This is a genomic window from Kitasatospora sp. RG8, assembly GCF_017813315.1.
In the GTDB taxonomy this organism is placed as follows: domain Bacteria; phylum Actinomycetota; class Actinomycetes; order Streptomycetales; family Streptomycetaceae; genus Kitasatospora.
This window is the reverse complement of record NZ_JAGIYX010000017.1, coordinates 57,182-170,372: the sequence shown is the minus strand read 5'-3', so window position 1 is coordinate 170,372 and position 113,191 is coordinate 57,182. Positions and strand designations below refer to the sequence as shown.

Below are 113,191 nucleotides of genomic sequence, written 5' to 3'. Positions count from 1 at the left end.
CACCGTCCTGGACGACGACACCGAGACGCCCCCGGAGCGGCGGTCCAGCCTCCAGGCCGCCCTTCAGCGCGTCAAGGACCAGCGGGCCGGCGCGATCCTCGTCGCCAGCAAGGCCGCCATCTCGCCCATCGACGGCGAGTACGACGAGTTCGCCCGGCAGGTCGAGAAGGCAGGCGGCTTCCTCCAGGTGACCCGTCGGTGACCGACCGGTACGGGATCGTCCCCGCCGGCGCCCCCGACGGCGCCTCGTACCCGGTGTGGGTCGTCCGCGACCGCGCGACCGGCGCACTGGTGAAGGCTCTCCCGACGCACCCCGAGCCCCTGCGCTTCCACTCCTACGACAACGCGCAGGCGTGGGTGCGCGACAACGGAACGCCCGCTCCCGGCACCGAAGTTGAGCGGTGAGCAGCGCGACGGGCGATCCGCCCGCGGCCCCGCCCGGCCGGTACGAGATCCGCCTGATCGACTCCCGTAGCCCGCACTTCCTCCTGCTGGAGTGCTGGGGAATCCGGGACCGTTCGCGACACGAGTACCTGCGTGTGCCGGGCTCCTCCCACCGGATCAGGCGCTTCTACTCCCTCGCGTCCGCCCAGACGTACCTGCTCGGACTTCTCATCCACTCCTGACCTCTCACCAAGCCGCCGCTCGTCTCCGACACAAGGCGACGAGCGGCTGTCACACCATCACCGACACCAACGAGATCGCCCCGGCGGAGGACGGTCAGGACAGCTGCCACGGCTGGAGCTTGTCCGGGTTGCGCACCGCCCAGATGCGCGTGATCCGGTCGTCCTCGGCGACCTCGAACGCGAACACCGTCTCGATCCGGCCCTGTGACTCGATCACCAGGCCCGGCAGCCCGTTGACGGTGCGCTCCAGGATCGTTCGGGGCGGCGCGAGCCGGGCGATCGTGAGATAGAGGCGGGCGATCTGCTCCGCGCCCTCGACCGGCAGCAGGTGGGCGACAACGCGGCCGCCACCGTCGGAGACCGCGGTGGCGCCCGGGTCGAGGAGACCGAGCAGGGCCTCGATGTCCTGCGCCTCCCAGGCCGCCTTGAACCGCCGGACGACGCCCGCCTGCCGGGCCGTGTCCGGGCTCACCTCGGTCCGCGCGGCGATGCGGCGGCGGGCCGAGGACGCCAGTTGACGGCAGGCCGCCGGGCTGCGGCCGACGATCTCCGCCACCTCGGCGAACGGGTAGCGGAAGACGTCGTGCAGCACGAACGCGACACGCTCGGCCGGGGTCAACGACTCGAACACCACCAGGAAGGCCATGGTCACCGACTCGTCGAGGGTGATCCTGTCGGCCGGGTCCACACCGGCACCACCCCCCGCCCCGGCGATCCACTCGGCCGGGTCGGGCAGCGGCTCCGGAATCCACTCCCCGACGTAGGTCTCCCGCCGACTGCGCGCCGAACCGAGCAGGTTCAGACAGACCCGGCTGGCCACCGTCGTCAGCCAGGCGCCCGGTGACTCGACGGCCTCCCGCCGCTCCGGGGACATCGCGTACCAACGGGTGTAGGTCTCCTGGACGACGTCCTCCGCGTCGGCCAGGGACCCGAGCAGCCGGTAGCCGAGATTGAGCAGCTGCCGCCGCTCGCTCATGATCGTCTCCAGGCCCGGGTCGTGCTGCTCCTCGGCCTGCCGCTGTGACTGTTCCCGCGGGGTGGTCATGTGTTCTCCGGCTCCTCGTTCTCGGTCCCTCTCCACTACGACGAAGCAGAGCGCCGGAATGTGAGGTCGACGGCCCGCCTCACGTTTCGCGGGGCTGCGTTGTCGGACCGGATGAAGGGGAACACACCGGCCACAGAACAGGACGCCGAACATGAACGACTTCCAGGAGATCGCCGACCGCGTCGAGATCGAGGCGCTGCGCGGCGAGTTCACCGACGCGGCGATGATGCGCGACCGCGCCCGCCTCGCCGCGCTGTTCACCCCCGACGGCGTGCTGCGCATGCCCAACGTCCCGGTGGAGTTCATCGGCCGGGAGGAGATCCGTACCGGTGGCGAACGCCTCCAGGCCCAGTGGGACTTCTTCGTGCAGAACAGCCACCCGGGCGTGATCCGTCTCGACGGCGACACGGCCACGGGCCGCACCTACATGCAGGAGGTCGCGCGGATGCTCGACGGCCGGTCGGGCCTGAACTTCGCCGTCTACCACGACAGCTACCGCCGTACTCCGAAGGGCTGGCGGTTCACCGAGCGGGTCTACGAGGTCAAGTACGTCGACACGACCCCGCTGCGGGGTTTCGCGCCGGGCCCCGACGCACAGGCGCACGGCACCGGTGAGACGGGGGACGCCGGCCCGGCCTCGGAGGCCTCCGGGGCGGACGCGCCGGCCACGGGCTCGGCCGACGACTTCGGCGCTCCGGCGTCCGCCGAGCGGCTGGACCGGGCGGTCGCGGCACTGCGGGCGAACGGCTTCGCCGCCGAACTGCTCGACGATGCCGCGGCGGCCCGCGCCCGCGTCAGGGAACTGATACCGGAGGGCGCGAGCGTGTTCACCGGGGCCAGCGAGACGCTCGGGCTCTCCGGCATCGCGCAGGACATCGAGGAGGGCGACCGCTACCGGGCCGTCCGGCCGCTCGTGCTGACGATGGACCGCGCCACCGAGTCCGACCGGATCCGCCGGCTGGTGGCCACCCCGGACGTCTTCGTGGCCAGCGTCGCGGCCGTGACCGAGACCGGCTCGCTCGTCATCGCCTCGGGCAGCGGCAGCCAGCTGCCCGCCTGCGCGGGCGGCGCCGCGAAGGCGATCTGGATCGTCGGGGCGCAGAAGGTGGTGCCCGACCTGAACACCGCACTGCGCCGGGTCGAGGAGCACGCCCTCCCGCTGGAGAACGTGCGCGCCCAGGCGGCCTACGGGCAGCAGAGCGCGGTCAACCGTCTGCTCGTCCTCAACGCCGAGCCGCAGCCCGGGCGCGGCACCGTCCTGCTGCTGCGCGAGGCCGTCGGATTCTGACATCCGGCGCCGCGGTGGGACGCCGTGGACCGGACGGCGCCCCGCACTGGGACGGGGCGGGGCGCCGTCCTTCTGCGTCGACGCCTCGATCACCACGCGACCGTCCCGGCCGGTTCCCCGGCGACCGGCGGCGCACCCTGTGACCGCGGCCGCCTCAACCGACCGCCACAATGTCCCCCATGAGGTTGATCCACACCCTGGCCGGCGTACTTCTCCTGCTGCTGACCATCGGCAGCATCCTGCGCACGCTCGTCGTCCCGCGCGGCCTGTACTCCGCCCTGGTGCACCGGCTCTGGCGGATGCTGCGGACGTTGCTGCGGCTCTCCGCCACGCCGTTCGGCACGTACCGCTCGCAGGACCGGGCGCAGACCTGGCTCGCGCCGCTCATCCTGGTCGGCATGCTCGGGGTCTGGCTGGGCGCCATGCTGGTCGCCTACACACTGCTGCTGCACGGCACCTCGGAGCTGGACTGGGCGGTTGCCTTCCGGGAGGCCGGCTCCAGCCTCTTCACCCTCGGGTTCGCCAGCGGGGAGCGGCTCCACCTGTCCGCGATCGACTTCATGGCCGCCGCCAGCGGCCCGCTGGTGATCGCCCTTCAGATCGCCTATCTGCCCACCCTGTACGGCGCCTACAACCGCCGCGAGGTGGAGGTGACGCTCCTCCAGTCCCGGGCCGGCGAGCCCGCCTGGGGGCCCGAGCTGCTGGCCCGCCAGTCCCTGGTGGACACCGAGAACGCGCTCCCCCAGCTCTACCGCGACTGGGAGCGGCTCGCCGCCGACATCGGCGAGAGCCACTCCAACTACCCCGTGCTGCTCTCCTTCCGCTCCCCGCAGCCGAACCGCAGCTGGGTGGTCGGCCTGGTCGCCGTGATGGACGCGGCCGCCATCCACCTCGCCATCAATCCGCGCTCGGCCCCGCCGGAGGCCCGACTCGTCCTGCGCGCCGGATTCACCGCGCTGCGCGACATCGCCCGCTCGCTGCGCGTCGACTTCGACCCGGACCCGTCCCCCGAGACCCCGATCCGCCTCACCTACACCGAGTTCGACGCCGCCGTCGCCATGATCACCGCGGCCGGCTTCCCCCGCGAACGCGCCACCGCCGACGCCTGGCCGCACTTCCACGGCTGGCGCGTCAACTACGAGGCGCTCGCCTACGAGCTGGCCCGCCGCAGCGACGCCGTCCCGGCGCTGTGGACCGGCCCGCGCGACTTCCACGCCCCCGCCATCCCCCCGGCCCGCCCGGCCGACCGCCGCCCGGGAGTCATCGGCAAGGGGTGAGCGTCGACGACGCCCGCGCGCCGGGGGCGGCGCCGGGCCGGGGCGGGGCGGGGGCAGCGCCGGGCCAGGCCGGGCCGGGCCGGGCCGAGGACGGCGCGGACCACGGGCCCGGGTGGACCCGGGGCCCGGGTGGGCCAGGGGTCGGGTGGACCAGGGGGTCACCCGCTTCCGGGGCTCAGACCTCCACCGGGCCGCCGGAGGCGAGGGAGCGTTCGGCGGCGGCGAGGATCTCCACGGTGCGCAGGCCGAAGGCGGCGTCGCAGGGGTGGAGCTCGCCGGTGCGGGCGGACTCGGCCAGGGCGTCCAGGGCGCGGTGGAGCGCCGCGACCGGGCCCTCGCCGCGCTCGGGGAGGTGGACGACGCCGGACTCGCCGCGCAGCTCCATGCCCGTGCCGCCGGCCGCGACCGGCGCGGTCAGGCTCAGCGCGAGCGTGCTCGACGCGCCGCCGGCGTGCCGCAGCACCAGGTGGACGGTGTCCAGCGGGCCGGCCACGGCGGTCACCAGGGTGACGTCCCCGAGAACCGGGAGCAGCACGGAGAGGGCGTGCGGGCCGACGTCCCAGAGCGCGCCCTTCTCCCGGCGCCACGGCGAGGCCGCGTACGGGCTGGTGCTGTCGGGGGCGAACACCGAGCCGAGCCAGTCGGAGCGCCCGGTGAACCAGCCCCCGGTCGCGGCCTGCTTCTCGATCCACGGGATCTGCTCGCCGCCGAAGCGGACGGTGAAGAAGACCACGGAGGCGACGCCGTGCGCCCCGGTGGCCCGCACGACGCGCCGGGCGTCCGGGACGGTCAGCGCGACCGGCTTGTCCAGCAGCAGGTGGCAGCCGGCCTCGGCGGCGCGCACCGCCAGGTCGGCCTGGACGGTCGGCGGCAGGGCGATGGAGACGGCGTCCACCTCGGAGAGCAGCCGGTCGAGGTCCGCGTACCCGGGGACGCCGTGCGCCTCGCCGAGGGCGTCGGCCGCCTCGGGGCGGCGGGCCCAGACACCCGCGAACTCGTAGGAGGGGTGCGCCGCCAGGACGGGCGCGTGCACCCGCGCCGCCCAGGGGCCGGTGCCCAGCAGTCCGATCCGCATACAGTCCCTCTTCTTCCTTGCCTTGCCTACGCTGCCGTCAGCCCTGGACGCGGGCCAGCATGAAGCCGTCGTAGCCCTTGCTGCCAACGGTCTGCACCGAGGTCGCGCTGACTCCCGGCTCGGCGGCGACGAGCTCGTGCAGCGCGCGCGTCCCGATCACGCCCGGGTCGGTACTGTCGGCGTCCGCGACGGCGCCGCCGCGCACCACGTTGTCCACGATGATCAGTGAACCCGGCCTGGTCAGCTGCAGCGCCCGGCGGAAGTATTCGGGGTTGCTCGGCTTGTCCGCGTCGATGAAGACCAGGTCGAAGGGCTCCACACGCTCCTCGACCATGGCGGCCAGCGTGTCGGCGGCCGGGCCGAGCCGGACCTCGGCGAGCCTCTCCAGTCCGGCGCGCGCGAGGTTCCCCCGAGCGACCTCCGCGTGCTTCGGATCGATCTCCAGGGTGATCAGGATGCCGTCGGCAGGCAGCGCCCGGGCCAGCCAGATCGCGCTGTAGCCGCCGAGCGTTCCGACCTCCAGGATCCGCCGGGCACCGGACGTGAGCGCCAGCAGGTGCAGCAGCTTGCCCTGGTTCGGGGCGACGGCGATGCGCGGCAGCCCGGCGGCGTCGGCTGCGGCGGACGCCGCCTCCAGCGCCGGATCGTGCCCGACCAGCTGCTCGGAGAAGTACGCGTCCACGGCGTCCCACGTCGGCTGCTGTGCCATCGGGCCCTCCAGAGTGCAAGATCGGCAGGTACCTGCTGATGCTACTCCGGGGGCCCGACAACACCGGACTGCCGCTGGGAGCGCTCCGTCACTCCGCGACGGTGGCGTTGACGGACGAGGCCGCCGCAGCCGCCTCCTCCGCCTCGATCCGGGCGTGGGTCTTGGCAGCCCGCCGCTTCATCACCCAGGCCGAGATCAGGCCGATGGCCAGCGCCGCGCCCAGGCCCGCCCAGGAGAACCGGGCCAGCCACGGCTCGATGCTCTTGCCGACCTTGTAGACCAGCAGCGTCGTTCCACCGGCCCAGACGATGCCGCCCAGCACGTTGGCGATCAGGAACTTCCAGTACGGCATCTTCAGCGCGCCCGCCAGCGGACCGGCGAAGATGCGCAACAGGGCGATGAAGCGGCCGAAGAAGACCGCCCACATGCCCCACTTCTGGAACGACCGCTCGGCGGTGGCCAGGTGCGCGGGCCCGAAGTGCTTGGGGAACCTCCGTCCCAGCTTCTCGAAGAGCGGCTTGCCTCCCTTGCGCCCGATCGAGTAACCGATCGAGTCGCCGATGATCGCGCCCGCGATCGCGCAGGCCGCGACGCCCCACGGGCTCACCACACCCTTGACCGACATCAGGGACGCTGTGACCAGGGCGATCTCACCGGGTAGCGGGATGCCCAGCGATTCCAGCCCGATGATCAGGGCGACCAAGGCGTACACCGCGGTCGGCGGGACGCTCTCGATCCAGGCGTCGATGTGCAAGGCCGGTTACCTCCGTGGCAGGACGAGCCGCGGTGGCGGCGGCACACGGCGGTGCCTGGCCGGCGGACTCGGCGTCGATCCGATGGCGGCACCCAGGCCGCACCCCGAAAGTGAAGCCTAACGTGCCGAGGCGGCCTGTCCCCCTGGCCGATCACCCCCCACTACGACGTACGACGCATCGCGGTGGTTCCTGCATCCGCCCAGGCCGCCGTACGTCGTGCACGCCGGGCGGGCCGGCCGCCTGCCGGTGACGGCCGGCCCGCCCGGCCCGGAGCCGGTCCCGCCCTCCGCGTCCACGGCCCGCGGCATCGCGGGCGGCTGCGCGAGGCGGTCCGGACCGCATTGGCCGACGGCCGGGCCCGGCACGGTGGTGCACCGTGCCGGGCCCGGCCGTGGCCGGATCAGGAGCGTCAGGACAGGACGGTCCAGCTCTGCCCGGCTGCGGCGGGGTTGGCCGGGTTGGTCATCCCGGTCGAGCCGGCGGTGGCGGCGACGTCCAGGACCAGGCCGTTGCCGACGTTGGTGATGGTCAGCGCGCCGGCGCTGTTCTGGGTGATCTTCCACTTCTGCCAGGGGTTGTTGGCCGTGGGGTTGAGCAGGTAGGCGCTGCCGACTCCGCCGCCGGCGGCGAGCACGGTGTGCGTCTGGGTGGCGGTGTAGCAGTTGTCGGTGATCGTCACGGTGCCGTCCGCGTTGGGCGTGAACAGCCACTGCTGGGCGGCGTTGCCGCTCTGGTAGGCGTTGATGCCGGAGTTGCCGCCGATCGGGGCGTAGCAGCCGCCCTTGACTTCGAGTGCCTGGCCGCCGGTGCCGCCCGCGCTGATCGCGTGGTACTTGCCGTCGCCGACGACGCTCGGCCGGTTGCCGTCGTTGCCGCTGCCCATGCCGATGCTCGCGCCGGCGATGCGGTAGAGGGCGACGCCGTGCGCGGGGATCCAGTTGCCGCCGATGGTGCCGGTGGTGGTGCCGGTCGCGCCGGTCCACAGCTCGCGGTAGGAGTAGCTGGAGCCGGTCACGCCGAGGTCGGTGAAGCTGGCGCTGGGCATGGCCCAGTTGTTCGGGTCCTGGTTGATCAGGGCGACGGCCAGGTCACCGTTGGCGAGCTGGCGCTTGAGGATCACCGGAGCCGTCGGGGAGGTGGGCGGGGTGCCGACCAGGGTGGCCGGCTTGGCGAGGCCGTCCTGGTCGATGGCGATCATGTCGGGGTTCTTCAGCAGCGCCAGGGCGGAGGAGTTGATCCCGGTGGACCAGGTGTAGCCGTTCGCGGAGCGCTGCGCGTCGGCCGTGGTGCGCAGGTCGGCGCCGGAGATGAGCGGGGCGGCCATCATCGACAGGATGGACAGCTCGGTGCGCGACTCGTCGTCGGTGAACGGCTTGCTGCCCTTGTTGAAGTCGGTGACGCCCCAGATGCCGTTCACGTCCTGCCAGCCGGCGAACATCATGTCCATGTCGTTCCAGCTGCCGGGGTGGGCGTTGCCCGGGTACCTCAGGGCGGTCTGGAGCTGACCGTTGTAGAGCACGCCGTCCAGTTCGCTGTCCCGGTCCCCGCCGATCCGGCACAGGTTGGCGACCTGGCCGCACCACACGCCCGTGGGGTAGTAGCCGGCGGCCTGGTGCGGCTGGACGCCGGCGGCCACGATCAGCGGGTCGGTACGGGCCGGGTCGTTGGCGTCCAGCAGGTACGGGATGCCGGTGTGCGCGGGCTGTGCGGAGAGGCTGAGGGTCACCTTCGGCCTGCCCGCGGCGGCGGTGGCGGCGTCCAGGGCCCGCTGGAAGGTCTGTGTCCGGGCGTAGATGGACTTGGTGAGCTCCTTGCCCTGGCCCTGCGGGTAGTAGCTGTAGCCGTCGGGGCCGACGATGGTCGGGCCGTACGGGCAGTCGTCGTACTTGACGTAGTCGACGCCCCAGGCGACGAAGTCGTTCGCGTCGGTGGTCTCGTGGCCCAGGCTGCCGGGGTGACCCTGGCAGGTGGTGTAGGTGGCGGTGGCGTACAGGCCGAACTTCATGCCCTTGCTGTGCGCGTACCAGGCCAGGTACTCGATCCCGTTCACCGTGCGGCCGTTGACGGTCTGCGAGGGGAAGCGGCCGGCGTCGGGGACCAGGTGCCCGCTGGTGGGGTCGTTGCCGGAGCCGTCGGTGCCGGAGACCGGGTTGCCGTAGTTGTCGTACAGCTGCATGCCGTTGTCACGGTTCTTCGCGAAGTCCGCGGTCTGGCCGTCGCGGTGGCGCACCGACCAGCCGTCGTCGATCGTGACGGTGTTGTAGCCGGCCTGGACCAGGCCGTTGGCCGCCATGAAGTCGATGGTCTGCTTGACCTGGGTCTGGTTGACCTGGGTGCCCAGGCTGTTCCAGGAGTTCCACCCCATGGGCGGGGTCAGGGCGTTGCCGTTGCCGAGAGCGGCAGCCGGAGCGGCGGTGACGAGGGAGGTCGCGCCGAGGCCGGAGACGGCGAGGGCCATGGCGGCCAGCATGCCGGCGACGCGATGTGGCGATGTGCGCATGTGGGGGCTTCCCGAGGGAGTGAGTGGGCCGGGGCACGGGCAGCCCGAAGAACGGGCCCGGCCACGGCTGGTTGGGGGTGGGTCGGCTCTGCGCCGTGGCACACCGAGGCATCGATCGGGAGATGCGGGTGCGCACGGGAACTGCAGGAGCACCTCGGCGACAGCACTCGGAGAGTCGCCGCCGGCGAGGCACTGACGTGGGGGAATCACGAACCGTCGGTCTCGACGGCAGTGCAATACGATATTGCACACATCAGCAACTCACAAGACTCAACACAAAACCCCAACTTGACGCCGGTACAGCCGCATCGCGGGTCGGGGCGAGAGGCCCGACGGCCGGGCGACCGGAAGGCCCCGGAGGCCCCCGAGGCCCGGCCTGGAAGCGGCCCGTACGGCCGCTCGACCCCGCTGGCAACGTTGAGGAACGATCGTTCTTGACTGATCGTTCCTCAACTGTGTAGGGTCGCCCCATGGGTCGCCCCAGCGGATCCGACGCGGCCGAAGTGGTTCGGTCGGCCGCGGAACTCTTCGCAGGCCGGGCCCACGACGGCACTTCCATCGCTGGATCCGGTCGCTCACCTCTCCGATCCGCGTACGGCGGTGGCACTCATCGAGCGTGCCGCGGCGGTGAACCGAGACCTGCGCGGCAGACGGCCGAGCAGCCGGACACCGGAATTCCCACCGTCCACCGGTCGTCGCCGCAGGACCGTCAACTCCGGCATTTTCAGGGCCGGTTGACACTCCTCCTGATCACCGATTCCCGGCTGCGGTGCCACCGGCATCGCGCCGGCCCATCAGCTCACCCCACCCATCCACGACCAGCGACGACCCCGGCCGCATCGACATGGACGCCCTCACCAGGCAGGCCGCCGCCGCGAACGGCGCGCTGCGAAGCCAGCCGGAGGCCGACCCGCACGCCCTGTTGATCGTGGGACACAGCGAGGGCGCTCTGCGCGCCCTCCTGGTCGCCCCGGTCGTGCGCCCGGAACCGGCCGGCCTTGCCCTGCTCGCACCCCAGGACCAACGCATCCTCGACATCCTCGACTACCAACTCGCAGACCAGATCGACCAGTACGTCGCAATCGGCCGGCTCACCGCCGAGCAGGGCGAGGCCAACAAGAAGGACACCTCCCGCGCGATCGCGGACTTCCGCGCGGCCCGTCCCGTGGACACCAGCGGGATCATCCCGCCGATCGCCACCACACTGAACGGGGGCTTCAGCCCGCTGATGGCCCGATACGTACGCACCGACGACGCCATCTATCCGCCCGACGCCGCCCGCCGCATCGCCCCCGGCACGCGAGTCATCGTCACCTGCGGCACGGCGGACGCCAACATCCCCTGCCGGACCACACCCCCGCTGGTCAACGCCCTTGCCGCCGCTCACACCGGCGGCCCCGGGCTGAAGACCCTGCACGGCCTGGACCACCTCCTCCACCAGGCCGGCACACCGGTCAACACCAAGACCCTCGCCCCCGCAGCCCTCCGGGCCCTCCACGACTTCATCCGCCCGTGGAGCCGCCAGTGACCCCCCTGGGGACACGGGCGCGCCTCACCTCCCCCCGGGCGCACGCGACTGCTACGGCCTGTACGACGTGTCCGACCCGCCTGGCCTCTCCGACCTGTCCGACCTATGAACCGGCCGGACGCCGACAGGGGCAGGGGCGTGACCGGAGGAGCGCAGGCGGCAGCATACGATCGGCGGGTGTCGGAGCACACTGAATCCTCGTCATCGGCCCTGTCCTCCTCGGCCTCGGCCTCGACGTCGACCTCTGCGTCGGCGTCGCGCCCGGTAGTGGCCGGCATGCGTCCGACGCTTCCTCCGCTGCGGCGCCTGGTCCGCAACCCGGCGTTCTGGTACGTGGCCGTGCTCACCGCGATGTGGCCGGTCCTGCGGCTGCTGCCTCCCGAGCGGGTGGTGGCGCTGCGGGAGTGGGCGTCGACCAACCTCGACAACCTGCGCCCGTGGCCGTCGGGCCACCCGGTCGAGTCGCTGGTGGTGTCCGCGTTCGTGCCGCAGAACACCGTGTGGGTGTGGCCGGCGTTCGCGCTCTCCGCGTTCGCGGTGGTCTCGGTGCTCGGCGCCCGTCGCGCGGTGGCGGCGCTGGCCCTCGCCCACGTGGCCGCGACCGGACTGACGGAGGCACTGGTGTGGTGGCGCATCGAGCACGGCTCGCTGCCGGCCACCGAGTCGCACGTCCTGGACACCGGCCCGTCCTACGTCGTGGTGGCCGCGCTGGCGGTGGCGACCGGGCTGGCCCGTCCGGTGTGGTCGCGGGTGGTGTGGCTGGTGATGCTGGCGGTCGCCGCCCCCGACCTGCTGTCCGGGATCGGGGACGGCGAGGTGTCCGCCGTCGGCCACGTGCTCGCCTTCACCGCCGGCCTTGCCGTCGCGGGCGCCCACCGGCTCGGTCTCCCGCCGGTGGCCCGCCGGCCCGCCCGCCAGGCGCCGCCCGGACCATGAACGCGCACCGGCCGGGCCTGACGCCGTGCGCAACGCAGCGACGATGCGCAGCGCGACGGTGATCCGGAACGCACCGCCTGGGGCCGTGGAAGTCGACGCCCGGGGACTGCACGCGGAGGCCGCCGCGGTGCGCCGGTTCAGTGCCCCGGTTCAGTACGCCCGTTCAGTGCCCCGGCCGGAAGCCGAAGTCCGGTCGAGTTCGGTCATGTGCGGCCGTGTGCGGCGGGACCGGCCGGTGCGCGAGCCCGGGCGGTGGGCCCGGGGCTACGAGCGTGTGGCCTCGCGGCCGGGACGTGCAACCGGGAGGTCCGGATCCTCCCGAAGCCGCACTGATGCCCGCCCCGAGGCGGCTGAGGACTAGGGCCTCTCTTTCGGATCACGCCGGGCGGTCGCCGCCGGGGCGACAACGACATGCACAACCGACAGGCCCACAGCGCGCCGTCCGGCTCAGTACCCCTCGCGGACCCCGAAGGCGCCGCTGCCCCAGTACTCGGACGGCTTCTCGGCACCGCTCGGCCAGTCGCTCTGCAGATAGCGGCGGCCGTCTCCCAGGGCCCCTGCCTGGTGCGGGCTCAACCGCCCCGCCGCCAGGTCGTCCGCCTCGGCGTCCGTGATCGGCAGCACGGTGCGGTACTGCGCGTCCTGCGAGGAGACCCAGTCGACGTACTCGGTGAACACGCTCACGAAGGCCTGCGAGCACAGGCCGCACCGCTGAACTGAGACGATGAAATGCGAGTCGTCCCGAATCATCGTCTCGAGCCGGACCCCCTCGCGGCTGCGGTGGTGCTCCCCCGCCACCGCAGCGTCCTCGGCGCAGCACGCCACGCACCCAAAACCCGTACGGTCACTACCGTCCTGCGAACCCATGGATCCCCCACCCCTCAGCTGTCCCTGACCGGCCCCACCCTAACAACCCGCAATGACGCCCGGCCGCTGAACCGACGATCATGCGCCGCCTGACCTGCGAGCGAGCAAGCCGTCCGGCGAGGCCGGACGAGTTCGCCGGCGGAAGCCGGACTTCTTCGAGAGCCCACGGCCCGGCAGCGCTTCCACGTTGGACGTCTCGCGACGTCCAACCGGCCAAGGGCCCTGCGGCGCCGACCCGGTGAACCTTCCTGGTGAACCTTCCCGGTCGGAGCGCTAGGGCGTTTCTTTCCGATCATCGGATCGTTGGTCTGGTCGTGTCGTTGACTGACGCGCAGTGGGCGCGGATAGAGCCGTTGTTGCCGGACCGGACGCCGAAGCGGGGCGGGCGGTGGCGTGATCACCGGGAAGTGATCGACGCGATCGCGTGGAAGTTCCAGACCGGCTCGCAGTGGGTGCACCTGCCCGAGAAGTACGGCTCGTGGAAGGGCGCCTACACCCGGCTCCGGAACTGGGCGATCGACGGAACCTGGGAGCGGGTCTTCACCGCCCTGCTCGCGCAGGCCGACGCCGAGGGCGACCTGGACTGGGTCGTGGCGGTCGACTCCACGATCGTTCGCGCGCACCAGAACGCGGCCGGGGCCCGTCAAAAGGGGCCCCGGCCGACGAACCCGGCCACCATGCGATCGGGCGTTCCCGCGGCGGGCTGACGACGAAGATCCATCTGGCAGCGGACAGCCGCTGCCGCCCGATGTGCTTCGTGCTCACGCCCGGCCAGGCCGGCGACGCGCCCGCGTTCGAGTACGTCACGGCCGCCCTGCGCGTGCCCAGGCCGGTCGGACGACCACGCACCCGGCCCCTCGTGGTCCTGGCGGACCGGGCCTACTCGTCGAGGGCCATCCGCGAACACCTGCGAAGGCGCAACATCCGGGCGGTGATCCCGCAGCCCGCCGACCAGATTGCCAACCGCAAACGCAAGGGCCGCCGAGGCGGTCGCCCGCCGGCCTTCGACCGCGAGGCCTACAAGCAGCGCAACACCGTCGAACGGTGCATCAACCGCCTGAAGAACTGGCGCGGCCTGGCCACCCGCTACGAGAAGACCGCCACCGTCCACCGGGCCGGACTCCACATCGCAGGCATCTTCATCTGGTCCGCCCGCTGATCCGAAAGAAACGACCTAGGTGGCGGTGTCCGGCGCGGGCCGCGGCACCAAGGTGACAACGGCTTCGCTCTTCACCAGCCAGGCCACCCCGAACGCGAGGACGGAGACCGCCTCGCCGGCGTACATCAAGGTCAGGGGCGAGTCCCAGGCGAGGTGGAGGACGGCTCCGGCTGCGACCACGACGACGCACGCCACGATCACCCAGCCGCAGACCAGGTACACCCAGTCGCGCGCGGGCCGCCGCCCGCCCGTGGACGGCGAATCCGCGAAGAGCTGGAGGCAGAAGTACGCGAGTACGCCGAACAGGCCTGCGGCGAAGCAGAGATGGAACGTGCCGATGATCGTCTGCGCGGTGGTCGGGTGTGGTGTGACCGACGCCGGTGGCTCGGCGGGGAAGAGTGCCACCAGGATCGCCAGGACGCCGGCCACCGAACTCAGGCGGTCCTCCCGTCGGTCGTGGCGGTAGCAGATCAGGAAGACGCCGATCGCGCAGAGGCCACCGACGAAGACGTTGCGCATGTGGCTGTAGTACGACGCGCTCATCGAGCTGAGCAGGGCGATGCGGGAGGAGGTGAGGCTGTTGCCGACGGGCAGGACGATCGGCAGCAGCAGGCCGAGGACGCCGATGCCCAGGCGGAGGCGTCGCACGGTCTGCTCGTCCTGGGCCTGGTGGCCGGCTGAGGGGTGATCGACTGAGGGGTGATCGGACATGGAACGGCCCCCTTGACGCGCTGAGGCTGTCGGGCCGCGGGCGGCGAGGCCGGTGGGGCCGGCGCACCACCGGGCGGCGGTCGCTGCGGGTGTACCCGCCCAGCAGGGGCGGGAACCGGGTTCGCGCCGATCCTGTGGTCACGCTTGTGCAGTGGTGGTCCACTTCCCGGCCCCCGGAGCCTGCGTCACACTGTGGCGGCACGGGCAGTCAGACGCACGGGCAGTCAGAGGCATGGGCAGTCAGGCGCACGGGCAGTCAGACGTGCGACTGGTCAGCGACCGAACGGGGGGCGGCATGGCACGGAGCCGGACGAAGAAGCAGAAGAGACCACTCGCCGAGGGCGTGGTGCGGCCACCTAGGCCCGCCGGCCGGAAGGGAGCCGGCCGGAGGCGCGCCGGGAACGACCGGCGACCGTCGCCCCGTACCGTCCGCCGGACGGCGCTCCTGACCGGGATATTCGCCCCGGTGCTGATGGTCGGGCTACTGGCGATCGCCACCAACCCCGACTACAACGCCGCCGGCATGATCCTCGCCGTCCTGGTACTCATCGGGGCGCTCGGAGGGCTGGTGGTGGTGCGAGCCAGCGGCTGGGTGCTCTGGCCCGGCGTCCTGCTCGGCATCCTCCTGATCGTCACACCTGTGAACAGCCTCCGTGCGGAGCTGATCGACCACCGCGGGACGGCGGCCGACGTGGTGATCACCTCGGCCCACCGCCAGAAGGACAGGAGCGGCCGGGTGAGCTGGACGTGCGGCATCCGCCGAGCCGACGGCCTGCCGCTGCCGCACGGCTCGTACGACGGCTCGGGCTGCTCGTCGGCGGCGTCCGTCGGCACCACCATCACGGTCCTCGTCGACCCGGAGGGCTGGGCCCCGCCGGCCGCGACGGACGCGGAGACCCCCTTCGGCGGCGGGGTCTACGTCGTGGGCGGGGTCGGCATCCTCTGGGCCCTGCTCGTCCTGGGCGCCGCCCGCCGCACCCTCCGGGAGCACGGGAGGACGTGACCCCGGCCCCCTCCCCGACACGGGCAGTCGAGCAGGCCCCCGAACCCCGGTCCACGGAACCGCCACCCCGGAGCCCCACCACCCGATTCCCGGGCACGCCGGTCCGTCGTGGGGGCGGCGCGGACCCGGCTGGTGCACGAGCACCGCGGCCGCAGGCACCGCCACCCCGAGTGCCGCCCCGTCCGCGTCGCCGTCCGCGTCACCGAGCGTGCCGCCCGCCTCCGCCGGTGAGGACGGCGGCCCGTCACCGACCGTCCCCATCGGCGTCGGCATCGGCGTCGGCATCGGCGTCGGCGTGCTCGCCGCTGCCGTCGGTGTCCGGTGGTGGCGGCGCGGACGGGGCCGGGACTCCGCGGGCTGACCGGTCGCCGGGTCGCCACGTGCCCGCCTTCGTGGTGCACGCGAAGGCGGGCGTCAGCACCGGCCGGCCTCCCCGAGCGTCGTACGACAGCCCGGCCTACCGTGGAAGGGGAGCCCACGGGGCGCTCACCAGGCGAAGGGCCTCCCACAACGGCCGGATCGTCGCCCACTCCACCGGGGTCGGGGCGCGACCGTGGAACGGGGGTTCCCGTGCATGAACCCGTGATCGCCACCGCCCTGCTGATCGCCCTGACCGGCTGCTGCACGGTCCACTGCGTCCTGGTCGTCGTGGGACGTGGCTGCCCGGACCGTCGGCTGGAGCCGACCGAGATCGTCATGGCACTCGCCATGGTCGGGATGATGGCGCCGGCGTTCGACCCCTTGTCACCCGTCCTGTGGGCGGCACTGCTCACCGCTTCGGTGGCCTGGCCGACACTCCTCCTGGCGGGGCGATTGGGCCGCCACCCCCGCTCGGCGTTCGCGGGCGCCTGGAGCCACTACCCCCACCACGTCCTCAGTGCGGGTGCGATGGCCGCGCTGGTGCTGTGCATGGCACCGGCGCACCAGCACGCCGGTGGCGGTGCCACCCACGAGAGCATCGGTTCCGCCGTACCGGAGTGGGCTCTGCTCGCCCTGGCCGCGTACTTCCTGGGCTACGTCCTCTGGGGCGCCGGCTCGTTCCTGCCACGCCCGGCAGCCGGCGCCCGGCTCACCCGCGCCGGCGGCCCGGCCGTCCTGACCTCGTCCGGGCTGGTCGCCGCGCGGCGGACGGTGATGGCGATGGGCATGTTCTACATGCTGCTCGCCATGAGCTGACGGCGGATTGGCCGATGGGTGCGCCGGGGACGCCGGCACCCGGCCGCAGCGCCGCGCTGGTGCCGGTCCGACCGGGACGCAGCGGCGCCGACTGTTCGTCAGTTGTAGTACCCCGCCGTTCTGGTCACTCCCTGTTGCCGCGGCCGTGGGAACGGAGGGTGACCGCCGACGCGCCCGGCCCGGCTCCCCGCGCGCCCCACGGCGCCCCGGCCTACCTTGGAGAACGGGAGTACGGCCACCGGAACGGGGGTTCCCGTGCATGAGCCCGCGATCGACACCGCCCGGCCTGTCGCACCGACCGGCCGGCGCGCCCGGCCCACAGGGCCGGGTGCCCCGTGGGCCGCCGTGACCGTCGCGGCCCGGCCGACGCTCCTGCCGACGCGGCGGCCGGACCGTGGGTCGAGAGGGTTACGCGTCGTCGCGCCGCACCGCGAGGAAGCTCGCGGTCTGCCCGGCGGGCGCACCCCCGTGGGGCTCAGCCCGCAGCACCGTCCCGGCGAGGACCATCCGCTGGTCGACTCCGGTCTCCCAGTGGCGAAGGATGCTGCCGTCGTACTCGTAGTGGAAGTCCGCGATGGGCGGCCGGCCCCGGCCGCTCAGGGTGAACGAGACGCGGGACGAGGCCGATGCCCGACCGGTCATATCCATGACGATCAACGGTTGCTCGCCCGGATCCGACAGGATCAGCTCACCGCTGACGGCGCCGTCCGGTGCGGCCACCAGCCTCAGCTCCGCCTGTGCGAACCGGAGCTTGTTGAAGTCGTCGACGGGATCCGGCAGCTCGAGAAAGCTCCGGTAGGTGTACGTCCCGGTCAACTCGTTGACGTTCATTTCGTCCCTCCTGGACTAGGTGAGGCAGATCGAGCACCTCGCTCCAGGGTCCTGCGGCCGGACCGCGCCGCCAGTGCTGCGCGTCCGGATAGCGCGCACGGTTCACCCTCCCGAACGTTTGCAGACGAAACACCTTTGGGGCGGTCGTCGCCGCCGGTACGAATCCGGGGCGCCCGACCAGGGCGTCCCGCCCAAACCTAGGAGTGACATGTCGAACGGTACGTTCGTGCGACGAGACGCGAGCAAGATGGCCGACTGGGATCCGGTGCTGTACTGGTACGCCCGGGCCGTGGGACGGCTGCAGCAGCGGCCCCTCACGGACCCGACCAGCTGGGTGTTCCAGGGATGCATCCACGGCGTCCCGCCCACCGTCACGGAGGAGAACGAGGCATTCACCCAGTGCCCGCACGGCGGCTGGTTCTTCCTGCCGTGGCACCGGGGCTACCTCTGGTACTTCGAGCGGATCATCCGGGCGGCCATCAAGGAGATCGCCGCCGAGGAGAACATCACCCCCGACCCCTCCGCGACCTGGGCCCTTCCCTATTGGAACTACGCCCTGGACGCACCCACCAAGACCCCGCCCACGACCTTCACCTCGCGCGCGCTTCCGGCGGCCTTCCGCAGCCCGAAGATGCCGGACCGCCCGGGCGGCACCAACCTCACGGTCGACAACCCGCTCTTCCTCCGGGACGACCTGGACCCGTCCGACGACGACTTCTGGAAGACCCCGCATCGCCGCCTGCGCGCGAACCGCGACAAGCAGATCCTCCCCTACTCGGACATCAATCCCTTCAGGGCGATGAGCGAGACGATCTTCGCCGCCACGAAGAGCCAGGGGCAGTCGATCCAGCCGACCTTCGGCAGCGAGATCACCTACACCGACCTGATCCACTTCCAGCTCGCCTTCGGCGACCTGGAGGACGTCCCGCACAACCAGGTGCACGGCGGTGTGGGCGGCTGGATGGGCCGGGTGGAGGGCTCCCCCCGTGATCCGATCTTCTGGCTGCACCACTCCAACCTCGACCGGCTCTGGTCGGGCTGGCTGGACAAGGGCAACCACAACCCGGACCACGCGTCCTGGCTGGACAAGGAGTTCATCTTCTTCGACGAGACCGGGCAGCAGACGCGGCCCTCCACCGCGACGGTCCTGAAGGATGCGGAGAACTACACGTACGAGTCGCTGACCGACGGGGCGGGCACCCGCCGGGTGATCGCACCGCCGGCCCCGGCCCCGAAGGCGGGCGAACGGGTCCTGGCGGCCTCCGCCGTCGGCAACCCCAGGCAACTGCTCGACGTCCAGGCGGCGACCACGGTGTCCCTGGAACCGAGCGGCGTCGCGGGGGCCATGAGCTCGGTCGCCGCCAGCGACAAGCCGCAGACCAACCTCATCCTCACCGTGCACAACGTGCACACCAACCTGCCGCCCGGGACGCCGTTCCACGTCTTCCTCAACGGCCCCAGCGGCGACCTCGACCCGGAAGGGCCCTACTTCGTCGGCTGGATCTCCTTCTTCGGGATGGACGGCGCCGGCGGGCACGACGCGAGCTACGACGTCACCGAGCAGGTCCAACGGCTGACGGAACAGGGGCTGCTGCCGGACGGTCCGCTCACCGTCTCGATCGTGCCGTCCGTCCCACAGCCGGAGATGCGTAACCCGAAGCCCAGCTTCGAGAGCGTCAGCCTCACCAGCATCTGAGGCGCATCCGCACAGCGGGTGGCCGACCGCCGAGGGCGGCTCGTCGCCTGCAGTTCGCCACCTGCCGCGGCGCCCGGGGATCGTTGCGGCGACACCCCGGACGCATCGGCAGGTGGCGAACGGCCCGGCCGGAGCAGGCCCTGCCGCCCGGCGCACCAGGGCCGGCCGTCGGACGGACGCGTGACCGGGGGTGACCTCCGGGCGTGGGTCCGAGGGTGCGCGGCCGGGCCGTCGCATAGTCGGAGGGTTGGTCCTACCTTCCGACCATGAGACGAGATGACCATGCGTCCGATCCGCCCACCAGCCGTCGCGGCGGCCGTCACCCTGCTCCTCGCGTCCGCGGGCTGCGGTGCCCCGGGCGCACTGCCGCCGGTGGAGAGCGGGAGCCCCACGTCCACCGCGTCCCCGGCCCGGGGCACCGCGTCGCCGACCGGGCCGCGGGCGTTCACCCTCGTCGCCACCGGCGACGTCCTGCCGCACACCGAGATCATCCAGCAGGCCAAGGAGGACGCGGGCGGGGACGGGTACGACTTCGGCCGGATGCTCGCCGGCGTCAAACCGCTGATCAGCGGCGCGGACCTGGCCATCTGTCACATGGAGACGGTCTACGGCGCCGACGGCGGGCCGTTCACCGGTTACCCGGCGTTCAAGTCGCCGCCCCAGGTCGCCCGGGCCCTCAAGGAGGTCGGCTACACCTCCTGCGACACCGCTTCCAACCACACCCTCGACGACGGCCCGGCCGGCATCCGGCGCACGCTCGACGCCATGGACGCCGTCGGCCTGGCGCACACCGGCTCGGCCCGCGACGCGGACGAGGCCGGGCGGCCCGCGCTGCTCCGGGCCGGCGGCGCCACCGTGGCCCAGCTCGCCTACACGTACGGCACCAACGGCATCCCGCTGCCGGCGGGCCGGCCCTGGGCGGTGAACCTGATCGACCGGGACCGGATCCTCGCCGACGCGCGCGCCGCCCGGCAGGCCGGCGCGGACCTCGTGGTGGTCAGCATCCACTGGGGCACCGAATGGCAGGACACGCCGAACGAGCAGCAACTCACCCTGGCCCGCGAGCTGGCCGCGGGACAGGACGGGGCCCGGGCCGACATCGACCTGATCCTCGGCACCCACGCGCACGTCCCCCAGGCGTACGAGAAGGTCAACGAGACCTGGACGGTGTACGGCCTCGGCGACCAGCTCGCCGGGCACATGTTCACGTACGACGGCGCCGAGGACCCGCGGGGCAACTGGAGCTCGATCGCCCGGTTCACCTTCGCCCCGCCGCCCGCACCGGGGCAGCGGTGGACGGTCTCCCGGGCCGAGTTCGTGCCCCAGGTGACGGACCTCGGCCCGCCCTACCGTGTCCTCGACCTGCGCGAGGCCGCCCGCCGCGAGCCCGCCCGGGCCGACTACGCCCGGGCCCTGGAGCACATCAGCTCGGTGGTGCTCAGCCGGGGCGCCGCCGCGGCGGGACTGACCATGGCCCCCTGAGCCGGCCCCCGGCGCGGCGGCCACGCGGACGGCCACACGGTCGGCCACGCGGACGGCCGGCCGCGTGCCGGTCCTCCACGTCCGGCGGGGTGAACGGGCCTGCACGGCCGGCCCGTGCGCGGAGCGGGTCCGCCGGGGCCGCTTCGGCGTCCGAGGGCGTACTCCGCCTTCCCGACCGCGACTTGGCACGTCCGCCTTACGGATTGCTGACACCGTCGCAGCGCAGCGGTCCAGGGGGCGGCTCGACCGGTAGCGTCCCCGGTCATGAGGATTCTGGTCACCGGCGGCGCCGGGTTCATCGGTTCGGCCGTGGTGCGTGCCCTGGTCGTGGCGGGCCACGAGGTCCGGGTGCTGGACGCGCTGCTGCCCGCGGCCCACCCCTCGGGGTCGGCTCCCGACCTGCCGGCCGACGCCGAGTTCCGGCACGGCGACGTCCGGGACGCGCAGACGGTGGAGCGGGCCCTCGCCGGAGTGGACGCGGTCTGCCACCAGGCGGCGATGGTCGGCCTCGGTCTCGACCTCGACGACGCGCCCGAGTACGTCGGCTGCAACGACCTCGGCACGGCGGTGTTGCTCTCCGCGATGGCACGGGCAGGGGTGCGGAACCTGGTGCTGGCCGGATCGATGGTGATCTACGGCGAGGGCCGGTACGCGTGCCCGGAGCACGGGAGCGTGACGCCCGGTCCGCGGCGCCCGGAGGATCTCGACGCGGGCCGGTTCGAACCGCCCTGCCCGGCGTGCGGCGAGCCGCTCCGGCCGGGCCTGGTGGCGGAGGACGCACCGGGCGACCCCCGCAACGTGTACGCCGCGACCAAGCTCGCCCAGGAGCACCTGGCCGCCGCCTGGGCCCGCGCGTGCGACGGGTCCGTCCTGGCACTGCGTTACCACAACGTCTACGGCCCGGGCATGCCGCGGGACACCCCGTACGCCGGGGTGGCCTCGCTGTTCCGTTCGGCGCTCGCCCGCGGCGAGGCCCCACGGGTGTTCGAGGACGGCGGCCAGCGCCGGGACTTCGTCCACGTCGACGACGTCGCGGCGGCGAACCTGGCCGCGTTGGAGGACGTCCGCGGCCGGCTGCCGGGCCACGCCCGGGCGTACAACGTCGGCAGCGGGGAGGTGCGCACGGTCGGCGAGATGGCCCGGGCGCTGGCCGACGCCTACGGCGGGCCGGCCCCGGTGGTGACCGGGCAGTACCGGCTCGGGGACGTCCGGCACGTCACCGCCGACTCCTCCCGGCTGCGGGCCGAGCTGGGCTGGCGGGCCCGGGTGCCGTTCCGTGCGGGGATGGCCGAGTTCGCCGCCGCGCCCCTGCGGGCCTGACTACCCGCGCGCCGCCGGGAGCGCGATCTCGAAGCAGCAGCCTCCGGTGACGTTGTGCACCCGGGCACGCCCGGCGTGCGCCTCGACGATGCCGCGGACGATGGCCAGGCCGAGCCCGGCGCCGCTGTCCCCGCCTTCGCCGGGATCCCGCCGCGGCGTGCGGGCGGTGCTGCCGCGCCAGCCGGTCTCGAACACGCGGGAGAGGTCCTGTTCCGGGATGCCGCCGCAGCCGTCGGTGACCGAGAGGACCACCTCGTCCACCTCCCGGCGGGCGGAGACGGCGACGACGCCGTCCTCGGGCGTCGAGCGGATCGCGTTGACCAGGAGGTTGCCGAGCACCCGGGTGATCTCGCGGCTGTCGACCTCGACCGGCTCTGCGGCGACCTGACGGCCCTCCAGGCGGACACCCCGCTGGCGGGCCAGGGGGTGGGCACCGGCCAGCGCGTCGTCGACCAGGTCGTAGACGGAGACCCGGGACACCGAGAGGGACAGCGCGCCGGCCTGGATGCGGGAGAGTTCGAAGAGGTCGTCGACCATCCCGGTGAGCCGCTCGACCTCGGTGCGGATCCGCTTGAGGTAGTGCCCGGGCTCGTCGACGACGCCGTCCTCCAGCGCCTCCGCCATGGCGCGCAGCCCGGCGAGGGGGGTGCGCAGGTCGTGGGAGATCCAGGCGATCAGCTCGCGCCGCGAGGCGTCCAGTGCCTGCGCCCGGGCGCGGGACTCGGCGAGCCGGGCGCTGGTGGCGGCGAGCTCCTCGCTGAGCTGGGCCAGTTCGAGGCCGAGGGGGTGCTCCGGTGCGGTGAAGCCGGTGTCGCTCCCGACGGTACGGGCGGCCGCGGTCAGGGCGCGGCTTCCGGCCACGACCTGGCGTCCGAGGAGGGCGGCCGTGAGCAGCGAGACGACCGAGGCCATGCCGAGGACGGTGATCACCACGCCGAGGTCGTGTCGGGACAGGAACATCGCCTGGGCGACGGCGAACGTCCCGGAGGTGACGGCGAGGACGGTGACGACGGCGACGCAGAAGAGCGAGAGCGCCATCGAGCGGCGGCGCAGCAGTCGCACGGCCACCCATCCGAGCAGGCCGGCGCCGGTGGCGCCGAGCCCCGCGAACAGGGCGATCAGCAGCAGGTCCTTCACGCCGGGCCGTCCTTCTCGTCCGTCACCGGGTCGTAGCGGTAGCCGACGCCCCAGACCGTGGTGATCAGCGTCGGTGCGGCGGGGTCGTCCTCGATCTTCTCGCGCAGCCGGCGGACGTGGACGGTGACGGTGGAGAGGTCCCCGAAGTCCCAGCCCCAGACCCGCTGCATCAGCTCCTGGCGGGGGAAGACCGTCCGGGGGTACCGGAGGAGGAACGCGAGAAGGTCGAACTCCCTGAGTGTGAGCGTGAGTTCACGTCCTCCGCGGTGGGCCCGGCGGGCCTGCGGGTCGAGCACGATGTCCCCGGATGCCAGCGGTCCGGGGGGGCGGCGTCGTGGGAGCGGCGGCGCGGGATCGGCGCAGGACGGACTGGACGCGCAGGACGAGCTCCCTCGGGCTGAAGGGCTTGGTGACGTAGTCGTCCGCGCCCAGTTCCAGGCCGAGGATGCGGTCGGCCTCGTCCCCCTTGGCGGTGAGCATGACCACGGGGAGGTCGGCGCCGTCCTCGGTGGCGCGCAGCCTGCGCAGGATTTCCAGGCCGTCGATCCCGGGGAGCATGAGGTCCAGGACCAGGAGGTCGGGGCGGTGGGCGCGGGCCAGGTCGAGGCCCTGGTTGCCGTCGCAGGCCCGGTCGACGTGGTGGCCGGCCCGGGTGAGGTAGCCGGCGACGACCTCGCCCACGGTGAGGTCGTCGTCGATCACCAGGATGCGGGCGGGGTCCGGTGGTGCGGCGGAAGCGGGGCTGTCGTTCACCTCGCCGAGGATACGAGCCGCGGCCGTGGCCGGGTGCCGCGCCGGGTTCGACGTTCGCGTTCCGTAAGATCGCGCCGCCGGCGGACCGCGGGCCCGCCGCCGGTGGGCCGACGTAGGACTTTCGTAAGGGCGCGGTTCGGCCGCCACGTGCCCGCCCGCGCTTAGCGTGGCCGACGTGATCGATTCGATTCCCCCTCTTCCGCCGTGCGCCGATGTGATCCTGCCGTGCCTCGACGAGGCCGAGGCCCTGAGCTGGGTGCTGGGGCGTGTGCCCGTGGGCTGGCGCGCGATCGTCGTCGACAACGGTTCCCGTGACGGCTCGGCCGGGCTGGCGAGCTCGCTGGGCGCGACGGTCGTCGAGGAGCCGCGGCGCGGCTTCGGCGCCGCGTGCCACGCCGGGCTGCTCGCCGCGACCGCCGAGCTGGTCTGCTTCATGGACTGCGACGGCTCGCTGGATCCCGCCCAGCTGCCGAGGGTCGCCGGGCCCGTCCTCGCCGGCTCGGCGGACCTGGTGCTCGGCCGGCGCCGCCCCGCGACCGCCGGGGCGTGGCCGTTGCACGCCCGCCTGGCCAATGCGGCCCTGGCCCGCCGGCTGCGGGCGAGGACGGGGGCGGCGCTGCACGACCTCGGGCCGATGCGGGCCGCCCGCCGTGACCGGCTGCTGGCGCTGGGCCTGGGCGACCGTCGCTCCGGCTACCCCCTGGAGATGGTGCTCTCCGCGTCGGCGGCCGGGATGCGGATCGCCGAGACGCCCGTCGACTACCTGCCGCGTACGGGTCGTTCCAAGGTCACCGGTACCGTGCGCGGCACCCGGCAGGCCGTCCGTGACATGCGGGCCGTGCTGGCCGCGCCGGCCCCGACCCTGATGGTGATCGCCAAGTCGCCGGTCCCGGGGCGCGTGAAGACCCGTCTCACCCCGCCCTGCACGCCCGAACAGGCGGCGGCGCTGGCCGAGGCGGCTCTCACCGACACCCTCACCGCCCTCTCCCGGATGCCGGCCGGACGGCGGCTGCTCGTCCTGGACGGCGCCGTCGGCGCCTGGCTGCCCCCCGGCTGGCAGGTCGTGCCGCAGTCGGGCGGCGGGCTGGACGAGCGGCTCGCGGCGGCCTTCGCGGCGGCCGCCGTTCTCGCGCCGGACGCACCCGCCCTGCTGGTCGGCATGGACACCCCGCAGGTGGACGCCGCACTCCTCGCCGAGTCCCTGTCGCCCGCCCGGCGCACCGGCGTCGACGCCTGGTACGGCCCGGCCGGCGACGGCGGGTTCTGGGCGCTCGGGCTGGCCAGGCCCACCGAGCGGCTGGCCAGGCGGCTTCTCCTGGGCCTGCCGATGTCCACACCGGACACCGGGCAGGCCCTGCTCGACCGGCTGGTGGCGGAGAACCTGATGATCGGCCGGCTCCCGGTGGTCACCGACGTGGACACCATCCGGGATGCGCGTCACGTCGCCGCCGAGGCTCCGGCGGGCAGGTTCGCGGCGTGCCTCCGATCGATCGAGACCGACCGGGAGGTGACGGGGTGACCGTCGCTGCCGAGCCGTGGGTGGACGACCCGTTCGCCGAGGCCGTCCGCGCCGGCCGGGGCCCGTTGTGGCTGCTGGGCGAGGGCGGCCACCGGATCCCGCTCGATGTCGAACGCTGGTGCGCACCCGCCGCCGGGGCGGATCACGGGCTGCTGCTGCGCTGCACCGTGCTGGCCGCGCCGGTGGTGGACCTCGGGTGCGGCCCCGGCCGTCTCGTCGCGGCCCTGCTGGGTCTGGGCGTGCCGGCGATGGGTGTCGACGTCACCGGAGCGGCGGTGGACCGGACCAGGAGCCTCGGCGGGCCCGCCCTGCGCCGGTCGGTGTTCGACCGGCTCCCCGCGGAGGGCCGTTGGGGTGGCGCGCTGCTCGCCGACGGCAACCTCGGCATCGGCGGCGACCCGGGGCTGTTGCTCGGCCGGAGCGCCGAAATCCTCGCTCCGGGTGGCGTGTTGCTGGTCGAGGTGGAGCCGGGGGAGATCGACGAACGGATCACCGTGCGGGTCGAGGGCCCCGACGGGCGGGTCGGGCCGCCGTTCGCCTGGGCCCGCAGTGGTGCGGCGGCCACCGCCCGTCGTGCGGGTCGGGCCGGGCTCGTCGAGACCGAGCGCTGGTCCTCACACGGCCGGCGCTTCCTCGCCTTCCGGAAGGTCGTCCGTCCCCGCTGACGAGGCGTGCCGCCGGGGCCGCTCCTCCGCCCCCGCAGGATGGCCGTCGGGCCACTGCGGGTGCTCCCGCGCGGCCCAGCCGCGGTCGACCAGCCCGGTCCGCATCCCGCGCCGGGCCTCGGGGTCCCGCAGGGCCAGGCGAACGTGCCCGGCGGTCACCACGGCGATCGCCGCGGCGAGCCAGTCGTGGACGAAGGTCGCGCCGGTCCGCCAGGCCGGCGGCGCCAGGTGGGTGAGCCACATCAGCAGGCCCGTGCCGAGGATCACCAGCATCGCCCCGAGCGTCCACTGGGCGTAGAGCTTCTGCCCGGCGTTGAACTTCCCCGCCGGCCGGTGCGCCGCGCGTGCCCACGTCGCCCGCAGCCACTGCCGGTCCACGGGGTGGAACCGGCTCAGCCTCGACACGTCCGCGCGGACCGCGCGGAAGGCCAGTCCGACCAGCAGCGGTGCCGGCAGCGCCAGGCCGCACCACACGTGCACGGTGACGACGAGCCTTCGGCGCCCGACCAGTTCGGCCAGCGGCGGCAGGTAGAGGCAGGCGGCAGTGGCCAGGCAGGTCAGCACCAGGGCGGCGGTGGCGCGGTGCACCCAGCGCTCGGCCCGGGTGAAGCGGAGGACGACGTCAGACGGTCGGTGCATCGTCACGTCCGTTCGAGCGGCCGACCCAGGCGTCGACGTCGTAGCCGTTCTGCTCCCAGTAACCCGGCTCCACCGTGCCGGTGACGGTGATCCCGGACAGCCACTTGGCCGACTTGTAGAAGTACATCGGCGCCACGTACAGGCGTACCGGCCCGCCGTGGGAGTGGGAGATCGGGGCGTCCTGGAGCTTGAGCGCGACCACCACGTCGTCACGCCGGGCCTGCTCCAGGGTGAGGCTCTCGGTGTACTCACCGTCGAAGCAGCTGAACCGCACCGCTCCGGCGCCCGCCCTGACGCCGGCGGCGTCGAGCAGGTGGGCCAGCGGCACGCCCTCGAACGGGGTGTTCGGCACCCGCCAGCCGGTCACGCACTGCACGTCCCGCACGATCCGGCGCTGGGGCATCGCCTGGAGGTCGGCCAGGCGGTAGCTGCCGGGGCGTTCCACCAGTCCGTCCACCGTCAGGGTGTACGTGTCCGGGCCCCGGGTCGGGACCGAGGAGACCACGGAGTAGTACCGGAAGCCGCCTCCTCCCGGCAGCAGGCCGGTGAGACCCGTCGGGTCCTTGCCGGCCACCGCGTCCTGGGCCCTCTGAAGGTACGGGCCGGCCGCGACCCCCGCCGCGCCGAGCCCGAGCAGCCCCAGCACCACGCGTCGGCCGACCGGCGTTCCCCGGCCCTCGTCGATCTGTTCGCTCACGCCGCCGATTCGACCAGCCGAGCGGCGAAAGGGCCAGGGCCGGCGCCGGTACGTCAGACTTCCGTCACTTCTCGCCGCCTGCCACCACGGCCGGCCGGCCCACGGAGCGCTGCCGCAGCAGCGGGACCACGAGGACGACGCACAGCGCCGTCCCGTAGGCGAGTTGCTGCGCCGCCTGGCCTCCCGTCAGGTAGAGCGCCTGCCCGGCGGCCGGGACGGCCAGCCACTCCCAGCGGCCGTCGAGGGCGACCAGCGCGACCACCAGGAGCCCGTACCAGGGGTAGGAGGGCGCGACGAGCAGCAGCGCCGTGCCCGTCACCAGGAGCGCGCCGGCCCACGGCCGGTGCCGGTCGCCCCGGCGCAGCACCCGGACCGCCACCACCGCGAGGACCAGAGCCGCCGCCCACGGCACGAGGCGGTCCGGAAGCACCAGTCGCAGCAGTCCGAACCGGTCGATGTGCCCCTGCTCGTAGCCCTCCTCCCGCAGGTAGCCCGGCAGGTAGCCCAGCACGGAGGTGCCGGAGGCCACCACGTACGGCAGGTAGGACAGTGCGAAGGCGCCGAGCGCGGCTCCGACGAGCAGGACGTCGTCGCGGGTCGGGCGCCGGGCGAGTAGGCCCGACAGCGCGCCGGGAAGGGCGAGGGCCGGCAGCAGCTTGGCCGCGACCGCGCCGCCCAGGAGGAGTCCCCCGCGGACGGCTCGCCCCCGCGCCGCGCAGCCGAGCCCGGCGACCGTCAGCAGCGCGCCGAGCGTGTCCACGTGCGCGTCGTTGACGGCCCACACCGTCATGCCGGGGAACCAGCCCCACAGCGCGGCCCGCCACGCCTCCCGCCCGAGCCCCAGCAGGAGCCCTGTGGTCGCGACCGCCAGCACCGCTCCGCCGGCCTGCACCCCACGGACCCCGCCGCCGTACGGGTGCACCAGGACGAACCACGCCTGCGCCACCGGCGGGTAGATGGTGTGCACGGCCGGCCGGTTGATCCGGGTGCAGTCCCCGGCCGTGGTGCGCCGCTCGTCCCAGCCCGTGCATCCGTCGCCCACCGGGAAGAGCCCCGGGTCGCGCAACCGTGCCAGCGCCGGATCGTCCGGGGTGTGCGCGTAGGGCGAGATCCCGGCCGCCTGGACCCGGCCGTCCCAGACGTAGCGGTAGGCGTCGTCGCTGGTGCGCGGTGGTGCCAGGAGCCCGACGGCGGCCACGGCGATGCTGCCGGCCAGGACCAGCGGCACGGCCTGTCGGCGGGGCACCCTGCGCAGCAGCGTTACCGCGACGGCGAAGAGGGCGACGTCGAGGAGGTACCAGCCGTGGAGCGGGAGGGCTCCGCTCCGGGAGACGGTCAGCGCCAGGGCGGTGACCAGGGTGGCCAGAGCGAGGAGGCAGGGCGGGACGGTACGGGAGGTCACGTCGCCCACCCTTCCACCGGCGGGGGCGGGCGGACCGCTCGGCGAGCCCGGCGTTCGCGTTCCGTAAGCACGTCGGAGCACCGGCGGGACGTGCCGGGGCGCTTCGATGGACGCGTGGACACCGAACCCGCCGACTCCGGCACTCCTTCCGCCCGCCGCCGCTACGACCCGCCGCTGCCCGCTCCCCCGGCGTTCCTGCGCCGCGGGCCGTTGCGCGAGGGGGCGTTCACCTCACCGCTGCACGAGCCGCGGACCGTGGTCGTCGTCGGCCGCTGGCTGGGTGCGGCCCTCCTGGTCTGCTTCCTGACCGGTCTGGCCAGCCATCTGCTCCAGGACGCGCCCGGATGGCTCGCACCGCACCTGCCCGCACGGCCGGTGAACGGCTACCGGATCACCCAGGGCCTGCACGTGATCAGCGGCCTGGCCGCGATCCCGCTGGCCGGCGCGAAACTGTGGGCGGTCTACCCACGGCTGTTCGAGTGGCCGCCGGCGCGCAGCGTGCTGCACGCCCTGGAGCGGCTCGGCATCGCACTCCTCGTGGCGGCCGTCCTGCTGGAGCTGTTCACCGGTCTGCTGAACACCCTGCAGTGGTACCCGTGGCCGTTCCCGTTCCGGCAGACCCACTTCTGGCTGGGCTGGCTGGCGACCGGAGGACTGCTGGTCCACCTCTGCGTCAAGACGCCCCTCATCGCCTCCGTCTGGTGGCGCCGGACCGCTCCGGCCCTGGCGCAGCGCCGGGCGTTCCTCACGGCGACCGCCGCCGCCACCGGCGCCGTCACCCTCGTCACCGCCGGACAGACCGTGCCGTGGCTGCGTTCCCTGGACCTGCTGGCCCCGCGCCGCCCCGATCTCGGCCCCCAGGGGCTGCCGGTGAACCGCACCGCCGCCCAGGCCGGGACGGTCACCGTGCCCGCCGACTGGCGGCTCCGGGTGGACGGCCCTCGGCCGTACGAACTCACCCTCGCCGACCTGGGCGAACTGCCCCAGCACGAGGTGGAGTTGCCCATCTCCTGCGTGGAGGGCTGGAGCGCCTCGGCCCGCTGGACCGGGGTCCGGGTGGCCGACCTGGTGCGGCGGGCGGGAGCCCCGCCCGGCTCGGCGGTGCGGGTCACCTCGCTGGAGGCCGAGGGACCGTACCGGGTGACGGAGATGCCGGCGCCGTACGTCGACGATCCGCTCAGCCTGCTCGCCCTGCGGGTCAACGGCGAGGTCCTGGCCGCGGACCACGGATTCCCCGCGCGCGTCATCGCGCCGAACCGCCCCGGTGTCCTGCAGACCAAGTGGGTCGCGCGCATCGAGGTGATCGCATGACCACCGTCGTCCGCGGCCTGCTGCTCGCGGCCGGGCTCGCCCTGATCGGCTACGGCCTCTACGGGCTGCTCGGCGACCCGTACATCACCGACCCGCTGGGCATCCTGGTCTGGGCGTTCGGCGGGCTGGTGATCCACGACGGGCTGTGGGTGCCGCTGGTGTGCCTGCTGGGCGCGTTCCTGGTGCGCGGGCCCGTGCTGCGCGGTTGGCTGGTCGTCGCGGCGGCCGTCACCGCCGTCGGCCTGCCCGCCGTGCTGCGCGCCGACGACGACCACGGCAACCCGTCGGTGCTGCCGCTGCCCTACCTGCGCAACTGGCTGCTGGTACTGGCCGCCACCGCCGGCGTCGCGCTTCTGGTCGCGTTCGTCGGGCGGTGGCGGCACCGGGACCGTCAGCGGGATCGGGACCGTCAGCGGGACCGGGACCGGGCCGTCAGGCGCCGGCGACCCCGGGAAGACCGGTCGTGAGACCGTCCAGGGCGTGCGGGCAGGCGCACTCGCGCACGATCGGCAGCCGCTCCAGTGCCTTGAACAGCACGGTGCGCAGCCGGTCGACGTTGCGGGCGAACTCCTTGAGGACCTCGCCGTGGGTGACGCCCCCGCCGCTCTCCACCCCCGCGTCGAGGTCGGTCACCAGGGCCACCGAGGTGTAGCAGAGCCCGAGTTCACGGGCGAGGACGGCCTCCGGGTGGCCGGTCATGCCGACCGCCGACCAGCCGTTGGCGGTGAACCAGCGGGACTCGGCGCGGGTGGAGAACCGCGGGCCCTCGATCACCACGAGCGTGCCGCCGTCGACCGGCTCCCAGGCCGCCTCCCGGGCGGCCTCCCTCGCCGCGCGCCGCCCCGCCGGGCAGTACGGGTCGGCCATCGACACGTGCACGACCTCCGGCACCGTACCGCCCGGCAGCGGCAGCCCGTCGTAGAAGGTCTGCACCCGCCCCGAGGTCCGGTCCACGAACTGGTCGGGGACGAGCAGGGTGCCCGGCCCGTACTCCGGGCGCAGCCCGCCGACCGCGCACGGCGCCACCACCTGCCGCACGCCCAGGATGTGCAGCGCCCACAGGTTGGCGCGGTAGTTGATCCGGTGCGGGGGCACCCGGTGGCCGCGGCCGTGCCGGGGCAGGAAGGCGACGGTGCGGCCGGCCACGTCGCCGAGGAACAGCGAGTCGCTCGGTTCGCCGTACGGGGTGTCCACCCGTACCTCCGTCACATCGTCCAGCAGCTCGTAGAGTCCGGAGCCGCCGATCACGGCCACCTCGGCGCTCGGCAGGACGTCCTGGTCGGCCGTCATCGCGGTCCACCCTTCTTCTCGGGAACAACCTCCCGACAACTGTAGGAACGGCCCGTGCCGGAACCGGGGCGCCGGGCCTTACGAATCACGAACGTCCCTCGCACCGCACGCGCGGCGCCGGTGCCGAGGACGGCCAGCACCCGGCCGACGGCCCGGGAGAGGTTTTCCTGGAACCGGCGCCGGAATATCCACCGTTTCGGTCCCGGGCCTGCTAGAGTCGTTTTAGTTGCAGTAGTGGTTCCCATGAACTTTGTGTGCGCCTGCTGGTGTATTCGCAGGCGCATTTTTGTTTCCCGGCTCTTCCGCGGGCGGGCGCTCATCGCGGCGACTGGAAGCCCGCACTGTGCGTGCTTCGGACAGCCTTTGAAGGAGATTGTTTTTTATGGCTAACGGCACCGTGAAGTGGTTCAACGCGGAAAAGGGCTTCGGCTTCATCGAGCAGGAGGGTGGCGGCCCGGACGTGTTCGCCCACTACTCGAACATCAACGCCCAGGGCTTCCGTGAGCTGCTCGAGGGCCAGAAGGTCGAGTTCGACGTCACGCAGGGCCAGAAGGGCCCGCAGGCCGAGAACATCCGCCCCCTGTAGTTCTCCTGCCACGGCATACGCCCAGCAGTGAGGGGCCCGCACCGCGTACATGATGCCCGGTGCGGGCCCCTCGGCGTTGCACCACGACGCGTCCCCGGCCGTTGAGGCCCCTGGCTCCGCCACCGGCGGCCATCCCCCACGCGAGACGCACAGCGCCGCGTCCGGATCTGCGCCCTGCCGTGACAGTTCACGGTTCGAGTTCTTCGCTCCCGCTCCTTTCGGTGAGCGCCGACCGTAGGTGACGACGTGCCGCACGGTTCTTCCGTCCACGCTCCGCCCGTCACACTCCGGCCCGTTCCCTTGCGGTCTCCGCCGGCGCACCGCGCCACGGAGCCTTCCTCGTGACGTGCCGCCCCGAGGAAGGTTCTTCCATGGAACGCTCCAGTCGCTCGTCCTACCAGAACGCCGACTCCCGCTCCGGCGGCAGCGCCCGCTCCGGCGGTTCCCGGTCCGGCGGCTCCTCCTTCTACGGATCCCGGCCGGCCGGGGGCCGACGCTCCTCCCCCGGGGGTGGCCGCCAGGGTTCCTCCTCGCAGGGGGAGTTCGCGATGCCGGTGAGCAGCACCCCGGCGCTGCCGGCCGTCGAGTCCTTCGACGAGCTGGACATGCCGAAGGCGCTGCTGTCGGTGCTGACCCGGCACGGCGTCACCTCGCCGTTCCCGATCCAGGCCGCGACGCTCCCGAACTCGCTGGCCGGCCGCGACGTCCTCGGACGAGGCCGCACCGGTTCCGGCAAGACCATCGCGTTCGGCCTCGCCGTGCTGGCCCGCACCGCCGGGCGGAGGGCCGAACCCCGCCGACCGCTGGCCCTGGTCCTGGTCCCCACCCGCGAGCTCGCACAGCAGGTCACCGAAGCCCTCACCCCCTACGCCCACGCGGTGCGCCTGCGGATGGCGACCGTGGTCGGCGGGGTGTCGATCGGCCGTCAGGCTCAGGCCCTCAACCGCGGGGCGGAGGTCGTGGTGGCCACCCCCGGCAGGCTCAAGGACCTGATCCAGCGCGGCGACTGCCGGCTGGACGAGGTCGGCGTCACCGTCCTCGACGAGGCCGACCAGATGGCCGACATGGGCTTCCTGCCGCAGGTCACCGAGCTCCTCGAACAGGTCGCCGAAGGCGGCCAGACGATGCTGTTCTCCGCCACCCTGGACCGCAACGTCGACCGCCTCGTGCGGCGCTTCCTGGAGGACCCGGTCACGCACTCGGTGGACCCGTCCGCGGCGACGGTCACCACCATGGAGCACCACGTGCTGCAGGTGCAGAACTTCGACAAGAACGCCACGATCGCCCACATCGCCTCCCGTGACGGCGGAGTGATCATGTTCATCGACACCAAGGACGGCGCGGACCGCCTGGTCGACGACCTGCTCGCGAGCGGGGTGAAGGCCGCGGCCCTGCACGGGGGCAAGTCCCAGCCGCAGCGCACCCGCACCCTGGAACAGTTCCGCACCGGACACGTGACCGCACTGGTCGCGACCAACGTCGCCGCCCGGGGCATCCACGTCGACGGGCTCGACCTGGTCGTCAACCTGGACCCGCCGGGCGACCACAAGGACTACCTGCACCGGGGCGGGCGCACGGCGCGGGCCGGCGGGTCCGGCACCGTCGTCACGCTCGTCCTGCCCAACCAGCGCCGCGCGATGGCCCGCATGATGACCACGGCCGGCATCACCCCCGTCACCACCAGGGTCCTCGCCGGCGACGAGGAGCTCGCCCGCATCACCGGCGCCCGCGTGCCCACCGGCGTGCCCGTCGTCATCGCCGACCCCGTCGTCGAACGACCGCGCCGCGGCGCTTCCACGAACCGCGGCCGCCGCGGCCGCCCCGCCCGGATCAGCGGCGAGTCCCGGGCGGCCCACGGCCGCGACGACCAGGGCTCCGCCGGCCGCCGCCGGGCGCCCGGGCGCGCCGCCCTCGCCGCGTAGCACCCCGGCGGGCCCGGGCCACCGCGCGGGCCGGGCCCGCGCAGTTCGCCCGGGGCCCTGACCGGTCCCGGGGTGCCGCGGTCGACGTCGGGTCACCACTGGGCGACGAGTGGCGTGTCCCGTTCGTGTTGCTGCCAGGTTTCGGTGAGGCGGACGAGGCGGGTGGGGACGCCGATGCCGCGCATGGTTGCGATCCTGCCGCCGGTGATGTCGAACGTCACCGCGCCGATGACCTGGTCGCCGATCACGAAGAGGATCGCGGGGGCGCCGTTGACGGACGCGTAGTGGATCGCGGGCGTCCCGCCGACGAGTCGCCGCTTCGCGGGTGTGGGTCTGAAGCCGGCACGTGCCATGGCGGCGACGCGCTGTGGTGTGTCGTACCTCAGCAGCGTCTTGGCCGGGCCGGCGCCGTTGGAGTCGGAGATCGCGGTCGCGTCGTCGGTGAGCAGCGCCACCAGGCGTTCGGTCCGGCCCGAGGATGCGGCGGCGAGGAATTCCTCGACGATCCTGCGGGCGGATGCCGGGTCGGCCTCGCCGCCGCCGCGGCGCGCGGCGGTGATGCGGCGGCGGGCCCGGTGGAGGTGCTGCTGGCTCGCGGACTCGGTGATGTCGAGGATCCCGGCGATCTCGGCGTGGCTGTGGGAGAACGCTTCGCGCAGGACGTAGACGGCCCGCTCGACGGGTGACAGGCGCTCCATGAGGGTCAGCACGGCCAGGGAGACCGATTCGCGCTGCTCGAAGGTGTCCGCCGGGCCGAGCATCGGGTCGCCGTCGAGCAGTGGCTCGGGCAGCCAGGCGCCGACGGTGCGTTCGCGGCGGGCCCGGGCCGAGCGGAGCCGGTCGAGGCACAGGTTGGTGACGACCTTGGTCAGCCATGCTTCCGGCACGGCGATCCGCTGCCGGTCGGCGGCCTGCCAGTGCAGGAAGGCGTCCTGTACGGCGTCCTCGGCGTCGGCGGCGGAGCCCAGCAGCCGGTACGCCAGTGAGGCCAGCCGATTCCGGCCGGCCTCGAACCGACTGGTGTCGAAGCGATCGATAGCGGCGCTGTCCACGCGGACCACCCTAGACGGCGACCGTCTTGTGCCCGGTCGCGACCGGCGCGGCGGCCAGGCGGTGCCTGCGCTTCGGCAGTCCGAAGGTCGGGTGCGAGGTGGCCCAGAGCGAAGTCCAGAGGATCCCCGCCTTGATCCGCGCGGCCTTCCGGCCGCCCACGTACTTCGGCTTGGCCCGCCCTTCGTCGTCGACCGTCTGCAGGATCCCGTCCTGCCGCCCGAGGCTGATGTGGTTGCCCAGGTACTCCAGCCTGGTGTTCGGGACCGTGCGGCCGGTCAGGCGTCCCACGATCGCGGCCGTGGCCTGCATGCCGGTGTAGCCGGCCGAGGCGCAGGACATCGGCAGCGGCCGGCCGTTGTCGCCGATGGCGTAGGCGCTGTCACCGACGGCATAGACGTCCGGGTGCGAGACCGATCGCATGGTGCGATCGACGACGATCCGACCCTTCTCGGTGACCTCCAGCCCGCCGGCGGCGGCGATGGGGTCGACCGCGAACCCGGCCGTCCACGCGGTCGCGTCGGCCGCCAGGGCGGTACCGTCCGCGCACAGCACCCGGGTCGCTTCGACGGCTTCGACGCCGGTGTGTTCCAGGACGGTGATGCCCAGCCGGTCACAGGCCCGGCGCAGGTGACCGCGGGCTCCGGCGGAGAGCCGGGCGCCCAGCTCGCCGCGGGCGATGAGCGCCACCGACAGGCCGGGCCGGGACTCGGCGATCTCGGTGGCGGCCTCGATGCCGGTCAGCCCGTCGCCGACGACCACCACACGCCCGCCATCGCCCAGGCTGTCCAGGCGCTCGCGCAGTCGCAGCGCCGAGGGCCGGCCGGCGACGTCGAAGGCGTGCTCGGCCGCGCCGGGGACACCGTCGACGTCGCCGTGGCTGCCGAGCGCATGGACGAGCGTGTCGTAGCCGAGCTCGGCGCGGCCGTCGGCGTCGGCCACGGCGACGATCCGGCGGTCAGGGTCGACGGCGGTGACACGGGCCAGGCGCAGCCGGATCCCCGTGCCCGCGAAGACGTCGGCGAGCGGTGGAGCCTCGATCTCCTGGCCGGCCGCGAGCTGGTGCAGCCGCAGCCGCTGGACGAAGTCGGGCTCGGCGTTGACCACGGTGATCTCGGCGTCCGCCGGGGACAGTCGGCGGGCCAGGGTCCCGGCCACGTAGGCCCCGGCGTAGCCGGCACCGAGGACGACGATGCGGTGCTTCATGTGATGCTCCTGTCGGTTGGCTGGCTCTCGGTGACTTGAGCGGAGCAGCTCCCCGATTTCTGACAGGAACCGCCTGTGACCTGGGTCACAGGATGGAGGGAGTGCCGCCCGACAGGGCTCGCAACGCCGAGGCGGCGCGGATGCAGGGCGAGCCGGACGAGGTGATCCGGTGCCGAGCCCCGTCGGCATCCACGCCATGCCCACCGAACGGGAGGATTTCCGCGGACGAACCCGCCGAACCCGTCGGCATGACCACCGGCCACCGGGACCTGCGACGTACCCGCACCACCGGCACCCGACGGGCGAACCGCCGGGTGCCGCAAGCGCCGCGGACGGGTCAGTCGAGAACGACGGCCATCTTTCCCAGCGCCTGCCCGGCCTCCATCACCCGGTGGGCCTCGACGATCTCGTCGAAGCGGAAGATGCGGGTGGGGCGGGCCCGCAGGCTGCCGGCCTCGACCTGGGCGTAGATCTCGTCCAGCGGAACGTCCGAGAGGGGGAAGGCGGCGGTTCCCAGGACGAAGGCGCTGCCGAAGAAGCTGAGTTGGACGCCGCTGGGCAGATCGGCGATCGGGTCGAAGTCCGCCACCGGTGAGAATCCACCGAGGAAGCCGATCTGGCACACCCGCCCGCGCGGCCCGACCGTGCCCAGGGAGTCGCGAAGCACCGTGTTGCCGACGATGTCGAGCAGCGCGTCGACGGAGAGGCCCCTGCGTTCGACCTCCGAAGCCAGCCCCCCGTCGTCGATGAGCACGTCGGAGGCTCCGAGTTCCTTGAGCAGCGGCGTGTGTGCCGGGTTGCGGGTGGTGGCGAGCACCGTTGCGCCGTGGTGGACGGCGAGGTTGACCGCGGCCTGCCCGAGGGAGGAGGTCGCGCCCCGGACCAGCAGTGTCTCCCCGGCCTTGAGGGCGAGGTTGCCGTGCAGGGCGCTGTACGCCGTGGCGTACACCTCGGGCACTGCGGCCAGGTCGGCCCACGGCAGGGGCGAGTCCACGGCCACCACGTTGGTCGCGGGGACGGTCACGAGTTCCGCGTAGCTGCCGTTGCGGGTCCGTCCCATGCCGCCGAGGATCGCCACCACCTTCGTCCCGACGGGGAGTTCACCCGAGGGGTCGGCCTCGACGAGACCGGCGCACTCGATCCCGGGGACGGCGGCCACCTGACCCCAGGCGCCGCTTCGCATGTACGCCTCGGCGTGGTTGAGGCCGAACGCCTTGACCCTGATGAGGACCTCGCCGGTGGCGGCCACCGGGTCGGGCAGTTCCGTGACCGTGAGGACCTCGGGGCCGCCGTGGGCGGATATGACAATGGCCTTCATGTCCGAACCTCGTTCTTGAGTAGTCATTCAACTATTGGGCCGACGAAAGGGCCACCGCACGGTGGCCCGAAGTGTTGCGCCGTCAGGACAGCGCGGCGAAGGCGTTGTCGACGACGGCCCTCAGAACCGCCTCGTCGGGATTCGCCTTGCCGACGACCATGAGCCCCTGACAGGTCGCGACCAGCAGCTTGGCAGTGCCGCCCGGGTCCAGCGAGTCCCGCACCTCACCCCGGCGGGCGGCGTTCTCCAGGGCGTGGGTCATGCACCGCTCCAGGCGCGCCAGGTGGCCGCGCACGACGGCCGCCGCCGCGTCGTCCTCGGCGGCGTTCTCGATCGCCGTGTTGACCAGGAGACATCCCTGGCGCCCTTCGGGGCTGAGCAGGTCTTGCACCAGTCCGTCGAAGTAGCCGCGGACCTCCGCCACCGACGCGCCCGGCGCCTCCAACCGACCGAGCTTCTGGGGCACGACCAGCTTCGAGTAGCGCTCCAGCGACTTCACGAAGAGCGCGTGCTTGCCACCGGGAAACGCGCTGTAGATACTGCCGGGCTTGACGCCCGTGGCCTTCACCAGGTCCTCGATCGACGTGGCCCGGTACCCGCGCTCCCAGAACCGGAGCATCGCCTGGTTCAGCACGGCGTCGGGGTCGAACTCGCGCGGTCTGGGCATGGGGGAAACATACATGAGCGACCGTTCAAGAACAACGGGTCGCCGGCCGCCGCCTGCCGGCCGCCCGTCCCGGAAGACCGGCCGGGCCGGGCTGCGAGCTTGCGCCGCCCCTGCCGGAACAGGCCCGTCCGCCTGTCCGCCTGTCCGCCTGTCCGCCTGCTTGCCCGCCTGTCCGCCTGTCCGCCTGTCCGCCTGTCCGCCTGTCCGCCATCATGCGCCGGACGTCCCTGGTGACCCGCGGGAGCAGCCCGCTCGCGCCCGTCCGGGCGGACGGCGATGATGGGTGGATGCGACGGGATCTTGTCTTGGTGGGCGCCCCGACCAGTGCGGGCAGCTACGCGCCCGGCCAGGAGGCCGCACCGAGCGTGTTGCGCGAGCTGGGCCTGATCGACCGCCTGAGGGCCGCGGGCCGCCGGGTACGGGATGCGGGGGACGGGCCGCTGCACGTGTGGGCCCCTGACCCGCAGCACCCGCGGGCCCAGAACCTCGCGGCAGTGGTCCAAGCCGTCAGGGCGGTCGCCGACCACGTCGCCGGCGCGCTGGAGGAGGACGCGGACGTCCTCGTCATCGGCGGCAACTGCACCGTCGCACTGGGCGTGATGGCAGCCCTCAGGGCACGCGATCCGGACGCCGGCCTGCTCTACATCGACCGGCACTTCGACCTCAACACACCCGCGAGCACCCACGAGGGCGCCCTCGACTGGATGGGGCTCGCCCACGGACTGGACCTGCCCGGAGCCGCGGAGCCGCTGGCAGCCGCCTTCGCCCACCGCCCGCTGCTCACCCCGGACCGGATCCACCTCCTCGGCGTCGACCCCGAGGCCGCCACCTCCTGGGAGCGTGAGCAGGCAAGAGGCCTGGGCCTGCGATGGGGCTCGCACCTCGATCTCGCCACCACGCCGGGCACCGAGGTGACCCGGGCCCTCGGTACGCTCCCGTCCGGCCCCCTCGCCGTGCACCTCGACGTCGACGTCCTGGACTTCACCGACGCGCCGCTCGCCGAAAGCACGGACGGCCGCAACAGCGGTCCCACGCTCGACGCCCTGTCCGAGGCGCTGGACACCGCCTGTCGGGACCCGCGCTTCCGAGCACTCTCGATCTGCGAGCTCAACCCTTCCCGCGCCGCCGGACACCCCGCCGTCCTCCACCGGTTCATCGCGAGCCTTCAACACGCCCTGCGCGCAACCCCGTGACCTGCGGCCGGGACATCGGGCACCTCCTCCGTCCCCTCGCCGCCCCGTCGGAAACCGGCTGACCTCTGAGGACGATGCCCTCGGCATCGGAGCCTTCGACATCGGCGCCCGGGGCAACCCGCAGCCCACCGGTGGCGCCGGCGGGCGTCGAGCCGGGCAACGTGGCACGTCAGATGCTCTCGCTCGGCGAGGCTGGGTGCCCTTGGGGCCGCCTCGGCGGTGACGTCGGCGCGACTCGGCTCAGCGCCCCACCCCCCGACCCGAGCACCGGTTCACTGCGGCCGGCCCTCGCGCCGGCCCGCCGTCTCCCAGCGTTGCAACGGCAGATTCCTCGCCACCAGGGTGCTACCCCCAGCGGGAGTCGCGCTGCCGGCCATACCCAGTGCTGGTCCTGACCGACGGCTCACGCACCTGCCTGACATCCCATCCGATCGGGCGGCGACGGATCGGTTCCCGTGCGACCCAGGACCACAGCCGGGCGCATCCCGGCGGGGCCGGGATCGCCGCCTTCAGCGGATTCCGACAAAACGTCACATACCGTGTCAAGAGGGAATGCGGCGAGCCCTCTCACGCCGTTCACTGTCAACGGGCTTCCCGTCACAGCCCTCGCCCATGTCGCTCCGACTCCCGGCCATGGTGCCCAAGACCTGGGTGGGATCGGTTCCGGACCTCCAGGAGGCAGAACCCTCATGCAGAAGATCACCCGGCTCGCCGTGGCCGTCGCGACCGCGCTCGCGGCGGCAGCAGCGGTCGCCCCGTCCACCGCGGCTGCGTACGGCGGCGAAGGCCACCCGCGCGGCGGGCACCACGCGGTGTTCGTCCAGACCGACAACCCGGCGGGCAATCAGGTCATCGCCTACCGGCGGGCGGACGACGGACAACTCAGCCCGGCCGGCACCTACGACACGAACGGCCTCGGCGACGTGCTGGCCGGTTCGGTCGCCGACCACCTCGCCTCCCAGGGCTCGCTGACCTACGACCCGCGCCACGCCCTGCTGTACGCGGTGAACGCCGGCAGCGACACCGTCTCCGTCTTCTCCGTGGACGGCGACCGGCTCGCGCTGCGGCAGGTGGTCGGCTCCGGCGGCCGCTTCCCGGTGAGCGTCGCCGTGCACGACGACACCGTCTACGTCCTCAACGCCCTGGACGGGGGCTCGATCCAGGGCTACACCGTCCGCGGCGGCCGCCTCCACGAGGAGGCCGACTGGAACCGCTGCCTCGGGCTCGACCCGAACGCCACGCCCCAGTTCACCAACACCCCGGGGCAGGTGGGCTTCACCGGCGAGGGCTCCCAGCTCGTGGTCACGACCAAGGCGAACGGCAGCAGCCTCCAGGTCTTCAACCTCGACCGCTCCGGCGCGCCCGGCGCCACCGCCGTCACAACGAGCCTTCCCGGGGCCGTGCCCTTCGCGTTCGTACCCAACGGCCGGCACGGCCTGTTCCTGGCCGAGGCCGGCACCAACGCCGTGGCCACGTTCACGATCCACCACGACGGCACCGCCACACAGGAGGCCTTCGCGGCCACCGGCCAGGCGGCCACCTGCTGGATCGTCGGTGTGCGCGACCTGCTCTACGCCTCGAACGCCGGCAGCTCCACCCTCACCGGCTTGCGCACCGCCGACCGCGGCCGCCAGCTGACCGTCCTGGGCAACACACCCACCGATCCCGGCACCGTGGACGCCGCGGTCTCCTCGAACGGGCGCTACCTCTACGCCCAGACCGGCGTCAACGGCATCCTCGACGAGTTCGCGATCAACGACGACGGCTCCCTCACCCCGATCGGCTCGCAGACCGTCCCCGGCGGCGCCGGCGGCGAAGGCATCGTCGCCTTCTGACGCACCGCCCACGGCAGTCGGCGCGGGTCCCTCGCACCTCGGCGTGCGTGCCCCGGGCCGACTGCGCCGAGTCCGGTCGCGGGCTGACACCCGGGCCGCCGCCAGTGTCGCGGCGGCCCGAGGCGTCGGGGCTCAGCGGGCTCGCTCGACGCTCCACCTCGGCAGGTACTCGAAGAACGCGACGGCCTCCTCCCGCCACCTGGGACGCCATCCGGCGGCTTCCGCGGCGGCCTCCTGTGCACGGCGCTGCATGTCCGCCCGCATGCTCTCCGGGACGCCGCGGCGTTCGGCGATGTCCCGGATGGCGGCGACGGTCTCCTCGGTGCAGGCGCCGTCGCCGAGGGCGGACTCCACCAGCTTCCGCTCGGAGTCGGTGGCCGCTGCCAGGACGGCACGGACCGTGTAGTTGCGACGGCCCTCCCGGATGTCCGTTCCGGTGGGCTTGCCCATGGTCCCCGCGTCACCGAAGAGGTCCAGGTAGTCGTCACGCATCTGCCCGCAGATCCCCACCAGCCTTGCATAGCGCCGCAGTTCCTCGTCGTGGAGGGAGGGGTCGACGCCTGCGGCGAGCAGTCCCAGCTGGAGCGGGGCGAGGACCGAGTAGCGGGCGGTCTTGTAGTCGGCCACGTCGTGCAGCACGTCCTCGTCCGGGTCCGCGGCGAAGTCCCGCTCCAGGTCGATGATCTGGCCCACGAAGGTGTCCGATGCCGCTCGCGTCTGCACCTCGACCATGGCCTGTCGGACCGGCAGCGGGGCGTGGGAGTCGAGGAGGACCCGCAGGGACAGGGCGAGTGCGAGGTCACCGGCGAGGACGGCGAGCCCGAGCGCGGCCTGCGGCCGGCCGGGGAACTGCCCCCGGTAGGCGTAGTACGTGGAGGGGCCTCCTCGGCGCGTGGGGGTGTCGTCGATGATGTCGTCGTGGATCAGCCCGTGGGTCTGGAGCAGTTCGATGCTCAGCGCGGCGTCGTCCAGTCCCTCCACGGGCTCGGCGGTCACGAGACGGGCGGCTTCGAAGAGGAGGGCCACCCGCATCCGCTTGCCGCCGCGCAGCGTCAGGTCCCGTAGCAGCGCGAGGCACTCCGGGGTGAACCGACTGGACGACGGGGCGTCGAAGGTGGCGGCCAGGTCCCGGAAGTACTGCTCGGACAGCGTGCCGAACCGACGCTCGTACCCGGCGAGACGGGCCCGGATCTGCTCGGCGAGGACGGCGGTGTCGGTCATGAGGATGTCTTCCGTTCGGGTGGTGAATGCGCGCTCCCGCGCAGGCCGGAGCGCCTCAGGTCCTGGCGGTGGTCAGGCACCATGCTGCCGCACCTCTGCCAGGACCTCTGCCGCATCGATGTCCCACCCGCGCCCCTCCCGTGCCCCACCCGTGTCCCTCCCGTGCCCCTTCGATCCGCCCCCCCGGAGGCCCTCGGAGGCACCTGGTCCGAACCGTCGATGAGAGGAGGTGAACGGCCGGCCGGCCGACCGCCCTCGGGGTTCCTCTCGCTTGAGACGTCGGAAGGCGGGATCCGCCCCTGCCAGGCGGGGCGGTAGCGGGGTGATCACCTCGGAGACGGCGACGAGGTCGCTGCCCCCGGCCTGTGGAGGTCGCTGCCCCGGTCTACGCCTGTGCGGGCCTGTCCGCACGGTCGGCGAAGTCGAGGACGGTGACCGAGGGGCGGCGGGTGGCCAGGGGCGGGATGGTCAGGGCGAGCGGGAGGAGGCCGGCGACGAGGCCGCGGCCGCCGGTGGGGCGGACGTCGCGGACGCTGCTGACGGCCGGACTGGCGGTGCGGAGCTTGTGGCGCTCGGCTGCGTCCATCGCCCAGGGCATGGGTGGGGCCTGGTAGGCGTGGGTGCGCATCCTGCCGGTGAGGGTGAGACGGCTGAACCACCGGGGGACGGCATCCAAGATCAGGGACGCCCCGGGGAATCGTTCGGCGCAGCCGGCGATGAGGTCGCGTACCTGCGTCGGGGGGAGGTACATGAGCAAGCCTTGTGCAGTGACCAGGACGCCGTGGTCGCGGTCGACCTCGTCGGCCCAGCCGAGGTCGGTGGCGTCGGCGGCGAGATAGCGTTGGCGGGGGCCGGGGGGCAGGAGCTGTCGGCGGAGGGCCAGCGCCTCGGGGAGGTCGACGGAGAGCCAGCGGGCGCGGCCGTTGTCGACGCGCCAGTACTGGGTCTCCAGACCGTCGCCCAGGCAGACGACGGTGCCGCGCGGCTCCCGGGCCAGGAAGTCCGCCACCTCGCGGTCGAAGCACGCGGCCCGCAGCGCCTGCAGCTGGGCCTGGACGCCGCTGGTGCCGAACCGATCGGCGAACGGGTAGTCGATCCGCTCGACCAACTCCACCGCCTTGGGATCGTGCAGCACGGCGTCCGGCCGACGGGCCTCCACCGCCCGTTGCCACAGCGTCCACAGTGCCGTCTCCGGCACCGTCCCCAGCTCGGGCCGCTCCCCGCTGCTCATCACGCGCTCCCTCGGACCGATTCTCCCGGGCCTGACTTTCCCGGGCCTGACTTTCCCGGGCCGGCCGCCACGGGTCTGGCTGTCCCGGGCCTGACCCTTCCGAGCCCGGCTCTCCCGGGCCCGCTGCCACGGGCCCGGCTGCCACAGACCTGCTCAGCCGATCTCCCGGCATGGACCCGCCGATTCTGACACCCGGGGGCGCGCCGGCCCGGCGCGCGACGCACCGGCGCGCCGGGCGAAACCTCAACCGACGCTGAACGCCCCGTCCGGGGGTGGCGGGCTGTCCGTGGCCTCGGCGTCCGTCACCGCGGGCGTGTGCCCGCAGAACTCCGCCAGGCCGGCGCCGTCCGTCAGCCGGGCCGGGAAGATGTCGGCCGCCAGGCGGCGCGCGAGGTCGGCGGCCGGAAGCGGGCCCGCCGAACCGGCCAGCAGGATGTTGCCGTACCGGCGCCCCCGCAGCACCGGGGCCTCGGCGATCAGGCAGACCTCCGGGAAGACGGCGCGCAGGGTCGCCGCCTGGGCACGGGCGAAGGCCAGTGGCGGGCCGTCGGCGAGGTTGGCGGCGTAGCAGCCGCCGGGGCGCAGCGCGGCGGCGGCCGCCCGCACGAACTCCACCGAGGTGAGGTGCGCCGGGGTGCGCGAACCGTGGAAGACGTCGGCGACGACGAGGTCCAACGACCCGGCCGGGACGGTCTCCAGCACGGCCCGCGCGTCGCCGACCACCGCGGTGATGTCGACGCCGGGCCCCTGCCACGGCAGGTGCTCCTCCACCAGGGCGAGCAGCAGCCCGTCGACCTCGACGACCTGCTGCCGGGAGCCGGGGCGGGTGGCGGCCACGTAGCGGGGCACGGTGAGTGCGCCGCCACCGAGGTGGAGCGCGTCGAGCGGCCGGCCGGCGGGGGCCAGGGTGTCCACGAGGTGGCCGATCCGCCGGGTGTACTCGAACTCCAGGTGGGTGGGATCGCCCAGGTCCACGTACGACTGGGGTGTGTCGTCCAGGGTGAGCAGCCAGCCGCCGTCGTGGTCGATGTCGGGCATCAGGCGGGCCAGGCCGAGGTCGGTCTTCCGCGCAACCGGCACGGGATCCGTTGCCGGGTCCGGTACGGGTTCCGGGGCGGCGTCCGGTGTCGGGTCCGGTTCGGCCTCGGTCACGGGTACGACGTCCGCTACGGGATCCGGGGTGGCGTCCGGTACGGGATCCGGGGTGGCGTCCGGTACGGGCTCCGGGGCGACGGTCACGGCGCCACCGGCGCCGGCAGGTAGGCGGCGAGCCAACGGTCGAGCTCGGCGAAGAACTCGGTGCGCGCGCCCGGCCCGGAGAGGGCGAGGTCGTGCATGCCGTCCTTGATCCGGACGATGGTGACCTGCCGGCCGAGGCGCGGTCCGACGGCGGCGATGTCGTCGGCACGCAGCACGGCGTCGGCGTGGTGCAGAGCGGCCTGCCACTTGGTGGTGGAGATCGACGCGGTCGAGGCCATCAGCAGGACGGGGACGTCGATGCCCAGGCCCCGCCGGGCCTGGCGCTGGCCGCGCTGAATGGCCGCGAGCCAGCCCGCGTACAGCGGGAACCCCTCGGCGGGCTTGAGCTTGAGGTCGAAGTCCCACTCGCCGCGGTGGTCCCGGTGCAGGCTGTGCACGTAGTGCGGGTTGAGCGTGGAAGGGAGCTTGCGGGTGGTGGCGAAGCGGCCGAGGGCGTCCAGTGCGGGCGCCCCGATCGCGCGGACGGCCGGGGCCGCGGGCATGGAGAGGAACGGGCTGTTGAGGAAGAGCCCGTCCACGACGCCCCGTCCGGCCCGCCGGCCGGCCCACAGCGCGGTGACCAGGCCGCCGGTGGAGTGGCCGTTGACCAGCAGCTGCCGGTGGCCGTCCTCCTCACGGATGATCCGGACCGCGGCGTCCAGCTCCTCGTCGTAGGCGGCGAGGTCGCGGATGAAGTTCGGCGACTGGTGCGGGCGCAGCGAGCGGCCGTACTTGCGCAGGTCGAGGGCGTAGAAGGAGTAGCCGCGCTCGACGTAGTGGTCGGCGAGGTGGGTCTGGAAGAAGTAGTCGACGTAGCCGTGGACGTACAGGACGGCGCGGTCGCTGCCCGGGACCAGCCGCCGGACGAGGGTGGCGCTGACGGCGCCCTCCTCGTCGGGGGCGAGCGGCAGCTCGGCCGCCTCGTACGGAGCCCCCAGGATGTCTTCTCGGAATTCCATGCCCGCCCGCACCCAACCTCTGCTCTGACCTGCCTGCCCCGGCAGGAACCATCGATCCGGACGACCGACAATACCGGCCGGTAGCGGGGAGCGCGGCAGCACGGTCGTGGCGCGGCGACCACCGCGCCGCAGGCCGCCCCGCTCCCCGTGCGCCTGCTGTGCGCCCGTGGTCCTGTGGAACGCTACCCGGGCCAGAGTCACTCCCCTGGCCCATGAAGCCGTCGATGAAGCCGTCAGTGAAGCTGTCAATAGAGCTTCCGATGAAGCCAGTTGAGGAGTCAGCATGCCGCACGGGCACGATCCGCGGACCGGTCACGGCGACCCGTCCCTCTACCGCACACCCGCCGAGGCGATCGCCGCGCCGCCGGAGCGGCTGGCGTACGTGGCCGGGTTCGACCGGTCGGCGCAGCGGCCGGACGCGCTGATCACCGTGGACACCGATCCGGCGTCGCCGACCTACGGGCGGGTGCTCAACTTCGCCGAACTCCCGGGGCTGGGCGACGAGCTGCACCACTTCGGCTGGAACGCCTGCTCCAGTGCGCTGGCACACGCGTGCCACGAGAACCCGGAGCGACGGTACCTGCTGCTGCCGGGGCTGCGGTCCTCCCGGCTGCACGTGATGGACACCCGGCCGGACCCGGTGCGGCCGCGGCTGGTGAAGACGGTGTCCGCCGAGGAGCTGGCGGCCAGGGCGGGGTACTCGCGTCCGCACACGCTGCACTGCGGGCCGGACGGCGTGTTCCTGTCCTGCCTCGGCAGCGGGGACGGCGGCGACGGGCCGGGCGGGGTCGCGCTGCTCGACCACACCACCTTCGACGTGCTGCGCGCGTGGGAGACGGAGCGTGGGCCGCAGCACCTCGCCTACGACGTCTGGTGGCACCTGGGCACCAACGTCGGTGTGACCAGCGAATGGGGCACGCCGTCGATGGTCGAGGACGGGGTGGTGCCGGAGCTGCTGCTGGGCCGCAAGTACGGTCATGCGCTGCACTTCTGGGAGCTGGACTCGGGGCGGCACCTCCAGCGGATCGACCTCGGCGACCACTACCAGATGGTGCTGGAGCTGCGACCTGCGCACGACCCGCAGGCCGAGTGGGGGTTCGTGGGCGTGGTCACCAACGTGGAGGACCTCTCCGCCTCGGTCTGGCTCTGGTACCGGGACGGCCCGGCGTTCACCGCGCGCAAGGTCATCGAGATACCCGCCGAGCCGGCGAAGCCGGAGGACCTGCCGCCGGCCCTCCAGCCGTTCGGCGCGGTGCCGCCGCTGGTCACCGACATCAACCTGTCGGTGGACGACCGCTGGCTGTACGTCTCGGCCTGGGGCACCGGGGAGCTGTTCCAGTACGACGTGTCGGACCCGTTCCACCCTCGGCTCGCCGGCTCGGTGCGGCTCGGCGGGGTGGTGGCGAGGACGCCGCACCCGGCCGAACCGGGCCGACCGCTGAGCGGCGCACCCCAGATGGTCGAGATCAGCCGGGACGGGCAGCGGCTCTACCTGACCAACTCGCTGTACGGGTCCTGGGACGACCAGTTCTACCCCGACGGCATCGAGCCGTGGATCGTCAAGCTGGACGCCGACACGGAGTCGGGCGGGCTCACCGTCGACCCGCGCTTCTACCCGCACGGGGACGAGTTCCGGGGCCTGCGGGTGCACCAGACGCACCTGGCGGGCGGGGACGCCTCGTCGGACTCGTACTGCTACCGCTGACCTGCTGGAACCGCCAGACCGGCGACGGACCCGTCGGACCGGCCGGACCGGCCTGCGGCGGGCGGTCGGGGCCCAGTTCTGTCGCGGGCTCGGGTCTGTCGCCGGCTCGGGTCTGTCGCCGTGGGCGGGTGAGCCGTCGGGCGGGGAAGCGGGCGGGAGGCGGGCGGACAGGCGCGCGGGAGGGTTGGCAGACAGGCCGTCGGGTGGCTTTCCGGTCATGTTGGCAGGCCTTTCGGCCGTCCCGCGACCGCCGCAGGCCACGCCCACTAGGGTGCGACGAGTCCCCGCTGACCCACCTCCCCTCTCGCCGGAACGCGCCGGGGAGGCTACCGATCGGACCGGTGTGTCATGACTTTGACTTTCCGTCAGCAAAGGAACCGCTCCCGGGCGACCGCCCCCGGGTGGATCGCCCGTACGGCCGCCACCATTGCACTGCTCGCGGCCGCACTCACGGGCACCACGGCCGGAGCAGCCGTCGCCGCAGCTCCCGCCACCCCCGCACCCGCCGCAGTACCCGCCTCCGCGCCCGCCTCCGCGCCCGCCTCCGCGCCCGCGGGTATACCCGCCGAAGCGCCCGCAGCGGCGGCCTCGGTGGGCGGGTGGACGTGTCCCGGGGTCGCCGTCCCTCCGGGCTACGTCATCACGATGTTCGACATCCGCGGCTGCAACGGCTACGGCGCCTGGTTCCAGCAGCCGGTGCGGGACGGGATCTGGACCTGCGGGGGCTCGCCGATCGTCTCCGGGTACGTCCTGACCAACTTCGACTCCAAGGGGTGCAGCGGCGTCGGGGCCTGGTTCCACCAGCTCGTCCGGAACGGGATCTGGACCTGCCCGTACTCCCCGATCCCGGCCGGCTACCGCAGCACCACGTACGACGCGCGCGGGTGCAGCGGCCTCGGCGCCTGGCTCACCGTACGCGCCTGACCCGCCTCTGCCCCGATTGACCCGCCTGACCCGCCTGACCTGGCCGTAGGGCCCTCCCGGTGGGAGCCCAGCCCGGAGCGCTCCCAGCGCCCGGCCCACGGGGCGTGGTGAAGGCGGTCGGGCGGCAGTCCGGGCGCGACCTGCCGGACTGCCGCCCGACCCCCTCAGCGCCAGGGCGCCGGGGCGTGGGCCGCCAGCTGAAGCTCGCGGCCACCGCCCTCGGGCGCCGGCGTGCCGCGCGGCGGGCCCAGGCGGAGCCGGTCGCCGACGGCGGTGTGCTCGACCAGGGCCTCGTCGACTCCGCCCGCGCCCGTGCCCGTGCCGCGGACGTGGAACTCCAGCTCGTTGTCCGCGCGCGGCACGCGGCTCATCGGGTACTGCCGCCAGGAGTGCGGCAGCAGCGGGTGCTCGACCGTGCCGTACTGGCCGGCCCGGTACGGGTACGGCTCGCCGGTGCGCACCCTCAGCACCGCGAGGTCGGGGCGGCGGCGCTCATGACCGACCACCACGGCGTGCCAGTACGGGGGTTCGGTGAGCGCGGACTCGGCGCCCGCCACCATCGCCCCGACGGCGAAGCGCAGCATCCGCACCCAGGCCGCCTCCAGCTCCTCCGTCCACCGGGAGCCGGCGCGGTACCGGAGCGCCTCGCAGAGCGCCTCCTCGAAGGCCTCGTAGTGGACCGGCCGGACGCCCAGCTTGCGGTGGTCGCGGCCGAGCCGGGCGAGCATGTCGGCGAGCTCGTCGGTCCGGTGGAGGTGTTCGATCACATCGGTGAACATCCGCTCCAGGTGGGCCTGTTGGAACTCCATCGAGGAGGGGAAGAGGCCGCGCAGAAAGGGCCGGCGCCTGAACATGGAGTCGTAGAGGTGGTCGATGAGGTCCGCGAACGGGGCGACCGGGCCGAGGTTGTCCAGGATCAGCCGCTGGTCGGCGACGCCGTCGTAGGGCATGCCGTCGTGGGGCGCGCCGCCATGGGGAAGACCGGCTCGGGGCGTTCCGGCTTGCGCCGCCCCGGCCGACGGCGGCGACGACTGCGACGACGGGGCGAGGATCTGGCGACGCAGGAGCATGGCGTGGTGGCGTGCGATCAACTGGTCGTACTCGGTGGCGGTGCTGACGATCTCCATGATCGAAAGCCTAACCAGCCGTCAGATTGCCTCTGTTCAGCGTGAGTTCACCCAGCCGAAGGGACTTCTGCCGATTCCGGGCAGGGGTGGGCCCGGACCGCCGCAGGTCCATTACACGGCCGGGCGGAAGGGCCGGGGTAGGGCCGATGGTCCCGGCGGGAGCGGGACCACCGGACTAACGGGACGCCTCCGGAGAGGACTTCCGGCCTGTCGACGCGGCGCCAGGCCCACCCGTGGACGGGTCGCCCGACAGATCGCCCGCCGTCTCGACCACCCTTGCGACCTCCCGCCCGACCTCCCTGTCCCCCGACGGGCCGGTCGCCGCCCAACTGGCCAGCAGCCGCAGCGACTCGGCCGAGGTGGAGCCGGGATCGGCGTGGTACGTCACCAGCACCAGGTCGGGCTCACCGGCCGGGCGCAGCGTCTCGTAGCGCAGGGTGAGCCGGCCGACCACCGGGTGGTGCAGTTCCTTGGTGCCGTGGCCCTTGTCGCGGATGTCGTGGGCGGCCCAGAGACGGCGGAAGTCGGCGCTCTTGAGGGAGAGTTCACCGATCAGCGAGGCCAGTCGGGGGTCGTCGGGGTCGCGCCCGGCGTCCAGCCTCAGGATCCCGACGACGTCCGTGGCCTTGCCCTCCCAGTCGTCGTACAGCTCGCGCGCGGCGGGGTCGAGGAAGACGTGCCAGGCCATGTTGCGCTGCTCCGGCGGCATCGCCGAGTAGTCGCCGAGCAGGGCATTGCCGAGCCGGTTCCAGCCGATGATGTCCAGCCGCCGCCCGAGTACGTAGGCGGGCACGCCCTCCATCGCGTCGAGCAGCTGCTGCAGCGCCGGCCGGACCTGCTGCGGGCGGCTGGACGCGGCGCGCCCCGTCCGGCGCCGGGCGGGCTTGGTGATCCGCTGGAGGTGCTCGCGCTCGGCCTGGGTGAGCCGCAGGGCGCGAGCGATCGAGTCCAGCACGGCGACGGAGACGGACTCCCCGTGGCCCTGTTCGAGGCGGATGTAGTAGGCCGTGCTCACGCCCGCCAGCTGCGCCAACTCCTCCCGGCGCAGTCCGGGGACGCGGCGGCGGGTGCCGTGGTCGGGCAGGCCGACGTCCTCGGGGCGCAGCCGGGCCCGCCGCGACCGGAGGAATTCGCTGAGTTCGGTGCGCTGGTCCATGCGGCCCAGTATGAGGGTGAGCCTGCCAGTCGTACGTTGGCCGTGCGTACGACAAGCTCTGATCTGGTTGCCCGGACCGGGTCGGCGCAGGCTGAAGCACATGACGAACACGACGGACACGACGGACACGACGCACGCCGGAACGAGCACCACGGACACCACGGACACCGCACAGCCGCGGATGGTCTCCGCGTACGCCGCCCCGGCCCCGAAGGCGCCGCTGGAGAAGACCACCGTCCCGCGCCGGGCCGTGGGCGAGCACGACATCCTGATCGACGTCCGCTTCGCGGGCATCTGCCACTCCGACATCCACCAGGTCAGCGAGGACTGGGGCGACGGTATCTTCCCGATGGTGCCGGGCCACGAGATCGCCGGCGTGGTCGCCGAGGTCGGCCCGGGTGTGACCCGCTGGGCGGTCGGGGACCGGGTCGGTGTCGGCTGCTTCGTCGACTCCTGCCGGGAGTGCGACAACTGCCTGGCCGGGCTCCAGCAGTACTGCTCCGGCGCCCCGGGCGCCGTCTTCACCTACAACGGCGTGGGCCGCGACGGCGAGCCGACGTACGGTGGCTACTCCTCGCAGCTGGTGGTGGACGAAGGGTACGCACTGCGCATCCCGGACGCACTGCCGCTGGACGTCGCCGCGCCGCTGCTCTGCGCCGGCATCACGCTGTACTCGCCGCTCACCCACTGGGGCGCGGGCCCGGGCAAGAAGGTCGCGATCGTGGGCCTCGGCGGGCTCGGGCACATGGGCGTGAAGATCGCGCACGCCAAGGGCGCCGAGGTCACCGTGCTCAGCCAGTCGCTGCGCAAGCGGGAGGACGGTCTGCGGCTCGGCGCTGACCACTACCGCGCCACCTCCGACCCGGCCACCTTCACCGAGCTGGCCGGCACCTTCGACCTGATCGTCAACACCGTCTCGGCCGACCTCGACCTGAGCGCCTACCTCGGCCTCCTGCGCACCGGCGGCACACTGGTCCAGGTCGGGGCGCCGGAGAAGCCCGTCAGCGTGAACGCCCACGCACTGCTGGTCGGCCGCAAGTCGCTGTCCGGCTCGATGATCGGCGGCCTCCCGGAGACCCAGGAGATGCTGGACTTCTGCGCCGCCCACGGCATCGGCGCCGAGATCGAGCTGATCAACGCCGACCAGATCAACGAGGCCTACGAGCGGGTGCTGTCCAGCGACGTCCGCTACCGCTTCGTCATCGACACCTCGACGATCTGAGCAACGGGCGGCCCCTTCCCGCACGCGGGAAGGGGCCGCCCGTCTTCGCTCCTGAGCTGTTCTCCTGTCGGCCCCACGCCGTATGCCATCAGTCGGTGCATCCTGGAACCGCCGACGGCACAACCGCTGACACCATACGGAATTCTCCGCACATCTACAGCCACCTCGACATTTCCGACAGTGGCGAAACAGCGTTGTGCATGAAAAGGTTCCGGTCCATCTTCGGACTGAAACTCGCGGGCGGCGAGTGGCAGTGAATCCAGGATGACCACCCGGTCGCCGAAGGGCAAGGGATGGCGGACAGGAGAACGGATCATGACTGCGCCACGTAAAGTCTTCGGCGTCAGCGCACTCAGCACATTGCAGAGACCCTCGGAGCGTTGTCCCGCAGCCTCGTCAACTTGGTCACTGCAACGCACCAGCGCTCACCATCAGATAGACGGAGGCAGATAGACCCAGGAGGCCGAAGACCCAGGTGCTTGCGATCCATACGCGGTGAGGTCTGGCCTTGGCCAAGAATGGCGTGCAGACATGGACGTCCTCAGCTCTTTCGTTAGAGCCCTTGTGGACGGCAAGCCACCCAGCCCGCTGTTCGAATCGGCAGAGCCATGCCTTGTCGGCTTCCTGGTTGCGTCGCTGCCGCAGCAGCAGATTTGTAGTAGCCAGCGCGGCACCAACCGCCAGAAATCCCGCGATGACGCGCCCGAGGTGGCCAGAGCTGGTATTCGCAACAATTCCAAGAAGTACCGCTTGTGCCGCCAAGGAGATCGCAGGAACCTGCCACATCTTGTCATCAAAAGACTGCCGCCTCGCCGCTACGATCTGATACTGCAACACTGCGTTCTTACCCGGCCGCGCCAGTCGGATCCTCTGCGGCAGCTTGCCGCCTGTTCCCGCCACACCAGCAACTCCACTGTCTTTGCAGCCCGAGACCATTCGGCAGATCAATGCGCCCAACATGGATGCCGCAATCCAAGCGGCCATGCTGCCAAGCATTCTTCCGACAGGTTTCGACCGGCTTTTCATGAATTCCTCACCGCACCCAATGGAAGCCATTTATCACCCACAGGCACTAAAAGACCGCCCAGTTCTCCTGGACGGTCTTTTAGTCCGCTTCGAGCTTTGTTGTGCCGACCATCCTGCGACGGCCGCACCCCAGACAACCGGTGTTTTCCTGGTGCTGCAACCTAGAACGGATCGTTCGAGTGACTACGATCCGAGTGGACGAGGCCCCAAGGGTCTGCACGGACATGTTCCGCCCCATCTCACCAACCGACCTCCCCGCCCTCCTTGGGCATCCTGCTCCAAGCGAGTGATGCAGGGATTGCGCCAAGTCAGTTCAACATCACGGAGCAATTTCACGGCGCCCCGCCTCCGGTGCTCTCCCATGGCCGGACAAGCGGAGTTAGCGTCCACTCGGTCCATCGAGTCTGGTAACCGTCCAGGTCACAGGGGTGCGCTCCGGCCGGCCCGCGAGAGTCTGTGACACATGTGTGACACGATCCCCTACGCCGGAGGCCCCTATATATAGGGGACAGGGGACAGGCACGACCGCTGGACCACCTGGCCACGCCACGCTTTGGACTGCACGGTAGGTCTGTGAGGTCACCAGATCGCCCCTGCCGTGTGTAGCGGGGGACAGGAGACTTGATCATTAAGGCGCGGAGCGCCCGCCTCAACGATCTTGGTGCCCCACAGGGGAATTTGAGTGAGGCGCGGGGCCAGGCAAGGGTCGAGTCTTGGGCAGCGCCCGCGCCCCAAGTAGTGAGCCTATCGCCAGTCGTTCTGGTGACCCTGAGTTTCCCTATGGCCCGCTTCGTCACCCGACGCGACGGGAAGCGGGCTCAGCGTGCCTTGATGTCCAGACGGTGCCACCGTTGAAAGTGCTGGAGGTGCGGCTATGGTCAGACGAGGCGCCGTGACGATGCTTGGCATCGCGGCAGTTGTAGGTGGTCTTGGGTTTGCGGGCTGTGGTTCCAGCGGCCAACAAGTCGGCTCGGCCAACACCGGACAGTCCGCCCAGGCCTCAGCGTTTCCCACCGCCACAGTGACCGTGACGGCGGTGCCCTCGCTGCCCAGCCAGTCTGCGACCACTTCGCCCAGTCCTACCGGGTTCCACCCGCCGGCTGATGATGTGCAGCTTGTTGGCTGCACACTCACTGACGATCCGTACCACTCTGGCTCACATAGTGGGAAGTTCGTTGGGGTGGCGGATCTGAAGATCACCAACCACTCAAGCACGGTCTCTGACTACCTCGTGTCGGTGGAGTTCGTGAATACCCAAGGCGATCGCCTTGATGAGGGCCTAGGGAGCGCCCACCGGCTTGCACCTGGCGAGAGCGTGAACAACGGGGATGAGGACGCCCATGGCACGAAGAGCATCCCAGCTAACACGAAGGTCACGTGCCGAATCCTCGATGTGAACAGGATTGCGAGCACACAGTGAGGAGCAGGACCAGACGATGGGTTGAGTAGCGTGAGCAGTCCTCAGCGGTTGGGGTGGGTGATCTTACTTGTGTCCAGGAAGAGAGCACTAAAGGCTGCAAGACATGCGGCAAGTGCCGCTCCGGCCGAGGGGCGCATAGGAACAGTGAAGACCTCAACCGCTGCCCAGATTCCAACCCCGGCAGACGCCAGTAGGACGAGACCGGGCAACACGACCCGCCAGAAGAATCCCTCCCGTAGCGGGTTAATGACTGCACCCAGAAGGCCGGCAGCAACCACGGACACTCCACTGGTCAGATCGGATACTCCAAGAGTGCGCGTGGCGGTGATGCTCAACCCTAGAAAGGCCATAAGAGCGAGAAATGCGAGAACGAGCACCACCAGGAGAAACCGGTCAGCAGGCCCAACCGGTGTCGGGGCAGCCGGTTCAGGAGGGTCAACCCTAACCAGCAGCCTGGGTGCCCTCCTCAGCTCTACGATCGTTTCTGGCGGGGTGGGCCCTACGGCCACTCCTGGTTGATCGCTCCGTAGGTAAGCCCATGCAGCCTTGACTCTTGTGCCAAGCGATGTCATACCACAAGACATACCTTCTGACGGTTAGCTTTGCACGGGTAGTTGCCCCGACCGGGTGAGTGGGGACAGGCGCAGATTTCGTGCTTGGAGCACTCTCGCCACCTCAGGACGCCAAGCAAGGCATTCAATGAGAAGATCGAGGAGATACGGGGACGCCCCAATTGGCACTCCGTCCAGCCCCCTTAAGCTCCAATGGTGAGCCGAGACAGCCCCAACAGAACCGTCACAAGAGGGGCTATCAAAGCCCCCATATTTCCAATCCAGGCTCCCGGGCGGTGCGGGAGATTGTGGATCTGATCTTTTTCCACAGCTTTGTCTGCCCGCTTCCTCGATCGACGCAATTTCCAAATCGTATAGTGTTCAGGCAAAGAAGGGAATGGGGATGCGTTCTTGATTACCTTTTTGAGCTCACGACCCGCATGTTTTGCAGCCCGACAGTGCCCCATCTCCATTCTGTCCTTTTCGCTATATGCCACGCTTTGGATGAGGGTTATATTTCTCCATATGGCACTTCTTATAGCATTTCCGCCGTTGGAGGTCAATAGCATGACAGTTCCCTTAGCGGCATAAAAAGGAGATTTACTACATGTTCCGGATCACTCGCAAGCAGGAGGATCTTGAGACTCTTGGTTTTAAGTTGCTTGACGATCTGCCTGCATGGAGAGTTCGCTCGGTTGAGCAAGTAGAGCTTACAACCGCACAGCTATCAAAGCGCGAGAGGGTCATTCACGTTAAGCCTCTTCGCGAGGTTGATTCGCTCCAGTACCTCTTGAGGAAGACGGTCGGAAGGGGCGACTCGGCGACGCTAATCATTCCCATCGTAAACCTCCCTCGGTTCATCCTCCTTGACTTCAATATCACTATCGATGGAAACAGTGCGTATCGTTTCCCCAGAAAGGAGACCGGGGAGTTTGAAGCCAGATATATTCGCCATCTTGCGACTGAGGCCAAACTTTCAGGAGAGATTGATGGGCAGTTGGAAGAATTTATGGCTGCCGCTTTTACGTTTCCCGGCAGCGCCCTTGAAGCTAAACTTATGAGTGCCCGAAAGAAGAGTTTTGACTGGAGGGCCGATGAGGGTGACCTTGAAGAGCTAATTCGGAAGTATGTGAAAGATGATTTCGGCCCCCTTGTGTCCGATCGCACATTTGAGCGATGGCAACATCGCACCACCCAAATTAGTAACTTGGTAAGAAGATATACACCAAAGAACTTGCTCAGCGCATCAGAGAACCCACTTCTCGCTTTACCCCAGTTTATGCGCAATCACAATCTGACCAGCAGAACCGTAAGCCGGATGCTAGCTCGCCTTTGTCGGTTGCTAACTCAGGCTCACGAGTTCGTTCAGCTAGATGAAATCGCCCACCCAGATAACACTAGCTGGGCTCGCAAGTTCATGCGTGCGTATTCGAGTTACGGCCAGCGGTGGGAGGTACTGACGAAGTGCAGTGTGCCATTGAATGAGCCCTTCATTATTCAGGTTAGCGATAAGCGTCCCATCTTCTTTGACCCTCCAGGGCGTCGGTACAGCTCCCGGTGGCCTTGGCTAAAAGATCGATTGATGCCGACGGCGCGACAGTACGTATCGTTCGCCGATGCGAGGACAAACCATTTCCACATCCGCGTACCCGATGAAGGGGTTGAGTTCGTACCTTCAAAGTGCCTTGCCATGCGTGAGGACTATATGGGTCCAGCAGACAAACCCAGTGACGAGAATAAGGAGAAGGAGCATTACTCTCGATATGACGCAAAAGTAAACCGAGAGAAGCGGATATGGATCGATTGTCGCTTGCGATTGACCCGCCTCCGTTTGAGCATGTTCTTGGGACTCATTCTCGCCACCCTTCTGGCGGTGGCCATGATGGTGTCCTATGGGTTTATTTGTTACAATGATCAACATAAGCTGAATGGCTCGGATGTTGTAGCTATTCTAATCCCCGTCACTTTTGCTGCATCGTTGCTAATCGTCAAGGAGACGACCACGCTAACCATGCACGTCAAGAGAGCCTATCAGGCATTCCTTATGTCTTCACTCCTCGCTCTTTGGGTTTTGACATTCATCCTTTATGTGATGGGGAGGATTTCAATTGATGGGGCTGTTGGGAAATAGCCGTCCAGCGGGACCTGGCCTGTAAGCCGGCTTACATCTTTCGCCGCCCGTGCGCCTTATAATCCGCTCTCATATGCCAGAACACGAGCGACAAGCAAACTTTGATGGGGCAGCCATCGCTAAAGCCCTCCATGCCGATGCCACCGCGGTGAGTGATCCCACCTTCGGCAAGGGCCAGCACTTCCAGGTGCAAAGTGAGAATACCTTTCTGAGCCTGGACACCTTTCCTGAGACCGGCGTCTCCCGCATCACGACCAAGGGCGCTCGTACCGAGCTATTTGGCGGCACAGTTCCAACCGTCGAGGAGGAAGGCGTCGTCTTCCTACACAAGGACGCCGATCACGAGCACGCAACGGTCGCGCTCTATCCGGACGGTGCTATCACCATCGGGTACCAGGTCGACACGGGCCCAGCGCCTGTTGCAGGCCTGCCTGACGAGCAGACCCACCAGGAGCCGGACACCGAGGTAGTGACACCCGCAGCCAAACCGCCCGAGAAGCCACAGGCCTCAGCGAACCGCATGCCAGGTGCGTTCCTTGTCCAGACACTCATTTGCTTCCAACTTTCAGCTGAAGCTGCGCGCGCCGCAGCGGGCAACTCTGACTGCACACCGCTTCGTACCAAACAAGTCGCTCGCCAGCGAATGGAGCCCCAATATCGAGAGTGGAAAGAAGACGTGTGGGAGAGTGACAGATTTCGGATCCTCTACGAGAAGCTCGCAGCTGAAGCCGCGGCAGCCGAGAAGGCATGTGGCGATATCAAGAAAACTCACTGCGCTGCGTTCCATATCCTCAAGGCGCTGTTCGATCCAGATGAAACACACTCACAAGAGGAATGGACCAGGTGCGCCTTGATTCTGCTGACGGCAGCGTCGATGGCGTCTACATGATCGCTACTGCTCGATGAGAACATGCCGCCTCGCAGTGCGTTCCCACGCCTCAACGGACACTTCGACCTAAAGCACATTGACCATGACCTTAGCCGAGGAGGCCTCAAGGATGCACCCGTTTACGCGCTTGCGCTCTCATCGAGGCGGATAATCGTCACTCTCAATGTCAAACACTTCAAGCCGATGGCCGGAGAGAAGGTCGGCGCCGGCGTGATCGGCGTTCCCCCTCATTGGCAACCAAGACAGGTGGACACACAGCTAACGGCTCTACTAATCAAGCATGGACCAGCGTACTTTCAAGGTCGCTACGTAGCGCTCGGCGAGGAGGGTGCAGCATGAGGTACCTGCATTCCGATCCAGATATCCTCGGCGGTGAGGTGGTCATTCGAGGAACGCGGGTCCCTATAGACACCCTCCTCTGGCGCCTTAAGGATGGCTACTCCCTTGACCGCATCCAGGAGATGTATAACTGGGTTGACAGGGAGACTCTCCAGGGCGCGATCAACGAGGTTCTTGACGCCGCGATAGGGGCACTTCCCAAGCCCTCGCGATGAGACCACAAGCCCCTCCCCTCACCAACTTTCCCTTTTCCTTTCTTAGTTGGCGGCCCTTCTGGGCTGGCCGGCGGGTCAAGGAGCCGAAGGCCCCCGTAGGGGCTTGTCCTTGACGCGGTGGGCAGTCCAGAACATCATGAGCAACAAGGAAGAAAAGGCCCTCCTCCTTAGCCGCAGGACGGCAGGTCGAAGTATTCAACTTCTAGCTTATGAACCTCTGTGGCTTCTTCCGCCCAACGCACTTTGAACCAATTGTACAACCTGCTTGCCACCTCCGGCATTGGCGCCTTGCTGGTCCCCTTGCCTTCAGGAGCCTCCCATGATCCTTGCACCGTGTTGAACTGCAATTTATATCCCGCCTGATCATTGGCATTCATGAGTTCGTCCTTACTTTTCCCGTCAAACTTGATGAAAGCGCGCGTACAAGGCATGACGGTTTGAAACCAAGAAGCGCATTGCATCTTTGTGCCACAGGAGGACTTCATACGCCGGATACGGGCTATGGTTGTCGACTCGCAGCTCCATCTGGGGATTTCCTTCGCCAGCCTTCTTGGGGGGCGTGTACGTGTACCACGCAACCTTATAGCCGCCGGCCAATCGATTTGATTGATCCGCCGTTTCGTTCGCCGAGCGCGCTGCCTTACTCGCAGAATCCGCCGCATCACTCGCTTGTCCAAGAGCAAGACCAGCAATGAGTGCGGCAGCTACTGCTGCTGACGCGGCAAAAATCTCTACGGCCCATCTGCAACGCCCCCGCCACTTGGAGGTAGTGCCTGCGCCTGCATTACCTTCACTCAACATCCTTCCCTTTCTGTCATCGCTGCCGCTATCATCAGCGACATACAGGTCGTATGCGACCTGAAGTCGGCCGATCGGGGGAAAGGACCCAGAGTGCTTCAATGATGCATATTGCCATGTCGCACAAGAAATGTTCCACGACGGCGTTTTGAGGCCCGGGGGCCTGTCAGTCGGTGCTGTTGAGCTTATAGCGCTTCGTCTTGTGCCTGGCACCGTCTCGACCGTGCACAAGACTGTTTTTCACCAGCACATCTCATAGTGGCCCCGAGGTTTTACCCACCTCTCGCGGCCAGGTCCCCGAAGCGGGAAGGCCCCATCGAGGCCTCAAGGGCTGCCGGCGGCTGCCCCGATGTGCTCAGTCAGCGTAGGGCCTCCCCGCTCCCCAACCGGCGCCAGGACACCGGCCAAAGCCTCAGCCCCATGAACCTGCCGGGTGGAACGTCACCCGCGGCTGGCCTGCCAGTCGTTGAACCCGCCAGGAGCATCCTCCGGCGGTACCAGGTCCCGTACGCGTGTGATCTGCTCCCTCCCGCCCCGAAGCGGCCGGACGAAGACCCCAAAGGTGTGCACGAACATGATCCGCACCATCTCGCCAGTCTTCACCAGCGCGACCTCTTCCCCTACCTCGGGAGTCCACGTCTCCGAGGTGAGTGCCGCAGTTGAGGACTCGTTCACGTGACTCACGCGCTTACCTCCTTGGGGATTCCAGGCGGCAGTACCGCCGACCTGGTAGTGGGCAGCAGGTCGTGGAGCATCTGGCGGTCGGCCTTGCTCGTGATGACCTGTCCCGTCCAGCGGGCATGTTGCATCAAGAGGTCTGCCAAGGCCTGGGCCGTGTGAGCGTTGCAGCCGCCAAGGCAGACGTAGCCACCTTCGCGAAACCCCTCGACCGCGGGTGCGGCATCCAGGGACGGCAGACACGGTAGTCCGTTCACCAGAAGAGCCGTCCGCGGCGCCTCAGCAGCGTGCTCCGCTTCCTGGTGGTTTCGCCGACGGGTGCTTACCTCGTCTTCCAGCTCTGACACAGCGCTCCTCTGTGGTCACCTTCCCAGTGCAGACGACGCTACGGAGGGTCAGGAGCGCATCTCAATGGGCTTGCGCGTACTTGCATGGATTCACCCAAGTGCGTCAACAGCGGCGGTGATGAGAGACCGCGCGGCACTGCTGTAGGCAGCCAGACGGTCACGTCCGCTGGAGTGGTGTATCGACGGCCACTCGGTGATCCTGTTTCAGGTTAAGCAGTCAGTGCGGTTGTGGCGGTCTCGTCGGGGGTTTCTCCCTCGATCGGGTGGAGGCGGCAGCGGCCGAGGATCTCGGAGCCGATGTAGCGCCGCTGCTCGGCCAGGACCGCCCCGACGAGGCGGATGATCGAGCTGCGGTCCGGGAAGATCCCGACCACGTCGGTGCGACGCCGGATCTCCTTGTTCAACCGCTCCTGCGGGTTGTTCGACCAGATCGACTTCCAGACTGTGCGCGGGAACGCGGCGAAGGCCAGCAGGTCCTCGCGGGCGCGCTCCAAGTGCTCTGCGGCCTTGGGGAATCGCTCATCCAGCGCGGCGATCACCGACGCCATCTGCTGCCGCACGGCCTTCGCGTCGGGCTGTTCGAAGATGGTCCGCAGCAGGGTGGCGACCCAGGGCTGGGCGGACTTCGGAACCTGCGAGAGCAGGTTCCGCGCGTAGTGCGTCCGGCATCTCTGCCAGGACGCGCCGGGCAGCGTGGCGCCGATCGCGTCCACCAGGCCGGCGTGGGCATCGCTCACGACGAGCTTGACGCCGGCCAGGCCGCGGGCGACCAGGGACCGCAGGAAGGCCAGCCAGCCGGCTCCGTCCTCGCTGGTGGCGACGTCCAGGCCCAGGACCTCGCGCTGGCCCTCGTTGTTGACGCCGACCGCGACCAGGCAGTGGACGTTGACCACCCGGCCGCCCTCGCGGACCTTCTGGGTGAGCGCGTCGACCCAGACGAAGGTGTAGGGGCCCTGGTCGAGGGGGCGGTTTCGGAACTCGGCGACCCGATCGTCAAGATGCTTGGCCATCTCGCTGACCTGGGACTTCGACAATTGGGTGACACCCATGCTCTCGGCGAGCTTCTCCACCCGCCGGGTCGAGACACCGAGCAGGTAGCAGGTGGCGACCACGCTGATCAGGGCCTGCTCGGCCCGGCGCCGACGCTCCAGCAGCCAGCTCGGAAAGTACGATCCCGAGCGGACCCTCGGGATCGCCAGGTCGATCGTGCCGGCGCGGGTGTCCCAGTCCCGATTGCGATATCCGTTGCGGGAGTTGACCCGATCCTCGCTCGGCCGTCCGTACTCGCCGCCGCAGGCCCGGTCCACGTCCGCGGACATCATCGCCTCCGCGAACGTCTTCACCATCGCCCGCAACAGATCGGGACTCGCCGAGGCGAGGTTCTCCTCCAGCAGGGCAGCAAAGGGCACACTGTCAGGTGCGGTCATCGTGCAGATCTCCTTCAAGAGCTTGGTCGTTCTCGAAGGATCAGCCGGTGGCCGTCTTACGTTCTCAGGCGACACCCGCTACCGGGACGAAACCCCCGGAACGGGTGGAGCCCGTACACCACTTCCCTGGACGCAACCAGCCAGACCGGCCAGCGCCGTGAAAGTGCGGGCGTAGAGCTCGATCTCACGTGGCTGAGTAATCGTCACCTCCGCGGTGACCAACTCGACGAGCACACGCTCGCAGTCAAAGATCCAGAATCCCTCAACTGGCCACATTGTACGACCAGTTACCTGCGGGATGACTCCGAGACTGACGTTGGGCAGAGAGGCCACCTGGAGTAGGTGCCCGAGTTGGCCAGCCATCGCCTCCGCGTTTGCGACCTGAGCGCGAAGCGCTGCTTCCTCAAGGAGGATCGCAAAGTGTGGCTACCCTGGCGAAGTACCCGTTGTCGGTCGATCCGGGAAGCACCTGCGGCTTCAGTGTCATCGGGGATCTGCTGGAAGGCGATGATCGCGCCCATGAGGGATGTGGCGTAAGCCGGCGTCTGGAGGAGCCCAGGGATCACACCTGGTTCATAGACGCGAAAGTGCTGCGTTCGCTCGTAGAGTGGCACGGCAGACTGCTGGACATGACGCAGGCCAGCACGGATCTGCCTTCGCCACTCGACGTACATACCTTCAACGCCGCGGGCCGTGGCGATGAGATCCTCGGCCTGTTCGGGCACGCCACAGTGCAGCGCCCACACCCTGATGTCGGCCTCAGATGGGGGCGGCGTCTTGCCACTTTGGATGCGCGAGCACTTGGACTCATGCCAACCAGCGCGGGCCGCCAGGCCCCGCGCTGAGAGGCCGGCATCTTTGCGGATGTGATCGAGGCGTCGTCCAAGAGCCTGGCGTGCCTCTTGGACAGTGGACGACGGCGACTGGGGCGGCATGAGGGGCTTGAGATCAGGTAGGTCGGTAGTCCGGGCTTTGCCCTATTTCGTAGACACTCGCCTGTTATGCGACCAAGTCCACGTTAGTAATACTCCTGACGTGCTGCCGCTCGTAGTCGACCGGGCTGCGATAGCCGAGGGCGGAGTGCCGTCGTTTGCGGTTGTACCAGGCCAGCCAGGCGAACACCGCCATACGGGCCTGCGCCCGGGTCAGCCAGCGTGAACCGTAGAGCAGTTCGCGCTTCAACGTGGCGAAGAACGACTCCGCGAGGGCGTTGTCGTAGCTGGAGCCGACCCGGCCCATCGAACGCCGTATCCCGTGCGCTCGGCAGACCTCGGCGAACGCCGCCGACGTGTATTGCGGCCCGCGATCGGAGTGGAACAGCACGCCACGCACATCGCCGCCCCGGGCGTCGACCGCGGAGCGGACCGCGTCGACGACCAGGCCGGCACGCATGTGCTCGGCGAGTGACCAGCCCACGACCCGCCGCGAGTGCATGTCGATGACCGTCGCCAGGTACATCCACGACCCACCGACCGGCAGGTAGGTGATGTCCCCGCACCACCGTACGTCCGGCGCCGACGCGGTGAAGTCGCGCCCGACCAGGTCCGGGGCGGGCGGCACGCTGCGGTCCGCGACCGTCGTGCGGACCGTGCGCCGCAGGTGCCGGCCGGCCAGCCCGCGCTCGCGCATCAACCGGGCGACACGCTTGTGGTTCACCGGACCGTGCCGTTCCCGCAACTCCCGGGTGATCCGCGGGACGCCGTAGGCGCCGTGAGACTCACCGTGGATCTCCTCGATCCGAGCGCCGAGGTCCTCGTCTGCCGCCCGCCTCGCCGCCCGGGACGCCGCGGCGGCGATCCACCGGTAGAACCCGGACGCCGACACGCCCAGCACCCGGCACCCGGCACCCGGCACCCGGCACGGCCGCTGTACTCCGTACAGGTCACGATGGTCGGAGATGAACCGCCAGCGGCCGGTCATCGACCCATCTCCTTGGCAAAATACTGAGCTGCCTTCCGCAGGATCTCCTTCTCCAGTTCCAGCTCACGGACCTGCTTGCGCAGCCTACGCAGTTCCTCGCGCTCGGCCAGGTTCAACGGGCCCTCACCGCCCGCATCGGACGCTCCGGCAGCCGCCCAAAAGCGCTAGACCCACTGACGCAGCGACTCCGGGTTGACGCCCAGCTCGCGCGCCACCGACGGGATGCGCCGCCCGCTGGACTCCACCAGCGCGACCGCGTCCCGCTTGAACTCCCCCGAGTACCTCGCAGTACCCATGAGGACATCCTCTCCACGAACCCCAAGATCCGCTTCTCAGAAGTGTCCACTATTCGGGGTAAAGCCCAGGTCTACGTCCACCCCGACCCGCAAAGCCTCAAGGCTGGCTCCGAGAAGCTTGGTCAGCTGCTGGGCTGAAGATCGCTCTGGACTGCGACCAAATGTGACACAACACCTCAGAGATCGGGCAGGAGCCCTGCCTCGCATGAGTGAAGTTGGGCTCCTGTCACGTGAGTTCAACCTCAGAGAACTGGCACGGCACCCCGCCCCCGGTGCTCTCCCATCACCGGGGGTGGGGCGCCGCGTCTTTGGGTGGAGTCGGGTCAGGCTTCGGCTGGGCCGGGTGCCTTGGTGGCTGGTGGGCGGCGGAGCCGGCGGCGGCGTGGGGGCTGGTCGGGGAGCCAGCCGAAGGTGAGGCAGGCACCCAGGACTCCGATGATCATGCCGACCAGGAAGCCGCCCAGGTTGGAGGTGATCCAGCTGGCCAGCGAGCTGAGGACGGCGAGGACGGAGTAGAACAGCCGTTGGGCGGGGTTGAGCAGGATCAGCACGCCGCAGACCGTCATCACGACCGGTACCAGGTAGCCGGCCAGACCCTGCATCCCGATGTGCAGGACGACGGGCAGCGGGGCCCGCAGGGTGAAGAGGATCTCCGCGCCGCCCAGCAGCACCAGCACACCGCCCCAGAACGGCCGCCGGCCCCGCCAGCCTCGCCAGCCCCCGGATGCGGGCGTTGCGGCAGGCACCGCGGGCCGGCCCGGTGCGCCGGCCTGTTCGGGTGCCCCGTCGGCGTCGGGTACGGGATCGGCGGCCACCGTCAGCAGCCCTCCGAGCTGAAGCTCAGCCGCAGGTTGGGCAGCTTGAACGCCCCTGCGGTGGTGGCGTAGTTGTGCTGCCGCAGGTTCTTGATGGTGACGGTGTCGGCCTGTTGCCCGAACACGCCCGGCAGGCCCTTGACGCCCGCCTTGGTGTAGGTGCTGGCGTCGCCGCCGATCTCGATGTTCTTGAACGACGCGTCGCCGGAGAGCAGGTCCGAGTCGGTGGTGAGGTCGGTGGCGGTGACGGGGGTGCCGCCGTCGCCGGCCCTGATCAGCAGGTTGATGCCGCCGAGGTCGACGCTCTGGCAGAGTTTGGTCAGCTCGGCCTGCTTGATCGCCGAGACGGCGACCAGTACCTGGCCGCCGGTGTCGCCGGCGTTCGGGCTGCCGTCGATCATGTGGTCCAGGCTGCCGAACTGCTCGAAGCCGACGCCGTCCAGACTGTCGGCGGTGACGGTGAACGGCATCCCGGAGATGGCGAACTGGGCGGCGAGCACGCCCTGCGCCGTGAGGGTCATCAGGACGGCACCGACGGCGACGGCGGGAACGGCCATCAGCGCGGTGCGCCGAAGCCGGACCCTCCCTCTCGTTCCGGCGGGTGTCCCGGTGGTTTCGGGCGTGGGGGCGGCGTCCTCGGACGTGGCCATGTGTGCTCCCTCGGGTGGTGGGATGTGCAGGCACTGGCACGTTGCCCTGGCGCGGACAGCGTTCTGCGGCCCGGCCGGTGGGCCGCCCCTTGGCAGCGGGGCGGGCCGGTCGGACCGCAGTCGGTAACTGGAAAGCTACTGCCCGGTATCCGGCGGGTCAATACGGGTGCACGAAGGATCACCCACCGGCATCTCTGACGCCCCGTCACCCGACTGCGGTGAAGCCGAGAGCCGGCGGACCGCCTCTGCCGGACCGAGGAACGGCGCCAGACAGAAGAGGCTCAACGCCGGTAGCAGATCGGGAAGTTGCTCGGTCCGCCCGGCGTCCACCGCACGGTGCAGAGTGCGATAGACGCCGCCGACCACCGCGTCCACCAGCACCTCCCCCTCCACACCGCCGGGGGATTCGGGCACCTCGGCGAAGAACGCCCGGAAGCGGCTCAGGAGTTGGGTGATCTCATGGCGCCCGGCCGGGCCCACCGCCTCGATCTCGATGACCGCCATGGTGGCGAACGCCGGCACGCCCGCCAGCAGGCCGAGCAGCGCACGCAGGGCCTCGCGGATTCCGGTGCACCAGTCGGGCGCCGCTGCGAACGCCGCCGCCATCCGCCGCATCACCACCCCGGTGCCGTACCGGTGAGCAGCGAGGAAGGCGTCCTCCTTGCCGCTGAACAGCTCGTAGAAGACCGGCCTGGTCACGCCCGCCGCGCGGCAGATGTCGCTCACCGTGGCGTGCTGGTACCCGTGTTGCGCCACGGTGTGGACCAGGCCGTCGAGCAGCCGCTCGCGCTGGGTGGCCGCGACCACCCCGGGCGGCAGCCGGCTCGGGCCGCGCTTGATGGAGCGGGCCGGGTCACGGCCGGTGCGCGCGCCCGGCAACAGCAGCGCCTCGGCGCCTTGGAGGGCATCCCGGTTCATCGCCAACTCCTGTGCTCTGTATTGACATTGACGCAAGGGCTGGTTTACAACACTCGCAGGTTTCCCACTCGCGGCATCAGCCGCCGGGGGCCTTCACGCGTTCCGACTGTTCAGTATGGCGAACGCATGCGCCGGTGGCAGCCGTCGGCATGCACCCCACGCACTCCCTGCACCTCCTCGCCGTACGGGCGGGCCCGTGGCGCCGGGCCCGCCGCACCACCGGACGCACCTTCCCCCACAGTGCACGGCCGGCGTGCCGGCACGCGCCACCACGCATCACCACGCGCCGCCCGGCACCCACTCCGCCGCGCCCGCCGCGGCACCCCTGCGTCACCCGCCGCGCGTAGCACCACGCGTACCACCGCGCGACTTCCGCAGGCTCCCCCACCCAGAACTCCGCACGGAGAGAGGCACCCCATGCGCATCCGCCGCACCCTCGGCGCCGCGGCACTCGCCGCCATCGCCCTGGCCACCGCCGCCGTCACCCCCGCCCAGGCCGCCGGTCCCGCCGTACTGACCTACGGCGGCCTCGGCGCCGCCGGCACCGACGTCGCCGTCGGCGACGTCCTGACCGCCAACCTGGCCTCCGGCAGCTACGCGACCTTCTACTCCAGCGCGACCGGGACGAGCGGCATCAAGTGTGCCGTCTCCTCCTTCTCCGCCACCGTCACCGGCAACCCGGCCGCGCCGGGCGTGGCCACGGAGCAGCTCAACAGCCACACCTTCGGCTCCTGCACCGCCAACGTCATCGGCGTCATCTCCGTGCAGAGCATCACGGTCAACAACCTGCCCTACACCAACTCGGTGAGCGACGCCGCGGGCAACCCCGTCACTCTCAGCCCGACCGCCGGCCCGCTTCAGACCACGGTAGTGCTGAGCACCATCCTCGGCCCCACGACCTGCGTCTACCGTGCGCCCGGGAACATCTCCGGCACGACCAACAACACCGGGCAGACCATCGGGTTCGCCTCCCAGGCGTTCGCCAAGGTCTCCGGCCCCAGCACCTGCTTCGCCACCGGCTACTTCTCCGCCACCTACGGGCCGGTCGTCGACAGTTCGGTCGCGGGCAGCCCGCACATCTACGTCAACTGACGCCCGGCTCCGCCCGCTGACGTCCGACCGGCAGAAGTGAACCGGCCGACGTGAGCCGGCGGAGCAGCGGTCGGCCGGAGCGATGGACGGCCGGAGCAGCGGTCGGCCGGAGCAGCGGTCGGCCGGAACGACGGACGGTCTGGAGAACGGACGGCCGGAACAGCGAGCGGCGTGCGGCACCCTTGGTGGCGCACGCCGCCTTCCCCGTTCCCGGGTGACGGCAACGGTGAGCCCGAGCCTCCGCACCCCTGCAACCCCGCGACCCCGCAACCCCGCGACCCTGCAACCCCGCAACCCTGCGGCCCCGCGACCCGGGCCCCCGCGACCGCCCGACCCGGGACAGCGAAGTGACCGGCCGGTAGGGTGCGGAGCACAGACGCACCGGGCAGGGCTATCGACGGGGAGTGGAGCACATGGGTGGCGACGGCACCGGGTTCTTCGAGTCGGCGGCGGATGCCAAGGCCAGGCTCGCCGAGGTCGGATACCTGGCCTCCACCGCGGTGGCCACCATCGTCTTCCTCGCCGACCGGCTGGGCAAGCCGCTGCTGGTCGAGGGCCCGGCCGGGGTCGGCAAGACCGAACTGGCCAAGGCCGTGGCCGAGATCGGCCGGGCGCGGCTGGTCCGGCTCCAGTGCTACGAGGGCATCGACGAGGCCCGCGCGCTCTATGAGTGGAACCACGCCAAGCAGCTCCTGCGGATCACCGCCGGCCGGGACGAGGGCTGGGACCAGGCCCGCACCGACATCTTCGGCGAGGAGTTCCTGCTCACCCGCCCGCTCCTTACCGCCATCCGCGGCGACGAGCCGACCGTGCTGCTGATCGACGAGATGGACAAGGCCGACGTCGAGGTGGAGGCGCTGCTCCTGGAGGTGCTGAGCGACTTCCAGGTCACCGTCCCGGAACTGGGCACCATCGCGGCCACCCGGCGGCCTTTCGTCCTGCTCACCTCCAACGCCACCCGCGAGCTGTCCGAGGCGCTGCGCCGCCGCTGCCTCTTCCTCCACCTCGACTACCCGGACGCCGAGTTGGAGCGCCGGATCGTCCGCATGAAGGTCCCCGGCCTGGACGCCACGCTGGCCGAGTCCCTGGTACGGGTGGTCGGCGCGCTGCGGGCGATGGAGCTGCGCAAGGCACCGTCGGTGGCCGAGACCATCGACTGGGCCCGCACCCTGCTGGCACTCGGCGCGGACACCCTGGACGAGGCCGTCGTCCGCGACACCCTCGGGGTGATCCTCAAGCACCAGGACGACATCCTGAAGGCCACCCGGAAGCTCACCCTGGCATGAGTCTTCCGGCAGAACCGGACAGGTCCGGAACGGCTGCGACCGGAACGGCTGCGACCCGAACGGCTGCAACCGGAGCAGGCGCAGCCGAGGCAAGCACGGCCGTAGCAGGTACAGCCGACGCCGGTACAACCAGAGCAGATACCGCCGGAGCAGGTACCGCCCGCGCCGCTGAGGCCCCCGGTACGGCCGACCTCGCCGCCCGGCTCACCGGCATGGTCCGGGCACTGCGCGGCCACGGGCTGCGGATCGGGCCAGCCGAGACGGTGGACGCGGCCGCCGTGGCCGACGTCCTCGGCCTCGCCGACCGGGAGCAGCTGCGGGCCGGCCTGGCCGCCGCGCTGCTCCGCTCCGAAGGCCAGCGCGGCGTCTACGACGCGACGTTCGACCTGTACTTCCCGGCCGGCGTCGGCGCCCCCGAGGCCGCCCGGGACGGCTCCGCGGAGGGCGACGAGGCCACCCCGGAGGCCGTTCGGGAGGACCTGCGGGAGCGGCTCGCCGCCGCACTGGCCGCCGACGACCGGGCCGCCCAGGCCCGCCTGGCCGGCGAGGCGGTGGCCGCGTTCGGCCGGTACGGCGTCGGCTCGGCCCCCGGCTCGGACGGGTGGTCCGCCCACCAGACGCTCGGCCGGCTCGCGCCCGAGACCCTGCTGGCCCGCGTCCTGGCGGCGCTGCGCGACGGTCCCGCCCCCGACACCCCGGCGGACGTCTCCGACCGCCTCCTGGCCGACGAGATCCGCCGGCGCATCCAGGGCTTCCGCGCCATGGTCGGCACCGAGGCCCGCCGCCGGGTCGCCGAACTGCGCGGCACCGAGCGGATCGCCGAACGCGCCGTCGCCCCCAGTGCCGACCGGATCGACTTCCTCGCGGCCGGCCGTGACCAGCTCGCCGAACTGCGCCGCACCGTGCACCCGTTGGCACGGAAGCTGGCCACCCGGCTGGCCGCGCGGCGGCGCCGGGCCGCCCGCGGCGAGATCGACCTGCGCCGCACCCTGCGCCGCTCTCTCTCCACCGGCGGCGTGCCGCTGCGCCCGGCGTACCGGCTGCGCCGACCGGCCCGGCCGGAGATCGTGCTGCTCTGTGACATCTCCGGTTCGGTGGCCGGCTTCGCCGACTTCACGATGCTGCTGGTGCAGGCGATGAGCGACCAGTTCAGCAAGGTGAGGGTGTTCGCCTTCGTCAACCGCACCGCCGAGGTGACCGGGCTGCTGGCCAAGGACGGCGGCGGCGCCGATCCGGCCGTACTCGCCCGCCGCATCCTCACCGAGGCCAAGGTGATGGGCCACCACGGCAACAGCGACTACGGCTCGGCCCTCGGCGAGTTCGCCGAGCACCACCTGGACGCGGTCGGCCCGCGCACCAGCGTGCTGGTGCTCGGCGACGCCCGCAACAACCACCGGGACCCGAACGTGCCCGCGCTGCGCCTGATCGCCTCGCGGGCCCGACGGGTGTACTGGCTCAACCCGGAACAGCTCTCGCTCTGGGGCTCCGGCGACTCCGCGGCACTCGCGTACGCGGAGGCGGTGGAGATGCACTCCTGCCGCAACGCCCGCCGGCTCGGCGAGCTGATCACCCGGCTGCTGCCGGTCTGACGTGCCGCCGGGCTGCTGAGCCACCGTGCCGCCCGGCCGCCATGGGCGTCGCGGCGTCGCGGTCCCACGGCGGCGCGGTCCCACGCAGCGCGGCGTCGCGGCCCCCCGGCAGCGCGGCGGCGCGATCCCACGGCAGCGCGGTGTCGCGGCAGAACGACACAACAACGCAGCGATAGCAGCCGTGCCGGCTGCGCCGCATCAGGCCGCCGGCTCCCGGACGGCGCGCTGTTGCTGCGGCAGCTGGGCATCGAGGGCCGCGGTCAGTGCCCGGACCGTCGGCCGGGCGTCCGGGTCGGGCCGGAGGCAGGCATCGATCGCTGCGGCGAGGCCGTGGGGCAGCCGCCGACGGGTCGCGACCGGGGGCGCCGCCGCCTCGAGTTGCGGGTACCAGAAGTCCGCGTCGGCGTCATCCTCGCCGTCCTCGCCGTACGCGTGGCACGAGCCGTACGCGTCGTAGGGGCCGTCGGAGTCAGAGTCACCGTCGACGGTCTCCCCCGGGTCGAAGGGGACGTCGCCGGTGGCGGCCTCGTACAACGTGGTGCCGATGCCCCAGACGTCCGCGGCCGGGGTGAGCGCACCGCCGCGGGCCTGCTCCGGGGCGAGGTAGCAGAAGGTGCCGACGCCGGCACGGCCCGGCCCCGGCGGGCGGGCGATGCTCAGGTCGAGGACCTTGGCGCGGCGACAGTCGATCACGACGTTGGAGGGCTTCAGATCGAGGTGCAGCAGGCCCTGGCCGTGCAGGTAGTGGACGGCCGAGCACAGGTGCAGGCCGAGCTGGGCCAGGTCGTCGGCGGCCAGGCGGTGGCGGCGGCGCTCGATGACGTGGGCGAGCGTCTCACCGGTGAGGGTCTCCAGCACCACGAACGGCTCCGGTGACTCGACCGTCTCGTAGGCGCGGACCAGGTGCGGGTGGGTGAACGCCTGGAGCCAGCGGCCTTCCTGCAGCAGGCGCTCGCGCAGCCGCCGGTCATGGCGCCGGTCCGGTCGCAGGACCTTCACCACGCACCGGCAGTCCCGCTCCTCGCTCCACGCGTCGTAGAGGTCCAGCCAGCCGGTGCGGCACAGGTGCGCGAGTACCTGGTATCCCGGTGCGACGATCGTTCCGGCCTCCAGCGGCGGCAGATCCGGCGCCTTGGTCCGGCTCATGTCCTCGCCTCCCATCGTGCGGTGGCGGCCTCACCCTCCGTGCCGTGCCCGTCGACGCCCGCTCGGTGCAGCACCTCCACCGCGTGGTCCGGCAGACCGTGGATCCGGTTCAGTCGCGCGTAGGCGGCACTGCGCGCGAGCAGCGTGTCGTGGGTGCCGCAGTCGGCGACCCGGCCGCCCTGGAGCAGCACGATCCGGTCGGCGTTGCGGACGGTGAGCAGGTTGTGGGAGATGATGATCGTCGTCCGGCCGGTCATCAGCAGCTGAAGCGGTTCGAGGATCCGCAGGCCCGACTCGGCGTCCAGGCCGGCGGTCGGTTCGTCGAGGATGAGGACGGGTGCGTCCCTCACCATCGCGCGGGCGATCGCCAGTCGCTGGCGCTGCCCGCCCGAGAGCAGTCTGCCCTGCTGGCCGACCACGGTGTCGTAGCCGTCCGGCAACCGGATGATGAACTCGTGCGCGTCGGCCGCCCGGGCGGCCGCGACGATGTCCGCGTCGCTCACGCCCGGGCGGCCGTAGGCGATGTTCTCCCGTACGGTGCCGTGGATGACCAGGGCATCCTGGAGCAGCACCGCGACGTTGTCCCGGAGGTCGGCCAGGCGCAGCTCGCGCAGGTCGCACCCGTCGATCCGGACCGCCCCGTGCTCGGGGTCGTAGAAGCGCAGCAGCAACTTGGCGATCGTCGACTTTCCCGCGCCGCTCTCACCCACCAGAGCGACGATCTCGCCCGCATCGACGTGGAACGAGACGTCCGAGAGCGCCCACCGGGGCGTCGGCGGGTAGCGGAAGAAGACCCCGTCGAGGGCGACATCACCGCGCGCGCGGCCGAGCCGTGCGGGGAACGCCGGCTCGGTGACCTGGGGGCGCTGGTCGAGGAGCTCGATGATCCGCTCAGCGGCGGCGGATGCCGAGAAGAAGGTGTTGCTGAGCCGGGACACGCCGCGGATCGGGCTGTACAGCCTGCTCAGCAGCGTCAGGAAGACCATCAGCCCGCCCAGCGTGAGCCGCCCGTGCGCCAGCTCCCACGCGCCCAGCCCCATCACGACCAGGACGCCGAACAGTTCCAGGACGTCCACGAGGGGCGAGAACAGCGCACGGATCCGGGTTGCCGCCATGGCGGCCCGGTACCTTCCGAGGTTCTCCCGCTCGAACCGCTGCTGCTCCCAGCCCCGCCGGTTGTAGGCCTGCACCAGGGCGATGTTGCCGAGCGTCTCCTCCGTGACCGCGCTGATCGTGCCGCTGCGCCGCCGCCTCTCCCGGGAGGCCGCCTTGACGAGACGGGAGAACCGGCTGGTCATGAACCAGAAGACCGGCGCCACGACCAGGGCGACCAGGGTCAGCTCCCAGCGCAGGTAGAAGAGGACCGCGAGGAAGATGCCCAGCTGGGTGACGTGCGCGATGGCGTTGACGATGCCGGAGAGCAGGAACGTCTCGACGGCGTCGACGTCGCCGGTCAACCGGGACAGGACGTCGCCGAGCCTGCGGCGCTCGAAGAACCCGAGGGACAGGCTCTGCAGGTGTCGGAACAGGTCCGAGCGGAGGACCACCAGGAATCGCTCGCTGACCCAGGCCGACGTGACCTCGTCGGCGAACCGCAGGATGCCGGCGACGATCGTCAGCCCCACGTACGCCAGCGCGATCGGCACGAAGAGGGCGAGCCTGCGGGGAACCAGCACGTCGTCGATGACGATCTTGAAGAGCCAGATGCCGGCCGCGTCGACCACCGGGGCGAGCACGATGAAGACGAGCAGCAGGGCCAGCCAGCGCCGGCCACCCCGGGTGTACGGCCAGAACCGCCGGAACACCTCACGCAACGCAACCGGCGGAGCGGCGGCGACGATCGTCTCGTCCCGCTCCGAAGCCTCACCGACGGCCACCAACCGCCGCAGTGACCACACGCTGCGTGTCCTTGCCTCATGAAGACGGCCGGGCACCGAGAGTGCCCGGCCCTTGACGGAGTGATGGGCACCGTCAGTGCCGCGAGCGCGTCGAATGACGGCGGCGACGACGACGGTGGGTGGTCTTCGAGGTCCTGGTCGGCTTCGAGGAGGTCCGCTTCCGCGGACTGCCCACCGCCGGAACCAGGCTGCTCAGCATGCCCATAGTTCCAACCTTTCTGGCACCCCCTATGAGCTGATACGCACGGGGCGGCCGAGCGGTTCAGGCGCATACGAAGATTCTTCGGAATTCTCGTGCCCGCCGACAGGACCCCCCGCCGGGAGGACCTCGGCAGCCGGCAGGACCTCGGCAGCCGGCGGGACTCCGGCAGCCGGCCCGAGGCGGGCGGACTGCCGCGAACGCCGGGCCATCGGCCATCGGGGCTAAGACCCGTCCTCCCTTCCGCCGACGTGCACGCGTGCCGGGTGGACCTGGCGGGTGCGCACGGGTCGAAGTGGTGGCATCCCCAACCGTCCTGACCGGAGAGAGCCGATGAGAACCTCCCACATGGCAACCGCGGCGGTCGCCATCGCCACACTGATCACCGCGGCGTGCGGCGGCTGCTCCAGCAGCACGAAGACGACGACCGCAGCGAGCACGCCGCCTCCGACCGCTTCCGCGACCGCCAGCGCCAGTGCCAGTGCCAGTGCCAGTGCGAGCCCGAGTGCCAGTGCGAGTGCCACGGGAACGGGCAGCGCCAGTCCCGGCGCCGGCGCGACGGGCGGCGGCACCGTCGTCGCGGGGGCCACCATCGGCAAGTTCACGGACATCCTGGTCGACTCCCAGGGCAAGACGCTGTACCTCTTCGAGAAGGACACCTCCACCACGTCGACCTGCTACGACGAGTGCGCCGCCGCGTGGCCGCCCGCCCTCACCACGGGCGCGCCCACTGCCGCGCACGGCGCCGACCAGGCCAAGCTCTCCACCACCACCCGTACCGACGGCAAGACGCAGGTCGTCTACAACGGCCACCCGCTCTACTACTTCGAGGGCGACAAGGCCCAGGGCGACACCAACGGCGAGGAGTCGAGCGCCTTCGGAGCGAAGTGGTACGTGGTCAACGTGGACGGCAACAAGGTCGAGGGCGACTGAGTCCGTGTACGGCGTCGAGCGTCCTCCCCACAGCCCCCGGTGGGTCCGCGGCACCCTCTGGGCGCTCCTTCCGGTGGCGGTGACCGCGGGTCTCTACTGGTACGGCCGGGCGCACACCCCGGACTACACGAGCGCCCTGTTCGGACTCCGCTTCGACGACGCGAACCGGCTCAAGGCCCAGCTGGGCAGCGCCCTGCTGGGCCTTGCGCTGGTCCAACTCCTGCTGGCGCTGTGGATGTACGGCCGACTGCCCGGCCTGCCTGCCGCGCGCCCGTGGACCAGGACCGCGCACCGGATCGGCGGCCTGGCCACCTTCCTGCTCTCCCTCCCCATCGCCTACCACTGCATCACCGCCTACGGGGTCCAGCTGACGGACAGCCGGGTGGCGCTGCACTCACTCGCCGGCTGCTTCCTCTACGGGGCGTTCGCCGCCAAGGTCATCGTGGTCCGCCACCGCCGCCTGCCCGGCTGGGCGCTGCCCCTGGCCGGGGGCGTCCTGGTCGTCACGATCGCCCTGCTCTGGTACACCGCCGCCTTCTGGTACCTGAACGACTACGGGGCACCGGGACTCTGAGCCGGCTCAGAGCCGGCTCTGCCTCCCGCTCCCCCACCTCGACCGCCGGTACTCGGGCCCCGCAGGACTGAGCTTCTCGGGCCGATGTCCGTCCGTTCCGTCGTCGGGGTCCGGTGGGCCGGGAGCGCCGGACCTCCGGAACCGGAAGCCGTGCAGCAGCAGGACGAGCGGCCCCCGCCCTGGTCGGCGCGAGGTGCAGCCAGACTCCCCCGGAACCCGCCGATCGCCACCGATCCGCGCCGATCAGGCCAGCACGCCAACACCCCTGCACCGGTTCCCGGTCAGCCCCCGTCACCCCCGTCGCCCCCGTCACCCCCGGCCTGAGCCTCCACCTGAGCCTGGGCCAGCATCTCCTGCGCGTCGGCGAGGTCCTCGGCGGTGGGCGCGTCGTCCTGGGTGAGGCGGTGACGCCAGTATCCGGCGAACTCGACCGAGGCCTTGGCCCACCCGCGCTCCCCGACCAGGTGACGGCGCAGCGCCCGCACCGCGGAGGCCTCGCCCGCCAGCCAGGCGAACGCCGTGCCACCCGGCAGCCCGGCACTCCGGACTGCCTCGGTCAGCCGCCCACCCGGGGCGACGCCGTCGCGGTGCAGCCAGTGGACGGTGAGGTCGGCACGGGTGTCGAACGACTGACGCTCGGCCGCGTCCGCCACCTCCAGGAAGGCCACCGCCGGAGTGCCGGCGGGCAGCGCCTCCAGCAGTGTGCCGGCCGCCGGGAGGGCCGTCTCGTCGCCGGCCAGCAGCACCCAGTCGGCCCCGGCGACGGCGGCTCCGAGCGGCACCGGCCGGGCGTACAGGTCGGACGGACCGACCATGCCGAGCCGGTCCCCGGGCAGCGCGCGGGCCGCCCAGGCGCTCGCCGGGCCGGTGTCGCCGTGCAGCACGAAGTCGACCTCCAGCGCACGGGTACCGGGCCGGCGCCGGCGGAGGGTGAAGCTGCGCATCCAGGGCCGTTCGGCCTCCGGGATCGCCAGGTAGGCCTGGTACCAGCTCATCGGATCGTCGTCCTGCGCGGGCAGGACGGGCTCCTCCTGCCCCGCCCTCGGGAAGCAGAGCTTGACCTGCTGGTCGGGGGCGCAGCCCACACTCTCGGCGAGCGACTCGGCCTCGAAGGTGATCCTGGCCATGCGCGGGGTGATCCGCTCGACCCCGACGACCTGGACGAATGTGACGGGCAACGGCATGGTCGACCCTTCCGGTTCGGGCTCCACTGATAACCTTACGGCATAAAGAGTTACCTCGGGCAGGATACTTTACGCCATAAGGAGTTGTCCTCGTGACCGTCTTCGCCGGACAGGGCGACGCCCACCGCTCGATGTCCCTGCTCTGGGGCTCGCCGGACCGCCCCCGCCCCGGGCGCAGCGGCCCCAAGCCCGGACTGAGCGTGGAGGCGATCGTGGCCGCCGGGATCGCGGTGGCGGACGCCGAGGGCATGGCCGCGCTCTCCATGCGCGCGGTCGGCGAGCGGCTCGGCCGCACGGCCATGGCGCTGTACACCTACGTCCCGGGCAAGGGCGAGCTGCTCGACCTGATGCACGACCGGGTGCTCGCCGAACTGCCCACCTCCTACGACCTCGGCGCCGGCTGGCGGGCCGCCGCCACGGCCTGGGCCGAGGACGCGTTCGCCTGCTACCTGCGCCACCCGTGGGTGCTTCAGATCTCCCAGGCCCGGCCGGTGCTCGGTCCGGCCGAGCTCGGCGCGATGGAGGCGCTGCTGCGGATCCTCGCCGGGGCCCGGCTGACGCCCCGGCAGCTGCGGGGCGTGGTCGCCGCGCTGTGGCAGCTCGTCCGCGGCATGGCCCGGACGGCCGCCGAGGCCCGTGCGGCCGCGGCCGCCACCGGCGTCCCCGACGAGGAGTGGTGGTACGCCCGCTCGGCCCAGCTCACCGAGCTGGCACCGGACTTCGCGGAACGCTTCCCCCTCCTGACCTCGCTGGAGAGCGGTGCCGCCGCCCCCGAGGCGGGGGACGGCAACGGCACCCACCTGGAGGCCCAGACCCGGGAGGCCTTCCGCACCGGCCTCGCCGTCCTGCTGGACGGCGTGGAGGCGGCCACCGTCGGCTAACCCTCCGTGCCGGCACTCCGGCGCGAGCGCCCTATTCGGTCCGAACCGACGGCCAGTGCGGCGCCCATGACGACCAGGACGACGTAGCCGACCGTCCGGTGGTCGTCCGGCACCAGGTGGCGGACGAAGCCGAAGACGTGCAGGCCCCACAGGCGGTCGGAGAGCAGACCACTGATGCCTCCGCCGACCAGGACGAAGCTGATGAAACCGAGCAGGCTCTTCATGCGGTCGAGGTTAGAGAGGCCGCCCGGCGTTGGGATCCGACTTTCGGCGCGGCTCCACCCCACCAAAGTCGCGGTCTCGGCCTGCACCAAGGTCATGGTTTCGGCCGGCCCCACGAACGCGGACGAGACCCGGGAGCCCCGGGCGCAACACCGCCGGCAGCACCGGGCGCGACATCGCGCGCACACCGCGGGCAGCACCGGGAACAGCGCCGCAAGCAGCACCGGGGCGGCCCCCAGCACGAAGCAGAGCGCGAGCGGCACCCTTCCGACCAGCAGGCCGACGGTGGCGGTGCCGCCCGCCGAGCCCGCGTTGAAGGCGGTGTTCACCCAGGCCCCCGCCCGGGTCCGGGCCTCCGGTGCGGCGGCCTCGTCGGCCAGCAGGTAGGCGGTGGTGACGGCCGGTGAGACGAAGAGCCCCGCGCAGGAGACGGCAACGGCCAGCACCGGAAGGTTCGGCGCGAGCCCGGCGCAGGCCAGTGCGACGCCCAGCCCGGCGGCCAGTACCGGAAGCCTGGCCGCGTGCGGGGCGGACCAGCGGAGCGCGCCGAAGGCGAGGCCGCCGACCGCGCTGCCCACCGAGAGGGCCGCCAGCACCCAGGCCACCGCGTCCGCCCGTCCGTGCTGTTCCGCGAAGGCGGCCACCATGAGGTCCAGCGCGCCGAGTGCCAGCCCGGTCGCCGCCGAGGCGAGCACCGCCCGGCGCAGTGCTCCCCCGGGCGCCCCGGTCGGACGACCGTCCGACCGCTCCCCCCGGACCGCCGCGGTCCCGGTGAGTTCCCGGGCGGCCGGCGAGTAGGCCAGCGCGAACGCGCCCGCGAGTACCAGCCCGGCGCCCACCGCGACCCCGGCGGCCGGGCCGACCCGCCCGGCCGCCGCGAGCAGCAGCCCCAGCAGCAGCGGACCACCGACGAAGAGCAGTTCCTCGGCGACGGTGTCCAGGCTGTAGGCGCGCCGGAGGAGGGCCTGATCGGGCACCAGGCTCCGCCAGAGGGTCCGCATCACCGGCCCGAGCGGCGGGGTGCAGGCGCCGGCGGCCACCACCAGCACGCCGATCAGCAACGGCGGAGCGCCGGGCCGCCAGGCGGCGCCGGCCGTCAGGGCGAGCAGCCCGGCGTACACCGCGGCCAGCGGCGGCAGCGCGCGCCGGGGGCCGAACCGGTCGACGAGGGCGGCCCGGGCGGGCGAGAGCAGGACGCTGGTCAGTCCGAAGAGGGCCAGCGCCGTTCCGGCCGCCGGGTAGGAGCCGGTGGCGTCCCGGACGGCCAGCATCAGGGCGAGCGGGACCATCCCGTACGAGAGCCGGCCGAGCAGTGCGGCGGCGAAGGTGCGGCCGGCGTGCGGCGTGCGCAGGACAGCGCGGTAGGAGGGGGTCAAGGGAACGTTCCTCGGTGGAGGCGGGCCCGGCGCGCAGCCGTGCCCGCGGGCGTGCGGGGACACCGATGCGCCGCGCCCGACGGTGGGACGCGGTCGCGGCGGGTCGCCTAGACACGGGGGAGGAACATGTCCGGCACGCTACCAGCTCCCCGGCGCGGGACGGCGGCCTCCGGAGGGCCCGGACGGAGCAGCGGGCGCGGCGGCCCGGCGGTGGCGCAGGTACGTTCGCCGTGTGCAGCCAAGGTCAGTGCAGCAGAGGTCCGTGCGGCAGGCAGCGACGCAGCCGAGGTCCGTGCGGCAGGCAGCAGCGCAGCAGGGCTCGGTGCGACAGACAGCAGCGCAGCCGGTCCCGGTGCCGCAGAGGTCACACCACGTCAGGAGGGCGGCCGCGACCTGCGCCGTCGCCCCGCGGCTCCTGGCCGCCACCACGCTGGTCCTCGCCGTCACCGCGCCGGCCCTCACCGCGCCGACGGCCGTCGCCCAGGACGCGGCCGCCGTGGTCGGCGGCGAGCGGCTGGGGCGGCCGGCCGTGCAGGTGGCTCCGTCGGCCGGGGCGCCCGCGCTGCCCGCGGAGCTGACCGGACGGTCCTGGCTGGTGGCGGACGCGGCCACCGGCGAGGTGCTGGCGGCGCGCAACGCGCACGTGCCGCTGCCGCCGGCCAGCACGCTGAAGATGCTGTTCGCGGACACCGTGCTGCCCAAGTTCGACCGCTCGCTGGAGCACAAGGTGGCACCGTCCGAACTGGCCGACCTCGGGGCGGGCAGCAGTCTGGTGGGCATCAAGGAGAACCTGCCGTACCGGGTGGACGACCTCTGGCGGGGCGTCTTCCTCAGCTCCGGCAACGACGCGGTGCACGTCCTCTCCCACATGAACGGCGGACTTGCGCAGACCGTCGCCCAGATGCAGGCCCGTGCGCTGTCCCTCCAGGCCCGGGACACCCACGTGGTCTCCCCCGAGGGATACGACCAGGACGGACAGGTGTCCTCGGCCTACGACCTGACGCTGTTCGCCCGCGCCGGGCTGCGCAACAAGGACTTTCGTGCCTACTGCTCCACCCGCACGGCGCGCTTCCCCGGGGGTGTCGACAAGACGACCGGGCAGCGGACGGCCTTCGACATCGCCAACACCGACCGGCTGCTCGGCAAGTACCCCGGGCTGATCGGGGTGAAGAACGGTTACACCTCGAACGCCGGGGCCACCTTCACGGGTGCCGCCGAACGCGGCGGCCGCACGCTGCTGGTGACGGTGATGCACCCGGAGTCGCAGGCGAAGGTGTACGACGAGGCGGCGAGCCTGCTGGACTGGGGTTTCGCGGCGGCGGGCAAGGTCGAGCCGGTCGGGCACCTGGTGGAGGAGACGGCCGCCTCGGCACCCGCCGGCGAGGCCCCGGCGTCCGGCGGGCTGCCCCGGGCGATCGAGCAGGCCCACCACGCGATCGGCCCGGCCGGCTGGACCGCCATGGCCCTCTGCGGGGCGCTGGCGCTCTGGGCGGCCGGCCGGGCCCGTGGCCGGAATCGGTTCCGCCCGGTGGCCGCGGAGGCCGTGCCGGTGCCGGTCGCGTTCCCCCGGGCCGGGGCCACCGCGCTGGGCGGAGCGACGGCGGTGGGCGGCCGTCGCCGCCGGCGGCGGCTCGCCCGCTCCGTCCGCGCCCACGTCGTGGCGGCCCGGCAGCGGGCCCGGCGCTCCCGCTGACCGGCCGGGTCCGAGGGAGCACGCATCGAGCCCTGGCTGCTCGACCGCTTCTCGACCGTGGGGCGCGGCGACTTCGCCCGGACGGCCGAACGGGTGGAGGCGGTGTACCCGGCGCTGCACGCGTTCGAGCCGTGACCTCGGACCGAACAGGCTTCCGCAGCGAGGCCCTCACCAGCCCGGACGACACCGCCGCGCAGCGCCGGGCCCGGATCGCCGGCAGCCGGCTGTCGCGCCGATCTCGGCCGTCGACCCGAGCGACCCCAGCGACCCCAGCAACCCGAGCGACCCGGAGATGACGACGGCCCTCACCGTCGCGATGCCACTCGACTCGGTGGCCGTCCCGGCCCCGCCCTCCCGCCGCCCACCGGCGGCCGGGCCTGGCGGGCAGCGAGCCGACGGGCGGACAAGCCGACGAGCGGGCGGGCGGCGCCCCGAAGACCCCCTAGACTTCCCGCCATGAACGACGCGACGCCCGATCCCGCCACTCCCGATCCCGCCTCGCGGGAGCGGCTGGAGCGCCTGGTCCGCCTCTCCTCCGGCAGCTACCTGCTGGTGACCACCTACAAGAAGGACGGCACCGGCGTGCCCACCCCGGTCTGGGTGGTCCGCGACGGCGACGCGCTGGGCGTGTGGACCGTCACGGACTCCTGGAAGGTCAAGCGCATCCGCAACCGCGCGGACGTCCTGGTCGGCCCCTGCGACGTCAAGGGCCGACCGACCGGTGAGGCGTACCCGGCCACCGCCGAGATCCTCGGACCCGAGCGGACCGCCGCCTACCGGACCCTGCTGCGGCAGAAGTACGGCCTGCTGGGCGTGGTCACCCTGCTCGGGAGCCGGCTGCGGCGCGGCGACCGCGGCACCGTCGGGATCCGGATCACGCTGACGGACTGACCCGCCCGGCCTCCTCCTCCACCTGCGCGCAGGTGTCCAGGATCACCCGGGCGACCAGCTCCGGGTCGTCGCTCATCGGCACGTGGCCGCAGCCCGGCAGCCGGACCAGCCGGGCGTCCGACAGCTCGTGCAGCGCACGGACGCCCTGACGGCGCAGCAGGATGCGGTCCCGGGTACCCCAGGCGACGGTGACCGGGAGGGCGGAGAGGTCCCCGGTGAAGCGCAGGCCGCGGCCGGCCGCCAGGGTGGGTTCGAAGCCGGTCGCCGCGCGCAGCGCCCCGGTCTCGGCAGCCGCCGCGGCGGCGTCCCGGCGGGCCGGGCGGGCGTAGATGGTGGAGACCAGCAGCGCCCGGCCGGCGGTGGAGCGGGCGAGCCGTTCGACGACCGCCTGCGGCAGCACCCGCGCGCCGACGCGCATGCCGCCCAGCACGGTGTAGGCGTAGCGGCGCTCGGCCTCCGTCCAGAAGCCGGCGGGTGCCAGTGCCGTCACCGAGCGGGCCAGCCCTGCCCGGCCGAGCCCGAGGGCCAGCAGCCCGCCGAGCGAGTTCCCGGCGACGTGCGGCCGTTCGATGCCGAGCTCGGCGCAGAGCCGTCCGAGCACCGGGACCACCGCGTCCACCCCGTACGGCACGCCCGGTGGCAGGGCGGGCGAGGCTCCGAAGCCCGGCAGGTCGACGGCGATCACCTCGTGCCGCTCGGCGAGTGCGGGCAGGACCGGCTCCCAGGCCTGCCAGTGGTGGCCGATGCCGTGCAGCAGCAGGAGCGGGCTCCCGGCGCCGAGCCGCCGGTGGCGCACGGTCACCTCCCCCGGACCGTGCGGGGCGGGCAGCGGGAAGGTGACGTCGGCGGGCATGGGGCTCCTCTGTTGGACGCGATGTCAGCAGGGATTCGCGATGCCAGCAAGGATTACCGACCGGTAGCCCGCCCGACAAGAGGAGTGCCGCCGCGGACGCGCCGACCCTCCGGCGCCGCGTCGACGGGCACCCGAACCTTCTTGGTACGTACATGACGCCCTGACTGTTCTCCCGCTGTACGTCTGGCCGTCGGCCACAGCGCGCGGTATGGCACGGGTGGCGCTGTTAGACACGCACCGCCCGGGCATCACCGCCCGAGCATTACCACCCACGCATCACCGCCCAGGCACTACCACCCGTCAGACCGTCGGCGCGTCAGACCGTCCGCGCGTCGGAACATCCGCCCGTCAGACCGTCCGCGCGTCGGAAACATCCGCCCGTCAGACCGTCCGCCCGTCAGGACCATCAGGAGGAAAGCCCATGCGGCGTACCGATCGAGTCCGGCTCCGCACCCTCGCGGTGGCTTCCGCCGCCGCCGTGGTGGGAGCACTGCTGGCCCTCCCGGCCGCCACCGCGCAGGCGGTGTCGCCGGACATCGTGATCAGCCAGGTGTACGGCGGCGGGGGCAACTCCGGCGCCCCGTACGCCAACGACTTCATCGAGTTGTACAACCGCGGCACCGCGCCGGTCAGCGTCACCGGCTGGACGGTGCAGTACGCCTCGGCCGGGGGCTCGTCCTGGTCCCGGACCACCCTCTCCGGCACCATCGCCCCCGGAAAGTACTACCTCGTCCAGGAGGCGGCCGGCGCCGGCGCGGGCGCGGCCCTGCCGACCCCCGACGCGACCGGGACGTTGGCCCTGAGCGCGACCTCCGGCAAGGTCGCCCTGGTCACCAACGGCACGGCGCTGACGTGCACTTCGGGCTGCGCCACCCAGCCCGGCGTGCGGGACTTCGTCGGCTACGGCTCCTCCGCCAGTTCCGCCGAGGGCTCGCCGACCGGCAACCTCTCCAACTCCACCGCCGCGCTGCGGGCCGGCGGCGGCGCCACCGACACCGACGGCAACGCGGCCGACTTCGCCGTCACCGCACCCGCCCCGCGCAACTCCTCGTCCGCCGGCGGCGGCACGGGCGGCGGCACCCGAATACACGACGTCCAGGGCGCGGCGCGGACCTCCCCGCTGGCCGGACGCCCGGTCTCCGCGGTGCCCGGCGTCGTGACGGCCGTCGGCACCGCCGGCTTCTGGTACCAGGACCCGACGCCGGACGCCGACCCGGCCACCAGCGAGGCCGTCTACGTCTACACCTCGTCCGCCCCCACCGTCGCGGTCGGCGACTCGGTGACCGTCGGCGGAACGGTGAGCGAGTTCCGTCCGGGCGGCACCGGCGGCACCACCAACCTCACCATCACCGAGCTGACCGGCCCCAGCGTCACCGTCCTCGCCCACAACGCGGCACTGCCCGCGCCCACCGTGGTCGGCCCCGGCGGCCGGGTGCCGCCTGCCACCGTCGTCTCCGGCGTCACCGGCGGAGACGTCGAGACCGCCGGCGGCTTCCAGCCCGCCACCGACGGCCTCGATTTCTGGGAGTCCCTGGAGGGCATGCGGGTCGAGCTCGACAACGCGGCGGTGGTAGGCCCGACCAGCAAGTTCGGTGAGATCCCGGTCGTCCCGCAGGGCAGCACCACCCGCACTGCCCGGGGCGGCATCCTGCTCCAGGCGAACGACGCCAACCCCGAGCGGGTCATCCTCGACGACGTGCTCGCCCCCACCCCGGCCGCCACCGTCGGCGACACCCTGAGCGGCGCCACCGTCGGCGTGCTCGACTACTCCTTCGGCACCTTCAAGCTGCTGGTCACCGCCACCCCCGCGGTCACCCCGGGCGGCACCGCACCCGAGACCACCACCGCACCGGCCGCCGGCGAGCTGGCCGCCGCCACGTTCAACGTGGAGAACCTCGCCCCGGGCGACCCGCAGAGCAAGTACGACGGCCTCGCCGCCGGCATCGTCGGCAACCTCAGGTCGCCCGACCTGGTCGCCCTGGAGGAGATCCAGGACAACAGCGGCGCCACCGACAACGGCGTCGTCGCCGCCGACCAGACCCTCGCCAAGCTCACCGCCGCCATCACCGCGGCCGGCGGCCCCGCGTACTCCTACCGCCAGATCAACCCGCAGGACGACCAGGACGGCGGCCAGCCCGGCGGCAACATCCGCCAGGTCTTCCTCTACCGCACCGACCGCGGCCTGACCTTCACCGACCGCGCCGGCGCCGGCTCCACCACCGCCAACTCCGTCGTCAACAACGCCGGCACCCCCGCGCTCGCCTACTCCCCCGGCCGGATCGACCCCGCCAACTCCGCCTTCGACGCCAGCCGCAAGCCGCTGGCCGGCGAGTTCCGCTGGAACGGCAAGCCGGTCTTCGTGATCGCCAACCACTTCAACTCCAAGGGCGGCGACCAGCCCCTGTTCGGCCGCTACCAGCAGCCCGCCCGCCCCTCCGAGACCCAGCGGCACGCCCAGGCCACCGTCGTGAAGTCCTTCACCGACCAGATCCTGGCCGTCGACCCGAACGCCGCGGTCATCGTGCTCGGCGACCTCAACGACTTCGAGTTCTCCCAGACGGCCGACCTGCTCACGGCCGGCGGCTCCCTGGTCGACCTCCCCCGTACCCTCCCGCTCAACGAGCGCTACACCTACGTGTACGAGGGCAACTCCCAGGTGCTCGACCACATCCTGATCTCCGGTGCCCTGGCGGCGAAGCCGTACGGCTACGACATCGTCCACCTCAACAGCGAGTTCCCGACCCAGCTCAGCGACCACGACCCGCAGGTCGTCCGCATCCCGCTGCCGTAGCGCCCGCCGAACCGCCCTGCGGTACCGACCCCACGCCGGGGGGCGGGGTCAGTACCGCAGGGCCTTCACGACCACGGGCAGCAGCGTCTGATCGGCGGGGGCCCGGCTGAAGGCGATCGGCTGGGCCTTGTCCCCGGCCGGGAGGTCCTGGACGCCGACGAACGAGCTGTCCACCGCCTTCCCGCTGGTGTCGGTGAAGTCGACCTGCACCGCGTACGAGGCGGTGCTGACCCCGCTGTTCACGATGGTCACCACGACCGCGTGCAGCCCGCCCGTCTGCGTCCGCGGGATCCCGGTGACCGTGATGTCCCCGAGCGCGTTCCCGCCGTTCTCCAGCGTTCCGAGCGCCGTCGCGGCCTTCTGCCGCGCCTCCACGGCCTGGGCCGAGACCGACGCCTCGAACGAGGCCGCCGCGGCCGACGCGGAGGCCGCGGCCGCCGACACCGAGGCCAGCGCCGACTCCGCCGTCGAGGCCAGCGCGGACGGCGGCTCGCCCGAGAACGTCGACGGGTTCGGCGCCGTGCTCAGCGTCGAGGCCGGTGCCGACGAGGCGAGCGACGGGTTGGTCGACGAGCTGCTGCACGCCGCCAGCACCCCCACCCCGCCCACCGCCGCCACGAACGCCACCGCCCGCACCGCTCTGCCGCCCCGCTTCGGCACATCCTGAACTTCGCGCACCGCGGATCCCTCTCCCGAGTCACTGGCCCGGGCCCGGGCGGCCCGTACGCCCCCCATGCTTCGCAACAACCACCCCGCACGGCGACCTCTGCTCCCCCGTTCGAGTGGGACGGCCGCGACGGCGGGTCGGCGGGTGGCCGGAAGCGTCCCGGGCCTGTTCCGACCGGTCGGCAGCCCTTCCGGGCGGCCTCACCCGCTGGAAATCTAGTGGCCGTCAGCCGGGGAACCGACACACCACAACCCCGGGAACGCGGGGCGGAGCGAGCCCACCACGCCCAGTCCAGCGCCCTCCCACGGCCCCTCCCACGGCCTGTCTTGTACGCGCAAGGCCTGCTCCCCCTGCGTCGTCGTATGCCGACGGCCGTCGCACCGGCGCCTTCCGTCCTGACATCCCCTCATCCGGTCTGGAGACCTCCATGTCTGTTTCGCGCCCCGCCGTCCGCCTCGCCGCCACGCTCCTCGCGGCCGGGCTGTCCGCGCTGACCCTCGGTGCCGCCCCCGCCCACGCCGGGCCGGAGCCGACGAGCGCGGGCACGGCGGTCCCCGGAACGAACGACAAGGGCGGCGCGGGTCAGGGCCCGTCCACCTGGTCCAAGAGCCAGACCGCACCCGGGTCGGGTGCGGCGGCCACGCTCGCCTCGGCCCGGATCACCCGGGACGAGGCGCTCGCCCGGGCCGATGCATGGGTCAACCTCGGCCTCGGCTACAGCTGGACCACCTACCACGACGGCTACCGCCAGGACTGCTCCGGCTACGTCTCGATGGCCTGGAAGCTGGCGACCCCGGGCCTGGACACGACCAGCTTCGTCCCCAGCGGCGTCGCCTCCTGGATCAGCAAGGGCGACCTCAAGCCCGGCGACGCGCTGCTGAACGACGCGGCCGGCAGCGGCGGCCACATCGTCATGTTCGACCACTGGACGGACCCGGGCCACACCTCCTACGTGGGTTACGAGTTCACCGGCAGCGGCGTCCACCACCGCACCATCCCCTACCCGTACTTCCCCGGGTACGGCACCTACCGGCCCGCCCGGAACAACAGCATCGTCGACACCCCCACCACCCCGCCCGTGACCGCCCACCCACGTCTGGACTTCAACGGCGACGGCAAGTCCGACGTCGCCGGCAAGCTCGCCGACGGCACCCTCCTGCTCTGGACCGGCAACGGCGACGGCACCCTCAACACCGCCAGCGGCTACAGCATGTGGCCGGGCACCGGCTTCAGCGCCGTCAACAGCCTTGTCGCCGACGACTTCAACGGCGACGGCAAGGCCGACATCGCCGGCAAGCTCGCCGACGGCACCCTCCTCCTGTGGACCGGCAACGGCGACGGCACCCTCAACACCGCCAGCGGCTACAGCATGTGGCCGGGCACCGGCTTCAGCGCCGTCAGTCCGCTCATCGGCTGACGGCTCTCCACGGCCGGCGCGGGGGCGACGAGGTCGAGTCGGAGAGCCGGCTCGACGGCGCCCCGGATCGTACGCCCCGGCCACGGCCCACCCACCCGGTGCCGGCCCCTCTCCAGGGGCCGGCACCTCCTGGTTCGGGGCCGTCACCACAGCAACGCCAGCGGGTGGACCCCCGACGCGAGGACCGGCATCGCCGGGATTGGCGAGTGGGCGGTGAGCGCGGAGCCGCCGCGCGGCCCGACCGCACGGGACACCCTTGGCCGGTGGTGTGACCAGGGCCATGTCGACCGTACGGGAACCAACGGAGGTGGCGGGCCGACTGGTGGGGCGTGAGTGCGATGTCGCCGGGTGGCCGGCCGTTGAGTGTGTTGGCGGGGTTCGCCCTGCTGTTGGTGGTGGTGTTCGGGGTCGCCTTCGCCGTGGGGCGGGCGGCCGGGCCGGTGTCGCCGGGGCTGACGCCCGGGAGCGGGGGCGGCGGGAAACCCGGGATGAGCGGGCACGACATGGGGGCGGGCCGGTGAGCGCGGTCGCGGACACCGAGGCCGGTGCGCTGGTCAGCACCGATCTCGCGGTCGGCGGGATGACCTGTGCGGCCTGCGTGGGCCGGGTGGAGAAACGGCTGGCGCGGATCGAGGGTGTCACGGCCGGCGTCAACCTGGCGACCGGGCGGGCGCGCGTGCTGCACCCGGCCGGGGTGGGCGTCGAGGAGCTGGTCGCGGCCGTCGAACGGGCCGGGTACACCGCCGAGTTGGCCGTGGCCGGGCAGGCCCCGGCGGACCGGGAGGAGGAGCCCGGGCAGCGGTGGCGGCTGCTGGTGACGGCGCTGCTGGCCGTCCCGGTGGTGGTGCTGTCGATGGTGCCGTCCCTGCAGTTCCCGGCCTGGCAGTGGGTCTGCTTCGGGCTGGCGGTGCCGGTGGTGACGTGGGGCTCGGCCGGGTTCCACCGGCGGGCGTGGCAGGGACTGCGGCATGCCGCGGCGACCATGGACACGCTGGTCAGCCTGGGAGTGGTGGCGTCGTTCGGCTGGTCCGCGTACGCGCTGCTGTTCGGCGGGGCCGGGACGATCGGCATGCGGATGCCGTTCTCGCTGACCGCGGACGGAGGCGGCGCGGCGCACGTCTACCTGGAGGCGGCCGTCGGGGTGCCGCTCTTCGTGCTGGCCGGGCGGCTGCTGGAGGGCCGGGTCCGACGGCGCAGCGGTTCGGCCCTGCGGGCGCTGGCCGAGCTGGGGGCGAAGGAGGTGTGCGTCCGCGACCCGGAGTCCGGCGAGGAGCGACTGCTGCCGATCGAACAGCTGCTGCCCGGACGGGAGTTCGTGGTGCGGCCGGGCGATCGGGTGGCCACCGACGGCGTGGTGGTCGAGGGCGGCTCCGCGCTCGACCTGAGCATGCTGACCGGCGAGAGCGTGCCCGTGGAGGTCGGCCCCGGGGACAGGGTGGCGGGCGCGACGGTCAACGTCGGCGGCGCACTGGTGGTCCGGGCGACCGCGGTCGGCGCCGACACCCAGCTGGCCCGGATCACCGCGCTGGTCGCGGACGCCCAGGCGGGCAAGGCCCGGGCGCAGCGGCTGGCGGACGCGGTGGCCGGGGGGTTCGTGCCCTGCGTGCTGGCGGTGGCGGTCTGCGTGCTGGGCTTCTGGCTCGGCGCGGGGACCGACCCCCAGGCGGCGGTGACGGCGGCGGTCGCCGTCCTGGTGGTGGCCTGCCCGTGCGCGCTGGGCCTGGCCACGCCGACCGCGCTGCTGGCGGCGACCGGGCGGGGCGCCGAACTGGGCGTCCTGGTCCGTGGCCCGGAGGTGTTGGAGAGCCTGCGCAAAATCGACACCGTGGTGCTGGACAAGACCGGCACGCTGACCACCGGACGGATGGAGCTCGCCGAACTGACCACCGTGCCCGGGGTGGACGAGGACCAGGTGCTGCGGCTGGTGGGAGCCGTCGAGCACCGTTCGGAGCACCCCATCGGGAGGGCCGTCGTGGGGGCGGCCCGGGACCGGTGCGGCTCCGAGCCCCTCCCGGCAGTGGCCGGTTTCACGGCCACCGCCGGAGTCGGGGTTTCCGGCACGGTCGAGGGCCGGCTGGTGCGGGTGGTCCGGCCGGACGACGCCACGGCGCCGCTGCCGGCCGCGCTGGCCCAGGCACTGGCGCGCGCCGGGGAGGCCGGGCGGACGCCCGTGGTGGCGGAGCTGGACGGACGGCCGGTCGCCGTCCTCGCGGTCGGCGACACGCTGCGCTCCGGCAGCTGGCGGGCGGTCCACCGGCTGCGCGGGATGGGCCTGGAGCCGGTCCTGCTGACCGGGGACGGGCCCGGCGCCGCCCGGGCGGTCGCCGGCGAGCTGGGCATCGAGCAGGTGCACGCCTCGGCCTCGCCCGAGCGCAAGGCCGAGGTGGTCGCCGGGCTGAGGGCCGCGGGGCGGACGACGGCGGTGGTCGGTGACGGCGTCAACGACGCGGTCGCACTCGCCTCCGCCGACCTCGGGGTGGCGCTGGCCTCCGGCAGTGACGCCGCGATCGGCGCCGCCGGGCTGACCCTGGTCCGCGGCGACATCGAGGCGGTGGTGGACGCCGTGCGGCTGGCCCGGCGGACGCTGGCCACGATCCGGGTCAACCTGCTGTGGGCGTTCGGGTACAACGTGGTGCTGATCCCGCTGGCGGCGGTCGGCGTGCTGAACCCGATGCTGGCGGCGGTGGCGATGTCGCTCAGCTCGCTGCTGGTGGTGGGGAACAGCCTGCGGCTGCGCACCTGGCAGCCGGGGCGGGGCGGCCGGGGTGGCTCGGGCGGGCCGGGAGGATCGGGCGGACCGGGTCGCTCCGGTAGCCGGGGTCCTGGTGGCAGGGCCGGGCACGGGCGGCGGCCGGGGGCGGGCCGGTGAGGGCGCTGTTCTCCGGCCGGGCGTCGGAGCGGATCCGGGTGTCGGAGCGGGTCCGGGCGGTCGGACCGCCGGTCGCGGCGGCCGGGGTGGCGCTGGCGCTGCTCTCCGGCTGGACGGCGGCCGGAGGCGCCGGTCGGCAGCGCCCCGTGGAGGCCGGACCGGGGTGGCTGCTGCTGCCGACGGCCGGCGGATCGACCGCCACCGCGGCGTTCTTCACGATTCGCAACCCGGGCGATGTGCCCGACGAACTGACCGGCGCCAGCTGGGAGTTCGGCGGGCGCGTCACACTCAAGCGGCACCGGCACCAGGGCGCGTCCGGCCGCTGGGAGCCGGTCGCGGCGCTGCCGGTGCCGGAGCGCGGCGAACTGGCGATGTCACCGGAGGACGCGGACCTGATGATCACCAGTCCGCCGACGCTGCGGGCCGGGCAGTGGGTGGAGTTCACCCTGAGCTTCCGTCACAGCCCCGACGTGAAGGTGCGGGCCGAGGTCGTCCCGCCGGGCGGCAGGCGCAGCGGCTGAGCCGGGGGCGGGCACAGCGCCTGATCGGGACGGACACAGCGGCCCACCGGCCGGGCACGCCCGGGTAGCCCGAGCCCCCCGGGTGGCCGAAGACGGCTGGGCAGCAGAGCACGGCTGAGCGGCCGGGCCCCTCACGAGGCCCGGCCGCTCAGCCGTGGGCGCCGGGGACCCGGCGGTCCGCTCAGTCGTGCGGGACCACCGCCACCGGCGCGTACGCGTGGTGGATCACCGCATGCGCCACCCGGCCGATCCTCGCGCCCAGGTCGTGCGGACGGCGCCGCCGTCCGACCACCACCAGGTCGGCCGTCGCGGAGGCCTCGACCAGCGCGCGGGCGGCGCCGAGCCGCACCTCCTCGACCACCTCCGTCTCGGGGTGACGCTCGCGCCACCCGGCGAGGGCGAGGGCGAGTCCCTTGGCCTCCAGCGCCTCGATCTCGCCCAGGTCGGCCTGCGACGGGATGAAGCCCACGGTTGCGAACGCCGGCGGCAGGTCCCAGCCGTGGACGGCCCGGAGCCTGGCGCCGCGCAGTCCGGCCTCCCGGAAGGCGAAGGCGAGCACGGAGTCGTCCGGATCCTGGGTGTCGATGCCGACGAGGACCTCCCCGGACTCGCCGGGCGCCCTCTCGGGGCGCTCCCGCACCGGCCGGACCAGCACCACCGGCGCGGCACTGCGGGCGGCGGTCGCCATGCTGACCGAACCGACCAGCAGCTCGGCGAAGCCGCCGAGGCCGCGCGAGCCGAGCACCAGCAGACCGGCGTTCCCGGCGGCGCCCACCAGGCCGTCCACCGCGGCGTCGAGGATCACGTCGGTGTTCACGGACAGGCCGGGGTGGCGGTCGCGCACGGCCGCCGCGGTGTCGTCCAGCATCCGCCGGGCGACGGCGGGCGGCGAGTCCTCCTCGACGAAGGCGGACCGGCCGTCGGTCAGCCACGGCCAGGCGTGCACCAGGCGCAGCGGGGCGCCGCGGCGGACCGCCTCCTCGGCAGCCCAGTGGGCGGCTGCGGTGCTCTCGGACGAGCCGTCGACTCCGACCAGAACGGGGGGCGTCATGAGGGGATTCCTTCCGCTGCGGGCCACCAGGGCCGGGCGGCGCGTCCTGACGCACCGTCCGATGCCTCTACTCTGGCCGCCGGGGCGGGGTGCGGCCCAGTGCCGCAGGGCCCCCGGCGGCAGGGTCGTTGGTCCCGTGCGGCGCGGCCGGCAGCGGCTCGCCGGGCGGACCCCGCCCTACCGGCCGGGTGGGCACGGGCACTACCGTGAATCCGGCAATCCTCCTGGTCGGGCGACCCGGGGGCAGTCCGGGCACAACGGGGCAGAGTGACGAGGAGGACGCCGGTGGGCGGCGCGGACGGTACGCGGGCGGACACGGACGGCACGCGGACGGACACCGGCGCTCCGGCGGGCCCCGGCTGCCCCGCAGCCGACGGCACCGGCCCTGCCCGGAGCGCCGGCCAACCCCCGGACACCGGCCACACCCCGGGCAGCGGCCGTACCCCGGGCAGCGGCCGTACCCCGGGCACCAGCCGTACCCCGGGGACCGGCAGGGCGGACGGCGGCGCCGCGCGGATGCCGCAGCTGCGCCTCGACGAGCTGCTGGAGGAGCTCCAGTGGCGGATCGACGCGGCACGCGGCACCCGGGACCGGGTGCACAGCCTGCTGGAGGCGGTGCTGGCGGTCGGCCGGGAGCTGGACCTCGCCCAGGCGCTGCACCGGATCGTCGAGGCCGCCGCCGACCTGGTCGACGCCCGCTACGCCGCGCTCGGTGTGATCGGCTCGGACGGGCACACGCTCTCGCAGTTCCTGACGGTCGGTCTGACGCCGGAGGAGATCACGGCGATCGGGCCGCTGCCGTCGGGGCGCGGCATCCTGGGCGAGCTGATCAGCCACCCGCAGCCGCTGCGCTGCCCGGTGCTGTCCGAGCACCCGGCGTCCGTCGGCTTCCCGGCCAACCACCCGCCGATGCACACCTTCCTCGGGGTGCCGGTGCGGGTGCGCGGCGAGGTGTTCGGCAACCTGTACCTCACCGACAAGCGCGGCGGGCTGGACTTCGACGCCGACGACGAGGCGGTCATCGCCACGCTCGCGGTCGCGGCCGGGGTGGCCATCGACAACGCCCGCCTGTACGAGGAGGCGCAGCGGCGCCAGCGCTGGCTCCGGGCGAGCGCGGAGATCACCCGCAGCCTGCTGTCGGGCGCGCCGCGGCTGGAGGTGGTGGAGCTGATCGCCAGCCGGGCGCGGGAGATCGCCGGGGCCGAGCTGGCCGACGTCTCGGTCGCCGTGGCCGGGCCCGACGAGCGGGCCGAGGAGCTGACGGTGGAGGTGGCGCTGGGCGGCGACCCGGGCGTCCGGCTCGGGGTGACGGTGCCGGTGGACGGCACGCTCTCCGGCGCCGCGTACGCCTGCGGCTCGCCGGTGACCAGTGACGGGCTGGCCGGCGACGCCCGGTTCCCCGCCGGGCCGCCCGGGCGGTTCGACGGCCTCGGGCCGGCGGTGGCGGTGCCGCTGGGTACCGGCGCGGGGTTCGGCCGGGGAGTGCTGCTGCTCGCCCGGGCGATCGGGCGGCCACCGTTCACGGCGGAGGAGACGGGCCCGCTGCTGGGCTTCGCCGACCAGGCCGCGCTCGCCCTGGAGCTGGCCGAACGACGGCTTGACGCCGAGCAGTTGGCACTGCTGGAGGACCGTGACCGGATCGCCCGGGACTTGCACGACCTGGCCATCCAGCGGCTCTTCGCCACCGGAATGACCCTGCAGAGCGCGGGCCGGCTGATCGAGAGCCCGGGCGCGGCGGACCGGGTCGGCCGGGCGGTCGCCGACCTGGACGAGACGATCAAGATCATCCGCTCGACCATCTTCGGGCTGCGCGCCCACAACGAGCCGGACCGGGGCCTGCGGGCCCACGCGACCCGGATCGTCGGCGAGGCACGGACGACGCTGGGCTTCGCGCCGCGGCTCGCCATGGAGGGGCTGCTCGACACCGACGTGCCGCAGGAGCTGGCCGACCACGTGCTGGCCGTCCTCGGTGAGGCGCTCAGCAACGCGGCCCGGCACGCCCGGGCGGGCCGGGTCGAGGTGGACCTCCGGGTGGCCGACGACCGGGTGCGGCTCACCGTCACGGACGACGGGGTCGGGGTGCCGGAGGGCGGGCGGCGCAGCGGCCTGCGCAACCTCGCCGAGCGGGCGGAGAGGGCGGGCGGCGACTTCGAGCTCCGGGCGGGCGAGGACGGCGGCACCCGGTTGGTGTGGTCGGCACCGCTGGGCCCGCGGTAGTGCCGCGGTAGTGCCGCGGTAGTGCCGCGGTAGTGCCGCGGTAGTGCCGCGGTAGTGCCGTCCGGCGGTGGCGGCGACGATCCGTCGGACCGGCCCCCGACAGTACCGGCCGGCTGTGGCACGCGGGGCGTACTCCCACCCCGCGTGCCACCGCCGTGAGCCGGGTCGGGCCGTACCCGGCGGGTCGTGCCCGGCGATCAGCCCGGATCGGCCCGGCCGGGCAGGGTCGACCGGTCAGGCCCGGTCGGCCCTGCACGGCCGACCGGGCCCGGCGGGTCAGATGCGGGTGTCCTCCACGACGGGGACGAGGTCGCGGGGCGCCGCGCCGCCCTGCCGCCCGTCGTCGGCCCCCGGCGAGGTCAGCGTGCGGGGTGCGGCGGCGGGGGCGGGCTGCTTGCCGCAGAAGGCGGGCTCCAGCGCGTTCATCAGGCCCTGGGTCACGGTGCCGTTGTTGGAGGCGTTGGCGAAGACGACGACACTGCGGCGGCCGTCCGGGGTCGTGAACGACTGGGTCTGGAAGCCCTGGACGATCCCGCCGTGGCCGAACACGTTGCCGCAGGACAGCGCGATCTGCCGCAGCCCCAGCCCGTAGCTGACCTTGGCGGTGGGGGTGGGCAGCACGCTGGTCATCTGCTTCAGCGAGTCGTCCGAGACCAGCCCGCCGGCGCTGCCGGCCATCAGCGTGGTGAGGAAGCGGTCCATGTCACGGGCGGAGGACACGACCGCGCCGGCGCTCCAGACCCAGGAGCCGGTCTGCTCGGTGGAGTCCAGCAGCGGCTTGGAGCGGTCGTCGTTGGTCAGGTAGCCGGTGACGTGCCGCCCCTCGATCCCCTCCGCCGGCACCTCGAAGGACGTCCGGCTCAGGGCCAACGGGTCGATGACCTCGTCGCGCAGCACGTCGGCGTACGGACGGCCGGTGATGTGCTCCACCGCCAGGCCCATCAGCACGAAGTCGGTGTTCGAGTACGAGTAGCGCGATCCCGGCGTGTACTGCACACCGTGCGCGACCGACATCGACACCAGCTTCGCGGGGTCGTAGACGTTGTGGCGGATGCGCGCCTCGAAGGCGCTGGTGGTCTCCTCCCCCGCCTGCTCCAGGAGGTCGTTGGTGTGGTCGTAGATGCCGGCGCGGTGCTCCATCACCTGGCGGCCGGTCATCGTCCAGCCCTCGGGCAGCGTGCCGGCCGGGAGGTAGTCGCGCAGCGGCTTGTCCAGGTCGATCCTGCCCCGCTCGACGAGCTGCATGACCAGCACCGCGGTGAACATCTTGCTGTTGCTGCCGACCCGGAACCGCCAGTCGGCGTTCATCGGCGTCCCGTCCAGATCGGCCTTGCCGACCGTCAGCGAGACCTTGCCCTCGGCCGCGCCGTGATCCCTGATCACCGCGAACGCACCCGGCGCTCCCGCGTTCACCGCGGCCTGCAGCGCCGCACGCACCCCGGCGGTGTCCGGCACTGCCGCGGCCGCCGCCGGCGCCGCCACCGCACCCGTCGCTCCCGTGGCCACGACCACCACACCGGCCGCAGCCACGGCCAGCGAACGCAGGATTCCAACCCGTGCCATCAGAAACCACCCTGACATCTCGTCACCTGGAAGATCAGATCCCGGCGGGACCAAGATCCAATATCCCGGATGGGGGGTCGTCCGACAAAACAGGCCCGGCCGTGACTGCCCCTAAGGGCAGACCGACGGCCGATCGCCGGGGACCGGGACGGGCGGCGGCCCGGCCCGGACCGGTCCAGTCCGGCCCGGTCCGGTCCGGTCCGGCCCGGTCCGGCGGGTTCAGCCGCGCAGGCCTCCGGGCGTCCGCAGTCGGGCCGGCTGCGCGGCCTCGCCGGCCCGGCGCACCTCGGTGGCGATCAGTGCGGCCTGGACGCGCCGCTCCACCCCCAGCTTGGCCAGCAGCCGCGAGACGTGGTTCTTCACCGTCTTCTCGGCGAGGTAGAGCCGCTCGCCGATCTGGCGGTTGGTCAGCCCCTCGCCGATCAGCGCCAGCACCTCCTGCTCGCGCACGGTCAGCTCCGGCCCGTGCGAGGCCGGCTGCGCCGGTCCGGCGTCGTTGCGCAGCCGGTTGAGCAGGCGCGTCGCGGCGCCGGGATCGAGCATCGAGCGGCCGGAGGCGACGGTGCGCACGGCCGCGACCAGGTCGGTGCCGCTGATCTGCTTGAGGACGTACCCGGCGGCGCCGGCCATCACGGCGTCGAGCAGCGCCTCCTCGTCGTCGAAGGAGGTGAGCATCAGACAGGCGAGGTCCGGCATGCGGGAGCGCAGTTCGCGGCAGACGGCCACGCCGTCACCATCGCCGAGCCGCACGTCCAGGACGGCGACGTCGGGGCGCAGCGCTGGCACCCTGACGAGGGCCTGCTCCGCGGTGGCCGCCTCGCCGATCACCTCCAGGTCCGGCTCGCCGTCCAGCAGGTCGTGGACTCCCCGGCGCACCACCTCGTGGTCGTCCAGCAGGAACACCCTGACCGGTGCGGGCTCCCCGGTGCCGGTCGTCTCGCTCGCCATCGTGCGGCTCCGCCTTCCTCGTCCGCGGCACGCACCAGCTGCGGGCCCTCCGCATCATCCCCGACCGGGCCGCGCCGCCCCAGGGCCCAAGGACCCCATTCGGCCCGGGGACCGGTGACCGGGGACCGGGCCGGCGACCGGGGACCGGGGCCGGGGCTGGCGACCTGACGCATCCGCACGTCCCGGCGCGCCGCCGTCCGGCGGTGTTCAGGAGTGGTGGCGGCGCACGTTGCCCACGCCGATCAGCAGGAAGGCCGCGCAGACCACGGCCGCGCCGCCCGCCGCGGTGGCGAGGCGCGGTGCGAGCGGGCCGCCGCCGGACAGCAGGATGGAGACGGCGCCGAGCGAGGAGACCGCGAGGCCGACGAGCAGCCAGCCCAGCAGCACGCGGGCGCCGGGCCCCCGGCCGGGGCGCGGGATGCGCGGTGCGGGGCCGGCGTCGAGCATCGCCCAGCGGAGGCCGTCCTCGCGCAGCTCGGCGCGGCGCTGCCGGTGGGCGCGGATCCGCAGGATGACGGCGGCCACCAGGCCCGCCAGGGCGAGCCGGGCGGCGGGCTCCCACCCCGGCACTACCAGCAGGAGTCCGCCGGCCAAGGCCAGGGCGGCCCACCAGAGGACGCAGGCCGCGGCGGCGGTGCGGGCGGACCGGGGGCGGTCGTCACCCGCCTGGAGGTCGGCGATGGCGGGCAGGTACCAGACGCAGCCGGACGCGGTCACGGCGGCGGTGCCGATCGCCAGAACGGTGTGGTGCATGGTGGGCACTCCTCAGCCGGTGGGTTCGACTCCGGGGAGGGACGCTCCCCGGGGGCCGTCCCCGCCCGCCCGGGGGCATCGGTGCGGGCGGGGACGGCGTTCGGGGCCGTCGGTCAGTCCGACGGTGTCTTCAGTGCCCGGCGGCGCGGCGCCGGGGCGTCGTAGTTCGCGGGGACCACGCCGGCCAGGTGCTTCGCCGGCTCGCCGTTGTTCTCCAGGTGGTCGCGGGCGGCGATCTCCGGGTGGTGCAGGTCGAAGGCCGGGGACTCGGAACGGATGCGCGGCAGGGTGACGAAGTTGTGCCGCGGCGGCGGGCAGGAGGTGGCCCACTCCAGCGAACGGCCGTATCCCCAGGGGTCGTCCACGGTGACCTTCTCGCCGTACTTGGCGGTCTTCCAGACGTTGTAGAGGAACGGCAGGATCGACAGGCCCAGCAGGAACGAGCCGAGGGTGGAGACCGTGTTGAGGGCGGTGAAGCCGTCCGAGGCCAGGTAGTCGGCGTAGCGGCGCGGCATGCCCTCGGCGCCCAGCCAGTGCTGGACCAGGAAGGTGGCGTGGAAGCCGATGGTGAGCGTCCAGAAGCTGATCCGCCCGAGCCGCTCGTCCAGCATCTTCCCGGTCATCTTGGGCCACCAGAAGTGGAAGCCCGCCATCATCGCGTACACCACGGTGCCGAACAGCGTGTAGTGGAAGTGCGCGACGACGAAGTACGAGTCGGAGACGTGGAAGTCGATCGGCGGCGCGGCCAGCAGCACGCCCGTCAGGCCGCCGAACAGGAAGGTGACGAGGAAGCCGACGGTCCAGAGCATCGGGGTCTCGAAGCTCAGCGAGCCCTTCCACATCGTCCCGACCCAGTTGAAGAACTTGACGCCGGTCGGCACGGCGATCAGGAAGGTCATGAAGGAGAAGAAGGGCAGCAGTACCTGGCCCGTCACGTACATGTGGTGCGCCCAGACCGTGACCGAGAGGCCCGCGATGGCGACGGTGGCGGCAATCAGGCCCGCGTAGCCGAACATCGGCTTGCGGGAGAAGACCGGGATGACCTCCGACACGATCCCGAAGAACGGCAGGGCGAGGATGTACACCTCGGGATGGCCGAAGAACCAGAACAGGTGCTGCCAGAGCATCGCGCCGCCGTTGGCCGGGTCGAAGACGTGCGAGCCGAACTTGCGGTCGCACTCCAGCGCCAGCAGCGCGGCGGCGAGCACCGGGAAGACCATCAGGACGAGGACCGAGGTCAGCAGCACGTTCCAGCAGAAGATGGACATCCGGAACATGGTCAGGCCCGGGGCGCGCATGCAGATGATGGTGGTGATGAAGTTGACCGCACCGAGGATGCTGCCGAAGCCGGAGAGCGTGACGCCCATGATCCACATGTCGGCGCCCACGCCGGGCGAGTGGATCGCGTCGGAGAGCGGCGCGTAGAGGAACCAGCCGAAGTCGGCGGCTCCCTGCGGGGTGGCGAAGCCGCCCGCGGCGATCAGCGAGCCGAACATGAACAGCCAGTAGGCCAGCATGTTCAGCCGCGGGAAGGCGACGTCCGGGGCACCGATCTGGAGCGGCATGATCCAGTTGGCGAAGCCCGTGAACAGCGGCATCGCGAAGAGCAGCAGCATCACCGAACCGTGCATCGTGAAGGCCTGGTTGAACTGCTCGTTGGAGAGGATCTGCGTCCCCGGCCGGGCGAGTTCGGCGCGCATGACCAGCGCGAGGACGCCGCCGATCAGGAAGAACCCGAACGCCGACACCAGGTACATCGAGCCGATCGTCTTGTGGTCGGTGGTCGTCAGCAACCTCACCAGGGCGGATCCGGGCCGACGGACCGGTCCCCCTCCCGGCCGTGCTGCGGACGGCTGCGGCGCGCTGTCGCCCCTTGCCTCTGTGGCGCTCAAGGACGCACTCCTTCGAAAACCTCTGCGGATGGTGGCGATCCATGATCGAAGCTCGGAACCGCCGCGCCCCAGGGCCGTTGGACCCAGCCGCCCCGGGCCGGTGGGCCTCCCTCCGGGGCCGGCGACCGGGACTTCCGCCACGGCGCCGACCCCGCCGACCGCCCATGCCGACGACGCGCACCACACGCACGCGCCCCACCGCCCCGCCGGCTTCACCGCCCCGCACCGCCGCACCGCCCCACCGCCGCACCGCCGCCGGGCATGCCGAAACACCGGTGCCGGCAGGGGAGTCGGTACACACTCCCCGGCCGGCACCGGTGCTGTCCCGGGCCGCTACGCGACGCCGGGCGGGTCCTCGGTGAGCCGGTAGCCGGTGACCAGGTCGGGCCGGATCGCCACCGTGTGGTCCATCGCGGACGCCACCCACGGGCTCAACAGCGCTCGGTAGCGTGCGAGTTGCCCGGGATCGGTGACCGGCCGGGCGTAGCCGGTGACGACCACGCTCCAGCCCAGACGGGTCAACGGGTCGATGGCGTCCGCCTCGTAGGCGACCACGACACCGGCCGCGTCCGCCCCCAGCGCCTCCATGGTCAGCGCCGCGCCGTCGTGGGTGCGGATCACGATCTCGTCGTCGACGAGCAGGTGGTTGACGGGCCTGATGGCCGGCAGCGCCCGTGCGGTGAACACGATCCGCCCGAACGGTGCGCCGCCCAACAGCCTCAGTGCCTCGGCGCGTTCGACCGGCACCAGGTGGCGCGGCGGCACCTCGGCGGCCAGCAGCAGTCCGGCCCGCCCGGCCTCGCCGCTCACGGGGTGGCCGCTATCAGGCCGAGCCCGCCGTCGTGGCGCCGGTAGAGCACGCGCCCGCGCCGGGTGCCGGGCTGGGCGAAGAAGAGGAACGGAAGGTCCGCCCCGGAGAGCCGCTCCACCGCCCGCTCCTCCGTCAACTCCGGTGCGCCACAAGGACTCACCGTGAGCGGGACGGCCGGCCTTGTCGGTGGGGCGGCGGCCGTCGTGCGGGCCAGCCGGTAGCCGGTGGGGCCGACCCGGTAGACGACCGCGTCGGTCTCGGTGGCCGGGTCGGTGAACAGGTGGATGTCGAAGTCCATCGCGTCCATGGTCCGGGCCGCCGCGTCGGGCGAACACCACACCAGGGCGGCGCGCTTGCGGCGGACGATCCGCTCCGGCCGTGCGCCGTACGGCACTTCGGTGCAGGGGTCGGCCCCGAGCAGCCCCGCGCCGGCCCGTACGAGCCCGCGTCCGCTCCGGGGCGCGACCTGCCCGGGGACGCCGGCGAACGGCCCGCGGGCACGCGTCCGGCGGGACCATGGCCGGGGCGTCCAGCCGGAGGCGGCGGTGGCGATCCGACCGCGCAGGCCGTCCGCCAGCCGGTCCAGCGCCTCGCCGAGGTCGGCGGCGCTCTCCTGGACCCTGATCCGCCGGCCGTCCACCTCGGCGTTGACCTGTGCCAGCACCGTCGCCGCGCCCGCGGCGCCGGCCGCTCCCCCCGTGCCGACCGCGCCCACCCGAACCCGCAACGCCTCCACCAAGGCGTCGGCCCCGTTCACCACGGCCGCGATCCGGGCCCTGGCGTCGGCCGCCACGCCTCCCGGCATCCCCTCGCACACCTGCACCGTGATCAACTCACCCATCTCCGGCCTCTCCCGTCCCGCCACTCGGACTTCCGTACTTTCACGTCCTGCCACGTCTGCCCCCGGCGCGCCCGGCGCACACACCGGCGCGCGATCACGATCCCTCCGCCGCTCCGAACCGGACAAGGGCCGAACGGCCCCATGGCCCCCGGCCGCCCTGTCCTGCCCCGCCCCGTGAGCGGTGTGCGAGGATCGGATCATGCCTGCTCTCGACAACCAGTCGGACTACTGGAACTCCACCGGCACGGCGAAGACCTTCGGGCACCCGCTCCACCCGGAGTGGCTGGCGCGGCTCGACCGCGCGGCGGCCGTCCTCGACTACGGCTGCGGCTACGGCCGGCTCGCCGGAGAACTGGCCGTACTCGGCTTCACCGACGTCGAGGGCGTGGACATCGCGCCCGAGCTCGTCGCCCGCGCCCGGGCCGAGCAGCCCGCCGCCCGGTTCACCGTGCTGACCGACCCGCCCCGGCTGGCCCACCCCGACGGCATCCTCGACGCGGCGCTGCTGTTCGCCGTCCTCACCTGCGTGCCGGGCGACGACGGGCAGCGTGACCTGGTCGCCGAACTGCACCGGGTACTGCGGCCGGGCGGCCTGCTCTACGTCAGCGACCTCTGCCTCCAGCCCGACGCCCGCAACCGCGACCGGTACGCGGAGTTCGCCGAAAGGTACGGCCGGTACGGGGTGTTCGAGACCGGTGACGGCGCGGTCTGCCGCCACCACACCCGGGAGTGGCTGGACGAACTGCTCGGCACGTTCGAACCGGTCGCCGAGCGCGCGCTGCCGGTGCGCACCATGAACGGCCGGCCCGCGGTGGCCACCCAGCTGCTGGTCGCCAGGCGCTGAACCTCCCGCGCCCCGGAACCGCCGTGCGGTCCCGGGGCGCGGGTCGGCCGTGGGCGCGGCGGGCCGGCGTCCACGGCGGGCGCGGCGGGCGTCAGGAGACCGGCGACAGGCGCAACCGCTGCGGCGCGGCCTTCAGGTGCGCGGAGAGGTCCGGCAGCGGTGGCGCGTCCCCCACGGTGAACCACACCAGGACGTCCTCGCCCGTCCGCACGGGCAGGGCGGGGAAGTCGTTCTCCGCGTGCTCGGTGCGGTGAAGGGCGAGCGGCGGCGTCCCGGCGGCGGCCTCCGGGCATAGCCGCCGCTCGACGTGGCCGGCGAAGGCGGTGGTGTCCCACGGGTGGCAGATGGTCGCGACGACCTGCCCGGCACCGTCCGGGGCGGTGAAGCCCGGACCGCGCAGCAGCAGGACGTCGTCCGAGTCCAGCATGGTGGCGTTGGCCGCGTCGCGGTGGGCCCGCCAGACCGGGCCGTAGTAGAAGGCCCGCAGCGCCCTCGCCCGTTCCGTCATGTCCGGAAAGCTTCGCAGCCAGACGAAGCGGTCCGGGTCGTCCAGGTCCCGGAACCGGCCGCCGACGGTGATGCCGGCGGCCTCCTGCCCGGTCACGAACTCCCGCTCGAAGAGCTCGATCAGGGTGTCGCGGGCGCCCGGGCGCAGGGTGTACTGCCGGAGTTCGACGATGGTCACGAGGCGTCCTCGGACCGGGTCCGGGTCAGCTCCATGACCCAGTTGAGCTCCCAGCTCCGCCCGCCGTCCGCCGAGAACTCCTGCTCCCAGCGGGCCGAGTCGGCCGTCAGCCGCCACCAGACGAAGTGGACGCGGATCGGCAGGCCGCGGTAGGTGTCCTCGCCGTGGAAGTCGCCCCGGTCGCCGGTGAAGCCGCCGACGACGGGCGGGTCGAGCCGGCCGGTGCGGCTGTCGGCCCAGTGGATGGACCACTCCTTCCGTTCCCGGTCGAAGAGGCGGAGGGTCACGCCCTGGCGCCCCAGGGTCGGGAAGGTGATCTCGTCGATGTTGCCGTTCCCGCCGAACAGCGGGCGGACGACGGCGTGGCCGGGGAACTCCTCCCAGCTGTCGCCGCCGGTCAGAGGCCCGGTCAGCCTGCGGTTGGCCACGTCCCAGGAGCCGTGAAGGAAGTCGAAGTCGTTCATGGCCCGGAGGCTAGGGCCGGTCCACTGCCACCTCCTGTCAGTGGATACTGGGAGCCGTGCGCGCCGGCCGACTGATCTCGCTGCTCCTGCTCCTGCAGAACCGGGGGCGGATGACCGCCCATCAGCTCGCCGACGAGCTGGAGGTCTCGGTCCGGACGGTCTACCGGGACGTCGAGGCGCTCGCGGCGGCGGGCATCCCGCTGTACGGGGACGCCGGGCACGGCGGCGGCTACCGGCTGCTCGACGGCTACCGCACCCGGCTCACGGGGCTGACGGCCGAGGAGGCGCAGGCGGTCTTCCTGACCGGGCTGCCGGGCCCGGCGGCCGAGCTGGGCCTCGGCGAGCAGCTGGTGGCCGCCCAGCTCAAGCTGCGGGCCGCCCTCCCGGCGGAGCTGCGGGAGCAGGCGGAGCGGATCCAGCAGCGCTTCCACCTCGACGCGCCCGGCTGGTACGGGAAGGCCGACGACACCCGGCACCTCGCGGCCGTGGCCGCAGCTGTCTGGGGCCGGCACGCGCTGTGGGTGCGCTACCGGCGGTGGAAGGCGCCCACCGAGGTCGAGCGGCGGCTGGAGCCGTACGGGCTGGTCCTCAAGGCCGGCCGCTGGTACCTGGTCGCCGCCGCGGACGGCGGCGACGCGCGCACCTACCGGGTCGACCAGATCATCGAACTGCGCTCCCTGGAGGAGCAGTTCGAGCCACCGGCGGGCTTCGACCTGGCGGCCCACTGGCGGGACCGGCTCGCCGACTTCCACGCGCGGCTGCACACCGCGGAGGCGGTGGTCCGGCTGTCGCCGCGCGGCACCGCCCGGGTCCGCGAGCAGCTGGGCCACGCGGCCGGGCAGGCGGTCGCGGCCGGCGGGGTGGTGGAGGCGGACGGCTGGACCAGGGCGGCCGTGCCGATCGAGTCGGTCGACCACGCCCACGGCGAGTTCCTGAAACTGGGCGCCGACGTGGAGGTCCTGGAACCGCCCGCCCTGCGGGCCCGCCTCGCGGCGACCGTCCGCGAGCTCGCCGACCGGTACGGGGCCCAGGCCCTGCCCGGGGCCCCGCGCGAGGCGGGGGCCGACGGTGAGGGCGACCTCGCGGGCGGCGGCCGGCCCTGAACGCCTCCGGCGAGGGTGCGGCGCCCCCTGCGTGCCGCCCGGACCGGCCCGCGTGTTCAGGGGCGCTCAGGGCGTCGGGGCCTCAGGACATCAGGGCGTCAGGACGTCAGGGCCGCTGGGCGTCAGGACCTCAGGGCGTCACGGCGTCACGACGTCAGGCGCGCGATCTCGCCGATCTCCAGCGCCGCGTACACGGAACCGTCCGGCCCGACGGCGATGCCGTGCGGCTCCGCGCCCGCGACCGGCAGCTCGTACCCCTGGTAGCCGCCGTCCGGGGTGAGCGAGCCGATCCGGTTGCCGCCCCACTCCGTGAACCAGAGGCGCCCGTCCGGGCCGGCCGCGACGGCGTGCGGGCGGGCGGCCCGGTCGGGCAGCGGGTACTCGGCCACCGTGCCGTCGACGGCGACCCTCGCGACCTGGCCGGCGCCGATCTCGACGCACCAGAGCGCGCCGTCGCCGCCCGCGGCGATGCCGACGGGCGCGGCCCCCTCGGTGGGCAGCGGATGCACCGTGATCCGCCCGTCGACGGTGATCCGGCCGACGGCGTGGGCCTGGTTGAGCGTGAACCAGAGCGCGCCGTCCGGCCCCGCGGTGATCATCGACGGGAAGGCGCCGTCCACCGGCAGCGGGTACTCCGTCACCTCGCCGTCCACGGTGATCCGCCCGATCCGACCGGCGTTCAGCTCCGTGAACCAGAGCGCCCCGTCGGCCCCGGCGGCGATCCCGAACGGCCCGGCGTCCTCCGTCGGCAGCCCGAACGACCGCTCCCGCCCGTCGACCCCGATCCGCCCGATCCGGTGGTCCCGCATGCGGGTGAACCAGAGCGCGCCGTCCGGCCCCGCCGTGATCACCGACGGCCCGCACCCGGGCGCCCCCAGCCCGAAGCGCCGCACCGACCCGTCCGCCGCCAGCCGCCCGATCTCCCCGGCGTGCACCAGCGTGAACCAGACCGCGCCGTCCGGCCCGATCACGACCCCGTACGGCCCGGCCCGGCCGTCCGACACCGGGACCCGCTCGAAAGTCATCCGTTTCCCCCTACCGCTTCACTATTGCGACTGGCGTCGCATTAGCACTCTCGCACATTCCCCGCCGGCACGACAAGCGCCACCGGCCCTCGCCGGCGGCGGCCTCCGGGCACACCCCCTGCGCACACCCGGGCGCGCGGAGCGGCCCGACCGCCCCCGAGGCCCGGCCACTCCTGAGGCCCGGCTACTCCCGGACGGGCGCCCGCTCGCCCTTCACGCCGCGGCGGCTGCCACGGCGCGGTTCACCGGTGTCGCCGCGCAGGACGGAGATGACACCGACGCCGGCGGCGCAGAACGGGACGGCCAGCAGGGCGCCGAGGATGCCGGCCAGGCCCGAACCCGCCATCACGGCGACCATGATGGTGGCCGGGTGCAGTTCGACGGTGCGGCTCTGGATCAGCGGCTGGAGGATGTTGCCCTCGATCGCCTGGACGGCGAGCACCACGCCGAGCGCCCACAGCGCCGTGCCGAGCCCGCCCTCGGCGAGCGCGACCAGGACGGCGACCGTGCCGGAGAGGAACGCCCCGATGAACGGGATGTAGGCACCCATGAAGACCAGCGCGCCGAGCCCCGGGGCTCCGGGGACACCGAGCAGCAACAGGCCGATGGTGATGAAGAAGGCGTCGATCAGGGCGATCAGCGTGGTGCCGCGCATGAAGCCGGCCATCGCGTCGAAGGCGCGGTCGGCGCAGGCGACGACCGTGCCGGCGATGCCGGCCGGGAGGTACGAGCGGAGGGCGTCGGCGGTGCGGTGGCCGTCGCGCAGGAAGAAGAAGACCAGGGCGAGGGCGAGGACGCCGCCGGTGAGGATCTGGGTGGCGAACCCGAGCCCGGAGAGCACGCCACTGGTGACGGTGGTGACCAGGGAACTGGTCTCGCCCTTGGCGTTGTCCAGCGCGTGGCGGATCTTCTCCCCGAAGGGTCCGAGCCAGTCGGCGATCCGGTCGCCGGCCTGCTGGAGCGCCGTGGCGATCTGCGGGGCGCTGTGCACCAGCGAGTTGACCAGCAGGGTGATCACCCCGCCGACCGCGAGCACCAGCAGCGCGCAGGTGAGTCCGGCGGCCGGGCCCCGGCCGACCCCGCGCCGGACCATCCACGGCATCACGGGGTAGAGCAGCGAGGTGCCCAGCAGTGCGAGGACGACCGGGATGGTGGCGGCGCGCAGTTCGACCAGGGCGAAGCCGACCAGCGAGGCGACGGTGATGAGGAGGATGCCCGCCACCGACCAGGCGCTCGCCGCGCGGATCGAGGGCGGCAGCATCAGGTACGGCCTGCGGTGGTCCGCCCTACGCTCGCCCGGACCGCCGTCGGACGGGGGCTCCCCCGACATCTCCACCTCCGCCTGGGCCGATCAGTCCGCGTTTGCCCCATCTCAGCAGACGGTCTGATTGAATGCCCGTTTTCTGACCCCCGGGCGTGCCCGCCCCACGAGGGCGCCCGGACCGGCCACCGAGCCGCCGGCCCGAACGCCCACGGGACAGAACACCTAGGGCAGGTGGATCAGGAAGTCCCAGGACTGCTCCTGGTTCCTGACGTCCAGCGGCCGCAGAGCGATCCGGGTCGGGAAGATGTCCAGCACGCTGATGTCGAGGGCCAGTTCCGTTCCGTCGACCGGCCCGCCGGGAACCACCACGTAGAACTTGAAGACGTCCGGGTGCCCCGCCGGGCGGAGCTGCCACTCCCGGGGCTCGGACGAGCCGACGACCTCCGTGTTCTCCTGCGGGTAGCCCTCGTAGCCCGCGAAGGTCCGGTGCCGCTGGTTGCGGAGCAGGACGTTGCCGTTCTCCAGTTCCTCCACCTCCCACGACTGCGCCTCCACCTCGCCGTCGGCCGGCGGGATGAGGACCAGGGGCTCCTTGGCCCCCGGCAGCGTGAGCAACTGCTCGTTCGGCTTGCGGATGCCGAAGATGCCGTTCGGTACGAGTGCCACGGTCGACTCCACTCTGGCGGGCGGCGCCGCGCAGGCGCCACCGACTACTGGGCGGGTCGATTCAACCGGCGCCGACCAGGCCGTACACGGAGGAACCGCCGGAGGCTCACCCCATCGGGATCCCGCGCCAGCACACCCGCCCGAGCCCCGAACGTCCGTGCCGCACCGGCTCCCCGAAGCGAGCCGCCCCGCCACCGCCCGCGCTACACCGGCCCCCGAGGCGGACCGCCCCGAACTCCCGCGCTACACCGACTCCTCGAAGCGGACCGCCCCGCCACCGCCCGCGAAGGCCAGCACCCGCTCCGCCTCGCTCTCCGCCGCCTGGCGGTCGGCCCGCCGCAGCGCCGTGTACGGGTGGATCACCACGGCGCGTGCCTCGTCCCGGCCGCCCTCCTCCAACTGCCAGTCACCGGCGACCAGGCCGTCGACCAGCAGGATGCCGGACACGAGGCCGTTCTGGGTCATCAGTCGCGGTCGGTACTCCTCGGGCAGGACACGGGAGCGGTCGGCGTGCGAGAGCACCAGGTTGTCGAAGGGTGCGACCAGGCGGACCGGCGCCGGCACGGACGGGTCCGGCCGGGGCGCGTCCGGCAGGTCGTAGAGCAGCCGGCCGTGTTCGTCGCGGAAGGTGACCAGGCCGGGGGCGAGCCGCTTCAGCACCGGGCCGAGGCGGGTGAGGCCGCACCACTTCTGCAGGTCGGCGGCGGTTGCCGGGCCGAAGGCGGCGAGGTAGCGCAGGGCCAGGCCGTCCAGCGAGGGGGCCGGGTCGAGCGGGCGGCCGAGCCAGTGCTCGGCCGTGGTGTGCGCGGCGGCGCCGCCCCGGCCCCAGAGGCCCCGCGGCGGCACCTGGACCAGCGGCAGCAGGCATCGCGCGGCCTGCGCGAGCGCCGCCGGGTCGCGGCCGGGGCGGGAGGCGGCGAGCAGCGGGCCGAGCTGCTGGAAGGTGCGCGGCTCCTCCTCGACCAGGGCGCGGGCCTCGTCGGCGAGCGCGTCGAGGTCGAGGCCGGCCAGCCGCTTGCCGTAGGCGCTGCGCAGGCCCTGGTCGAGCACGGGCTGGACGAGCGGACGCAGGGACAGGCAGTCGTCGGCGGTGACCAGGTGGATGGTGCCGCGCTGGAGGGCGATCCGGACGACCCGGCGCTGCTCGATCAGCCCGGTCAGCTCCTCGGGGGCGAAGCCGTCCAGCCGGGCGAGCAGGCCGAGGTAGGGCGGCTGCGGCGCGGCCTGGGCCTGGAGCCCGCCGAGGTGGCGGACCATCTCGGCGGCCGTCACGGTGGCCCGGTTGAGCAGGTGCTGACGGGCCAGCAGGGCGCGGCCGAGCGCGCGGGTGGTCAGCACGTCCGTACCGGTCACCGCCTGCCGTCCAGGACGGAGCGCAGGACGCCGATCCGGTTGGTGGTGATCGAGTCCACGCCGGCCGCGCGGAGCCTGCGCATGGTGCGGCGCAGGTCGGCGGTCCAGGTGGAGACGGCGAGTCCGGCGTCGTGGGCCGCGGCGGTGAAATCGGGGTTGACCAGGCCGAACGGCGGGTTGAGGTACTGCGGGCGCAGGTCGTCCAGCAGGGCGCGGACGGGCAGCCGCGGCTGCTTCCAGGTCAGCGCGATCTCGGCGTGCGGGGCGAGGGCGCGGACGGCGAGCATCGCGGTGGCGGGGCCGCAGAACGCGACCCGCTGCTCGGCGCCGAGACCGGTGACGGCCTGCCAGGTGGCGGCCACCGGGTGCGGGTCGTCCAGGTCGATCAGCAGCCGGGCGGCCGGGGTCGCGGCGACGGTCTTGACCGCCTCGGCCAGGGTCGGGACGGCGAGGTCGCCGTCCCGCAGTCCGTCCAGCTGGTCGAGGGTGACCCGGCGCAGCGGGCGCGGGTCGCCCCAGAGGCGTTCGAGGGTCTCGTCGTGGAGCAGGACGGGCACGCCGTCGCGGGTGAGCCGGACGTCGACCTCGACGGCGTCGGCGCCGGCGGCGAGCGCGGACTCGACGGAGGGCAGGGTGTTCTCGCGGTACCGGAACGGGTCGCCGCGGTGGGCGACGGCGAGAACGGGGCGGCGGTCGGCGGGGGTCGGTGCGTTCACGGCGGTGGCGGTCCTCGGGGCCTTCGGCGGGATGGGCGACGGGAGGTTCTTCGGGGTGTCCGGGAAAGTGGCCGGCGGGCGGGTCGGCCGGGCGTCCGGCGCGGTGCCCGGCGAGCGGGACGGCCGAGCGGCGGCGGTCAACGCATCAGCCCGGCGAGCCACGGGGACAGTTGGTGGTAGGTGACGGCCTCGCGGTAGGGGGCGTCACCGGGCACGGTGACGATCAGCGTGCAGGACGGCGGGAAGGTCCGCTGCCGGACGTGGACCAGGCCGCTCCAGACCGAGTCGAGGAAGGCCGGCACGCTGTCGCGCGGCACGTCGAAGGCGATGTCCTCGACGGTGACCACCGCCTCGTCGTGGACGAAGAGCCGGACGGTGATCGCGGGCTTGCCGGCGATCTCCAGCAGCGCCTCGTGGGGTATCGCGTCGAGTGCACCGCCACCCCCGGCGCCCGCGCCGTCGGCACCGACCAGGCCGGCGAAGGTCTGGTCGCGGCCGATGTCGTGGGAGGCACGGACCTCACGGCCGTGCCGGGCGGCCATCGCCTCGACCGCGAACACGGCGCTCTGGGTGGACGGCAGCGGCGGACGGGGCATCGGGTGGCGGTCCTCTCGTCGGCGGGTCTGTGCGGTGCGTCGGCGGGTGCCGGGGTGGCGGCTGGTCTCGGTGCAGAAGACTGCGGCGCGCGCGGCGCGTCGGCGGGTCTCTGCGGTGGCGGGTCTCGGCGGTGGCAGGTCCCTGCGCCTGGGGACTCAGCGCCGTTCGATCATCACATTGGTCGACTTGATGACCGCCGTCGCGGGCGCGCCGGGCACCAGGTTGAGCTCCTCCGCCGACTCCCTGCTGATCAGCGAGACCACCCGGAACGGCCCGGCCTGGATCTCGACCTGCGCGGCGACGTCACCGAGCACCACGTGCGTGACGATGCCCGGGAAGCGGTTGCGGGCCGAGGACGGCCGCCCCTCCGCGGCGGCGTTCTCGGGGCGGGCCAGCTCCCGGGCGAAGGCGGCCAGCTCGGCGCCGGGGATGATCCGGTGACCGTGCTCGTCCCGCTCGGCGGCGAGCCGGCCCGCGTCGACCCAGCGCCGCATCGTGTCGGCGCTGACGCCGAGCATCGCCGCCGCCTCGCCGATCCGGTACGGGTTGACCGGCGCCTCGGGCTGGCCCATGTACGACTCCTGACGGTGGTTCGGTGGCACGGCAGCGTTCGTGTCACGTGGACGGCACTTCGGTGTCACGGGGACCGACGGCGGCACTGCTCCGGCCGTCGCCGCCATCCTGCCGCACCGGGGGCCCGCCCGGCCAAGCGGAGCCGCTCCCGCCCCGGCCGGCCCGGGGCTCGCCCCACCGCCCGGCGGCACCCCGCACCGCCCGGCCCCGCCGCCCCACAGGGCCGCCGGCCGCCTTGCGGCGGCGCCCGCTACGGCTCGCCGAAGAGGTCCCGCCGGACGGCGTCGCCCGCGGTGAGGACGGCGCCGCCGAGCACCGCCCCGCCGCCGGCCGTCCCGGCCCGGACCTCGGTGCGCAGCGGCGAGAGGGCGGCGAGGCGGTGCTCCACGCGACGGGCGAGTTCGGCGCCGCCGGCCCGGCCGATCTCGCCGCCGAGCACGACGCAGCCCGGGTCGAGGACCACGCAGACGGCGGCGGTGCCCACGGCGATCCGCCCGGCCAGCTCGTCCAGGAACGGCCCGCCCGGTCCGCCGTCGCCGAGCGCGTCGAGCGCGGCCCGGACGGCGGCCTCGGCGGCGGACGCGTCGTCGGCCGGGCCGGCCGGCAGGCCGTGGGCGCGGGCCAGGTCGCAGACGGCGGCGCTGCCGACCAGCCCGTGGAAGCCGCCCTCGCAGTCGGTGGCGCTGGGCAGCGCGACGGTGCCCGGTACGGGCAGGAAGCAGATCTCGCCGGTGCCGCCGGAGGCTCCTCGCCGCAGCCGCCCGTCGATGATCACGGCGGCACCGACGCTGTGGCCGAGCCAGACCAGGACGAAGGTGTCCTGGCCCCGGGCAGCACCGATCCGGTACTCGGCGCGGCCGGCCAGGTTGACCTCGTTCTCCAGGATCACGTCGGTGCCGGGCACCTCGCGCAGGGCGGTGAGCAGTTCGGCGTGCCAGGGGGGCAGCGCTCCGGTGCTGTGGAGCCGGCCGGTCGCGGGGTCGACCAGGCCGGGGGCGCCGACGGCGACGGTGTGCAGCTGCTCGACGCCGGCCCTGCGGGCGGTGTCGAGCAGGGCCCGGACGATCCGGGCCGCCGTGCCGCTCTCGCCGCGCCCCTCGACGGCCAGCTCCGCGGCGGCCAGGGTCTGGCCGGCGAAGTCGGCGACGACCAGGCTGACGCCGCCGGCGCGGACGTCGATGGCGCCGATGTGGGCCCGGGAGGACACGAGGGCGTAGAGCCGGGCGTTGGGACCGCGCCGCTGTTCCCCGCGTTCGCCGACCACGGCCACCAGGCCGGTCCGCTGGAGGCGTTCCAGCAGGTCGGCGACGGTGGGCCGGGAGAGACCGGTGAGGCCGCGCAGTTCGGTCGCGGTCAGTGGTCCCTGTTCGAGCAGCAGGTTGAGCGCCAGCCGGTCGTTGATCGCCCGGGCGGTGCTCGGCGTGGCCGTACGCGCGGTGGTCATGGGAGTGCATCCTTCCAGAGTGTTTCTATCAGGGTCCCTTCCTGATAATTTATCGAACGACGCCGCGGGGACGCGAACGGCCCCGCGCCGCCCCAAAGGGGCATGAACCACCCACAGGGCACCGTTGCGCCTCGGCGCGACCGGGAGGGAACACCGGATGACCGACACACCGACCGCAGGACCACCCCGCGGCCCAGCCGCCCCCGAGACCCTGGAGCGGCCGCGCCGCGCCAGGACGGCCGTCGCCCTGGTGTTCGCCGTGCACGGCGCCGTCGGCGGCACCTTCGTCACCCGGATCCCGTGGATCCAGGACCGCCTCGGCCTCTCCCCCGGCCAGCTCGGCCTGGCCCTGGTGATGCCCGCGATCGGCTCGTTCCTCGCGATGCCGCTGGCCGGCCGGTTCGTCCACCGCTTCGGCGGGCGGGCCGCGGTGCGCGGACTGCTCACCGTCTGGTGCCTCACGCTGGCCCTGCCCGCCCTCGCCCCCTCGCTCGCGGCCCTCTGCGCGGTGCTGTTCGTCTACGGCGCGACGGCCGGCATGGCGGACGTCGCGATGAACGCGCAGGGTGTCGAGGTCGAGCAGCGGCTCGGCCGCTCGATCATGTCCGGACTGCACGGGATGTGGAGCGTCGGCGGACTGCTGGCCTCCGGCTTCGGCATCCTCGCCGCCCACCAGGACCTCGACGCCCGGATCCAACTGCTCGTCACCGCCCTGGTCCTGGCCGCCCTCGCCCAGCCGGTCTGCCGCAGCCTGCCCGACTTCCGGGCGGCCGAGGAGGCCGAGGCCCCGCCGCGGTTCGCACTGCCGCCGCGCAGCTCCCTGGTGATCGGACTGGTCGGCTTCTGCGCCGTCTTCGCCGAGGGCGCGTCGATGGACTGGAGCGGCGTCTACCTCAAGGACGTCACCGGCGCCTCGGCCACCCTCGCGGCCGCCTCCTACACGGCGTTCTCGCTCACCATGGCGGTCAGCCGGCTGGTCGGCGACGCGGTGATCCGCCGCCTCGGCGCCGTCCGGGCGACCAGGCTCGGCGGGGCCGTCGCCACCGCGGGCGGCCTGCTGGTGGTCGGCGCCGACAGCCCGGGGCTGGCCATCCCCGGCTTCGCGCTGATCGGCATCGGGATCGCGGTGATCGTGCCGCTCGCCTTCGCCGCCGCCGGCCGGATCGGCGCCAACCCCAGCCAGGCCATCGCCGGCGTCGCCACGGTCACCTACACCTCCGGCCTGGTCGCCCCCGCCATCGTCGGCGGGCTCGCCCAGGCCACCTCGCTCACCGTCTCCTTCGGCGTGGTCACCGCCCTCGCCTTCGCCCTGGTGCCGAGCGCGGGCGCACTCCGCCTCGCCGAGCCGGACGCGGCGGGCGGAGCGCCCTCGGATGCGAAGCGGCGGGCCGAGCCGCTGGCCGACCCGTCGCGCCGATGACGGAAAAGGCGGCCCGCGGACCGGAAGAATGTCATCACAATGTCACCGGAAAGGTCTTCCGGAAATAATCTCCGATTGATATGATGGCGGCTTCGCAGGGAATTCCTCGCTAATATCGGGAACCGCCGGGCGCACCCGCCCGGCGGTTCCGCGTTCCGCAACCAGCGACCAGCGAAGGAATTCCCCCCGTGTGTTACGACGCCGACGCCGCACCCCCCGCCTTCACTCCCCCGACCAGCGCGATCGCCGAGGCCACCGCACTCACCCTGACCGCCGGGGACGGCACCGGATTCGGCGCCTTCCTGGCCCGACCGGAGAATCCCGCAGGCCCGGCCGTCCTCGTCCTGCCGGACAACCGGGGACTTTCCGGTTTCTACCGGCAGACCGCCGTCCGGCTCGCCGAACAGGGCCATCCGGCACTGGCGATCGACTATTTCGGGCGCACCGCCGGCCCCGACCCGGAAAAGCGCCCCCGGGAATTCGGCGAGCTGCCCGGCCTGC

Annotated in this window: 99 protein-coding genes and 4 pseudogenes (2 of these 103 cut by a window edge); 47 read left to right on the top strand and 56 right to left on the bottom strand. The window is 72.4% G+C overall.

From position 1 onward, the window contains the following. The 3 genes in view from J5Y04_RS24555 to J5Y04_RS24545 are tightly spaced (each overlapping or abutting the next) and all read left to right on the top strand, a layout consistent with a single transcriptional unit that may run on beyond the window. Nucleotides 1–202 carry the 3' portion of a hypothetical protein gene (locus J5Y04_RS24555; protein ID WP_209414251.1) on the top strand. The gene continues 164 nt to the left of window position 1, outside the view, so the window shows 202 of its 366 coding nt (coding positions 165–366); the start codon falls outside the window, past its left edge; it ends in the stop codon at nt 200–202. After that, complete coding sequence (locus J5Y04_RS24550; RefSeq protein WP_209414250.1) at nt 199–405, top strand: hypothetical protein; 207 nt, start codon at nt 199–201, stop codon at nt 403–405. Before J5Y04_RS24555 ends, J5Y04_RS24550 begins: the two co-directional genes overlap by 4 nt. Then, entirely contained in the window at nt 402–626 is a 225-nt protein-coding gene (locus J5Y04_RS24545) for a hypothetical protein (RefSeq protein WP_209414249.1), read from the top strand. The genes J5Y04_RS24550 and J5Y04_RS24545 overlap by 4 nt, the downstream gene beginning before the upstream one ends. A 94-nt stretch (nt 627–720) precedes the next feature. Here J5Y04_RS24545 and sigJ read toward each other — a convergent pair whose 3' ends face one another. Further along, entirely contained in the window at nt 721–1,671 is a 951-nt protein-coding gene (gene sigJ, locus J5Y04_RS24540; RefSeq protein ID WP_209414248.1) for an RNA polymerase sigma factor SigJ, read from the bottom strand. Between the two features lie 151 nt (nt 1,672–1,822). Here sigJ and J5Y04_RS24535 point away from each other — a divergent pair, with 151 nt between their 5' ends. Both J5Y04_RS24535 and J5Y04_RS24530 read left to right on the top strand, forming a co-directional pair. After that, nucleotides 1,823–2,959 (top strand): LUD domain-containing protein, encoded by a 1,137-nt coding sequence (locus J5Y04_RS24535; protein WP_209414247.1) that lies wholly within the window; start codon nt 1,823–1,825, stop codon nt 2,957–2,959. Between the two features lie 179 nt (nt 2,960–3,138). After that, nucleotides 3,139–4,236 (top strand): hypothetical protein, encoded by a 1,098-nt coding sequence (locus J5Y04_RS24530; protein ID WP_209414246.1) that lies wholly within the window; start codon nt 3,139–3,141, stop codon nt 4,234–4,236. A gap of 175 nt (nt 4,237–4,411) precedes the next feature. Here J5Y04_RS24530 and J5Y04_RS24525 read toward each other — a convergent pair whose 3' ends face one another. The 4 genes from J5Y04_RS24525 to J5Y04_RS24510 all read right to left on the bottom strand — a co-directional run bounded on the left by J5Y04_RS24525 (nt 4,412) and on the right by J5Y04_RS24510 (nt 9,275). After that, complete coding sequence (locus tag J5Y04_RS24525; protein WP_209414245.1) at nt 4,412–5,311, bottom strand: Gfo/Idh/MocA family protein; 900 nt, start codon at nt 5,309–5,311, stop codon at nt 4,412–4,414. A 37-nt stretch (nt 5,312–5,348) separates the two neighbouring features. Further along, a complete protein-coding gene (locus J5Y04_RS24520) occupies nt 5,349–6,020 on the bottom strand; it encodes an O-methyltransferase (protein WP_209414244.1) in 672 nt (223 codons plus the stop codon). A gap of 88 nt (nt 6,021–6,108) precedes the next feature. After that, a complete protein-coding gene (locus tag J5Y04_RS24515; protein WP_209414243.1) occupies nt 6,109–6,774 on the bottom strand; it encodes a DedA family protein in 666 nt (221 codons plus the stop codon). Nucleotides 6,775–7,184: 410 nt separating this feature from the next. Beyond that, entirely contained in the window at nt 7,185–9,275 is a 2,091-nt protein-coding gene (locus tag J5Y04_RS24510) for an alpha-galactosidase (protein ID WP_209414242.1), read from the bottom strand. 844 nt (nt 9,276–10,119) lie between these two features. Here J5Y04_RS24510 and J5Y04_RS24505 point away from each other — a divergent pair. After that, complete coding sequence (locus J5Y04_RS24505; RefSeq protein ID WP_209414241.1) at nt 10,120–10,803, top strand: hypothetical protein; 684 nt, start codon at nt 10,120–10,122, stop codon at nt 10,801–10,803. Between the two features lie 276 nt (nt 10,804–11,079). Continuing rightward, nucleotides 11,080–11,739: a rhomboid-like protein gene (locus J5Y04_RS24500; protein ID WP_209414240.1), complete on the top strand. Its 660-nt coding sequence runs from the start codon at nt 11,080–11,082 to the stop codon at nt 11,737–11,739. Nucleotides 11,740–12,186: 447 nt separating this feature from the next. On the opposite strand, the gene J5Y04_RS24495 is transcribed toward J5Y04_RS24500, so the two are convergent. Beyond that, on the bottom strand, nt 12,187–12,423 hold the full coding sequence (locus tag J5Y04_RS24495; protein WP_209414239.1) for a hypothetical protein: 237 nt from the start codon (nt 12,421–12,423) through the stop codon (nt 12,187–12,189). A 491-nt stretch (nt 12,424–12,914) separates the two neighbouring features. Between J5Y04_RS24495 and J5Y04_RS24490 the strand changes: the two genes are divergently transcribed. Then, nucleotides 12,915–13,765 (top strand): IS5 family transposase gene (locus tag J5Y04_RS24490; RefSeq protein ID WP_374106095.1). Its coding sequence is split into 2 segments (ribosomal slippage): nt 12,915–13,251 and nt 13,251–13,765, totalling 852 coding nucleotides; the frame shifts between segments, so codons are not numbered across the junction. Nucleotides 13,766–13,780: 15 nt separating this feature from the next. On the opposite strand, the gene J5Y04_RS24485 is transcribed toward J5Y04_RS24490, so the two are convergent. Next, nucleotides 13,781–14,476, bottom strand: coding sequence for a DUF998 domain-containing protein (locus J5Y04_RS24485; RefSeq protein WP_209414238.1), 696 nt, complete (start codon nt 14,474–14,476; stop codon nt 13,781–13,783). Between the two features lie 466 nt (nt 14,477–14,942). Here J5Y04_RS24485 and J5Y04_RS24480 point away from each other — a divergent pair, with 466 nt between their 5' ends. Together J5Y04_RS24480 and J5Y04_RS24475 are read left to right on the top strand one after the other, a co-directional pair. Then, on the top strand, nt 14,943–15,479 hold the full coding sequence (locus J5Y04_RS24480; RefSeq protein WP_209414237.1) for a hypothetical protein: 537 nt from the start codon (nt 14,943–14,945) through the stop codon (nt 15,477–15,479). Nucleotides 15,480–16,049: 570 nt separating this feature from the next. Further along, on the top strand, nt 16,050–16,655 hold the full coding sequence (locus J5Y04_RS24475; RefSeq protein ID WP_209414236.1) for a DUF5134 domain-containing protein: 606 nt from the start codon (nt 16,050–16,052) through the stop codon (nt 16,653–16,655). Between the two features lie 408 nt (nt 16,656–17,063). Here J5Y04_RS24475 and J5Y04_RS24470 read toward each other — a convergent pair whose 3' ends face one another. Next, on the bottom strand, nt 17,064–17,486 hold the full coding sequence (locus J5Y04_RS24470; RefSeq protein ID WP_209414235.1) for a hypothetical protein: 423 nt from the start codon (nt 17,484–17,486) through the stop codon (nt 17,064–17,066). Between the two features lie 208 nt (nt 17,487–17,694). Between J5Y04_RS24470 and J5Y04_RS24465 the strand changes: the two genes are divergently transcribed. The 3 genes from J5Y04_RS24465 to J5Y04_RS24455 all read left to right on the top strand — a co-directional run bounded on the left by J5Y04_RS24465 (nt 17,695) and on the right by J5Y04_RS24455 (nt 21,984). Then, nucleotides 17,695–19,182 carry a tyrosinase family protein gene (locus tag J5Y04_RS24465; protein ID WP_209414234.1) on the top strand — a complete coding sequence of 496 codons (1,488 nt, stop codon included), beginning with the start codon at nt 17,695–17,697 and terminating at the stop codon, nt 19,180–19,182. A 276-nt stretch (nt 19,183–19,458) separates the two neighbouring features. Continuing rightward, nucleotides 19,459–20,664 carry a CapA family protein gene (locus J5Y04_RS24460; protein ID WP_245205316.1) on the top strand — a complete coding sequence of 402 codons (1,206 nt, stop codon included), beginning with the start codon at nt 19,459–19,461 and terminating at the stop codon, nt 20,662–20,664. A gap of 264 nt (nt 20,665–20,928) precedes the next feature. Further along, a complete protein-coding gene (locus J5Y04_RS24455; protein WP_209414233.1) occupies nt 20,929–21,984 on the top strand; it encodes an NAD-dependent epimerase/dehydratase family protein in 1,056 nt (351 codons plus the stop codon). Here J5Y04_RS24455 and J5Y04_RS24450 read toward each other — a convergent pair whose 3' ends face one another. Further along, nucleotides 21,985–23,121: a sensor histidine kinase KdpD gene (locus J5Y04_RS24450; RefSeq protein ID WP_209414232.1), complete on the bottom strand. Its 1,137-nt coding sequence runs from the start codon at nt 23,119–23,121 to the stop codon at nt 21,985–21,987. Further along, nucleotides 23,087–23,829: pseudogene (locus tag J5Y04_RS24445) on the bottom strand (response regulator transcription factor); the annotation flags it as partial. The pseudogene J5Y04_RS24445 and the gene J5Y04_RS24450, both read right to left, overlap by 35 nt. Before the next feature lie 211 nt (nt 23,830–24,040). Here J5Y04_RS24445 and J5Y04_RS42105 point away from each other — a divergent pair. The 3 genes and pseudogenes from J5Y04_RS42105 to J5Y04_RS24435 form a co-directional block, all read left to right on the top strand. Continuing rightward, a pseudogene (locus tag J5Y04_RS42105) lies at nt 24,041–24,769 on the top strand (glycosyltransferase family 2 protein); the annotation flags it as partial. Between the two features lie 96 nt (nt 24,770–24,865). After that, nucleotides 24,866–25,393 carry a DUF2064 domain-containing protein gene (locus J5Y04_RS42100; protein WP_245205358.1) on the top strand — a complete coding sequence of 176 codons (528 nt, stop codon included), beginning with the start codon at nt 24,866–24,868 and terminating at the stop codon, nt 25,391–25,393. Next, nucleotides 25,390–26,058 (top strand): SAM-dependent methyltransferase, encoded by a 669-nt coding sequence (locus tag J5Y04_RS24435; protein WP_209414230.1) that lies wholly within the window; start codon nt 25,390–25,392, stop codon nt 26,056–26,058. The genes J5Y04_RS42100 and J5Y04_RS24435 overlap by 4 nt, the downstream gene beginning before the upstream one ends. On the opposite strand, the gene J5Y04_RS24430 is transcribed toward J5Y04_RS24435, so the two are convergent. The 3 genes from J5Y04_RS24430 to J5Y04_RS24420 form a co-directional block, all read right to left on the bottom strand. After that, nucleotides 26,008–26,697: a cytochrome b/b6 domain-containing protein gene (locus J5Y04_RS24430; RefSeq protein WP_209414229.1), complete on the bottom strand. Its 690-nt coding sequence runs from the start codon at nt 26,695–26,697 to the stop codon at nt 26,008–26,010. The two genes, J5Y04_RS24435 and J5Y04_RS24430, sit on opposite strands and share 51 nt — an antisense overlap. After that, entirely contained in the window at nt 26,681–27,394 is a 714-nt protein-coding gene (locus tag J5Y04_RS24425) for a molybdopterin-dependent oxidoreductase (RefSeq protein ID WP_209414228.1), read from the bottom strand. Before J5Y04_RS24425 ends, J5Y04_RS24430 begins: the two co-directional genes overlap by 17 nt. Before the next feature lie 64 nt (nt 27,395–27,458). Next, nucleotides 27,459–28,796 (bottom strand): glycosyltransferase 87 family protein, encoded by a 1,338-nt coding sequence (locus tag J5Y04_RS24420; protein WP_307853267.1) that lies wholly within the window; start codon nt 28,794–28,796, stop codon nt 27,459–27,461. A 174-nt stretch (nt 28,797–28,970) separates the two neighbouring features. Between J5Y04_RS24420 and J5Y04_RS24415 the strand changes: the two genes are divergently transcribed. Then, nucleotides 28,971–30,107 (top strand): molybdopterin-dependent oxidoreductase, encoded by a 1,137-nt coding sequence (locus J5Y04_RS24415; protein ID WP_209414289.1) that lies wholly within the window; start codon nt 28,971–28,973, stop codon nt 30,105–30,107. After that, a complete protein-coding gene (locus tag J5Y04_RS24410) occupies nt 30,104–30,574 on the top strand; it encodes a hypothetical protein (RefSeq protein ID WP_209414226.1) in 471 nt (156 codons plus the stop codon). Before J5Y04_RS24415 ends, J5Y04_RS24410 begins: the two co-directional genes overlap by 4 nt. On the opposite strand, the gene J5Y04_RS24405 is transcribed toward J5Y04_RS24410, so the two are convergent. Further along, complete coding sequence (locus tag J5Y04_RS24405; protein WP_209414225.1) at nt 30,540–31,397, bottom strand: S-methyl-5'-thioadenosine phosphorylase; 858 nt, start codon at nt 31,395–31,397, stop codon at nt 30,540–30,542. The genes J5Y04_RS24410 and J5Y04_RS24405 overlap by 35 nt on opposite strands. A 382-nt stretch (nt 31,398–31,779) precedes the next feature. Here J5Y04_RS24405 and J5Y04_RS24400 point away from each other — a divergent pair, with 382 nt between their 5' ends. Next, nucleotides 31,780–31,983, top strand: a complete 204-nt coding sequence (locus J5Y04_RS24400; RefSeq protein WP_042388274.1) for a cold-shock protein — start codon at nt 31,780–31,782, stop codon at nt 31,981–31,983. A 371-nt stretch (nt 31,984–32,354) separates the two neighbouring features. Further along, nucleotides 32,355–33,905 (top strand): DEAD/DEAH box helicase, encoded by a 1,551-nt coding sequence (locus J5Y04_RS24395; RefSeq protein ID WP_209414224.1) that lies wholly within the window; start codon nt 32,355–32,357, stop codon nt 33,903–33,905. A 92-nt stretch (nt 33,906–33,997) separates the two neighbouring features. Here the strand turns inward: J5Y04_RS24395 and J5Y04_RS24390 are convergent, their stop codons facing one another. The 4 genes from J5Y04_RS24390 to J5Y04_RS24375 form a co-directional block, all read right to left on the bottom strand. Beyond that, nucleotides 33,998–34,957, bottom strand: coding sequence for a sigma-70 family RNA polymerase sigma factor (locus tag J5Y04_RS24390; RefSeq protein WP_209414223.1), 960 nt, complete (start codon nt 34,955–34,957; stop codon nt 33,998–34,000). 10 nt (nt 34,958–34,967) lie between these two features. Then, entirely contained in the window at nt 34,968–36,161 is a 1,194-nt protein-coding gene (locus J5Y04_RS24385; RefSeq protein ID WP_209414222.1) for an NAD(P)/FAD-dependent oxidoreductase, read from the bottom strand. Between the two features lie 337 nt (nt 36,162–36,498). Then, a complete protein-coding gene (locus tag J5Y04_RS24380; protein ID WP_209414221.1) occupies nt 36,499–37,479 on the bottom strand; it encodes a zinc-binding dehydrogenase in 981 nt (326 codons plus the stop codon). Between the two features lie 82 nt (nt 37,480–37,561). Beyond that, nucleotides 37,562–38,146, bottom strand: coding sequence for a TetR/AcrR family transcriptional regulator (locus J5Y04_RS24375; RefSeq protein WP_209414220.1), 585 nt, complete (start codon nt 38,144–38,146; stop codon nt 37,562–37,564). A gap of 287 nt (nt 38,147–38,433) precedes the next feature. Between J5Y04_RS24375 and J5Y04_RS24370 the strand changes: the two genes are divergently transcribed. Next, nucleotides 38,434–39,339 carry an arginase family protein gene (locus J5Y04_RS24370; protein WP_209414219.1) on the top strand — a complete coding sequence of 302 codons (906 nt, stop codon included), beginning with the start codon at nt 38,434–38,436 and terminating at the stop codon, nt 39,337–39,339. 689 nt (nt 39,340–40,028) lie between these two features. Continuing rightward, on the top strand, nt 40,029–41,174 hold the full coding sequence (locus J5Y04_RS24365) for a beta-propeller fold lactonase family protein (RefSeq protein ID WP_209414218.1): 1,146 nt from the start codon (nt 40,029–40,031) through the stop codon (nt 41,172–41,174). A gap of 132 nt (nt 41,175–41,306) precedes the next feature. Here J5Y04_RS24365 and J5Y04_RS24360 read toward each other — a convergent pair whose 3' ends face one another. The 4 genes from J5Y04_RS24360 to J5Y04_RS24345 all read right to left on the bottom strand — a co-directional run bounded on the left by J5Y04_RS24360 (nt 41,307) and on the right by J5Y04_RS24345 (nt 45,824). Then, entirely contained in the window at nt 41,307–42,395 is a 1,089-nt protein-coding gene (locus tag J5Y04_RS24360) for a polyprenyl synthetase family protein (RefSeq protein WP_209414217.1), read from the bottom strand. A 385-nt stretch (nt 42,396–42,780) separates the two neighbouring features. Next, entirely contained in the window at nt 42,781–43,626 is an 846-nt protein-coding gene (locus J5Y04_RS24355) for a class I SAM-dependent methyltransferase (protein WP_209414216.1), read from the bottom strand. Nucleotides 43,627–43,869: 243 nt separating this feature from the next. Beyond that, complete coding sequence (locus J5Y04_RS24350; protein WP_209414288.1) at nt 43,870–44,664, bottom strand: spermidine synthase; 795 nt, start codon at nt 44,662–44,664, stop codon at nt 43,870–43,872. 197 nt (nt 44,665–44,861) lie between these two features. Then, complete coding sequence (locus J5Y04_RS24345) at nt 44,862–45,824, bottom strand: alpha/beta hydrolase (protein ID WP_209414215.1); 963 nt, start codon at nt 45,822–45,824, stop codon at nt 44,862–44,864. Nucleotides 45,825–46,107: 283 nt separating this feature from the next. Between J5Y04_RS24345 and J5Y04_RS24340 the strand changes: the two genes are divergently transcribed. Both J5Y04_RS24340 and J5Y04_RS24335 read left to right on the top strand, forming a co-directional pair. Beyond that, a complete protein-coding gene (locus J5Y04_RS24340) occupies nt 46,108–47,529 on the top strand; it encodes a selenium-binding protein SBP56-related protein (protein WP_209414214.1) in 1,422 nt (473 codons plus the stop codon). A 348-nt stretch (nt 47,530–47,877) separates the two neighbouring features. Then, the gene (locus J5Y04_RS24335) at nt 47,878–48,453 is read left to right on the top strand and encodes a hypothetical protein (protein ID WP_245205315.1); all 576 of its coding nucleotides are present in this window, start codon (nt 47,878–47,880) and stop codon (nt 48,451–48,453) included. 164 nt (nt 48,454–48,617) lie between these two features. Here J5Y04_RS24335 and J5Y04_RS24330 read toward each other — a convergent pair whose 3' ends face one another. Beyond that, on the bottom strand, nt 48,618–49,580 hold the full coding sequence (locus tag J5Y04_RS24330; RefSeq protein WP_209414213.1) for a globin domain-containing protein: 963 nt from the start codon (nt 49,578–49,580) through the stop codon (nt 48,618–48,620). A 175-nt stretch (nt 49,581–49,755) separates the two neighbouring features. Further along, nucleotides 49,756–50,736 carry a helix-turn-helix domain-containing protein gene (locus J5Y04_RS24325; RefSeq protein ID WP_209414212.1) on the bottom strand — a complete coding sequence of 327 codons (981 nt, stop codon included), beginning with the start codon at nt 50,734–50,736 and terminating at the stop codon, nt 49,756–49,758. A gap of 181 nt (nt 50,737–50,917) precedes the next feature. Between J5Y04_RS24325 and J5Y04_RS24320 the strand changes: the two genes are divergently transcribed. Next, nucleotides 50,918–51,958, top strand: a complete 1,041-nt coding sequence (locus tag J5Y04_RS24320; protein ID WP_209414286.1) for an NAD(P)-dependent alcohol dehydrogenase — start codon at nt 50,918–50,920, stop codon at nt 51,956–51,958. Nucleotides 51,959–52,363: 405 nt separating this feature from the next. Here J5Y04_RS24320 and J5Y04_RS24315 read toward each other — a convergent pair whose 3' ends face one another. After that, on the bottom strand, nt 52,364–52,942 hold the full coding sequence (locus J5Y04_RS24315; protein ID WP_209414211.1) for a hypothetical protein: 579 nt from the start codon (nt 52,940–52,942) through the stop codon (nt 52,364–52,366). Between the two features lie 2,620 nt (nt 52,943–55,562). Between J5Y04_RS24315 and J5Y04_RS24310 the strand changes: the two genes are divergently transcribed. The 4 genes from J5Y04_RS24310 (at nt 55,563) to J5Y04_RS24295 (ending at nt 58,529) form a co-directional block, all read left to right on the top strand. Beyond that, a complete protein-coding gene (locus J5Y04_RS24310) occupies nt 55,563–57,086 on the top strand; it encodes a hypothetical protein (RefSeq protein ID WP_209414210.1) in 1,524 nt (507 codons plus the stop codon). A gap of 73 nt (nt 57,087–57,159) precedes the next feature. Next, a complete protein-coding gene (locus J5Y04_RS24305; protein WP_209414209.1) occupies nt 57,160–57,975 on the top strand; it encodes a hypothetical protein in 816 nt (271 codons plus the stop codon). A 6-nt stretch (nt 57,976–57,981) separates the two neighbouring features. Then, on the top strand, nt 57,982–58,314 hold the full coding sequence (locus J5Y04_RS43995) for a DUF5615 family PIN-like protein (RefSeq protein WP_374106094.1): 333 nt from the start codon (nt 57,982–57,984) through the stop codon (nt 58,312–58,314). Further along, on the top strand, nt 58,311–58,529 hold the full coding sequence (locus J5Y04_RS24295; protein ID WP_209414207.1) for a DUF433 domain-containing protein: 219 nt from the start codon (nt 58,311–58,313) through the stop codon (nt 58,527–58,529). The genes J5Y04_RS43995 and J5Y04_RS24295 overlap by 4 nt, the downstream gene beginning before the upstream one ends. A 167-nt stretch (nt 58,530–58,696) precedes the next feature. On the opposite strand, the gene J5Y04_RS24290 is transcribed toward J5Y04_RS24295, so the two are convergent. The 8 genes and pseudogenes from J5Y04_RS24290 to J5Y04_RS24255 form a co-directional block, all read right to left on the bottom strand. Continuing rightward, entirely contained in the window at nt 58,697–58,906 is a 210-nt protein-coding gene (locus tag J5Y04_RS24290) for a hypothetical protein (RefSeq protein ID WP_209414206.1), read from the bottom strand. 862 nt (nt 58,907–59,768) lie between these two features. Further along, nucleotides 59,769–60,011: a hypothetical protein gene (locus J5Y04_RS24285; RefSeq protein WP_209414205.1), complete on the bottom strand. Its 243-nt coding sequence runs from the start codon at nt 60,009–60,011 to the stop codon at nt 59,769–59,771. A 550-nt stretch (nt 60,012–60,561) separates the two neighbouring features. Continuing rightward, nucleotides 60,562–61,779, bottom strand: a complete 1,218-nt coding sequence (locus J5Y04_RS24280) for an IS256 family transposase (RefSeq protein WP_209414204.1) — start codon at nt 61,777–61,779, stop codon at nt 60,562–60,564. A 78-nt stretch (nt 61,780–61,857) separates the two neighbouring features. Next, nucleotides 61,858–62,714, bottom strand: a pseudogene (locus tag J5Y04_RS24275) (helix-turn-helix domain-containing protein). A 64-nt stretch (nt 62,715–62,778) separates the two neighbouring features. Further along, a pseudogene (locus J5Y04_RS24270) lies at nt 62,779–63,995 on the bottom strand (IS3 family transposase). 323 nt (nt 63,996–64,318) lie between these two features. Further along, complete coding sequence (locus J5Y04_RS24265) at nt 64,319–64,741, bottom strand: DUF6114 domain-containing protein (RefSeq protein WP_209414285.1); 423 nt, start codon at nt 64,739–64,741, stop codon at nt 64,319–64,321. Nucleotides 64,742–64,812: 71 nt separating this feature from the next. Next, nucleotides 64,813–65,460 (bottom strand): DUF6230 family protein, encoded by a 648-nt coding sequence (locus J5Y04_RS24260; RefSeq protein ID WP_148646826.1) that lies wholly within the window; start codon nt 65,458–65,460, stop codon nt 64,813–64,815. A gap of 135 nt (nt 65,461–65,595) precedes the next feature. Further along, complete coding sequence (locus J5Y04_RS24255; protein WP_209414203.1) at nt 65,596–66,378, bottom strand: TetR/AcrR family transcriptional regulator; 783 nt, start codon at nt 66,376–66,378, stop codon at nt 65,596–65,598. Between the two features lie 417 nt (nt 66,379–66,795). On the opposite strand from J5Y04_RS24255, the gene J5Y04_RS24250 reads away from it, so the two are divergent. From J5Y04_RS24250 to J5Y04_RS24240, 3 genes are all read left to right on the top strand, one after another. Next, entirely contained in the window at nt 66,796–67,470 is a 675-nt protein-coding gene (locus tag J5Y04_RS24250) for a Tat pathway signal sequence domain protein (protein ID WP_209414202.1), read from the top strand. Between the two features lie 413 nt (nt 67,471–67,883). Beyond that, on the top strand, nt 67,884–68,756 hold the full coding sequence (locus tag J5Y04_RS24245) for a MoxR family ATPase (RefSeq protein WP_209414284.1): 873 nt from the start codon (nt 67,884–67,886) through the stop codon (nt 68,754–68,756). A 212-nt stretch (nt 68,757–68,968) separates the two neighbouring features. Then, nucleotides 68,969–70,345, top strand: a complete 1,377-nt coding sequence (locus J5Y04_RS24240) for a VWA domain-containing protein (RefSeq protein ID WP_209414201.1) — start codon at nt 68,969–68,971, stop codon at nt 70,343–70,345. A 198-nt stretch (nt 70,346–70,543) separates the two neighbouring features. On the opposite strand, the gene J5Y04_RS24235 is transcribed toward J5Y04_RS24240, so the two are convergent. Both J5Y04_RS24235 and J5Y04_RS24230 read right to left on the bottom strand, forming a co-directional pair. After that, a complete protein-coding gene (locus J5Y04_RS24235; protein ID WP_209414200.1) occupies nt 70,544–71,491 on the bottom strand; it encodes a serine/threonine-protein kinase in 948 nt (315 codons plus the stop codon). Next, nucleotides 71,488–73,389 carry an ABC transporter ATP-binding protein gene (locus tag J5Y04_RS24230; RefSeq protein ID WP_209414199.1) on the bottom strand — a complete coding sequence of 634 codons (1,902 nt, stop codon included), beginning with the start codon at nt 73,387–73,389 and terminating at the stop codon, nt 71,488–71,490. Before J5Y04_RS24230 ends, J5Y04_RS24235 begins: the two co-directional genes overlap by 4 nt. A 547-nt stretch (nt 73,390–73,936) precedes the next feature. On the opposite strand from J5Y04_RS24230, the gene J5Y04_RS24225 reads away from it, so the two are divergent. After that, entirely contained in the window at nt 73,937–74,521 is a 585-nt protein-coding gene (locus J5Y04_RS24225; protein WP_209414198.1) for a hypothetical protein, read from the top strand. Between the two features lie 4 nt (nt 74,522–74,525). Beyond that, the gene (locus J5Y04_RS24220; RefSeq protein ID WP_209414197.1) at nt 74,526–75,095 is read left to right on the top strand and encodes a DUF6529 family protein; all 570 of its coding nucleotides are present in this window, start codon (nt 74,526–74,528) and stop codon (nt 75,093–75,095) included. Between the two features lie 281 nt (nt 75,096–75,376). On the opposite strand, the gene J5Y04_RS24215 is transcribed toward J5Y04_RS24220, so the two are convergent. Beyond that, entirely contained in the window at nt 75,377–76,279 is a 903-nt protein-coding gene (locus tag J5Y04_RS24215) for a siderophore-interacting protein (protein ID WP_209414196.1), read from the bottom strand. 92 nt (nt 76,280–76,371) lie between these two features. Between J5Y04_RS24215 and J5Y04_RS24210 the strand changes: the two genes are divergently transcribed. After that, the gene (locus J5Y04_RS24210; RefSeq protein ID WP_209414195.1) at nt 76,372–77,160 is read left to right on the top strand and encodes a TetR/AcrR family transcriptional regulator C-terminal domain-containing protein; all 789 of its coding nucleotides are present in this window, start codon (nt 76,372–76,374) and stop codon (nt 77,158–77,160) included. Here the strand turns inward: J5Y04_RS24210 and J5Y04_RS24205 are convergent. Then, nucleotides 77,157–78,758, bottom strand: coding sequence for an MFS transporter (locus tag J5Y04_RS24205; RefSeq protein WP_245205314.1), 1,602 nt, complete (start codon nt 78,756–78,758; stop codon nt 77,157–77,159). The two genes, J5Y04_RS24210 and J5Y04_RS24205, sit on opposite strands and share 4 nt — an antisense overlap. 322 nt (nt 78,759–79,080) lie before the next feature. Between J5Y04_RS24205 and J5Y04_RS24200 the strand changes: the two genes are divergently transcribed. After that, nucleotides 79,081–80,451 carry a D-alanyl-D-alanine carboxypeptidase family protein gene (locus tag J5Y04_RS24200; RefSeq protein ID WP_374106093.1) on the top strand — a complete coding sequence of 457 codons (1,371 nt, stop codon included), beginning with the start codon at nt 79,081–79,083 and terminating at the stop codon, nt 80,449–80,451. Nucleotides 80,452–80,907: 456 nt separating this feature from the next. Further along, the gene (locus tag J5Y04_RS24195) at nt 80,908–81,342 is read left to right on the top strand and encodes a PPOX class F420-dependent oxidoreductase (protein ID WP_209414194.1); all 435 of its coding nucleotides are present in this window, start codon (nt 80,908–80,910) and stop codon (nt 81,340–81,342) included. Here J5Y04_RS24195 and J5Y04_RS24190 read toward each other — a convergent pair. Beyond that, complete coding sequence (locus J5Y04_RS24190) at nt 81,326–82,195, bottom strand: alpha/beta fold hydrolase (protein WP_209414193.1); 870 nt, start codon at nt 82,193–82,195, stop codon at nt 81,326–81,328. The genes J5Y04_RS24195 and J5Y04_RS24190 overlap by 17 nt on opposite strands. Before the next feature lie 421 nt (nt 82,196–82,616). Between J5Y04_RS24190 and J5Y04_RS24185 the strand changes: the two genes are divergently transcribed. Continuing rightward, entirely contained in the window at nt 82,617–84,986 is a 2,370-nt protein-coding gene (locus J5Y04_RS24185) for a lamin tail domain-containing protein (protein WP_209414192.1), read from the top strand. A 48-nt stretch (nt 84,987–85,034) separates the two neighbouring features. Here J5Y04_RS24185 and J5Y04_RS42095 read toward each other — a convergent pair whose 3' ends face one another. Next, nucleotides 85,035–85,238: a hypothetical protein gene (locus tag J5Y04_RS42095; protein ID WP_245205313.1), complete on the bottom strand. Its 204-nt coding sequence runs from the start codon at nt 85,236–85,238 to the stop codon at nt 85,035–85,037. On the opposite strand from J5Y04_RS42095, the gene J5Y04_RS42090 reads away from it, so the two are divergent. The 4 genes from J5Y04_RS42090 (at nt 85,231) to J5Y04_RS24165 (ending at nt 90,460) form a co-directional block, all read left to right on the top strand. Beyond that, nucleotides 85,231–85,653, top strand: coding sequence for a hypothetical protein (locus J5Y04_RS42090; RefSeq protein WP_245205312.1), 423 nt, complete (start codon nt 85,231–85,233; stop codon nt 85,651–85,653). The two genes, J5Y04_RS42095 and J5Y04_RS42090, sit on opposite strands and share 8 nt — an antisense overlap. Before the next feature lie 427 nt (nt 85,654–86,080). Further along, nucleotides 86,081–87,070 (top strand): VCBS repeat-containing protein, encoded by a 990-nt coding sequence (locus J5Y04_RS24175; RefSeq protein WP_209414191.1) that lies wholly within the window; start codon nt 86,081–86,083, stop codon nt 87,068–87,070. A gap of 580 nt (nt 87,071–87,650) precedes the next feature. Beyond that, complete coding sequence (locus J5Y04_RS24170) at nt 87,651–89,939, top strand: cation-translocating P-type ATPase (protein WP_209414280.1); 2,289 nt, start codon at nt 87,651–87,653, stop codon at nt 89,937–89,939. Continuing rightward, complete coding sequence (locus J5Y04_RS24165; protein WP_209414190.1) at nt 89,936–90,460, top strand: copper chaperone PCu(A)C; 525 nt, start codon at nt 89,936–89,938, stop codon at nt 90,458–90,460. The genes J5Y04_RS24170 and J5Y04_RS24165 overlap by 4 nt, the downstream gene beginning before the upstream one ends. 181 nt (nt 90,461–90,641) lie before the next feature. On the opposite strand, the gene J5Y04_RS24160 is transcribed toward J5Y04_RS24165, so the two are convergent. Further along, nucleotides 90,642–91,511, bottom strand: coding sequence for a universal stress protein (locus J5Y04_RS24160; RefSeq protein ID WP_209414189.1), 870 nt, complete (start codon nt 91,509–91,511; stop codon nt 90,642–90,644). Nucleotides 91,512–92,027: 516 nt separating this feature from the next. On the opposite strand from J5Y04_RS24160, the gene J5Y04_RS24155 reads away from it, so the two are divergent. Next, nucleotides 92,028–93,728, top strand: coding sequence for a GAF domain-containing sensor histidine kinase (locus tag J5Y04_RS24155; protein WP_209414279.1), 1,701 nt, complete (start codon nt 92,028–92,030; stop codon nt 93,726–93,728). A 276-nt stretch (nt 93,729–94,004) separates the two neighbouring features. On the opposite strand, the gene J5Y04_RS24150 is transcribed toward J5Y04_RS24155, so the two are convergent. The 6 genes from J5Y04_RS24150 to J5Y04_RS24125 all read right to left on the bottom strand — a co-directional run bounded on the left by J5Y04_RS24150 (nt 94,005) and on the right by J5Y04_RS24125 (nt 100,536). Continuing rightward, nucleotides 94,005–95,291 carry a serine hydrolase gene (locus J5Y04_RS24150; RefSeq protein WP_209414188.1) on the bottom strand — a complete coding sequence of 429 codons (1,287 nt, stop codon included), beginning with the start codon at nt 95,289–95,291 and terminating at the stop codon, nt 94,005–94,007. A gap of 219 nt (nt 95,292–95,510) precedes the next feature. Beyond that, nucleotides 95,511–96,239 (bottom strand): response regulator transcription factor, encoded by a 729-nt coding sequence (locus tag J5Y04_RS24145; RefSeq protein WP_209414187.1) that lies wholly within the window; start codon nt 96,237–96,239, stop codon nt 95,511–95,513. 207 nt (nt 96,240–96,446) lie between these two features. After that, nucleotides 96,447–96,992 carry a hypothetical protein gene (locus J5Y04_RS24140; protein ID WP_209414186.1) on the bottom strand — a complete coding sequence of 182 codons (546 nt, stop codon included), beginning with the start codon at nt 96,990–96,992 and terminating at the stop codon, nt 96,447–96,449. A 113-nt stretch (nt 96,993–97,105) separates the two neighbouring features. Further along, nucleotides 97,106–98,791 (bottom strand): cytochrome c oxidase subunit I, encoded by a 1,686-nt coding sequence (gene ctaD / locus J5Y04_RS24135; protein WP_209414185.1) that lies wholly within the window; start codon nt 98,789–98,791, stop codon nt 97,106–97,108. Between the two features lie 426 nt (nt 98,792–99,217). Next, nucleotides 99,218–99,667: a pyridoxamine 5'-phosphate oxidase family protein gene (locus J5Y04_RS24130; protein ID WP_209414278.1), complete on the bottom strand. Its 450-nt coding sequence runs from the start codon at nt 99,665–99,667 to the stop codon at nt 99,218–99,220. Nucleotides 99,668–99,690: 23 nt separating this feature from the next. Further along, on the bottom strand, nt 99,691–100,536 hold the full coding sequence (locus J5Y04_RS24125) for a sigma 54 modulation/S30EA ribosomal C-terminal domain-containing protein (protein ID WP_209414184.1): 846 nt from the start codon (nt 100,534–100,536) through the stop codon (nt 99,691–99,693). Between the two features lie 199 nt (nt 100,537–100,735). Here J5Y04_RS24125 and J5Y04_RS24120 point away from each other — a divergent pair, with 199 nt between their 5' ends. Further along, nucleotides 100,736–101,380, top strand: a complete 645-nt coding sequence (locus tag J5Y04_RS24120) for a bifunctional 2-polyprenyl-6-hydroxyphenol methylase/3-demethylubiquinol 3-O-methyltransferase UbiG (RefSeq protein ID WP_209414183.1) — start codon at nt 100,736–100,738, stop codon at nt 101,378–101,380. A gap of 91 nt (nt 101,381–101,471) precedes the next feature. Here J5Y04_RS24120 and J5Y04_RS24115 read toward each other — a convergent pair whose 3' ends face one another. Next, entirely contained in the window at nt 101,472–102,065 is a 594-nt protein-coding gene (locus J5Y04_RS24115) for an NIPSNAP family protein (RefSeq protein WP_209414182.1), read from the bottom strand. Then, on the bottom strand, nt 102,062–102,529 hold the full coding sequence (locus J5Y04_RS24110) for a hypothetical protein (protein WP_209414181.1): 468 nt from the start codon (nt 102,527–102,529) through the stop codon (nt 102,062–102,064). Before J5Y04_RS24110 ends, J5Y04_RS24115 begins: the two co-directional genes overlap by 4 nt. A gap of 56 nt (nt 102,530–102,585) precedes the next feature. Between J5Y04_RS24110 and J5Y04_RS24105 the strand changes: the two genes are divergently transcribed. Next, nucleotides 102,586–103,632 (top strand): YafY family protein, encoded by a 1,047-nt coding sequence (locus J5Y04_RS24105; protein WP_209414180.1) that lies wholly within the window; start codon nt 102,586–102,588, stop codon nt 103,630–103,632. Between the two features lie 146 nt (nt 103,633–103,778). Here J5Y04_RS24105 and J5Y04_RS24100 read toward each other — a convergent pair whose 3' ends face one another. From J5Y04_RS24100 to J5Y04_RS24065, 8 genes are all read right to left on the bottom strand, one after another. Further along, complete coding sequence (locus tag J5Y04_RS24100) at nt 103,779–104,657, bottom strand: virginiamycin B lyase (protein ID WP_209414179.1); 879 nt, start codon at nt 104,655–104,657, stop codon at nt 103,779–103,781. Nucleotides 104,658–104,841: 184 nt separating this feature from the next. After that, the gene (locus J5Y04_RS24095) at nt 104,842–105,987 is read right to left on the bottom strand and encodes an AI-2E family transporter (RefSeq protein WP_245205310.1); all 1,146 of its coding nucleotides are present in this window, start codon (nt 105,985–105,987) and stop codon (nt 104,842–104,844) included. Between the two features lie 156 nt (nt 105,988–106,143). Further along, nucleotides 106,144–106,587, bottom strand: coding sequence for a hypothetical protein (locus tag J5Y04_RS24090; protein WP_209414178.1), 444 nt, complete (start codon nt 106,585–106,587; stop codon nt 106,144–106,146). Nucleotides 106,588–106,830: 243 nt separating this feature from the next. After that, nucleotides 106,831–107,940 (bottom strand): winged helix DNA-binding domain-containing protein, encoded by a 1,110-nt coding sequence (locus tag J5Y04_RS24085; RefSeq protein ID WP_307853266.1) that lies wholly within the window; start codon nt 107,938–107,940, stop codon nt 106,831–106,833. After that, nucleotides 107,937–108,656: a glycerophosphodiester phosphodiesterase gene (locus J5Y04_RS24080; RefSeq protein WP_209414177.1), complete on the bottom strand. Its 720-nt coding sequence runs from the start codon at nt 108,654–108,656 to the stop codon at nt 107,937–107,939. The genes J5Y04_RS24085 and J5Y04_RS24080 overlap by 4 nt, the downstream gene beginning before the upstream one ends. Nucleotides 108,657–108,793: 137 nt before the next feature. Next, on the bottom strand, nt 108,794–109,252 hold the full coding sequence (locus J5Y04_RS24075; protein ID WP_209414176.1) for a hypothetical protein: 459 nt from the start codon (nt 109,250–109,252) through the stop codon (nt 108,794–108,796). 156 nt (nt 109,253–109,408) lie between these two features. Continuing rightward, nucleotides 109,409–109,825: a molybdopterin-binding protein gene (locus J5Y04_RS24070; protein ID WP_209414175.1), complete on the bottom strand. Its 417-nt coding sequence runs from the start codon at nt 109,823–109,825 to the stop codon at nt 109,409–109,411. Between the two features lie 251 nt (nt 109,826–110,076). After that, nucleotides 110,077–111,270, bottom strand: a complete 1,194-nt coding sequence (locus tag J5Y04_RS24065; RefSeq protein ID WP_209414174.1) for an ROK family transcriptional regulator — start codon at nt 111,268–111,270, stop codon at nt 110,077–110,079. 157 nt (nt 111,271–111,427) lie between these two features. Between J5Y04_RS24065 and J5Y04_RS24060 the strand changes: the two genes are divergently transcribed. Further along, the gene (locus J5Y04_RS24060) at nt 111,428–112,690 is read left to right on the top strand and encodes an MFS transporter (protein WP_209414173.1); all 1,263 of its coding nucleotides are present in this window, start codon (nt 111,428–111,430) and stop codon (nt 112,688–112,690) included. Between the two features lie 188 nt (nt 112,691–112,878). After that, nucleotides 112,879–113,191 carry the beginning of a dienelactone hydrolase family protein gene (locus tag J5Y04_RS24055; protein ID WP_209414172.1) on the top strand. 476 nt of this gene lie beyond the right edge of the window, so the window shows 313 of its 789 coding nt (coding positions 1–313); the start codon lies at nt 112,879–112,881; the stop codon falls past the right edge of the window.

Coding starts and splice junctions, on each gene's coding strand:
- J5Y04_RS24155 (WP_209414279.1), top strand. CDS start 92,028: ATGCCGCAGCTGCGCCTCGACGAGCTGCTGGAGGAGCTCCAGTGGCGG.
- J5Y04_RS24110 (WP_209414181.1), bottom strand. CDS start 102,529: ATGAACGACTTCGACTTCCTTCACGGCTCCTGGGACGTGGCCAACCGC.
- J5Y04_RS24140 (WP_209414186.1), bottom strand. CDS start 96,992: ATGCACCACACCGTTCTGGCGATCGGCACCGCCGCCGTGACCGCGTCC.
- J5Y04_RS24380 (WP_209414221.1), bottom strand. CDS start 37,479: ATGAAGGCCATTGTCATATCCGCCCACGGCGGCCCCGAGGTCCTCACG.
- J5Y04_RS24345 (WP_209414215.1), bottom strand. CDS start 45,824: ATGGAATTCCGAGAAGACATCCTGGGGGCTCCGTACGAGGCGGCCGAG.
- J5Y04_RS24375 (WP_209414220.1), bottom strand. CDS start 38,146: ATGCCCAGACCGCGCGAGTTCGACCCCGACGCCGTGCTGAACCAGGCG.
- J5Y04_RS42090 (WP_245205312.1), top strand. CDS start 85,231: ATGGTCACCACGACCGCGTGCAGCCCGCCCGTCTGCGTCCGCGGGATC.
- J5Y04_RS24350 (WP_209414288.1), bottom strand. CDS start 44,664: ATGCCCGACATCGACCACGACGGCGGCTGGCTGCTCACCCTGGACGAC.
- J5Y04_RS24250 (WP_209414202.1), top strand. CDS start 66,796: ATGCGCATCCGCCGCACCCTCGGCGCCGCGGCACTCGCCGCCATCGCC.
- J5Y04_RS24510 (WP_209414242.1), bottom strand. CDS start 9,275: ATGCGCACATCGCCACATCGCGTCGCCGGCATGCTGGCCGCCATGGCC.
- sigJ (WP_209414248.1), bottom strand. CDS start 1,671: ATGACCACCCCGCGGGAACAGTCACAGCGGCAGGCCGAGGAGCAGCAC.
- J5Y04_RS24525 (WP_209414245.1), bottom strand. CDS start 5,311: ATGCGGATCGGACTGCTGGGCACCGGCCCCTGGGCGGCGCGGGTGCAC.
- J5Y04_RS24305 (WP_209414209.1), top strand. CDS start 57,160: ATGCCAGAACACGAGCGACAAGCAAACTTTGATGGGGCAGCCATCGCT.
- J5Y04_RS24260 (WP_148646826.1), bottom strand. CDS start 65,460: ATGGCCACGTCCGAGGACGCCGCCCCCACGCCCGAAACCACCGGGACA.
- J5Y04_RS24405 (WP_209414225.1), bottom strand. CDS start 31,397: ATGACGGCCGACCAGGACGTCCTGCCGAGCGCCGAGGTGGCCGTGATC.
- J5Y04_RS24145 (WP_209414187.1), bottom strand. CDS start 96,239: ATGGCGAGCGAGACGACCGGCACCGGGGAGCCCGCACCGGTCAGGGTG.
- J5Y04_RS42100 (WP_245205358.1), top strand. CDS start 24,866: ATGCCGGCCGGACGGCGGCTGCTCGTCCTGGACGGCGCCGTCGGCGCC.
- J5Y04_RS24470 (WP_209414235.1), bottom strand. CDS start 17,486: ATGAACGTCAACGAGTTGACCGGGACGTACACCTACCGGAGCTTTCTC.
- J5Y04_RS24395 (WP_209414224.1), top strand. CDS start 32,355: ATGGAACGCTCCAGTCGCTCGTCCTACCAGAACGCCGACTCCCGCTCC.
- J5Y04_RS24150 (WP_209414188.1), bottom strand. CDS start 95,291: ATGGCACGGGTTGGAATCCTGCGTTCGCTGGCCGTGGCTGCGGCCGGT.
- J5Y04_RS24170 (WP_209414280.1), top strand. CDS start 87,651: ATGACCTGTGCGGCCTGCGTGGGCCGGGTGGAGAAACGGCTGGCGCGG.
- J5Y04_RS24455 (WP_209414233.1), top strand. CDS start 20,929: ATGAGGATTCTGGTCACCGGCGGCGCCGGGTTCATCGGTTCGGCCGTG.
- J5Y04_RS24245 (WP_209414284.1), top strand. CDS start 67,884: ATGGGTGGCGACGGCACCGGGTTCTTCGAGTCGGCGGCGGATGCCAAG.
- J5Y04_RS24360 (WP_209414217.1), bottom strand. CDS start 42,395: ATGACCGACACCGCCGTCCTCGCCGAGCAGATCCGGGCCCGTCTCGCC.
- J5Y04_RS24225 (WP_209414198.1), top strand. CDS start 73,937: ATGGCAACCGCGGCGGTCGCCATCGCCACACTGATCACCGCGGCGTGC.
- J5Y04_RS24485 (WP_209414238.1), bottom strand. CDS start 14,476: ATGTCCGATCACCCCTCAGTCGATCACCCCTCAGCCGGCCACCAGGCC.
- J5Y04_RS24410 (WP_209414226.1), top strand. CDS start 30,104: ATGACCACCGTCGTCCGCGGCCTGCTGCTCGCGGCCGGGCTCGCCCTG.
- J5Y04_RS24310 (WP_209414210.1), top strand. CDS start 55,563: ATGTTCCGGATCACTCGCAAGCAGGAGGATCTTGAGACTCTTGGTTTT.
- J5Y04_RS24175 (WP_209414191.1), top strand. CDS start 86,081: ATGTCTGTTTCGCGCCCCGCCGTCCGCCTCGCCGCCACGCTCCTCGCG.
- J5Y04_RS24235 (WP_209414200.1), bottom strand. CDS start 71,491: ATGAGCCGGACCAAGGCGCCGGATCTGCCGCCGCTGGAGGCCGGAACG.
- J5Y04_RS24330 (WP_209414213.1), bottom strand. CDS start 49,580: ATGGAGATCGTCAGCACCGCCACCGAGTACGACCAGTTGATCGCACGC.
- J5Y04_RS24075 (WP_209414176.1), bottom strand. CDS start 109,252: ATGCCCCGTCCGCCGCTGCCGTCCACCCAGAGCGCCGTGTTCGCGGTC.
- J5Y04_RS24400 (WP_042388274.1), top strand. CDS start 31,780: ATGGCTAACGGCACCGTGAAGTGGTTCAACGCGGAAAAGGGCTTCGGC.
- J5Y04_RS24365 (WP_209414218.1), top strand. CDS start 40,029: ATGCAGAAGATCACCCGGCTCGCCGTGGCCGTCGCGACCGCGCTCGCG.
- J5Y04_RS24065 (WP_209414174.1), bottom strand. CDS start 111,270: ATGACCACCGCGCGTACGGCCACGCCGAGCACCGCCCGGGCGATCAAC.
- J5Y04_RS24070 (WP_209414175.1), bottom strand. CDS start 109,825: ATGGGCCAGCCCGAGGCGCCGGTCAACCCGTACCGGATCGGCGAGGCG.
- J5Y04_RS24385 (WP_209414222.1), bottom strand. CDS start 36,161: ATGAAGCACCGCATCGTCGTCCTCGGTGCCGGCTACGCCGGGGCCTAC.
- J5Y04_RS24370 (WP_209414219.1), top strand. CDS start 38,434: ATGCGACGGGATCTTGTCTTGGTGGGCGCCCCGACCAGTGCGGGCAGC.
- J5Y04_RS24215 (WP_209414196.1), bottom strand. CDS start 76,279: ATGCCGTTGCCCGTCACATTCGTCCAGGTCGTCGGGGTCGAGCGGATC.
- J5Y04_RS24095 (WP_245205310.1), bottom strand. CDS start 105,987: ATGTCGGGGGAGCCCCCGTCCGACGGCGGTCCGGGCGAGCGTAGGGCG.
- J5Y04_RS24100 (WP_209414179.1), bottom strand. CDS start 104,657: ATGACTTTCGAGCGGGTCCCGGTGTCGGACGGCCGGGCCGGGCCGTAC.
- J5Y04_RS24160 (WP_209414189.1), bottom strand. CDS start 91,511: ATGACGCCCCCCGTTCTGGTCGGAGTCGACGGCTCGTCCGAGAGCACC.
- J5Y04_RS24125 (WP_209414184.1), bottom strand. CDS start 100,536: ATGGGTGAGTTGATCACGGTGCAGGTGTGCGAGGGGATGCCGGGAGGC.
- J5Y04_RS24325 (WP_209414212.1), bottom strand. CDS start 50,736: ATGGACCAGCGCACCGAACTCAGCGAATTCCTCCGGTCGCGGCGGGCC.
- J5Y04_RS24240 (WP_209414201.1), top strand. CDS start 68,969: ATGGTCCGGGCACTGCGCGGCCACGGGCTGCGGATCGGGCCAGCCGAG.
- J5Y04_RS24535 (WP_209414247.1), top strand. CDS start 1,823: ATGAACGACTTCCAGGAGATCGCCGACCGCGTCGAGATCGAGGCGCTG.
- J5Y04_RS24320 (WP_209414286.1), top strand. CDS start 50,918: ATGGTCTCCGCGTACGCCGCCCCGGCCCCGAAGGCGCCGCTGGAGAAG.
- J5Y04_RS24520 (WP_209414244.1), bottom strand. CDS start 6,020: ATGGCACAGCAGCCGACGTGGGACGCCGTGGACGCGTACTTCTCCGAG.
- J5Y04_RS24185 (WP_209414192.1), top strand. CDS start 82,617: ATGCGGCGTACCGATCGAGTCCGGCTCCGCACCCTCGCGGTGGCTTCC.
- J5Y04_RS24465 (WP_209414234.1), top strand. CDS start 17,695: ATGTCGAACGGTACGTTCGTGCGACGAGACGCGAGCAAGATGGCCGAC.
- J5Y04_RS24340 (WP_209414214.1), top strand. CDS start 46,108: ATGCCGCACGGGCACGATCCGCGGACCGGTCACGGCGACCCGTCCCTC.
- J5Y04_RS24530 (WP_209414246.1), top strand. CDS start 3,139: ATGAGGTTGATCCACACCCTGGCCGGCGTACTTCTCCTGCTGCTGACC.
- J5Y04_RS24195 (WP_209414194.1), top strand. CDS start 80,908: ATGAACGACGCGACGCCCGATCCCGCCACTCCCGATCCCGCCTCGCGG.
- J5Y04_RS24290 (WP_209414206.1), bottom strand. CDS start 58,906: ATGAATGCCAATGATCAGGCGGGATATAAATTGCAGTTCAACACGGTG.
- J5Y04_RS24505 (WP_209414241.1), top strand. CDS start 10,120: ATGGACGCCCTCACCAGGCAGGCCGCCGCCGCGAACGGCGCGCTGCGA.
- J5Y04_RS24190 (WP_209414193.1), bottom strand. CDS start 82,195: ATGCCCGCCGACGTCACCTTCCCGCTGCCCGCCCCGCACGGTCCGGGG.
- J5Y04_RS24280 (WP_209414204.1), bottom strand. CDS start 61,779: ATGACCGCACCTGACAGTGTGCCCTTTGCTGCCCTGCTGGAGGAGAAC.
- J5Y04_RS24355 (WP_209414216.1), bottom strand. CDS start 43,626: ATGAGCAGCGGGGAGCGGCCCGAGCTGGGGACGGTGCCGGAGACGGCA.
- J5Y04_RS24295 (WP_209414207.1), top strand. CDS start 58,311: ATGAGGTACCTGCATTCCGATCCAGATATCCTCGGCGGTGAGGTGGTC.
- J5Y04_RS24255 (WP_209414203.1), bottom strand. CDS start 66,378: ATGAACCGGGATGCCCTCCAAGGCGCCGAGGCGCTGCTGTTGCCGGGC.
- J5Y04_RS24460 (WP_245205316.1), top strand. CDS start 19,459: ATGACCATGCGTCCGATCCGCCCACCAGCCGTCGCGGCGGCCGTCACC.
- J5Y04_RS24060 (WP_209414173.1), top strand. CDS start 111,428: ATGACCGACACACCGACCGCAGGACCACCCCGCGGCCCAGCCGCCCCC.
- J5Y04_RS24430 (WP_209414229.1), bottom strand. CDS start 26,697: ATGCACCGACCGTCTGACGTCGTCCTCCGCTTCACCCGGGCCGAGCGC.
- J5Y04_RS24315 (WP_209414211.1), bottom strand. CDS start 52,942: ATGGCCGCTTGGATTGCGGCATCCATGTTGGGCGCATTGATCTGCCGA.
- J5Y04_RS24335 (WP_245205315.1), top strand. CDS start 47,878: ATGACTTTGACTTTCCGTCAGCAAAGGAACCGCTCCCGGGCGACCGCC.
- J5Y04_RS24120 (WP_209414183.1), top strand. CDS start 100,736: ATGCCTGCTCTCGACAACCAGTCGGACTACTGGAACTCCACCGGCACG.
- J5Y04_RS24500 (WP_209414240.1), top strand. CDS start 11,080: ATGCGTCCGACGCTTCCTCCGCTGCGGCGCCTGGTCCGCAACCCGGCG.